Origin of the sequence: Burkholderia cepacia (genome assembly GCF_029962485.1) — a bacterium.
Taxonomy (GTDB): domain Bacteria; phylum Pseudomonadota; class Gammaproteobacteria; order Burkholderiales; family Burkholderiaceae; genus Burkholderia.
Map to the genome: position 1 here is coordinate 795497 of NZ_CP073638.1, position 114322 is coordinate 909818.

The following is a 114322-nucleotide window of genomic DNA, read 5'->3' on the forward strand; positions in this document are numbered from 1 at the left end:
TTCCATCGACGCTGCCGTTTCCTCGAGGCTCGCCGCGGCCGATTCGGTACGCGACGACAGGTCCTGGTTGCCCGCCGCAATCTCGTTCGCGGCCGTGCGCACCGATTCGCTCGCGTCGCGGATCTGGCGCATCACGTCGTTCAGCTTGTCGACGAAGCTGTTGAACGAGCGCGCGATGTCGGCGACTTCGTCGCGGCCGTCGGCCGGCAGGCGCTGCGTCAGGTCGCCGGCGCCCGAGCCGATCGCGGCCATCGCCTGGCGCACCTGCGACAGGCGGCGGAACGCGGTCGCGGTGATCGCGCCGATGATCAGCGACGCGACGCCGACGATCACGACCAGCGTGATCAGCGACGCGGTCAGCAGCGAGCGCATGCCGGCCGTCGCTTCGGTCTTGTCGAGCAGCACCAGCGCGTACCAGTCGGTGCCCGGCACCGGCCGAGCACGCACCAGCTTCGCGTCGCCGCCGACGCTCACCTCGACGGGGGCCGTCGCGGCCGCGATCGTCGCGGCGCTCGTCGCGCCGAGTTCGGGCGACACGTCGGCGACCGGCTTCAGCGTGAGCTTCGGGTCCGGATGCGCGACGACGTGGCCGCTGCTGTCGATCAGCATCCCGAAGCTCGCGGGCGTCGGGCGGATCGACTTCACGTTGGCGATCACGCTGTCCATCGCGACATCCGCGGCGACGACGCCCTTCAGCCCGCCGTCACGCAGGATCGGCACCGCGAACGTGACGACGAGGTTGCCGGTGCCGGCATCGACGTAAGGCGGCGTGACGACCGGCTTGCCGGCCTGCGCGGCCTGCTTGTACCACGGGCGGCCGGTCGGATCGTAGTCGGGCGGGATGCCGGTCGGGTCGGAGAAGCGGAACGCCTTGTCGGCGTAGCCCGCATACACGTTCGTGAAGCCGCCGGCCGTGGCCATCTGCTTGAATACCGGCAGCGGATCGGGCGCGAGCGCCGCATCCTGCAGCGACGCGATCATCCGGCTGCGGGTGGCGACCCAGTCGGCGATCCCGACCACGTGGCCGCTCGCGACGGAGGTCAGGTTGCGGTCGATCGCATCGTCGTTGTACGAGTGCGCGATGAAATAGTTGATCAGCGTGGTGGCGACGAGCGCGAATACGACGATGGCGACGCACGCGGCGAGGATGCGGGCGCGGATGGACGAGAGCATGGCAACGACTCGGTAAGGGAGCGCGAACGCCCGGTGGACGAATTCACCGGGTAAACGGCAATCGCGCGGCTTACTTGAGGTCGTCGTGACAATTCAATGAAACATATGACGAAATACGTTGACGGCCGTCAGCGAATCGTCAGGTCGCGCGCAGGCGGACCGAAGCGGCAAGCGCCGCTGGCAAGAGGGTCAATCGTGATTCGGCCGCGACCGGCGACTTACCGTGTCAGCCGCGGCAAGCACCTGTCACAGGCGGACGCTCGGGCGCGGATCGGATTCCGCCGGCGCCGCACCGGCCTGCGTGTCCGCGTCGAAATCGTCCCGCTGGCGCATCCGTTCTCGCAGGTTCCGGATTGCGAACACGTGGATGTAGTCATGCACGCGTGCGCCGGACGACAGCACACGCACTTCATCGTCGAGCATCGCACGCAACTGATCCGCGCCAATCGCGCGCTGTTCGGCGGCTTCCTTGAGTGAATCGAGCAAATTGTCCTTGGACATCGACGGACTCCTGACGGTCGAGGAATGAAAAAACGACGGTACTGGAAGCTTAAAGACTGGTCGGCCGCGCGGCGTGCGATGCGCCGGCACGTATTTGCGCGCGATCAACGGCACGTTGCGTGCCGCCGTGCCGATCCGTCCCCGAACCGGCCGCGCTTGATTCGCGGCGCAAACTGCCCGCGAACGAGACTGGAAGCCCTGCCACGCCACCCCGGGGCGCGGCACCGGCCGACTGGCGGGCGGTGGAACCGCCGCGCAACGCCGATGCACTCGGGAACTTAGACCGGCCGAAATCATGCGTCAAGCGACGCTCCGCACACCGGGTTCATTCGTCGGAACGAACCCGCCGGTACGCCTGCGGCCCGGACGATCGGCCAATTGGCCGCGGCGCGTGTCAGCGGATTCCGATAGGCGCCGCGCAATACCTGACAGCGAGTTCAGCGCGCGCCGCTTGGCAGCCTGCCGCCGTCACACGATACTGATGCCATGAACAACGCGTTCATACCGGATCATCGCCCAGCCTGCCATCGAGCAAGGCGCGCGGGGTCTGGCGCAGGAGACCAACCATGGCACATCGCAACTTCCCGGGCCGGGACGGCCAGCGGCGCGCGTCGGGCAACGCGCGCGCCCTGCCCGCCCGGACCGCATCGGCCGGCAATCGTCCGTCCGACGATCTCGACACCTTGCTCGCGCTCGCCCGCGAAGCCGGGCTGCTCGTCACGCTCGACGGGCAGATCGGCCGCGAGAAGTACCAGAGCGTCGCGGGGTCGATCCTCGCGCTGCAGCGGTTCGCCGCGGCCCTCGGCGCGCGACAGGCGCGCACCGAGCCGGCCGAGTCGGAGCCGCGCCGCAAGGCACGCCCCGGCTGGCCGCATGCGAACCGGCTGCGCAGCCGCACGTGCAGCGCATGCGGACCAATGCACGTCGTGCGCCCGCGCTCGCGGGTGCGGCGCGGCGTCGTCCGCCGGCACGACCTCTGCTCGATTCTTCGGACCACCTGAACACGCATGCAGTCGACGCACGGCACGGGGCCGTGCGATGGCTGCGCGCCGTGACGCGTTCGCAGTGCCTGCCGCTGCCGCGCGAATGCGGCGGCACCGTGCGCGTGTCGACCTTCGCCGCGGTTCGCCTCGATGCGACTGCGCGCTCATACGCGCCGTTCTGAACGGCCGCATGCAAAACAATACCTGCGGGGAAAGTGATCCGACGGGGCCAGTCAGGCGGAAAGCGGACGGGGTGCGTGCACCCCGCCCGTCCTCCAAGGCAGCCGCTGGCTGCCTACCCTCGTGCCAGAGAGTTCTCGGTGGATGACACGCCATGCAATCGATGGCGCGGCTCCTGAAATCGATGTGCCGGCTTGAGCGCGCGTTCGATCGCGACCTGCCGGATCGGCGGTTTCGATGCTTGCGTGCACGCGCGGTTGTCGTCGCACATGCACGACAGACCATCGCCATCGCCGGATGTTCCGTTACTGTCTCACGCGATGCGCATACCGTTTCTGATGCAGGTCAATCGACATCGGCTTCGTGCGTGATACCGCGCCATTCACGCCGCGCCGCGCACGAGCAGCACGGGCACTTGAGCGAGGTGCGCCACGCGGCGCGCGACGCTGCCGATCAGCCAGGCGGCGATACCGCGCCGGCCATGCGTGCCGACCACCAGCAGTTCCGCACGCCAGTGCACGGCATCGCGCATCAGCGCATGGGCCACGTCGTCGCTGGTCGGACGCGTTTCGACGACACCGCGCTTGGTCGGATTCCCCGTCGCATGAAACAGCGGCGCGATTTTCGCGAGCGCATCGTCGCCCTCCGCACGGTACGCATCCTCGAGCGCACGCACCGGCACGATATCGGTCAGACGAACCGCGCGATCGATCACGTATGCGGCGTACAGCAACGTCGTCGGCGCCGCGAAGCCGAGCCCGACACGCGCCGCGTGCAGCGACGGCTCGCTGCCGTCGACCGCGAACATCAGCCGCTGCAGCGCGCCGTCCGACGGCCGTGCATAGGCGGCCGGCACGATCAGCAGCGCGCAGCGCGCGCGCTTCGACAGCGTGTCCGACATCGCGCCTTCGACGAGCCGCAACAGCCCGTGATGCGGATTCGCGCCGACCACCAGCGCGTCCGCCTGCCATGCCGACGTGTCGTTCACCAGCGCATCGGCGACCGTGCCGCCCGTGACCGACGTATCGACGATGACCTGCTCGACCTCGATGCCGCTGTCGGCAAACAGCGCGGCGATCCGCGCGTTGATGGCGTGCGCTTCGCCCATCATGTCCTCGCGCGCCGACGTCAGCAGCGCGTCGATGCGCGGGATATCGGGCAGCACGAGGCGCGGGTTGTCGATTGCGCAGACGATACGCAATCGCATGCCGGGACGCAGCAGCGTGCGGGCGTAACGTGCGGCGGACAGCGATTCGGGTGTTGGATCGACCGCCAGCGCGATCCGCGCGAGCGTCGGGATGGAATGGGCAGGCTGCATGGCGAAAGCCTCCGTGCGTGCGCGTCGTCGCGGAACGACGACGGGAGCCTCGCGTGGAAGCGGCGCGCGGCGGCCGGGCAGCCGCCGCGGTCGCAGGGATCGGCGGGTAGCAACGCGAAGCGCGGACAAGCGATTTGTTCAGCATAGGTCGTCCTGCCCGCCCGCGCATGATCGCGATCAACGATCGCGTGGCTCCCTGTCCTGGCCCGCTTACGACTTCGTCGGTGCCGAGGCGGCCGGACGGTTCGCGTAGAACAGCGCATACGCGATGCCGAGCAGCACGATCCACACGGGCCCGATCACGAGCGCGACGCGCGTATCGGGCGTGAACGCCATCAGCACGACGACCAGCGCGAGAAAACCGAGCGCGACGATCGACCCGAGCGGATAGAACGGCACGCGGATCGGCAGGCGCGCGATCTTGTCGGCCGACAGCGTGCGGCGAAAGCGCATCTGCGCGATCAGGATCACGCACCACGTCCAGATCGCGCCGAACGTCGATACCGACGTGAGCCACGTGAACACGTGTTGCGGCGCGAGATAGTTGAGCAGCACGCCGATCAGCAGCAGCGCGACCGACACGATCACGCCGTACACCGGCACGCCGTTGCGGTTCACGCGGCCGAGCTTGGCCGGCGCCTGGCCCTGCTGCGCGAGGTTGTAGAGCATCCGCGCGGTGCTGAACAGGCCGCTGTTGCATGACGACAGCGCCGCGGTCAGCACGACGAAGTTGATGATGCCGGCGGCGGCCGGAATACCGAGCCGCGAGAACGTCATCACGAACGGGCTGCCCTGCGTGCCGATCTGGTCCCACGGATAGAGCGACATGATCACGAACAGCGCGCCGATGTAGAAAATCAGCACGCGCCAGAACACCGAGTTCACGGCCTTCGTCAGCGACTTCTCCGGGTTGCGCGCTTCTCCTGCCGTGAGGCCGAGCATCTCGACGCCGAGATACGCGAACATCACGATCGGCAGCGCGGCGATCACGCCGTTGATCCCGTTCGGCATGAAGCCGCCGTGCGACCACAGGTTCGAGATGCCGGTCGCGACACCGCCGTTGCCGATGCCGAACGCGATCATCAGCCCGCCGCCGATGATCATCAGCACGATCGTGACGATCTTGATCAGCGCGAACCAGAACTCGAATTCGCCGTACAGCTTGACCGCGATGAAGTTCACCGAGCCCATTGCCATGAGCGCGGCGAGCGCCCAGATCCAGTTCGGCACGCCGGGGAACCACATGTGCATGTAGACGCCGACCGCCGTGATTTCCGCCATGCAGGTGACGATCCACACGAACCAGTAGGTCCAGCCGGTCAGGTAGCCGGCGAGCGGCCCGAGGTAGTCGCGTGCGTAGCGGCTGAAGGCGCCGGCGACCGGATTGGTGATCGCCATTTCGCCAAGTGCGCGCATGATCAGGAAGATCGCGATGCCGCCCAGCAGGTAGGTCAGCAGGATGGCCGGGCCGGCCGTGCGGATCGCGGTGGCGGAGCCGAGGAACAGGCCGACGCCGATCGTCGCGCCGAGCGCCATCAGGTTGATGTGCCGTTCTTCCAGCCCGCGGTGCAGCTGGTCTTCTGGTTGTTTCAAGTCCGTCTCCTGGCAGCCGCGAGCGGGCCGCCGTCATTGTGTCGATGTCAATGCGCGACCGTTCATGCCAATTTCGGCAACCGAAAACGAAATAATCCCCGTCGCCGTTTTCTGAATGTGAAACGACGCGGATACTGCGTCAATCCGATGGGAATCGCCGCGGATTATCCGTACTTCCCGGAACAATCCGGAAAACGGATCGGGCCTTTTACGGAATACACCCGTGCGGCCCGTGTGACGCGGCTGTGCGCGTGACGGACGACAACGGGATCAATCGCTTTCGGCGTGAACGAACACGCGTCGAAGGTGCGCGATCAGGCGCACGCAATATGCAGGCGGGATTATATGGAGGATCAGAGGTTTCACGCCAGCCGATTTTCACGAAATCGTCATGCGTGAAACCGGAAGCGGAATTCAAATGCGCGCGATATCGCGCGCGCATTTATTTGGACAACGTCGCGTGCACCGTATATTCGCCTTCGAGCGCCCCGTGTTCGGGACGCACGAAATAACGCGACGCGTCGAGATCGGCCGGCATCGGCTCGACCGGGAAACCGTGCTTTTCCCACGCATCGAGGCCGCCCTTCAGCGCGCGGATGTTGTGGATCATCTTCTTGCGCTGCATCTTCGCGATCAGGCGCTTCGCGGTGGCTTCGTTCGGGCACACGCAAGAGGACCGGAGCGCAAAGGCGCACGCGGCGTCAAGATTCGTAAGAAGGGATACCCTCGCTCCAGGATGCATGGCCGGCCAATTGCTGCCTTGGTTCGGGTAACCGCGCGCCAACCAGCCCGCAGACTGGCGCCGGCATGGATCCGGCGCCCGCGACCAAAGAGGGTCGTTTCGTCAGCCTGTTGCTTTGACAAACTCCACCGCGCGGCCACCAATCATATAAGCGGGCGCGTTGGTCGCTCCGGAGACGATGGTTGGCATGACCGACGCATCGGCAACACGCAGGCCCCGGATGCCATGGACGCGAAGTTCGTTGTCCACGACCGCCTCCTTGCCGGTACCCATCTTCGCGGTGCCTACGGGATGGCCGTAGCTGCTCGAGCCAGTCCGGGCGAGATCGATGTTTTGCTGGCGAGTGCTGGCCTTCGGACCGGGAACGATCTCCGCCTCCCGTATGCCATCGAACGCTGCCTGACTGCCCAGTTCACGTGCTGCCTCAATTGCACGCACGATTGCGGCAAGGTCACGATCAGTACCCAGATGATTGGCCTCGATGACAGGGGCATCTCGCCAGTCCGCGCTGGCCAGCCGCACGGTGCCGCGACTCGTCGGTTGAACCAGGGCCGGCGCGATCGTGAAACCCTCCTTCGGCGGCGTACCGAAGCGAGCGGCCGCCTCCGGCGTTGCGATTGGAAGTTGCTCAAGCACAAGTTGAATGTCGTTGGTGTGTCCATCTACGCCGCTGGACAAATACGCCTCGGCTTCGACGGCGTTACTGTCGGCGGGACGGTCCGGCATCTTTCCTTTGTACTTGTAGACGACGCCGGATAGAAGAACATGGTCCTGGAGGTTTCGCCCCACCCCCTTCAGGTTGGCGACCGTCTTGATGCCAAGCCGCTTCAATTGCGATTCATCGCCAACACCTGACAACATAAGCAGCCTGGGACTGTGAATCGCGCCCGCGGCCAGGATCACTTCACGATTTGCCCTGATCGACCTCGGTATGCCACCAGTGACCAGGCTCACTCCAATGGCGCGATCACCTTCGAAGTCGATCTTGGTGACGTCGGTGCTTAGCAGCAGGGTCAGGTTCGAGCGGCCAAGATTAGGACGCAGAAAAGCGCGGGCCGCGCTCACCCGCGAACCGTCAGCCGAGATGTTCATATTTATGTAGCCCGCGCCGGCTTTCATCGGACCGTTGACATCATCGAGAATGGGGACACCCATCTCACGCGCTGCCTCGATGAACGCGGGGGCTGTCGGATGGGGATCCCCCGGCTTGCGGATATGGACGGGGCCGCCCACACCGCGCCATTCATTCGCACCCCCCTCCCAGTCTTCCTGAGCCTTGTAGATGGGCAACACGTCCTTGAATCCCCAGCCCTTCGCACCACCTTTGGCCCAGGCATCGAAATCACGCTCCATCCCCCGTGACCAGACCATGGCATTGATCGAGGCTCCGCCGCCCAGAACATGTCCGAGAGCCATGTTGAACTTGCGGTTGTTCAGTTGCGCAACCGGAGTGATTGGCAGGTGCCAATCCAGTGGACCGCCAATGTTGTAAAACCAGACACTTGGATTATTGATCGTCGGTGCCGTGTCCGCGCCGCCTGACTCCACCACCAGTACCTCCGCACCGGTCCTTGACAGTTCGCCAGCGATCACCGATCCGGAAGCGCCGGCGCCGACCACAATGTAGTCGTACCCGTCCTTGAGTTGCGCCTGGTTAGCACTTTGATTTTCTCCTGCTGCAAAGACCTGCTCTACCATCGACCCCGAAACGGCGGCGGCAATGCCAGCGGCACCCGCGGCGGCCAGAAAGCGCCTGCGGCTCATTTTGCCGTACACAACCTGATCAAGGAGGGCTTGCACTATTTCACCCTGGTTACTCATTCTTGAAATCTCCTTTGCGGGGTGGGACTTTGCATCCGCATGTCCCCGTGTCTATATGAAGACTTGCAGTGAGAGCGAAGCGCGACACCGCGCGCACCGCGCACACATCCAAGGTCTATGGTGATGCCCTTACCGCCGCGAATCAGTAAGAAGCATGGGTCTTTCAAAGCAATAAGCGATCCAAATCTAAGCCATTGATTATTCGCTTGTTTTGTCCTGACTGGACTGACGTGATTCCGTCAATGGCGAATTTTCGCGCAACAATTGATCGAGACCGGACTGCATCGAAAAGGGATGTACACCCCGGGTGTCGACGCACACTTTTTCCGCAATGATCCCGTCGTCGTTGCCGACGGCCTGTTGTACGGCGGCTCACCATTGATGAAATATCACCAGTTAGCAGTGCATAAATAGTCATAAATATCAACGCACTGCAACTGGACCAGTAATTGCAAAGGTATAGCGTATTCCCTGCTGCCGGCGCCGCAGGGACATAGCCGACTTGAGAGCGGCCAATGGGCGCGTTACATGTACCTCATCCTCCGCCTCCGATGGGTCCATGCGCGGATTGAGATGGCGCATCACAAAGGATAAGGATATGAACTTAGAGAAGATCGATACGCATCACCACATCTTTCCGAAGGTCTACGTGGACGCTGTCGGAATGGATATGCTGGCGTCCGTGATGCCAGGCGGCAAAGCCCCTTCCTGGTCAGCCGAGGCAGCCATCTCAATGATGGATGCCAACGGCATCCGCGAAGGGATCGCGTCCGTGTCCTCCGGCCCCCTTCTCCCGAATGCTGCGAACCTGCTGCGACAGTGCAATGAAGCCGCAGCGGAATTGAGAGTCCGCCACCCTGGCCGGTTCGGTTCGTTCTGCAGCCTGCCCCTGCCCGACGTGGACGCATCGCTGCGAGAGATCGAGTACAGCCTCGATACGCTGAACGCCGACGGATTCATTGTGTTCACCAGCTATGAGGGTCGCTATCTCGGTGATCCTCTGTTCGAACCGGTGTTGCAGGAACTTGATCGCCGGGGCGCGGTGGCGTTCATCCACCCAAATCAGCCGCCCTACGAAACACCACGCGTTGCACCGGCGTCCGTACTGGAGTTTCCATTCGATACGACCCGAACCGCTGCAAGCCTGATTATCTCGGGAGCGGTCCATCGCTACCGGAAGCTTCGATTCATCCTTTCACATGCAGGAGGCACGCTGCCCTTTCTCGCACCGAGATTGTCGCTGTCGATCTCCATGATGCCTGGCCTCGTGGAGCAATACGGTGATCCCATGACCGCTATTCGATCTTTCTACTTCGATACCGCGCTTTCGGCCGGTGCCTCCGCTCTCACGGCATTGGCACAGGTAACCGACCCGGATCACATCCTGTTCGGCACGGACTTCCCTTTCGCACCGCTACCTGCGATCGAGCATTTCGGGACCGTACTGGATCAAATAAACGTACCCGGAGTCGAGATGAGCGCCGTGTACCGAAACAATGCCGCGCGTCTGCTCGGTCGACAGTGAGCCCCCACCAGTACCGCCGGAGACAGGCGGCAACGTGGCAGAAGTTGCAATTATCGCGCCGGCAACCCAGGTAGGAGCGGACTGCCCGGGCGGAACTCGCCCACAACAGACCGTACTGCAAGGAGGACTACATGTAGCGTGAATCCCGACTGGGTGGCCCACGCACTGTAGACGATTAACGTGTTCAACCAAGGGTGAACACCGAAAGGTTGTGCCGTATTCGAGTGTGATGACAACAGCGACAGGACCAACTGCAATAACGCGGATATCAAGCTGCAGCCAATCCTGCCTGTCTGACCATTCGAAAACTGCTGCAACCGGGACGCGTTCATAGAGAAGCAATGTCGGAGAACAGTAACGTGAAGGACGTGGATGGCATCAAGGAGTATCGATATTTCGCTGGTGGAGAGTGGCGCTCCGCGAAAGACAACAAGCTTTTTGATGTCTACCAGCCCTATGATCGTGCGTTATACGCGCGCGTCGCTGCGGGCGGACGCGCAGAGGCTGTAATCGCGGTTGACGCTGCCGCCGCGGCTTTTCCCGCTTGGGCGGAAACCACGCCTGCCGAGCGCGCGAAGCTATTCTTCAAGGCTGCGGAGATAGTCAAGCGCCGACGCGCCGAGATCGCTCAGATCCTCGCCCTGGAAACCGGCAGCACAATCTCGTTTGCCACGTTCCAGCAGGATCTTGTTGCAGCAACCATCGAACAGGCTGCTGGCTGGATGTACCTTCCGAAGGGGGAAGTCCTCGCAAGCAATGCACCTGGGACCCACTCCATTGGTGTGCGCCGCCCGCTAGGTGTCGTCGCAAGCTTCACGCCCTGGAACGGGGCCAACGTACTGTCATGGCGAGCCGTCCTGTCTCCAATCGCTGCCGGCAACACGGTCGTAGTGAAACCGTCTGAACTAGCCCCCATCTCAGCAGGCCTGATCCTCGCGCAAATTGTCGAGGAGGCGGGTTTTCCCAAAGGCGTCGTCAACGTGGTGACACACGCGCCAGGTGGGGCCGGAGAGATCGCCGACGTCTTCTTCGAAAGCCAGGATGTCCGCGTCATCAATCTGATCGGCGGCGTCAAAACCGCGAAGATGCTCGCCAGACGGGCTGGCGAAACGCTCAAGCGCACGACGATGGAACTGGGCGGCTTCAATCCGCTGATTGTCCTTGACGATGTCGACCTGGACTACGCGGTTCGCACCGCAACGTTCGGCGCGTTCTTCCACCAGGGCCAGATCTGCTTGAACACTCGCCGGATCATTGTTCAGCGGAAGATCGCCGATGAATTCCTGGTCAAGTTCGCAGCACGGACAAAGACGCTTCCCTCCGGGGATCCCCAGGATCACAAGACGATCATCGGGCCACTGATCACGCCAGCAGCGGTCAAGCTGGTCGACGACCGTGTGAAGGAGGCGTTGGCGAAAGGTGCCAGGATACATACGGGCGGCGTATTCGAGAATCAGATTTACCAGCCGACAATTCTCAGCAATGTTCCATCTGATGCAGCCATCGCAAACGAGGAAACCTTCGGACCGGTCGTGATCGTTGAGGTGGTCGACACGCCAGAGCAGGCCGTCGAAGCTGCCAACCGCACGCTCTATGGGCTCACGTCCTCGATACTGGCTGGCGACACTTATCGGGCGTTTAATCTCGCCCCAAAGATTCAGGCCGGGATCGTCAACGTCAACTCGGCAACGGTGAACGATGAAATCCACGCACCAATGGGAGGTGTACGCGATAGCGGGTGGGGGCGTACTGGTCCTGAAAGCCTGAAGGAGTTCCAGGACGTCATATGGATCAACTCACACAATGTTCAGCGTCAATACCCGTTTTGATGTGCCTTTAAATTCGATGACCATCGGACCGGTTCCTGAGAACTCGTCACGCGGATAACCGGTCGGCGGTCAATTAACTGTGCTGCGTACACGGGACCTAACCTGTTGGTGATCCATGCTCCTGCAACACCAGCAATTCCGAGTCTGAATCGTACTCTCTCGCACGCCGCTGCCTGCCGACATGGAGGCGGCGTGCGCCCACCAATCCATGAGTGGGAGATGAGTGGCGCCCGTGTCATCTCGCAACAATCGGTTCGGCTTACTAACATGTATGAAAGAGAAATTTTTCCTTGCCGCTCTTTTGGCGATGAATGCGACCGCGCGTGCGCAAAGCAGTGTGAGCCTATTCGGCTCGATTGATGTCGGCATGACATATGTCAGCAACCAAAATGGCCATGCCGTTGTAAAGTTCGATGATGGAATCTTTTCGCCTAATCTTATCGTGCTACGTGGCAACGAAGGCTTGGGCAGCGGCGCTTCGGTACTTTTTGAACTTTCGAGCCAGTTTTCGCCGGGAACGGGAGAGTTCATCGGCAGCGGGATATTCGGGCGAACGGCCTTCCTCGGCTTGCATAACGACCGATTTGGCACGCTGACCCTGGGTTATCAATACGACTTCATGTACGACGTGCTGCTTCTTGGCGGCGATGATTCAGCACGCGATGTCGCAGGGTTATACAACTTTCGTAATGGGCCATTCCAGAAGCTGGCGCTGCCTGACAACCCCACTGGCGCGTTCGACTGGGATCGGGTTGGCGCGACGCAGCGCGTACCGGACGCAGTGAAGTATGTCAGTCCTTCGGTTGATGGCATGACATTCGGAGCACTGTATGGTTTACGGGACCCTGATAGCGCAACAGGACTCGAGAGCACCCAGAGTTTCGGAGTCAGCTATGGGTCTGGAAACTTCGGCGTGGGCGCGGCCTATACGAACCAGAGATATACCTCGGTCGCTGGCTCGCCGGCATCCACGATCACCAATTTCGGAACCGGTGCTCACTATGCTACAGACGAATTGACGACCAGCGTATTGTTCACCTCGGTACGAAATTCCGCGTCGGGTGCTACGGCCTGGATGATTGAGGTTGGCACGACACGGCATTTAACGCAGGCGTTAATACTAGGTGTCGACTACCTTTATATGAAGGGCAACGCGAGAGTAGACGACAATCACGCCCACCAGATCGATGCCTCACTGCAGTACGCGCTGTCAAAGCAGACCACAGTCTACGTCAGCGGCGTGTACCAACGCGCCAGTAGTGGCGCGCACGCGCAGATCGACGGGGTGCTGGATCCTGACGGTGCATCGAGTAGTCCTACGCAGGTGATTGCGCATCTTGGTGTCCATACAGCCTTCTAGATACTACCAGCCACAAGCAATTGTTGGCCCAATAATAAAACGCTGATTTTCTTATACTTATATGCACCGCTCGTTGACGATACGTCATCATGCCGAAATCCTGTACAACAACTAAGCCAACAGTGGTGCATCGATCATTGCCGGAAGCGACGCTTGTCGATCCCCAGAGCGCGGATTTTCGATTCTAGCGTCGAGCGCGGCATGCTCAAACGGTTCGCAGCACCCGCGGATCCAAAGACCCGCCCGCCGCAGGCGCGCAAGGCCTCCTCGATAATGGTCTTTTCGTGAGCCACGATCGAACTGGAAAGAGCCGTTCGGCTATCGGCAGACGGTCGCGACGATAACCACCGCTCGTCAATCGCAAATTCTTCGGTGTCGCAGACAATGACCGATCGCTCGATGACGTTTTGTAGCTCGCGAACATTTCCAGGCCACGGATAACTCTTCAGTCGATCCAGCGTCCGCTTGTTGACGTGTCGAAATACTTTTCCCATCTTCCTTGCGTAGCGGTGGATAAAATACTCAACTAACATTGGAATGTCGTCTCCACGTTCGCGCAGGGGAGGCATCTCCACCGGAAATACGTTGAGACGATAAAAAAGATCTTGTCGAAAGGTTCCGGCGGAAACTGCTTCTTCCAAATCACGATTCGTGGCGGCAATCACACGAACGTTGACGCGAATGAGTTCCCTTCCCCCGACACGCTCAAATTCGCGCTCCTGGAGTACTCTCAGCAACGCAGCCTGCGTGTCCGCTTGTAGCTCACCCACCTCATCCAGAAAGATCGTCCCTCCCTCGGCAAGTTCGAACCGACCAGGTCGCCGCTGGGTGGCACCAGTGAAGGCGCCCTTTTCATGCCCGAACAGCTCTGAAAACATCAATTCACGAGGAATAGCGGCGCAGTTTATCGCTACAAATGCCCGAGTTGAACGGTCTGACCGCCGGTGAATCGCGCGAGCAACCAGCTCTTTACCTGTCCCGGTTTCGCCGGTTATCAGTACTGTCGATTCGCTGGCTGCAACCTTTGTCACATGCGAAAGGACCTCGATCAATGGCGGTGACGTACCGATGATTTCTTCGAACATCGACTTTCTGTCGATTTCCTCCCGAAGGGCAACGTTCTCCTGTAGCAACCTATTCTCAGACCTTTTCCGATCTTCAATATCTGTACATGTGACATACAAACGAACCAGCTGACCATGGTTGTTACATATCGGGTTGAACCGCGCAAGAAACCAACGATAGCTTCCATCACTCTTGCGCAGCCTCAATTCCATGTCGCCGGATGCGCCATTTTCCAAGTGACTGCGAAACCTTTCGCGGTCGTCGGGATGAACACCCTGCCCCACGGCTCCGCTCTTCCACTCTTCCAAACTGGCGCCTATGTAGGCGAGCGCAGTACGGTTTGCATACAAGTGCTCGCCGTTTGGTCCCACTACGCCAATATGCTGGGGCGAGAGGTCGGTGATCTGCCTGAGTTCTTCTTCACTCGAACGCAGGGCCTCCATCAACTGCACCTGCTCGGTAACGTCTATGCCAGCCCCGATGAACCCTTGGGAAGTCCCGTCATGGCGCATCGGCGTGCCGACGCAACGGATATGACGGGTTGCCCCGTCAGGCCGCACAATCCTCTTGGTAAAGTCAAAGGAGCTGTCCTCGGTGAGCATATTTTTAATTTCACCTGCAACAGAGTCCCTATCTTCTGGGTGCACAATCGCCATGTACTCCGCAATGCTCGGTGCCTTGGCCGCCTGCTCAAGGCCATGGATATAAAACAAGCCGGAAGACCAGTACTCAAAACCGGACGGACAGAAGACCCAGGTGCCGAAGTGTGTAAGCCGTTCGCCCTTCGCCAAGGAGAACTCGGATTGCTTTTGCTCTTCGATCTCGAGATTGAGGCCAACCCAGCCTACCAACTCCCCGGCAGTTGCGCGACGAGGTTCAGCGCGGCTGAGGAACCAGCGATACGCGCCGTCTCCGCTGCGCACTCGAAACGCAACTTCCCCCGCACATTTGGACTTAATGCACCGCGACCAGATCCTGCGAGTCTCGGCGTGATCGTCTGGATGCAGAAAAGCGATATGAGCATCCCATGCCGAATCCTGCTCGATCCCGGATCTTAGCGGATGGTCGTTCGCGAGCCCCAGGTAATCCGCGCATCGCCCGTTCAGAAACGTGAGATTGCCCGACGGCTCCGCGTACCACGCATGAGCAGGAATCAGATTCAGACTGGCTTGCAGTGACTCGTTCATAACGTATCCGTCCGCTCGACACCCGATGAGAAGATTACCGCCGTTCAAGCACCCACAATTCTGCGTTGACAAGTTGGCGCAGGTGACGCCTGCTCACCTTCCAACTCTGGTGTGCTGTTGTCCAGCATATCGCCATTAGTGAGATGTCGACAATGTTCAGCCACGCACAATCCTCTGAATCCGGCTACTTGCGGCAGGAGCGATACTTGCAGCGTCCACGGCAAGCGACCATCAATACCTTACCCCACGTGACGAGCAATGCTCAAGATACAACGCATCGCCAATGGCGACATCTTGCTAGGCGTAATCGGTGACCTTCGTGCCGACAATCTGGACGTTTTGTCGTCGCTGCTTACTGATGAACCTGCGGACCGGGTAATAGCGCTAGATCTCAAGAGTCTGATCCAGGTGGACGACGAAGCCGTCCGCTTCTTGCTCAAGTGTGAAGTACAAGGTATTGCGCTGCGCAATTGCCCGGCGTACGTTCGTATCTGGATCTCGTCCTTGCAACCGCCCCCCTGACCACCACCTTTCAATGCCGCGAGCGATCACACTCCGCGATGAGTCTTGTGCGGTTCCCGACAGCGCCAAGAATGGCTATCTGGTACCGGGTGCCAACAATCTAGGTGGAGCAGCCCCTTTCAGCAACGTCACACCAACCTTCGCCCAATCGATATGCGTGAGCACATTGTCATATCGGTCACTTGTACTATTGCTTCCCATCCGGCTTTTAGGTGCGCCGCCGTATAGCGAAATAGCTCGTGCCCTTTCTCATCCACCAATACCCAAGCGCCATGTGCCTTCGCGCATGCCTCCGATCCTTGCTGCGTCACGGTGATCGCGTGCTCGATGGTCATGTTCGGCTTGGGATGCGCGAGCAGGCTGCGATACTCTACGCCCGCCTCTTGCGCTTCAACCTCAATGACAAAGAATCCGGCCGTCCCGTCCTGCGAGTGTTCCCGTGTCTCGAAGCGCGCCCTGTGTACCGCCTGCTGTTCGGCCAGCGTCACGCGCAGACTGCGCGGATATTCCGTCGCCTGTTGACCAAGCGACACGTTGTTTTCGATGAACCAACGTGCTTCGATGACGAGAAATTCCCGTTTCTTGGGATCGCTGTCGGGATGACGTGGATGGTTGTTCAGCGTGATCCGCAATCCGGCATCGAGCCATCGCAGACCACCGACACCGAAATCGCGACGCGCACGAGAATCCCACTCGTCAACATGACGACGGGCGCGGCCTTCGCCGCTGTCCGAGTCGGGGTCGCCGTAGCTGTCGGCTGATAGACCATCATTGATACTGCGGGGATGCTGCGCGCTTCCGACTGCCGCCCGCCGTCAGTTGCGTAGGCCGTGGATTGCAAGCGCTTTCCGTCTGGGAATGGGATGTCGGTCGCTTGTAGTCAAACGCACGTGACATGTAACTCAGGCTCTGCATGGTCTGCATGACCGCCCACTGCGTGAACCCGTCCGCTTCGTGATCAGTGTTGCCCCGATAATAGTCGGCCGGTTTCCCTTCCGGCAGCGACGATACACGGTCCACGACAACGAGCGTCGTTTTCGGCGGCTCGCCTTCCTTTGTCGGTTCGCGGATCCGACGGAGATAAATGCCTTCATCTTCGAGAAGGCAATGCACGAAGCTTTGGCGCCACCGTGAGCGCACGACAGGCTCGCGCGTCAGGTCGAACCGGAACCGCCCCTGTAGCTGCGGATAGCGATTGAACACGTCGGAAACGATTTCGCGCGCGTCCTTTTCGAGCCATCCCTCATGGTTGTTGGTCTTGCCCAAGAAATCAGGCAGGTCAGTGTCCCGTTTGACGAAATGCGCGCCCTTGTAAGAGATCCGCTGCGTCGGCACACGCAGCGTGCGGTGAGTTCCGAGCATCCACATGAACGTCGGTGCCCGGCTTCCGCCCCCGCATCGCGGAGTCTGATGCTGTCGCGATCTTATGGACTGCCGCCTACTCCCAATTTGGCACACTCTTTGGACACTTACCGTCAGGAAGGCCTCTCCGGCATCACTTCGACAACGTCGCGCGCACCGTATATTCGCCTTCGAGCGCCCCGTGTTCGGGACGCACGAAATAACGCGACGCGTCGAGATCGGCCGGCATCGGCTCGACCGGGAAACCGTGCTTTTCCCACGCATCGAGGCCGCCCTTCAGCGCACGGATGTTGTGGATCATCTTCTTGCGCTGCATTTTCGCGATCAGACGCTTGGCCGTGGCCTCGTTCGGGCACACGCAATAGACGACGATCGGCCGTTTCAGCAGTTCCGGGTCGAGCAGGTCCGGCGAATCGAGATCGACCGGCACCGCGCCGGCGATCCGGTACGGTTCGCGCTCGCGGATCGCCTTCGGCCGTGCGTCGAAGATCAGCGGCGGCTCGTCCGACGTCATCATCTCGACGAGCTGCGGCGGGGAGATGCGCACCTGCGCGAGATACCGGCGGAACTGCACGCGGCGCACCCAGCGGTACAGCAGGAACGTGATGAAGATCGCGAGGAACGCGTCGAGAATCGTGCCGCCACTCGCGCGCACCCACAGCACGAACTGGACGATCTGATCATGAATGGCCGCGCCGCCGACCAGCCAGAACGCGGCCCACAGCGACGCGCCGGCCAGATCCCAGAACAGGAACACGCCGACGCCGATCGCGGTCGTGCCGAGCAGCGGCGCCGACACGAGGCCGAGGCCCGGCAGGAACTTGGACAACACGAGCAGCGGCGCGCCGTATCTTTCGAATACGTTACGGGCAAAGCGCAACGTCGTGTCGAGCGATAGCGAGAAGCGGACGAGGCCGTTCAGCAGGCGCCGGCCGCGCGTACGGCCCATGAAGAACCACAGCGAATCGGCGAGCATCGTCGCGCCGATCGCCGCCGCAAACATGCTGACCCACGACGCCTGCCCCATTGCCGCCATCGTGCCACCGAGAATCAACATCGGCACGGCCGGCACCGGCACGCCGAGCTGCGTGATCAACACGCTCGCGAACACGGCCCACGGGCCGAGCGACGATGGAATTGCGATGGGAAAGTGCCACACGGCGGCGCTCCTGGAAGACATGCGGGCCGTGCGACGGGAGCCGTCGGACCGGCAGTGCAACGGCCGCCGCGGCACGTCCGCGGCCGACCATGTGCATCACGGGCATTCTAAACGGGTTTGGCCGCGATCGCGCGGAACACACGCCGTCTGCGCGGGCTTCGCGCCAACGATGGCAATGCCGTGACCGTCACACGTCGGAGCGCTGCGCGAGCCGGGCGACGTGTTCCGCGTAGTCGGGGAACGCGGCGGCCAGCGTGGCTGCATCGGCCAGCTCGAATTCCGAAAACTCGAACCCCGGCGCCACCGTGCAGCCCACGAGCGCGACATGCTCGTGCGACGCGCAGCGCGCGCCGAACCAGCTCCCGGCCGGCACGACCGCCTGGAACACCGTGCCCGGGTGCGTGAGCGGGTTGCCGAGCCGGTGGATCGTCAGCCCGTCGTGCGCGTCGAGCGCCCACACTTCGATCGGGTCGCCCGCGTAGAAATGCCAGACCTCGTCGGAACGGATCCGGTGCCACGACGAATACGCGCCGTCGCACAGCAGGTAGTAGATCGCGGTCGACGCGGCGCGTGGCGCACCGTCGGCCGGACGCACGACCGAATCGGTCGCGCGATAGGTTTCGCGGAAATAGCCGCCTTCAGGATGCGGTTGCAGGTCGAACTGGCGAATCAGGTCGGGAGCGGAGATCGGCATGGCGGATGACGTCGGTAAGGTAGGTAACCGGCATCCGGCGGCCAGCCAGGTTCATCACCCGTGCGACCGGTTCCTGCCGGATGCCCCTGCGTCGATCGCCGCGGCCATGCGCGCGGCGAACAAGCGGACACCGGTCGATGCTGCCAGAACTGCGTGTCGGGATGCAACCGCGTGTGCAATCGCGGGCACGCGGGTGCGTCACGGGCGCCCGCTTCCGGCTCGCCGAACCTGCGACGACAGGACGACAGGCGCGCCTGCGCACGATGCGCCGGTCAGCGCGTCGCGCGTTTCATCGGGCGGACTGCCGGCGTATGTGCGCTGCTGCATCCCGCTCGCAGCAGCGCCTGCTTCTGCGCCACACCGCGTGCTACGCAGCCGCCGGCGTACCGGGTTCGTTGTGCCGCACCAGCAGCACGGGCCGGTCGGCCGCACGCAGCAGCGATTCCGCGACGCTGCCGAGCAGCAGCCGGCGCAGGCCGTGCCGGCCGCTCGTGCCCATCACGATCAGGTCCGCGTCGGCTTCGGCCGCCGTGCGCATCAGTACGGCGGCGACATCCTCGCCGTATGCGTCGAGCGCGCGCACGGTGCCCGTCACATGCTGCTGCGCGAGCACCGCTTTCGCGTCGTCGAGCACCGGCGTCACGGCATCGGTCGCGGCCGCGTCGCCGTCGCGCTCGGCCGCGAAGCCCGCGTCGACGTCGACGAGCTGCGGCCGGTGCTCGACGACATACGCGCAGGTGACTTCACCGCCGGACGCCGCCGCGATCCGGATCGCCTCGTTCAGCGCGAGACGCGCGCTCGGGCTGCCGTCGAGCCCGACGAAAATCCGCTTGTACATGGTCCGTCCCTCCGACCGGGCACGCGTCGCGCATCACGCCACGGCGGCCCGTCATCGCAAGCCGGCCCGGTGCCGGCTTGCCTGCCGAACAGTCTGCCCCACGTGCCGACGCGCGGCTTGACGCGCGTCAAACGCGGCCGGCGTGCCCGCTGCTTCACGCCGTTTGCCGCAATTTCTGGTGACCCTATTACAAAAAACGTGTAAAACGCGCACAATTTCATCTTGAAAACAGACGTTGCACGCAGCCGGTGCGAGTTTTCCCCGGTTTTGCCGCGCTGCCCGAGTGCCCCGGGCTGCCCGACCAACAAGAATGGCCATTGAATGACCGCCAGTGGAACCCCGACGCGTGACGCCCGAGGGCCCACGCGCCTCCAGACCATGTTACGCCAGCCGCTCGCGGCTGGCGTCGTTGCGCTATGCGCCGGCGCCGTGCTGTCGCTCGGCGTCGCGCTGCTCGTGCGCGAGCAGTGGCAAGGCGCCGTCCATACGCGCTTCGAACGCCGCACGACGCACGTGACCGCGATGCTGCGGCACGAGTTGCAGACCGGCGTTGCCGTGCTCGAAGGCGCGCGCGGCGCGTTCGGTCTCGTCCCGGACATGACGCCCGAACAATGGCGCCGGTATGCGGAGACGCTCGATCTCGACAGCGCCCGCTCGCCGGTCCGGCAGATCGGCTATGCGCCGCTGTCGCCGGCCGCACGCGGCGGGCTCGCCGGCGCGAAGCCGCTGCCGGCCGGTCCGCTTGCGACCGCGGCGCTCAGCGCGCCCGCCTCGAACTCGCCGGTCGTCCGCTTCGGCGTATCCGACGCGGCGCCGCTGACGCGCGCGCTGCAGACCGGTGACATCGCACTCGGCGTCCACCCGGCCGACGACGATACCTCCCGCGACGCCCGCACGCTGACGCTGTTCCTGCCCGTGACCCTGTCGCCGAATGCGGCCGTCACGCCGTCCGGCACGCGTGAAGCCGGCGTCGACGGGGTGCTGTTCGCGGCGCTGAGCCCGCGGCGCCTGGTCGAGCGCGCGCTCGACGCGGAACGCGGAATCGACCTGTGGATGACGGCCGGCGGCGATCCGCGCGCGATCGTCAGCGTCGAGTCGACGACCGACGAAGCGTCGGCATCGCCCGACCTGATGCGACGCACCGACGTGCTGAATTTCGGCGGCACCGCGCTGACGCTCGCCTATTCCGCGGACGGCCGCCCGAGCGCGACCGGTGCGCAGCGCGCGGCCGGCACCGTGCTTGCCGCGGGGCTGATCGCGTCGTTCGCCTTCGCGGCGCTCGTCCATGCGCTGCAGCGCCGCCGGTCCGGCGCGACTGCCGATGCCGGCGCGAGCAGCCGCGGCATCCTCAACGAGGCGCGGATGATGGGCATCATCCGTTCGTCAATGGAAGCGATCATCACGATCGACGAGAAGCAGACGGTCGTGATCTTCAATCCGATGGCCGAGCAGGTGTTCGGCGTGTCCGCGATGGAGGCGATCGGCGCGCCGCTGTCGCGCTTCATCCCCGAGCGGTTCCGCGCCGCGCACGCGAAGCACGTCGACCAGTTCGGCGTGACGGGCGTGTCCGAGCGGCAGATGGGCCGTCAGCGCGTACTGTTCGGGCTGCGCGCCAACGGCGAGGAATTCCCGATCGAGGCGTCGATCTCGCAGATCCGCGACGCGTCGGGCAAGCTCTACACCGTGATGCTGCGCGACATCACCGAACGGTTGCGCGCCGAGAACGCGTTGAAGCAGTCGCGCGAGGAGTTGCGCGAACTGTCGGCGAACCTGCAGAACGTGCGCGAAGAAGAAAAAACGCGGATCGCGCGCGAACTGCACGACGACCTCGGCCAGCAGCTCACCGCGCTGAAGATGGACCTGTCGGTCGTCGAGCAGCAGCTGCGCGTGCCCGGCCGCGCGCAGCCCGACGAGGACGTGCAGACGCACCTGCAGGGCATGCGGCGGCTGATCGATGCGACGGTCGCATCGGTGCGGCGCATCGCGGCCGACCTGCGCCCGGTGATGCTCGACGATCTCGGCCTCGTTCCCGCGATCGAATGGCTCGCGAACGATTTCACGAACCGCTACGGGATCGATGTCGAGCGTCACATCGAAACGGGCGGCCTCTCGTTCACCAGCGCGGGCGCGACCACGCTGTTCCGCATCGTCCAGGAAGCGCTGACGAACGTCGCACGCCATGCGGATGCGACGCGCGTCGCGCTGCGGCTCGACATCGAGGAAGGCTTCTGCGTGCTGCGCGTCGCGGACAACGGCCGCGGCGCGGCGCCCGGCGGTCCGGCCCACGAGGACAAATCGTTCGGCCTGATCGGCATTCGCGAACGCGCACACATGCTCGGCGGCACCGTGACGATCGACACCGCGCTCGCGCGCGGCTTCTCGATTACCGTCGCATTCCCGCTCAGTACCGTTCAACAGGAAACGCTCATCACATGATCAAGGTGCTCATCGCCGACGACCATACGCTCGTACGCGACGGTCTGCGGCACATCCTCCAGAACGCCACCGGATTCGAGGTGGCCGGCGAAGCCTGCGACGGCCCGTCGACGATCGCGCTCGTGCGCTCGACACCCGCGCAGGTGCTCGTGCTCGACCTGTCGATGCCGGGCCGCAACGGCGTCGAACTGATCAAGCAGATCAAGGACGAGAAGCCCGCGCTGCGCGTGCTCGTGCTGACGATGCACGCGGAACAGCAATACGCGGTGCGTGCGTTCCGCGCAGGCGCGTCCGGCTATCTGACGAAGGAAAGCGCGAGCGCCGAACTGGTCGGCGCGGTGACGAAGGTCGCGTCGGGCGGCGTCTACGTGAGCCTTGCGATGGCCGAGCAGTTCGCGCAGAGCCTGAACGAGCCGGCCGAGACGCTGCCGCACCAGCGGCTGTCCGATCGCGAATTCGACGTGTTCCGGCGGATCGCGGCCGGCCAGACGCTGACCGAAATCGCGAATGCGCTGTGCGTGAGCGCCAAGACCGTCAGCACCTACAAGACGCGGATCCTGGAAAAGATGCAGATGCCGCACGAAGCCGCGCTGGTGCGGTACGCGATGCGGCACAAGCTGCTCGACGAAACGGACGACGTATAACCGAATGGCGTGCCTGGCCGGCCGTGTGACGCGCGGCCGGTTGAATGGCGCGTGACGTTTACTTGCCTGGCACCGGGCACGCCAGGTCGCCTTCCTCGCAGGACAGATAGCCCTTCAGCGTTTCGGTGCGCACTTTCGTCAGATCGTCGAGGCAGGTCGAGACGACCATCGGGTACGCACTGCCGCCCTCGGCATTCGCGCTCGAGAAACCGCATTCGGCATCGCGGTACGCAATCCATGCACGCTGCGCATTCACGAGCTTGTCGGCCAGCGGCCGCGCATCGTGCAGGCGCGCGGTGACGGCCTGGTAGGTACGGTTCAGTTCCCCGTCGGATTTCTTGTACGCGCGATCGGCACATGCCGTCATCGCCGCCTGATCCGTCGCGTCCGCACAATTCGTCTGCGCATGGGCGACGTTTGCCAGCAGCGCCAGCGAGCACAGCAGACCGGTCAAGACACGCATGGATGCTCCTTGTTGTTCGTTGAAATGCGGAACCCGGTGCCGGGCCGGTTGCCCTGCCGCGCCTCGGCGCGCGGCGACACCGTCCGCGATGCTAGCGCACGCGCGGACGCTTGTCAGCCGGCGCCTTGCATATCGCCCCCGCACGCCTACACTGGAAAATCGATACGCCGTTTCAGGCCGCGCTATCGCATCCATCCCGTCTTCGCTTCCGCCGCATTCCTCAGCGCATTTCGCGTTCGCGACGCCGAGCGGGCATGACGTTTCGTCAGCCGGTTTCCTCCGCCCAGCACAACGCGCAAGCGCCGTCGCTCACCTGGAGGAAATCATGAGCTATCACCTTGAAGGCCGTCTGCTCGAGGTCTGCAACTGTCGCGTACTGTGCCCGTGCTGGATCGGCGAGGATCCGGATTTCGGCGTCTGCGACACCATCGTCGCGTGGCATGTCGACAAGGGCACGGTCGACGGTATCGACGTCGGCGGCAACACGATCGCCGCCGTATGCCGCGTGCCGGGCAACATCCTGCAAGGCAACTGGACGGCCGCGATCTACGTCAGCGACACGGCGTCGGAGGCGCAGGAGCAGGCGCTGCTCAAGGTCTATACGGGCCAGGCCGGCGGCCCGATCGCCGAGCTTGCGAAACTGATCGGCAAGGTCGTGTCGGTCGAACGCGCGCCGATCAGGTTCGATGTCGTCGGCGCCCGCGGCACGCTGTCGATCGGCACCGACTACCACGCGGAACTCGAACCCTACCTCGGCCCGAGCGGCGCGCAGACGACGCTGGCCGACACCGTGTTCTCGACGGTGCCCGGCGCACCCGTATTCGTCGGCAAGGCGCCGGTCTACCGGTCGAAGAACGCGGCGATCGGCATCGACGTCGATCTGAAGGATCACAACGCGTTGCAGAGCACGTTCCTGTTCGACGCATGAATCGCGACCGCACGTAAACGACCATGGCCGCGCGGTTGCACCGGCGCCTGTTTCCGTTCGTGCTCGCGAGTCTCGTCGGGTTCGCGTGGGTCACGCTGTGGGCGTGGACGCGCAGCCCGTACGGGCGCTATCTCGAGCACGGCGACGACGCGGCGTCCTTGCCGTTCAGCACGCTGTGCCGCGCGCTGCCGGGTGGCGCGCTGTGGCTGCCGGCCGCGTTCGACGCGGCAGCCTGGACGCTGATGATCCTCGCGATGATGCTGCCGACCACGCTGACGCTGTTCGACACGTTCGCGCGCGTCGTGTCGGATCGCCCCGACCGCGCGTGGCTGCTCGCCCTCGTCGGTCTCGGCTACATCTCCGCATGGAGCGGCTTCGGTCTCGTCGCGCACGGACTGCACGCGCTGCTGCTGACGGGCGTTGCGCACGTGCCGGCGCTTGCGTGGCGCGGTTGGTTGATCGGCGCGGCCGTCTTCGCGCTCGCCGGCGCGTTTCAGTTCAGCGGATTGAAGGCACGCTGCCTCGAGCGTTGCCGCACGCCGCTCGGTTTCGTGATCGGCCATTGGCGCGGGCGTGCGCCGCTGCGACACGCGTTCTCGCTGGGCGCCAGCCACGGGCTGTTCTGCATCGGGTGCTGCTGGGCGCTGATGCTGCTGATGTTCGTCGTCGGCGCCGGCAGCCTCGGCTGGATGCTGGCGCTCGCCGCGCTGATGGCCATCGAAAAGAATGCCGTGTGGGGGCGGCTGCTCACCGCGCCGCTCGGTGCCGCGCTGTTCGGCGCGGCCGTGCTGATCGTCGCCGGTCACGCGTGAGGCTCGCCATGCGCCCGCCCGCTTCCGCCCTCGCGTCGCATGTGCGGCCGGGCGCGCGCGTCGCCGCGCTGACGTCGGTCGCGATGCTTGCGTTCGCATCGAACTCGCTGCTGTGCCGGCTCGCGCTGCAGGCCGGCCGGATCGACGCGGCCAGCTTCGGCAGCGTGCGCCTCGTGTCGGGCGCGCTGATGCTCGCGCTCGTTGCGCGCGCGGGTGCGCGGCGGTCCGCCCAGCCGGCGGACTGGCCCGCGGCAGTCATGCTGTTCGCGTATGTCGCTTGCTTCTCGTTCGCGTACCTGACCGTCAGCGCCGCCACCGGCGCGCTGATCCTGTTCGGCGCGGTGCAGTTGACGATGTTCGCGGCCGGATGGCACGCCGGCGAACGGTTTGCTCCCGCCGGCTGGGCCGGGTTCGGCGCGGCGCTGGCCGGGTTGCTGTATCTCGTCTCACCGGGGCTGGCCGCTCCGACGCCGAGCGGCGCCGCGCTGATGACGGTCGCCGGCATTGCATGGGGCATCTATTCGATACGCGGCCGTCGGACGACCGACCCGGTCGCGGCGACCGCCGGCAATTTCATGCGGGCCGCGCCGCTGGCGCTCGTGTTGAGCGCCGTGCTTGCCGCCCGCACTCACCTGACGCCGGCCGGCATCGTGCTCGCCGTGCTGTCCGGCGCGCTGACGTCCGGGATCGGCTACGTGATCTGGTACGCCGCGCTGCGATACCTGACCGCGATGCGCGCCGCGGCGGTCCAGTTGTCGGTGCCGCCGATCGCCGCATGCGGCGCGGTGCTGTTCCTGTCGGAACAGCCGACCTGGCGGCTCGCGCTCGCGTCGGCTGCCATTCTCGGCGGTGTCGCCGCCGTGCTCGCGAGCCGGGCCCGCCACGCCGATGCCGGATCGTGATGCCGACCGGCCGCGCAAATGCAAAACCCGCGCACGGCGGCTACCGTGCGCGGGTTCAGGGGAAGCGACGAGCCGGGCACCCTTGCGGGTGCCTGCCGGCTTAGTGGCCGAAGTACACCGACGAACGATCGGCGGCGGCCGGCACGACCACGCGCTGGCCCGACTGCGACGTGGCGGCGGCATTCGCGCCGTAGCCCGTTGCGTCAGCTTGTGCGCCGGTGTTCTGTGCGGCGGCGATCTTGGCCTGGGCGGCCTGGATGTTTTCCGGGTAGTTCATCCAGTCGTTCGGGTTGTAGCCGGCCTTTTCGAGCTGGACCAGCTCGGCGCGCACTTGCGCGCGCGTCAGCGGCTGCTGGTTCGATTGGGCGAACGAGACGATCGGTGCGGCCACCAGGGCGGCCAGTGCAACTGCCTTGATCAGCGATTTCATGATGCGTTACCTCCAGGATTGTTTTGTCAGGCGCTTCGGACTCGAGGTCGTTGCGCATGAGTAGAAGTCTAGGAGGCGCGACTATCAGGGTAAATACTTAAATCGCAAATTCACTGTTGACGGAAACCGTACAATCTCGCGGGAATAAGCCGAATCATCAGATGATTATCGGCGTTCGCGCGCCAAATATGCGGTCCCTGCGGCGTGTCAGCGCAGGTGATCGGTATCCGCCGATGCCATCAGCCGGTCGAACAGCAGCGCCTTCAGGCGGACCAGATCGCCATCGGCGGTTTCGCCGAACGCCGCGTGATGCAGCGTCAGCGCCGGCGCTGACGGATCGGCATGCACGGCGCGCACCGTGCCGTCCAGCGCCAGCAACTCGACGCGTCCGCCCGTTTCGAACGGAAGCAGCACGCGCAGTGGCTCGCCGGTTGCCGCGATCGGCCGGTCGACGGCAATCGACAGTCCGCTCAGGCTGATGTCGTGCACCATCCCGATGCCTTCCGCCCCTTCGGCTCCGCCGGCACAACACGCCGCGATCCGCACCCGTATGCGCGGTTCCGCGCGCGTGCGCAGCCGGTCGACGAAGCCGGGCGGCGACAGGATCATGAACGGTGCGGCACCCGATGCCTGTACCGCCTCGACCGTCGCGCCGAAACGGGACACCGCGGCACGGCCGATCGCGACCGCCTCGATGTCGTCGCCGCGCGCGAATTCGAGCACGGCCGCCTGCTGCGGTTCGACGAACAGCGCGCCCGACGCAGCGACGCCGATCAGCCGGCAGCGCTGCAACGCGCGAGTCGTGCCGACCCGGCGGCGGATGCCGATCGCGGCGCCCGCCGACAGCCCCATGCGCGTGGCCGGCGGCACCGTGCCCTGCGCGCGCGGGTCGGCTTGCGCGTCATCGCGTCGGCGTACGGGCCGGAAATGGTCGAACAGGAACGCATGCTGCGCGGCGTCGCGCAGCGTCGTGCCGGCCGGCAGCAACGCCGCGCCGTCGGCATCATAGAGATCGAAGCCGAGAGGAACGCCGGCGGTGAGATCGTCGCGCGCGAGCGCGACGTAGTCGGTGGGAAGCCGCATCGGAGAGGCGCGGAGCGACCGCGCGAGCTGTCTTGACAACTTGATTACGGCAGCATCGCGCGAAATCTGAACGGTTACGTTACTGCGACGCGCCGGTCGCGTCGGGAGTGGACGGCGCGGGAGGCTGGACCGGCGCGGCGGGCGGCGCTGCGCCGATGCCCGCGCTACTGCCGCTCGTCACGCTGGCGCTCGCTGGCGGCTGCGCGGGTTGCGGTTGCGAGGCGCCCGCCGACAAGGCGGCGGCCGATGCGGCCACTTCGGATGCCGGTACCCACTCCTCGACGATACCGCCGGACGCGGCTTCGGGCGCCGACGTGGCCGACGCGTCCGATGCCGCGCCTTCGTCGACCTCGGGCGGGCGCTCGATTCGCTGCGTCCTGACGGACGCGGGCGCCTTCTTCGGTTCGGGCGGGAACCACGTGTCGAACAGGTCCGTCACGCGCTCGCGCAGCGATGCGAACCAGCCGGGCGACGGCTCGGTGTCGAATTTCGCCTTCGAGTCGACGATCCGGGCACGTTGCGCGCGCTGGAAGAAATCGCCGACGATCGGCAGCGCGCTGTGCGCGCCCTGCCCCCAGTAATCGCTACGCAGCGTCACGCGGCCGTCGTCGAAGCCGACCCACGCGCCGGCAACGAGGCCCGGCTGCATCAGGATGAACCAGCCGTCCGCGTTGTCTTGCGTCGTGCCGGTCTTGCCGGCCACGTCGCCGCGGATCCCGAAACGCGTGCGGATGCTGCCGCCGGTGCCGCGCGTGACGACGTCGCGCATCACCCCGAGCAGCGTCTTGTCGGTTTCGGCGTCGAGCGCGCGCTCGGGCGGCGCCGGCGCGTATTCGGCGAGCACCTCGCCCTGGCGGTTCTCGATGCGCGTGACCATCTGCGGCTCGACGTACAGCCCGCCGTTCGCGATCGTCGCGTACGACGCGACCATCTCCTTCAGCGTGACGGGGCTCGTGCCGAGCGCAAGCGACGGTACGCGTTCGAGCGGGCTTTCGCGCACGCCCATGTCGCGCGCGAGCCGTGCGACGGCGGCCGGCCCGACCTTCTCCATCACCTGCGCGGTGATCCGGTTGCGCGACAGCGCGATCGCGTCGCGCAGCGTCATCGGCTTGCCGGTCGGCGGCACGTCGTCGTTCGGCCGCCAGATCTCGCCGCCCTTCAGCGGGATCTCGACCGGCTGGTCGATGAACGTGTCGTCCGGCTTCATCCCGTTCGCGAACGCGACGCCATAGACGAACGGCTTGAACGTCGAGCCCGGCTGACGTCGCGCCTGCGCGACGTGGTCGAACGGCTCGTTGGTGAAATCGCGGCTACCGACCCACGCACGGATCTGCCCATTGCGCGGATCGATCGCGAGGAAGCCGGCCTGCACGTCGGTCTTCGCCTTGCACAGCGCACGCATGAAGCCGCGGTCCGCCGCAAGCAGCTTCATCGCGGCCGCGTCGTCCTTGCCGGCATCCTGCGCGGCCTTGTACTCGGGCGACTCGCGCATGAAGGTGCGGAACACTTCGTTGTCGGTGCCGCAGCCGTCGCGGCCGCTCCACGCGTTGTTCGCGATGCCCTGCAGCTGGTTGCCCTGCAGCGTGAGCGCCTGTGTCGCCATCTGCTGCAGCCGCGAGTCGATCGTCGTGCGCACGATCAGCCCGTCCGAATAGATGTTGTAGTCGTTGCGGTCGGCCCATGCGATCAGCCACTTGCGCAACTGCTGCGCGAAGTGCGGCGCCGGCCCCGGCGGCTCCTTCTGGCGCTCGAAGTCGATGCGCAGCGGGCGGCGCTGCAATTGCGCGAACTGCGCGGGCGACAGCTTGCCGTACTTCACCATCTGGCCGAGCACCGTATTGCGCCGCTGCAGCGCGCGCTCGGGGTTCAGCACCGGGTTGTAATAGCTGTTGCCCTTCAGCATTCCGACGAGCGTCGCGCTGTCGAGCACGTCGAGTTCGTCGGCGGACTTGTCGAAATAGGTGCGCGCGGCCATCTCGACGCCGTACGCGTTGTACAGGAACGGCACCGTGTTCAGGTAGGTCTCGAGGATCTGGTCCTTGCTGTAAACCGCCTCGATCTTCAGCGCGGTAATTGCCTCCTTCACCTTGCGCGTGAGCGTCGGCGCGCGGCCGATCTCGTCCGGATACAGGTTGCGGGCGAGCTGCTGCGTGATCGTCGAGCCGCCCTGGCGGCTGCCCGAGAAGGTATGGAGCGCGGCCGACGCCGTGCGCTTCCAGTCGAGGCCGTGATGCTCGTAGAAGCGGTGATCCTCGGTCGCGATCAGCGCGTCGACCATGTGAGGCGAGATCTGCTTGAGCGGCACCCACTCGCGGTTCGACGGCTTGAATTCGGCCAGCAGCTTGCCGTCGGCGGACAGCACTTGTGCGGGCTGGTCGACGCGCGCCTTGCGGATGTCGCCGATGCCCGGCGTGAACGGAATCAGCACGACCACGTACACCGCGAACAGCGCCGGCACGGCGGCAGCCGTGAGCAGCACGCCGCGGCGCGTCGGATGACGGACATGGTGCCACGCGGTGGCGGCGAGAGGCTTGACCCGCGCGACGGCGGCAGCCGCGACGGGTTGGGCGCGCGCGACCCATCTGGCACAGAAGGCACGCACTGACGACACGTTTCGGCGATTCACGCGGGTGGAGCTCGACTGAAAAGGGTGCATCGTACCAAACTCGCGCGGCCTGCCGGCCCGCGGCGGCGTTGCGCCGGCATGCACCGCATGGCCTTGCCCGCGTTTCGCACGCAAAAAAGGCGCGTGCCCCGTAACGGGAACGACGCGCCAAACCTGGTACTACAACCGGGAAACCGCGCGAGGGCGGCCGATCGGCGCCGCTGCTCAGCGCACGAGGAATCCATAAGTGAGCGGATCGCGTTCGTCGACGATCCAGTTCGCGAACCCGCAGATATGCGCGCTGCCTTCCACTTCCGGAATCACGGCCGGAATGTCGCCGACCGTCGTTTCGCGCAGCACGCGCCCCTTGAAGACCGTGCCGACGATCGATTCGTTGACGAGCGTGTCGCCGGCCGCGAGCAGCCCGCGCTGGTACAGCTGCGCGACGCGCCCGCCGGTGCCGGAGCCCGTGGGCGAACGGTCGACCTCGCGATCCGCGAACACGCAGCAGTTTGCCTGCGTCGAGCCCGGATGGCGCGGCGCGTTCGCGATGATCGTGCCGTAGATGTGGTTGATTTCCGGAATCTCCGGATGCACGACCGGGTACTTCGCGTTCGCGGCGGCCTTCACTTCCGCGCCGAACCGGATCAGTTTCTCGACGGCCGACTCGCGTACCGGCAGGTCGAACGGCGCGCCGTCGACGTAGAAATAAAACGCGCCGCCGTACGCGATGTCGCCGGTCACGGTGCCGAACGACGGCGTCTCGACCGACACGTCGCGCTGCCAGATGAACGACGGCACGTTGACGAAGCGCACCGGGCCCGCATGCTCGCCGTCCCACTTGACGAACGCCTCGATGAAGCCGCACGGCGCGTCGATGCCGACCCGCGTTTCCGGCACCGTGCGCTGCACCCAGCCGAGCTCGACGGCGGCGGTCGACAGCGCGATCACGCCGTGCCCGCAATGGTCGCTGTAGCCTTCGTTGTGCAGGAAGATCACGCCGAAATCGGCATTCGGCGAGACCGGCTCGGTCAGGTAGCCGCCGTACATGTCGGCGTGGCCACGCGGTTCGAACATCAGCGCGCGGCGGATCTCGTCGGCGTTCTCCTTGAGCCACGCGCGGCGCTGGACGATCGTGTCGCCCGGCAGTCTCGGCAGCCCGCTCGTGACGATGCGGAACGCTTCGCCGCCCGTATGGACTTCGACGGTGGAAAGGGATCGGGAAATTTTCATGTCGAATCGGATGCGTTGAAACGAAGGACGGCGGTCGCGCCGCCGTCCGGTGACAGGCTGGTGTGGCGATTACTTCGAATACGGCTCCGGCAGGCCGTTGCGGATCACGTAGACGGTCGTCGGCGCGCCCTTCAGGTCGCCGTTTGCGTCGAACGAATAGGTGCCCGCGACGCCCGCGTAGTTCGACTTCGCGAGTTGCGCGATCAGCTTCGCCTTGTCGGTGGTCGTGCCGGCCTTGACCATCGCGTCGGCGAGCAGCTTCATCCCGTCGTAGTAGTTGACGCCGTAGACCTGCGTATCGGTGTGATACGTGTCGTGGTACTTCTTCAGGAACTCGCGGCCGGCCGCCGTCTTCTCGAGCGCGACACCGCCCTGCGCGCAGTAGACGATCGATGCCGCGTCGCCCGCGACCTTGCCCATGTCGGCCGAGCAGATGCCGTCGCCGCCGAGCAGCTTCGCACGCAGCCCGCGCTGCTTCATCTGCTTGGCCATCGGCGCGCCTTGCGCCGCATAGCCGCCGAGGAAGATCACGTCGGGGTTGCTGGCCTTGATCTTGGTGAGAATGCCGAGGAAATCGGTGGCCGACGAGCTTGTGTATTCCTGGTCGACGATCTTGATTCCGTTCGCCTTCGCGACGCTCATGAACTGCTCGGCGACGCCCTGCCCGTACGCGGTGCGATCGTCGATCACGGCGGCGGTCTTCGCATTCAGCGTCTTCGCGGCAAACGTGGCCATCGTGCCGCCGAGCTGTTCGTCGCTCGCGCCGATCCGGAAGATGTTCTTGAAGCCCTGCTTCGTCAGCGCCGGGTTCGACGCGACCGGCAGGATCGGCACGCCGGCAGTCGAATACACGCGCGACGCGGGAATCGCGACGCCCGAGTTGTACGGTCCGAGCACCGCGACGACGCCCTTGTCGACGAGGTTCTGCGCGACCTGCACGCCGGCTTTCGGGTCGGCCTGGTCGTCGTCGGAAACCAGTTTGAACGTGACGGTCTTGCCGGCGACCTTGATGCCGGCCTTGTTGAGTTCGTCGACGGCGAGGCGCGCGCCGTTTTCATTGTCCTTGCCGTTCGCGGCCTGCGGGCCCGTCAGCGGCGCCGAATGGCCGATCATCACGACTTCCTGCGCGTGGGCGGAAGTCAGCGCACCGGCGGCGATGGCCACCGAGAGCGCGGTAACGAGGTGTCGCATGATGTCTCCTGATTGGTTTTGTGTGAAACCAATGTAGGACACGCGTGGTCACCATGCAAGCAATTTCAAAATAAAATCTTCGATTCTGGTCAATTTTCAGACCAGAACGACGCTGACGCGGTCACTTCGGCGTGATGTCGCGCCGCACACGGCGGATGTGCTGCTCGACATAGAACGCCGCCGCATCGGCGTCGCCCGACACGATCGCCTCGTAAATCAACCGGTGCTCGGACACGTAAAGCCGGATCCGGCCCGCGTCGTAGATGCCGTCGTCCTTCAGGCGTTTCCACAACGGCTGGTCCATCGTCTTCGCGACTTCGTCCGCGATCTTCACGATCAGCGCGTCGCCGGTCATCAACGCGAGCTGCCGATGGAACAGCCGGTCGCTCTCGTTCCACAGCGCGCGCTGATGCGGATCGTCGACGTCGGTGATGGTTTCCATTTGCGCCAGATAACGTTCGGCGCCGGGATCGGCCCGGCCGTGCCCGGCCGCGAGACGCGCGATCGCGGGCTCGAGGATCAACCGCACGTCGAGGGTCGACGTCGGGCTGAAATCGGCTTCGGACGCGTTGTGCGTGTCGCCGCGCTCGGCGAGCACGTCGAGCGGCGAGGCGACGACGTAGGTGCCCGAATTGCGCTTGGTGAACACGAGCCCCTCGTTCTGCAGCGCGCCGAGCGCCTCGCGCACGGCCGGCCGGCCGACCTGGAACAGCCCCGCGAGCTCGCGCTCGGACGGCAGCCGCGACTCGGCGGCATAGCGCCCCGCGCGGATCTCGTCGCGAATCTTCTCGGCTACCTGTTCGTAGATCTGCAGCGGCTTGAAACCGCCTTCGAGCAAGTCGGGACGCGCGGACATCATCGTGTGGCTCCTGCCCGGTCGCGGGCGTGAATCTGGAATGGGTTCGCACTATACCGGAGCGCGCCGGCATCGAGGCCATGGCGGCCCTTCTGGACAGATATTAGAACCAAAACCGGCGGCGTGCTTTATTTTCTGGGTTGCAGGTGCGCCAGAAAGTGGTATAGATTCGATCCACGCTGCCCTGTGTCACGGTATCCGGCAACCCTGTGGCGGGCGCGGCATGCGCCCGTCGTCCACGCTCACGACGCATACGACGCACACGATGACTGCCCTTTCCCCGATTCCCGTTTTCGATGCGGCCGACACGGCCGCGCTGCTCGACTACCCGGCGCTGCTCGCCACACTCAGACAAACCGTCGCCGAGTATGCGGCGGGCGAGATTGTCAGCCCCGAGCGCCTGGTCGTGCCGCTGCAGGGCGGCGGCGTGATGCTGTCGATGCCGTCGAGCGCGCGCGACCTCGCGAGCCACAAGCTCGTGAACGTCTGCCCCGGCAACGGTGCGCGCGGGCTGCCGACGATTCTCGGCCAGGTCACCGCGTACGACGCGCACACGGGCGAGATGCGCTTCGTGCTCGACGGCCCGACGGTCACCGGACGTCGCACGGCGGCCATCACCGCGCTCGGCATCCAGGCGCTGCATGGCGCCGCGCCGCACGACATCCTGCTGATCGGCACCGGCAAGCAGGCGGCCAATCACGCGGAAGCGCTCGCGGCGATCTTCCCCGAAGCGCGCCTTCACGTGCGCGGCACGAACGCCGACAGCGCGGCCGCCTTCTGCGCGGCGAACCGCGCGCACGCGCCGCGGCTCGTGCCGCTCGACGGCGACGCGATTCCCGACGCGATCGATGTCGTCGTCACGCTGACGACGAGCCGCACGCCCGTCTACCGGGAAGCCGCACGCGAAGGCCGGCTCGTGGTCGGCGTCGGCGCGTTCACCGCCGATGCCGCCGAAATCGACGCGAACACGGTGCACGGCAGCCGGCTCGTCGTCGACGATCCGGCCGGCGCGCGCCACGAGGCCGGCGACCTGATCGTCGCGCAGGTCGACTGGCAGCACGTCGCGTCGCTCGCCGACGTGCTGAACGGCACCTTCACGCGCGGCGGGCCGCTGCTGTTCAAGAGCGTCGGCTGTGCCGCGTGGGATCTCGCCGCCTGCCGCACGGCGCGCGATACGCTCGCGGCGCGCAAGGCCGGCTGACCGGGCGCCGAAGCCCTTCAGCCACTTACGCGGCATCGCAACATCGGAGCCGCTCCGGCGGTTTCCCGGACGCGTTGTAGGAAACGCCCTACAACGCGTCGAAGCGGCCTACACAAACTTCCAATTCGGCCGATTTCAATTTCGGCGGCGCAACACGATACTGCCGGCATGAATGCCAGCCTGTCACCCGCCGCGCTCAGGGTGTTTCTCGTCGATCACGCCGTCGCCGTCCGGCAGCGCATCGCGCTGCTCGTCGGCGCGATCCGCGGCGTCGCCGTCGTGGGCGAAGCGGAAGACGGCCAGGACGCGTGGACGCATATCCGCAGCAGCCAGGCGGATGTCGTGATCGTCGACGTGCGGCTCGCGGACGGCAGCGGCCTCGACCTGATCGGGATGTTGTCCAAGGTCGCGCCGCGCATCGTCACGATCGTGCTGACGAATCATTCGGCGCCGGCATTCAGAGAGGCATGCGCGACGGCGGGAGCCGACTACTTCTTCGACAAGACCGTCGAATTCGACGCTGCATGCCGTGTCATCGAATCCCTGGTGCACGCTCGCGTGCACCGCCCCTGACGAGCCGGAGTGACTTATGTCCACAGCCACCGCCTGCGCCGCCGACGTCTCCGTCGTACCCCGGCCAACGATTCCGCTGCGTGCGGTCGCGCGCGCCGACGCCGCCAAACATCCGGCCGCACGCTGCTCGGCCTGCGCGATGCGCTCGATGTGCCTGCCGCCGCACCTGACGGCCGCCGAATACGGCCGTCTCGACTCGATCATCTGCACGACCCGGCACGTTCGCCAGGGTGATGCGCTGTTTCGCATCGACGATCCGTTCCAGAGCATCTATGCGGTGCGCGCGGGTTCGTTCAAGACGGTGATGATGCATCGCGACGGCCGCGAGCATGTGACGGGCTTCCAGATCGCCGGCGAAACGCTCGGCATGGACGGCATCGGCGGCGGACAGCATTGCTGCGACGCGATCGCGCTGGAAGACAGCGTCGTGTGCATCATCCCGTTCGGCGCGCTCGAAGCGGCGTGCCGCGAGATGAAGCCGATGCAGCATTTCCTCTACCAGATGCTGAGCAGCGAGATCGTGCGCGAATCGAGCCAGATGCTGCTGCTCGGCACGATGTCGGCCGAACAGCGCGTGGCGCATTTCCTGCTGAACCTGTCGTCCCGTTTCGAGGCGCGCGGCTATTCGGCAACCGAATTCAACCTGCGGATGACGCGCGAGGAAATCGGCTGCTATCTCGGGATGAAGCTCGAAACCGTCAGCCGGATGTTCTCGCGGTTCCATCGCGAAGCGCTGGTCGAAACGCGCGGCAAGCGCGTACGCATCATCGACGCGCAGGCGCTCGCGCAGGTCTGACGCGCGCCGCCGGATCAGCCGCGCAGCGCCACCCTTTCGCCGCTCGCCTGCCACGCGATCAGTGCCTGTTCGGCCTGTGCGAAGGCACGGCGCAGCGCGTCGTCGACGTCATCGCCGACGCACGGCGGCAGCGGCCTGAGCGCCGCGTCGTGCATCACCAGGTCGAGCCGCACGTCGTACAGCCGCGCGCCATCGATCGCCGCGCGCGATTCGATCGCGAGGTGGCAGCCGTCGATCAGCGCGCGGAACCGTTCGAGCCGCACCAGCTGCGCGCCGGCCTCGGCTTCGACCGCGGCGGTCCTCGTAAATCCACGGCAGGCGATCTGCATGCCCACGCCCATGTCCGACTCTCCTGACGGCGCCGCCCGCTCGTCGACCGCCTTGCTTGCGCCGCCCGCATCACGATGCGGCGGCATGCGTTTCCCGTGGCGGGGCGCGACTCTGCGATCGCTGCCCGGCCGACCATCCTCCCGCGCCGTGCCGGGCGCGGGGCTGCTCATACGTTGAACACCTGCGACGTCTTCATCTCGATCCATGTCATGCCGGCGCGCAGCCCTTCGATCATGGCCTCGCGCTCGGTCGGATACGCATGGCTGTGCTCGAACGTATGATGAAACCGCGCGGCGCCGACGCCATGCTCGACGGACACGCGGCAGCGGAACTCGCCCGATTCGCACGGGCGCGTCTCGACTTCGACCGACCAGTCGCGTTCGTGAATGTTGCCCTGCAGTGTCATGCACCCTCCTGCGATATCAGTCTTCGAGCCGGAAGTGACCGCTATGCAGCAGCACCGGCCGGCCGCCGATTTCCTCGAGCATCCGCCGAGCCATCGCCTCGATCGCCGACCGGTGCCCGTCGAACGCGGCCAGCAGGTCGCGTTCGAGCAGCGACCGTGCGCCGAAATGGTCTTCCAGCGCCTCGGCCGTGACCGCGCACTGTACGCAACGCCCGTCGACCAGCGCCGAAAACGCGACGACCAGATCGCGCGCGCAATATTCGGGCGGCTCGGACGGAAAAGTAATGTGCATCTGTCGGCCTGTCATCGTCGTGATGGCTCCATGACGAGAGCATAGTGGCGCGCGCGGCCGCGCGCTTGACCCACGTCAAGCGGTTCGCTGCGCCGCACGATCAGGATGCTGCCGCGCGACGCGGCTTCAGCCCGCGTCGGGCTCGATCGCCGCACCGCGCTCCACGAGCAGCTCGCGCAGCACGCTGCGGTGGCAATGGCGCTCGTCGTCGCAATAGCAGCCGATCGAGAACGCCGTGGTGGCCGACAGCGCCGCCAGCAGGTCCAGCACCTTCGCCGGATCGCCATGCGCCATCTCCGCGCGGAAGTGGCGCTTGAACGCATTCCATTCGGCGTCGGTTTTGGCGGCCTGTGCCTGGGCAACGAGTTCGGCGCTCGGCGACAGCGTCGGCAACCATACATCATAGTAGTTGCGCGACGCGAATTCCGCCTTCGGTACGCCACGCGGCGGCCGCCGCACCGTGCCGATCCGCAGGCCCTCGCCGGCCGCGCGCGGCGTGCCGAGCTGGATGATCCGGATGCCCATGTCTCTCCCTTCTTGTTGTGTCGGATGCCGTGATCGTACCGCTGCAAGCGCGCACGCGTCTGTCGTCCAGCGCACGTTGCCGCCGCGCAAGAAAAAACCGGCTGCTCCCGCGACGGGAAACAGCCGGTTCATCCAGCATCGTTCGGTGCGCGCCGGGGCGCGCGTCGATCAGACGCCGCTCTTCAGCACCTTGCCGATCGCATCCGCGACGATGCCGACATTCGAATCATTCAGGCCCGCCACGCACATCCGGCCCGAGCGCAGGATGTACACGCCGTGCACTTCGCGCAGCGCGTCGACCTGCGATTCGGTCAGGCCCGTGTACGTGAACATCCCGCGCTGCTTCACGTAGCGCGTGAGCGCCTCGCCGCTGACATGGTCGCGCAGGCCGTCATGGATCGACTGGCGCATCCGCGCGATGCGGCGGCACATCGCCGACAGTTCCTCTTCCCACTGCTTGCGCAGCGCCGGCGTGCCGAGCACGGCCGCGACGACCTTCGCGCCGTAGGTCTGCGGGTTGCTGTAGTTCGAGCGCACCGCGCCGGCCAGCTGGCCGAGCACGCGATCGGCCGCGGCCGCATCCTCGCAGACGACGCTCAGGCCGCCCACGCGCTCACCATACAGCGAGAAGTTCTTCGAGAACGAGTTCGCGACGAGTGCCGGCACGCCGCGGCGGGCCAGTTCGCGCACCGCGAACGCGTCCGCGTCGAGGCCCGCGCCGAAGCCCTGATACGCCATGTCGACGAACGGCAGCAGCCCGCGCGCCTCGATCACGTCGATCAGCTTCTCCCACTGGCCTTCGTCGAGGTCGACGCCGGTCGGGTTATGGCAGCACGCATGCAGCAGCACGATGCTGCGCGCCGGCAGCGCGTCGATCGCCGCAAGCATCGCGTCGAACTTCAGGCCGCCCGTCGCCTCGTCGTAGTACGGGTACGTGTTCACCGTGAAGCCGGCGCGCTCGAAGATGAAGCGGTGGTTTTCCCAGCTCGGATCGCTGAGCCACACCTGCGCATCGGGGAAATAGCGCTTCAGGAAATCGGCGCCGACCTTCAGCGCGCCCGAGCCGCCGAGCGTCTGCAGCGTCGCGATGCGGCCGGCCGCGCGGGCCGGGTGATCGGCACCGAACACGAGCGATTGCACGGCGTCGCGATACGCGGCCAGGCCGACCATCGGCAGGTACGGCTTCGGGCCGCTGTCGCGCTGCAGCGTGGTTTCGGCTTCGCGCACGGCGCCCATCACCGGAATCCGGCCTTCGGCGTCGAAATAGATCCCGATGCTCAGGTTGACCTTCTGGTCGCGCGGATCTTTCTGGAAATTCTCGTTCAGCGTCAGGATCGGGTCGCCCGGGTACGCGTCGATGTGTTCGAACATGGCTATGTCGGTCTCGTTTGGAAGAATGATCGGTCGTGGCCTGCGTCAGCGTGCGGATGCGCCGTCGCGCACCGCATAGCCTGCATTCTTCTGACGGAAGCGATACCCGACCGCGAGCACCGCGAGCCATACCGGGATCAGGTACACCGACAGGCGGAGATCCGGCGTCAGGTACATCACGACGAGAATGCCGGCCATGAATGCCAGGCACAGGTAATTCGTGAAAGGATAGCCCAGACTGCGGAAGGAAGTCTCCTCTCCGGCCGCGCGCTTGGCCTGACGGAACTTCAGGTGGATCAGCGTGATCATCGCCCAGTTGATGATCAGCGCCGACACGACGAGGCCCATCAGCACCTCGAACGCCTTGCCCGGCATGAAGTAATTGACCAGCACGCACGCGCCGGTCGCGAGCGCCGACGCGCCGAGCGCGGCGAGCGGAATGCCGCGCTTGTTCACCGAGCACAGCACCTTCGGCGCATTGCCCTGACGCGCGAGGCCGAACAGCATCCGGCTGTTGCTGTATACGCCGCTGTTGTAGACCGACAGCGCGGCCGTCAGCACGACAACGTTCAGCACGTTGGCCACCACGTTGCTGCTCAGCGCGTGGAAGATCAGCACGAACGGGCTGCCGCCGGTGACGACCTTTTCCCACGGATACAGCGACAGCAGGACCGCGAGCGCGCCGATGTAGAAAATCAGGATGCGGTAGATCACCTGGTTGGTCGCGCGCGGAATGCTGCGCTTCGGATCGTCGGCCTCGGCCGCGGTGATGCCGATCAGCTCCAGCCCGCCGAACGAGAACATGATGGCGGCCATCGACATCACGAGCCCCGACACGCCGTTCGGGAAGAAGCCGCCGTGTTGCCACAGGTTCCGGACGCTCGCCTCCGGCCCCGCATGGCCGCTCGCGAGCAGCCAGCCGCCGAAGCCGATCATGCCGACGATCGCGGCGACCTTGATGATCGAGAACCAGAATTCCGTCTCGCCGTACGACTTCACGCTCGCCAGGTTGAGCAGGTTGATCGCGACGAAGAACACCAGCGCCGACACCCAGGTCGGCACGCCCGGCCACCAGTACTGCACGTAGATCCCGACGGCCGACAGCTCGGCCATGCTGACGAGGATGTACAACACCCAGTAGTTCCAGCCCGACAGGAAGCCGGTGAAGTGGCCGACGTACTTGTTGGCGAAGTAGCTGAACGAGCCGGCGACGGGCTCGTCGACGACCATCTCGCCGAGCTGGCGCATGATGAAGAACGCGACGATGCCGGCCACCGCGTAGCCGAGCAGCACGGACGGGCCGGCCATCTTGATCGTCTGCGCGATGCCGAGGAACAGCCCCGTGCCGAGCGCACCGCCGAGCGCAATCAGCTGGATGTGCCGGTTCTTCAGCCCGCGCTTCAGGCCGTCGCTCTCGTTTCCAGAAACCATGTCTTCTCCACTCTGTCCGCCTCCGCCTGCAGCGGGGTGCGGCGCGCCTCGGTGTGCCGGGCGCTGTTTTACTGTGCCGGCGGCCGTTCGTGGAGCCGCCGGGTTGGGGGACTGCAATCCTCGCGTGGCGGCGCCCGATTAGCGTCAGCGTGCCCGCCAGACCGGCCGCCGACCTCGCCGCATCCGCATTGCTGCGGCCGCACACGAAAACCCGGCGTCAGTGTAGCGTCGCGACGGCGAAATCGGGTTTCGTAACCCGTTCATGCAAACCCTACATTATGAGATAAGATTGCATCCAGGAGACAGATGAGGAAATAAAAATGCATGAACCGGTTCTGGATCGCCTCGATCGCCACTTGCTTTCGATCCTGCAGGAGAACGGCCGCGCGTCGAACCTCGATCTGGCGAAGGCCGTCGGCCTGTCGCCCGCGCAGACACTACGCCGCCACCGGCGGCTGGAGGAGATCGGCGCGATCCGCCGCTATGAAACCCGGCTGTGCCCCGACACGCTTGGCTTTGGCGTCACCGCTTTCGTGCACGTGACGATGGAGCGCGGCCATATCCGCGACCTGTCGAAGTTCCAGAAACTCGTGTCGGATCTCGCGCAGATCCAGGAATGTTTCTCGGTGACGGGCGATATCGACTACGTGTTGAAGGTCGTCGCGCGCGACCTGAAGGGGCTGTCCACTTTTCTGCTCGAAACGCTGATGCGGATTCCCGGCGTGAGCGGCGTGCATTCCAGCGTGTGCCTCGACGAGATCAAGTGCACGAGTGCGATGCCGGTGGAAAGCTGACCCGGCGAGCGACACGCCCGGCACATCGGGCCAACGCGTTCACCGCACCGCTTCGAACGCACTGATCAGCAACGCCCCCGCCGCGATCACCGCGCACCCCGTCGCCCGACGCGGCGTCAGCCGCTCGCCGAGATACACGCGCGCAATCAGCGCCGCGAACACCACGCTCGTTTCGCGCAGCGCCGACACCGGGCCCATCGGCGCGCGATCCATCGCCCAGATCACGATGCCGTACGCGAGCGCCGCGAACACGCCGCCGCACGCGGCCTTCGCCGTCTCGCCGACCTCCTGCGTGAGCCGCAGCGGCCCCGCGCGCAACCGGTAGTACGCGGCCATCATCGCGCCCGTCAGCACGAACATCCACGCGGTATAGCCGACCGTGTTGCCGCTCTCGCGCACGCCGATTCCGTCGACCACGCTGTACGCCGCGATCGACACACCGGTCGCGAACGCCGTCGGCAGCACCTGCCTCATCCGGTGCTTCGCGTCGCGCCCGCGCTCCAGCCCGATCGCCATGATGCCCGCGCAGATCAGCACGAGCCCGCATTGCGCGCCGACGTTCAGGTGCTCGCCCGCGAACGCCGCCGCGCCGAGCGTGACGAGCAGCGGCGCGGTGCCGCGCGCAACCGGGTACGCGACGGTCAGGTCGCCATGCTCGTACGCGCGCACGAGCAGCAGCGTATAGACGACGTGGATCACGGCCGACGCGACCACGCAGAGCCAGCTCGCCGGTGTGATCGGCGCGGCGGCCGGCAGGAACAGCAGCGCGAACACCCCGATCGCGATCTGCAGCACCGTCGCCGACCGCAACCGGTCGCCGCTGCTGCGGACGAGCGCATTCCATGACGCATGCAGGAACGCCGCGCACAGAACGGCAAACAGAACGGGGATCGGCACGCTGAAGCCTCGCTGACAGTGGGAAATCGCGCGATGCGCGCGACAGGCGTTCATCGTATGAATGCGTAACCGGATTGTCAAAAAAGCGCCGCACGGCGTTGCGTAGACGAATTCGCCGGCCACGCCCTTTCGCCTGCCCTGCTTGGCTCGCGCGGCAGCCACCCGCGCGCCGCCGAATGTGACGCCGAGGTGGCACGCGGTCTGCCCCTTTCCGTTCTCTTTCGTGGCGCGTTGCGCCGTAATGAAATCGATACCGCAGCGCAACCCTCGCGAAATCACTCCGTCCCCATATCTTCATACGCGACTGTTCCAATGCGCGTGCTCTCTCACGAGCTCCGCGCCGAACCGACACGGCGACGGGGCCGCTCTCCACCATCGAAGACCTTACCTGGAGTTTCCCGATGTTCCGTCAAGCCTTGCTCGTCACTGCCTGCGCAGCCGCAGCGCTGGCGCTGTTCGCCTGTGGCGGCAGCGACGATCCCACGTCGACGCCTGCCGTGTCGTCGCAGGATGCGCTGCAGACCGCCACGCCGATCAAGCACGTCGTCGTGATCTATGGCGAAAACATCTCGTTCGACCACTACTTCGGCACCTATCCGAACGCGACGAACCCGTCGGGCGAACCGGCGTTCAGCGCGAAGTCCGGCACGCCGACGCCGAACGGGCTGACGGGCACGCTGCTCACCGCGAACCCCAACTTCACGAACACCGCCAACGGCACCGACGCGGCGAACCCGTTCCGCCTCGACCGCACGCAAGCGGCGACCGCCGACCAGAACCACGCGTACACGGCCGAGCAGCAGGCCGAGGACAACGGCCTCGCCGACCTGTTCCCGAAGTACACGGGCAAGGGCTCGTCCGGCGGCGCCGGCGCGTTCGGCACGAAGGGCCAGGTGATGGGCTACTTCGACGGCAACACCGTGACGGCACTGTGGAACTACGCGCAGCGCTTCGCGATGAGCGACAACATGTACACGACGTCGTACGGCCCGTCGACGCCGGGCGCGCTGAACGTCGTGTCGGGCCAGACCAACGGGATGCAGATCGTCAAGACGTCCGCGCAACCGTCGACGCTCGCGAAGAGCTCGTACTACATCAATGACGGCGCGGGCGGCCTGACGATGATCAACGACGTCGACCCGGGCAACGACGTGTGCTCGAGCACGACCGACCAGGCGCTGATGAGCGGCAAGAACATCGGCGACCTGCTGAACGGCGCGAAGATCACGTGGGGCGGCTTCATGGGCGGCTTCAACCTGTCGACGACCAACGGCAACGGCACGACGGGCTGTGCGCGCAGCACGGTCGCCACCGCCGTGAACGCCGCGACGTCGGACTACATCCCGCACCACAACTGGTTCCAGTACTACGCGTCGACGTCGAACCCGCAGCACACGCGCCCGAGCTCGGTCGCGGCGATCGGTTCGAGCCTCCAGGCCGACGGCAAGACCGCCGAGCCCGCGAACCACCAGTACGACACGGACGACTTCTTCGCCGCCGTGAAGGCCGGCAACTTCCCGTCGGTCAGCTACCTGAAGGCCCCGGCCGCACAGGATGCGCACGCGGGTTATTCGGATCCGCTCGACGAGCAGGCGTTCGTGACGAAGGTCGTCAACTTCCTGCAACAGCAGCCGGACTGGCAGAACACGGCCGTGATCGTCACCTATGACGACTCGGACGGCTGGTACGACCACGTGTACACGGCGCCGACGCGCGCGTCGTCGGACCCGGTCGACCAGGTGAACGGCGCCGGCAAGTGCGGCACGGGCGGCACCACCGGCGTGAACGGCGCGACCGTGAACGGCCGCTGCGGCCCGGGCGTGCGCATTCCGCTGATCGTGATCTCGCCGTATGCGAAGCAGAACTACGTCGACCACACGATGCTCGACCAGTCGTCCGTCGTGCGCTTCATCGAGGACAACTGGCTCGGCGGCCAGCGTATCGGCGGCGGTTCGTTCGATGCGACGGCCGGCGACCTGCGCAACCTGTTCGACTTCGCGTCGAAGCCGAACACGACGCCGCTGTACCTCGACCCGACGCTCGGCACCGCATTGAGCGCTGCACCGGCAATCTGACCGGGATTGCATGACCGTATGGCCGGCGCCTCACGCGCCGGCCTTTTCCGTTTAACGCGTCGCTTCGTGCGGCGCCCGATTTCCGACCGACAGCATGACAGCTCGCCCCGCGTTCCCGTCTCCCGACGCCTCCGGCTCCTCCGCGCCGCGCGCCCCTTCCCGCCTGCTGCGCCGCGCGGCGTTCGTGATCGGTGCCGCCGTGCTCGGCTATGGCGCATTTGCGATCGCATTTCCCGCGCAGGTGCCGGCGGCGATCGGCACCGTCGTCGCCGACTGGACGGGCGCGAATCCGCATCCGGTCGTGCTGCAGCGTCCCGTCGCACAGCCGCTGTCGGCGGTCGCGCAACTCGGCCGTGCGCTGTTCGCCGATCCGTCGCTGTCCGCGTCGGGCAAGCAGTCGTGCGCGTCGTGCCACAGCCCCGATCATGCGTACGGCCCGCCGAATGCGCTCGACGTGCAGCCCGGCGGCCTCGCGATGACGCAGCAGGGCTATCGCCCGCCGCCGTCGCTGATGTACCTGTACCGCCAGCCGAACTTCAGCATCGGCCCCGATGCCGGCGAAAACGACGCCGCACCGACCGTCGCGCAGCAGGCCGCATCGGCGGCCGGTGTCGTCAAGGCACAGAAGGTGGCCGGCACATCGGCCGCGCCGCAACTCGTACCGCAGGGCGGGATGTTCTGGGATGGCCGCGCCGACACGCTGCAGCAGCAGGCGTTCGGCCCGCTGCTGAATCCGGTCGAGATGGCGAACTCGAGCATCGACGACGTGGCGCACAAGCTCGCGCAGTCGTCGCACCGCGTGCAGTTCGAGAAACTGTTCGGCGCGCGCGTGTTCGACAGCCCGCAGCTCGCGGTGTCGGAGGCGATGTTCGCGATCGCGCGCTATCAGGTCGAGGATCCGTCGTTCCACCCGTACAACAGCAAGTACGACCGCTGGCTCGAAGGCCGTGCGCGCCTCTCGCAGGCCGAACTGCGCGGGCTGCGCCTGTTCAACGATCCGGACAAGGCGAATTGCGCGGGCTGCCACTTGTCGAAGCCCGGCAAGGACGGGTTGCCGCCGATGTTTACCGATTACCAGTACGAGGCGCTCGGTGCGCCGCGCAACAAGGCGCTCGCGCAGAACCGTAACCCGGCGTTCTACGATCTCGGCGTGTGCGGACCGTTCCGCGACGACCTGAAGGACCAGACGCAGTACTGCGCGATGTTCCTGACGCCGACGCTGCGCAACTCGGCGACGCGCCACGTGTTCTTCCACAACGGCGTGTTCCATACGCTCGACCAGGTAATGGCGTTCTACAACGAGCGCAGCATCTCGCCGCAGAAGTTCTATTCGCGCGGCGCGGACGGCAAGGTCGACGAGTACGACGACATCCCGCCGAAATATCGCGCGAACGTCGACGTGACCGATGCGCCGTTCGACCGCAAGCCGGGCGACACGCCCGCGATGACGGCGCAGGACATCAAGGATATCGAAGCGTTCCTCGGCACGCTGAACGACGAACCGGCGCGGCACTGAGCGCCGGTCGGACGCCGTGCCGCGTCAGCGGCACGCGCGGATGCACAGGAAGGCCGGCGCCAGCGACAGCTCCGCGTGGAGTCGTTCCGACACGGCCTTCATCTCTGGCAACGGCTTCGGTTCGACGAACCGGTCGAGCCGCCAGCCGCCGTCGGCGACCGCATTCAGGATATCGGCGAGCGGACGCCGCCAGGCTTCGACATAGGGCTTCGGCTCGCCGAAGCCCGACCAGTGAAGCCCGAAGCGTGACGTGTCGAAGTACGTGCCGTCCCCGCGCGTGCGCTCGTCCACCCAGTCGCGCATCGGATGCGCCATCGAGAACACGAGCGTCGCACCGGGGCGCGCCACGCGCCTGAATTCGCGCAGCGTCGGCCCGAGATCGCGCACGTAGTCGAGCGCGAGCGAGCACAGCACCTTGTCGACCGCATGATCCGGCAGCCACGCGAGCGGCGCCTCCAGGTCACCTTCCACGACTTCGACCGCGAGGCCGTCGCAGCGCGTTCGCGCAAGCGCGGTCATCTCCGGCGTGACGTCGAATGCATGCACGGTCGCGCCGTGGCGCGCGAGGTGCTCGCTGCAGATACCGGGCCCGCAGCCGGCGTCGAGCACCGTCAGGCCGTCGACGTCGCCGAGCAGCGCCATCGTCGCCGGCCGTTCGTACAGTGCGTTGTGCGCCTTCGTCGGCGCGATCTCCGCATAGCGTTGCGCGAAGCTCGCGTAGGCGCGGTAGCCGGGCGGTTCGTTCGGAGCGGTCATGGGACATCCGTCGGCTGGAACTGGGAGTGTCGATTCTGCCCGATCGGATGATGGATGGCGATCCGGCTTCTCGTCGGCGTGACGACAGGCCGGATTCACGATGGCGAGAGGCGGACGCGCACACCGCTCGCATCTCGCCTCGCCCTGTCAGAACAGATACATCCCCGCCACAAACACCACGCCGGAAAACAACAGCGTCGTCACGCAATACCCCATGATGTCGCGCACGCCGAGTCCCGCGATCGCCAGCGCCGGCAGCGCCCAGAACGGCTGCGCCATGTTGGTCCATGCCTCGCCGTATGCGATCGCCATCGCGGCCTTGCCGAGATCGGCGCCGAGCGCCTGCGCGGCCGGCATCACGAACGGACCCTGCACGACCCAGTGGCCGCCGCCCGACGGCACCGCGAAATTGATCACCGCCGAGCTCAGGAAGGCGAGCAGCGGGAAGGTGTGCACGTTCGCGATATCGACGAACCACTTCGTGATCACGCCCGCCAGCCCCGAGTGATCCATCAGCGCCTGGATGCCCGCGTAGAACGGGAACTGGATCATGATCCCCGACGCGCCGCGCGCCGCGCCGGCCACTGCGCGCGCATACGCCATCGGCGTCCGGTGCAGCAGGATGCCGGCCGCGAGAAACGCGAGGTTCACCGTATCGATGTCGAGCGCGAAGCCCTTTTGCACGAAACGCAGCACGAGGAACGCCGCGCACAGCGCCGCGACGAAGACCGACAGCACGCGGCTCTCCTCCAGGCGTTCCGCGAACGTCGCATCGGGCCCGAGCTTGCGCTCGACGCTCGGCGGCTCGGCGAGCAGCGCCGGATCGACGCTGACGACGTCGCCCGGCTTCGGCATCATCATCCGCGCGAGAAACGGCAGCATCACGATCAGGCCGATCGTGATGAACGCGTTGTAGCCGGTGAAGATCGTATCCGACACGGGAATCAGCCCGATGGTCTTTTCCATCGGATTGCCCTTTGTGGCCGCGACGAGCGGGACCGAGCCCGACAGCCCGCCATGCCAGCTCAGGAAGCCCATGTAGGCCGACGCGACGAGCAGCCGGTAGTCGCTGCCGGGCACGCGGCGCGCCACTTCGCGTGCGAGCATCGCACCGAGCACGAGGCCGAAGCCCCAGTTGATCGCGCACGCCAACGCGCCGACGAATGCGACGAGCATCACGCCCTGACCGGGCGTACGTGCGGTACTCGCGAGCGCGACGAGCATGCGCCGCACGGGCGGCGAACTCGCGAGCGCATGGCCGGTGACGAGAATCATGACCATCTGCATCGAGAACGCGAGCAGGTTCCAGAAACCCGAACCCCACATGGTCGTGAGCTGCGCCGGCGTATTCGGCGTGAGACCGAACGCAAGCGCGAACGTGACGATCGTCAGCAGGATCGCGAAAATCAACGGGTCGGGCAGCACGCGGTGAACCACCTGCGTGAAGAAGCGGGAAATGCGCTGTATCAACTTGAGCTCCTCGTTTCCTGATAGGGACATCCGCGCGTGTCGTTGTTGGTTGCGGCGCGGAAACGCGCGGATTCTTGCACAGAACCGGCGGACGCGCTTTGGCGTGCGCGGTGACGATCGCGTCGTGTCAGAACAGGGAAACGGGGGAAACGGAGAAAGGCGGCACGAACCGCACCGCCTCGGAGGGAAATCGCCGACCGAGCGTCAGCGCGCCGTCGTCGCAGGCACGCTGACGGTCGCAACCGCACTCGCCCTTTGCTCCGCCAAGCGCTGAGCAAACCGGTACGCGACAAGCGAACCGGCCACGGCCAGCAGCATCGGCACGAGGCTGTCGTGATTCGCACGCGTGAATTCGAGCAGCAGCACGACGGCCGTGATCGGCATCTGCATTGACGCGGCCAGGAACGCGGTCGCGCCGATCAGCGCACATCCGCCGATCGACGCGCCCGGCCACACGAGGCTCCACAGCCCGCCGAGCACGACACCGAGCAGCGCGCCGTTCGCGAGGCCCGGCGTCAGCAGCCCGCCCTCCGCGCCGGCCCGCAGGCTGGCGGCCTCGATCAGCACCTTCAGCACGAGCAGCGCCGCCGCCAGGCCGATCGTCAGCGTGCCGTCGAAACCCAGCGATGCCGGCCCCTTGCCGTTGCCGAGCAGTTGAGGAAACCGCATCGCGAGCACACCGATCACCGCGAAATTGACCAGCGAAAACACGGGCAGCCGCCAGTCTTTCGGCGCGTTCGCCCGCGCGCGGGTCGTGAGCCGCACGAAACCGTACGCGGCGAAACCGAACAGCGGCCCGCAGACGATCGACCATGCAACGAGCGGCGTGCTCAGCACGAACGGCGGCACCGTGTACTGGTGCTCGTTGCCGAGGCCGATCCACGCGACGACGGCCGCAATCGCCGACGTCGCGACCGCCACGACCAGCGCCCGCAGTTCAAACGTGCCGAGCAGCACTTCGAGCACGAAGATCGCGCCGCCGAGCGGCACGTTGTAGACCGCCGCAAGGCCCGCGCCGGCGCCGCACGCGACCATCAGCCGGCAGTCGTCGGGTGAAAGCCCCGCGGCATGGGCCAGCCGCCCGGCGAGCAGCGAACCGATCTCGCGCGGCGCGACTTCTCGGCCGAGCGGCGAGCCCAGTGCAACGGTGACGATCTGCAGCAGCGCGTGAACCGTCGTGCTGACAAACGGCATCCGCGGATCGGCCGCGCGCACGGCGCGGCGGATGCTGACCAGCGGCCGGCCATAGCGGTAAAGCGCCCACCAGCCGCCACCGGCGACGATCCCGCAGACGGCCAGCACCACCAGGCGGCGCAACGGATCGGCACCGGTCACGCCGCTGAGAAAGCTCTCGGAACCGATCACGTGCGCGACGCTGTAGCCGTAAGCAATGTGCTGGATCGCATGCAGCAGCAGCGCGAGCAGCATGCCGCCGACACCCGCTCCGACGCCGGTCAGGACCGTGACGACGGCCATGCGCGCGAACGGGCTGGCGGGCGGCGAAGAGGATGCGGGAGCGGACGGGAGATCGAGGCGCATGAGGTCGGCGAACGAGGATCGAAAAGACGGCGCGCAACACGCGCACCGTCGTCAGGACCGCATCGTAGGCCTGCGCCGACCATGAGACAAACGCATTTTTAGAATCAACTCATGCATTTCATGAATAGGTGGGGTCGGAGAGGATCGCGAACCTCCGCCTTCCGCATCAATCCGGATACGTCACACGCTCCGGTTCGCGCCGCATGATCACCCTCCCGTGGCGGATCGACAGCGTGGCCTTCGCCTGCCGCCGCACGGCTTCGTAGTCGTTTTCCGCGTCGAGCACGACGAGATTCGCAGGACGCCCGACCGCGATGCCATAGCCGTCGCCGAGATGCATCGCCGTCGCGCTGTGGTCGGTCACGAAGTCGAGGCAGCGCTGCAGGTCCTCGTAACCCATCATGTGGCAGATATGGAGGCCGGCATCGAGCACGCGCAGGATGTTGCCGTTGCCGAGCGGATACCACGGATCCTTGATCGAATCCTGCCCGAAGCACACGTTGATCCCGGCGCGGTCAAGCTCTGCGACGCGCGTGACGCCACGCCGCTTCGGGAACGTGTCGAAGCGGCCTTGCAGATGGATGCTCTCGGTCGGGCACGAGATGAAGTTCAGGCCCGCGCGCTTCAGCAGCCGGAACAGCTTCGAGCAGTACGCGTTGTCGTACGAGCCCATCGCGGTCGTGTGGCTCGCGGTCACGCGCGCGCCCATCCCGCGCACGCGCGCCGCTTCGGCGAGCACTTCGAGAAAGCGCGAATGCGGGTCGTCGGTCTCGTCGCAATGCACGTCGACGAGGCAGCCGGTGCGCTCCGCGAGATCCATCAGGAAGCCGATCGAGCTGACGCCCTGCTCGCGCGTGTTCTCGAAATGCGGAATGCCGCCGACGACGTCCGCGCCGAGGTCAATCGCCTGCTCCATCAGCGCGCGCCCGCCGTCGAACGACTCGATGCCTTCCTGCGGAAACGCGACGATCTGCAGATCGATCAGCCCACGCGCCTCGTCCTTCACTTCCAGCATCGCCTTCAGCGCGGCGAGCGTCGGATCGGTCACGTCGACGTGCGTGCGCACGTGCTGGATCCCGTGGTCGCGCAGCATGCCGATCGCCGCATGCGCGCGCGTCTTGGTGTCCTCGTGCGTGATCGTCGCCTTGCGTTCGGCCCAGCGCTCGATCCCCTCGAACAGCGTGCCGCTCATGTTCCATGCCGGCTCGCCGGCCGTCAGCACCGCGTCGAGGTGAATATGCGGCTCGACGAGCGGCGGAATCGCGAGACGGCCGCCGCCGTCGATATCGCCGGGATTCGCCGGCGCGAGCGGCGCGGATTGCGCGTCGACCCGCGCGATCGTGCCGCCGTCGATGCCGATCGTGAACAGGCCGTCGCGGCCGCGCAGGCGTACGTTGAACAGATTCATGTGGAGGCCCCTTGTTGTATGCGTGTCGACCGTCGCGCGATCTGCGTCGGCGGCCTTGCGATCCGGGTGACCAGTATGGATGAAAAGCATCGATGCGCGCACGCGCCGCGCATGTTGCATCGACACGACAACCGGGCCGCGCCAAACGGAAGCCGCGCGTCGGCCATCACGCTAAAACCGCCTGCCTCGGGCACACGCGGCACGACATGTCAGTTTTGTGAAGGACTCTTGCCGGATCAGGAAAGGTGCGCTCGCCGCGCAGGCGGCCGCGCACGCGCAGGGCATTCCTATACTTGCGCCGAACTTTTGATTCCAGTCCCACACGCAGGAGCCTCACCATGAAAAAAACCCTGATCGCCGGCGCATGCACCGCCGCCCTGTTCGCGCCGCTCGCTCACGCGCAAAGCTCGGTCACGCTGTACGGCCTGATCGACGCCGGCATCGCGTACACCAACAACGTGAACGGCGCGGCGCAGTGGCGCATGGCCAGCGGCACGGTCAACGGCAGCCGCTTCGGCGTGCGCGGCACCGAGGATCTCGGCGGCGGCCTGAAGGCATTGTTCGTGCTCGAAAACGGCTTCAACGTCAACAACGGCGGTCTCGGCCAGGACGGCAAGCTGTTCGGTCGCCACGCGTACATCGGCCTCAGCCAGGCCGGCTACGGCACGCTGACGCTCGGCCGCCAGTACGACACGATGGTCGACTTCGTCGCGCCGCTGTCCGCGACGGCCGGCGATTTCGGCGACGCGGGCTTCGCGCATCCGTTCGACAACGACAACCTGAATCACTCGCTGCGTATCAACAACGCAGTCAAGTACACGAGCGAGTCGCTCGCAGGCTTCAAGGTCGGCGCGATGTACGCGTTCTCCAACTCGACGAACTTCAGCGCCAACCGCGCGTACAGCGTCGCGGCGAGCTATACCAACGGCCCGCTGAAGCTGGCCGGCGCCTACCTGCAGATGAACGGCACCAAGGGCTCGACGAGCGCGAGCCCCGGCGCAACCGATTCGGCCGAAGCGAAGAGCGTGAGCCAGGGCGGCTGGTCGATCGGCTCGGACCGCATGCGCACGTACGGCGGCGGCGTCAGCTACGTGTTCGGCCCGGCGACCGTCGGCTTCGTCTATACGCGCTCGCAGTATGACAACACGGGCTCGTTCGGCTCCACCGGCCAGGTTGCGTTCAACAACTACGACGTGAACCTGCGCTATGCGGTCACACCGGCTGTCAGTCTCGGCGCCGCCTACGTGTACACGGACGCCAGCGTGTCGAATCCCGACAGCAAGCACGGCACCGATCCGAAGTGGCACCAGGTCGACCTGCAGGCCGTGTACAAGCTGTCGCGCCGCACCGACCTGTACGCGGAAGCGATGTATCAGCATGCGTCCGGCCGCGGCTATCAGGCGTTCATCAACACGTCGGGCGGCGCATCGAGCACGGCGAACCAGGTCGTCGGCACGATCGGCATGCGCACGCGCTTCTGACCTGTGTGATGGTGCGTCGCCCACCGGCCACGAATGTGTATACCGGTTCGTTTGCCGCGGGCGACGCGCCAATGTTGTTCCATCTGGAAGGCAGCCTGCCGGGAATCGGGGTTTTTGTGCGTGCAGCCGCTACGTAGACTGGCGTCGAAGCTCGGGTCATGCGTCGCGCATCGATCCGGCCACCCACCCCGTATTCAGGAGAACCTCGTGAAATCGCTCGTCGTTACCGCCGCCGCTGCCGTCCTGCTTGCCGCACCGGCCCTGTCGTTCGCCCAGTCGGCCACGTCGCCCGTCACGCGCGCGCAGGTGCTGCAGGAACTGATCGATCTGGAATCGGTCGGCTACAACCCGGCGCGCGGTGAAGCCGACAACTATCCGGAGGACATCATGGCCGCGCAGCAACGGCTGCAGGCGAAGCGTCTCGCCGAGCACAAGGCGGCGCAGGCCGCGTACGGCCCGGCCGGCCAGCCGGCAACCGAATCGGGTGCTGCCGCGAAGCCCGCGCTGTGATGGCGTGACGAAGCGCCTCGCCCGCGTGAAGGATATTCCGCGGGCAAGGCATGTATCGCTCATGCATGAAGAAGCCGCACAAGAAACGACGCGCCAATCAGCTCCCGGCGTTCAGGCAGCCTGCGGTTCGCGGCCGATCGCGTTCAGCATCTCGACGTCGCGCGCGATCATTCCCGGCACCTGGGCACGCAGCATCTCGACCCAGGTCCGCACCTTCGCATCGACGAAGCGGCGCGACGGGTACAGCGCGTACACGTTCATCTTCTGCAGGATGTGCGCGGGCAGCACGCGCACGAGCGTGCCGTCGCGCAACGCGTCGATCGCGGAGTACAGCGGCAGCATGCCGATCCCGATGCCGTCGCGGATCGCAAGTGCGAGCGATTCGGCCGTATTGGTCTGCACCGGCCCCGCGACGTGGATCTGCTCGACACCCTCGGGCCCTTCGAGCACCCACTCGTGCGTCGGAAACGCGGGCGTACACAGCGTCAGGCACGCGTGCGCGGCAAGATCCTGCGGACGGGCCGGCACGCCGTGCCGTTTCACATAGTCGGGCGACGCGCACAGGATGCTGAACGTCGAGCCCAGCAGGTGCGACACGAGTTCCGAATCGGGCAGCGACGACGCGGTCACGACGGCCATGTCGCTCGTGCCGTCGAACAGGTCGGGCATGCGCTGCGACAGCGACAGCTCGATCGACACGTCCGGGAACTGCGCGTGATAGCGCGTCAGCGCGGGCAGCACATAGTGATGCCCGACGCTCGCGAAACTGTGCATGCGCAACACGCCAGCCGGCCGCTCGTGCGCGCAACTCGCCTCTTCTTCCGCGCGGTCGACGTCGGCGAGGATCTGGCGGCAGCGCCGCAGATAACTTTCGCCGGCGGACGTGAGCGCGAGACGGCGGGTCGAGCGATTCATCAGACGGGTGCGCAGTCGCGCCTCGAGTTCCGACACCGCGCGCGACATCGCGCCCGTCGTCGAATTCAGCGATTGCGCAGCGGCAGTGAAGCTGCCCGTCTCGACGACGCGCGAAAACACCCGCATGTTTTGTAGGGTATCCATTCCTGTGAGCAACCTGTAGCGGAACCGCTATTTTCCTCCACTGGATGCGACAGATTGTTACTCCGGCTGCAACTATCGTTTCCCCGCAGCTGCGTTAATGCGCGGGCGCCGCGCTCCTACAATCGGCGCCTCACCAGTCGAACGGACCCGTTCGGATGTGCCGCGCACCTCGCGCAGCCCCGTACCGGCCCCCTCTTTTCATGAAGCCACAACCTGCGATCGAGCGACCTTCCATCGAACCGGCACGATGGAGGACATGGCTCGATCCGCTCGGCGACGCAGCGCGCGACTGGGCCGCCAGCGACGGGCTGATCTGGCTGCATCTCGCGAAAACCGTGCTCGCGGCGCTGCTCGCGATGGGCATCGCGATGCGTCTCGAGATGTCGCAGCCGCGCACGGCGATGACGACCGTGTTCGTGCTGATGCAGCCGCTGTCGGGGATGGTGTTCGCGAAGAGTTTCTACCGCGTGCTCGGCACGGCAGCCGGCCTCGTCGCCGCGCTCGCGCTCGGCGGGTTGTTCGCGCAGCAGCCCGAGCTGTACATGGCCGGCATCACGCTGTGGATCGGCACCTGCATCGCGCTCGCGGTGCGCAACCGCCATTTTCGCTGGTACGGCTTCGTGCTCGCCGGCTATACGGCCGCGCTGATCGGCCTGCCGGCCGTGATGACGCCGCAGACGCTGTTCCAGTCCGCGCTCACGCGCGCCGCGGAAGTCGCGCTCGGCATCGCCTGCTCGGGCGCGGTCAGCGCGCTGATCCTGCCGCTCAGTTCCGCGAAGGCGTTGATGCGCTCGCTGGGCACCCGCCATGCGACGTTCGCGGCGTTCACGGCGGGCGCGCTCGCTGGTGACGTCGCACGCGGCGATTTCGAGCGGCGCTTCGCCGATTTCGTCGACGACATCGTCGGCTTCGAGGCCAACCGCGCGTTCGCGTCGTTCGAGGATCCCCACATTCGTGCGCGCAGCCGCCGGCTCGCACGGCTGAACAGCGAGTTCATGAATGCGTGCACGCGGCTCCATGCGCTGCACCAGCTCGTCAAACGCCTGCGCGCGAACCATTCAGACGCGGTGCTCGATGCGCTCGCGCCGCATGTCGACGCGCTCGCGCTGCGATTCGCGGCACTGCGCGACGAGCGGCAGCACGGCGTCACGCCGGCCACCGGCGCACTGCTCGAACTGCGCCGTTTCCACAGCGCGTTGCCGAAAGCCGCCCGTGCGTCGCGACGAACCGTCGAAGCGCATGCGGCCGGCGGCCTGCTCGACTTCGACACCGCGATCGAACTGCTGTACCGCTTCATCGGCGAGTACCTCGGCTACGCCGATACGTACGCGTCGCTCGACCAGGACGATCATGCGTTCGAGCGCTCCGTCACGCATTACGCGGTGAAGACCAATTCGTTCTTCGTCGGCTTCGCGTTCCTGCGTACGATCGTCGCCGTCGGCGCGATGAGCGCGTTCTGGATCGCGTCGGAATGGCCAAGCGGCCCGCTCGCCGTGATCGCCACCGCGATCGCGTGCGCCCTCAGCTCGACGTCGCCGCGCGCGCCGAAGTTCGTCGCGCAGATGAGCGTCGGTGCGGCGTTCGCGACCGCCGTCGGCTACGTGTTCCTGTGCTACGTGTATCCGAACATCGACGGCTTCCCGCTGCTGTGCGCGACGCTCGCGCCGGTACTCGGCCTCGGTGCCTTCCTTGCCATGCGGCCCGGCCTGTCCGGCTACGGGATCGGCTTCGCGGTGTTCTTCTGCCTGCTCGCCGGCCCCGACAACGCGATCGCGTATACGCCCGAAGTGCTGATCAACAACGGGCTGGCGATCGTCATCGCGATGCTCGCGTGCTCGCTCGTGTTCGCGGTCGTATTCCCCACTCACATGCCGTGGCTCACGGGCCGCATCGCGCACGACCTGCGCCGCCAGGTCACGCTCGCGTGCGAAGGCGCGCCGGACGGTCTCGCGCAGCGCTTCCAGTCGAGTACGCACGACTTGATGGCGCAACTGCGCACGCTGCTCGTGCGACGGACACGACAGCACCGCGACGCCATGCGCTGGATGCTGTCGACACTCGAGGTCGGCCATGCGGTGATCGACCTGCGCGACGAGCTGCATGCGTTCAGTGCATCGAAACCGCCGCAGACGCTGCGCTGGACCGCGTCGATCGATGCGGTGCTGCACGAGCTGCCGCGATTCTTCGACGATCCGACGCCCGGGCATCACGCACGCACACTGAAATCGGTGAATCTCGCGATCCGCGCGGCGCAGCACACGCTGCAGGCGTGGTACGCGGTGCCCGATGCGCGCCGGAGCATGCAGCGGATCGTCGGCTGCCTTCATTTCATGCGCAGCGCGCTGCTGGACAAGGATGCGCCGTTCAACCGGCACCGCCATTGAGAATCGGTGCGGGCGCAACGGGATCCTTGTTCCGGATGGAAATAAGCTCTACAGCCTCGGTGATTAATCTTTAAGCAGTGCGAGCCTATAGTTTCCTCACTGCCAGCGAGACTGGCACTCACCCAGGAGAAACCAAAATGAAGCCGCTTCACCTCGCCCTCGTTGCCCTGTCGCTCACCGCTGCTGTCGCCCACGCACAGCCGGCACCGGCAGACGCCGCACCGCAACAGGCGAACCGCGCCGAAGCCGTCAAGGCCGCGGGCCGCGTCGATCGTTCGCAATCGAAGCAGGAAGACCCGAACGCCTGTGTCGGCCCGGTCAGCTTCTGCAACATCTACTTCGGCAGCTGAGCATGACGCCGCGTCGTCACGGCCAGGCCCGCATCGCCCGCACTGCATGCATCGCATGCGCGGGCGGACGGCGGCCCGGCCGATCGCGGCCCGGCCGATCGCCGCATCGCCGCCCCGTTCCACGCCGCTTCATTTGAAGCCGCGCTTGCCGTTTCAGGCGCCGCGCCCCGGCCGCCACCCCACTTCGCGCAACGCATCCAGCAGGCGCGCCTGCCCGAGCCCTTCGACCCGCGCACCGCGCGATTCGACGTCGCCGCCCGCGACCAGCGCATTCACGATCGCCTCCTCGACCGCTTCCGCCGCCGCGACGAACAGCGCGGAAATATGGTCGTTGTTGACCATCTGCACGCCGGTGGTCGGCGCGCCCTTGCTGCCGTAGTTCGCCGCCGGCAGGCCGTCGTTGCCGGTTGCAAACGCCAGGAAGATGTCGCCGCTCGAATCCTCGGTGCCGCCGCCCACGCGTGCGAGCCCGACGCTCGCGCGCTGCGCGAGGCGCGTGCATTGATGCGGCAGAAGCGGCGCATCGGTCGCGATCGTCACGACGATCGAGCCCATGCCGGCCTCGCCCTTCGCTTCAGGCGCGCGGAACGGCGAATGCACATCACGCAGCACTTCACCGACCGGGTAGCCGGCGACGCGGAGCATCTCGCGCACACCGTAGTTCGCCTGGACAAGTGCGCCGACGGTCCAGCCGCCCGCGTCGGCCGCGAGCACGCGCGACGCGGTGCCGATGCCGCCCTTGAACTCGTGGCAGATCATGCCCGTGCCGCCGCCGACACCGCCTTCCGCAACCGGCCCCGACTGCGCGGCAACCAGCGCGCGCTGCACGTGCGCGGCACTCACGTGCTGCCCCCAGATGTCGTTCAGCAGCCCGTCGTAGGTTTCCATCACGACCGGCATGCACCAGTACACGCGGCCGGCCGCCGCTTCGCGCTCGTTCGCGACGAGCGCGTCGCGCACCGCGCCGACGCTGTGCGTGTTCGTATAGGCGATCGGCGTCGTCAACAGGCCGGCTTCGCGGATCCATTCAAGCCCGGTCGCGTCGCCGTTGCCGTTCAGCACGTGCACGCCCGCGAAGCACGGCGAATCGTGCGCGGCGCCCGCGCGCGGCTCGATGACGGTCACGCCGGTGCGGATCGATGCGTCGCCGTTCTCGACGTTCAGCGTGCAATGTCCGACCCGCACGCCCGGTACGTCCGTGATCGCGTTGAAGCGGCCCGGCGTGCCGAGTCCGATGCGGATGCCGAGATCCCTCGTGCGCATGATGCAGTTCCTCCAGTCTTTCAGTGGTTCGGTATGTCGATGTTGCAAGGTGTCGATCCGGTGCTCAGAGCGCGCGGAACGCTTCGCTGTGGCGCGCCCACACCCCGTACATCACGAGTGCCGCGACCAGCAGCCCCGCGATGATGATGAGGTCGGTCGATTTCGTTGCCGTCGCCAGCGTCGTGTACAGCGTGTAGGCTGCGCCCACCACCGCGACGAGCGGCGTCACGGGCCACAGCGGCATCCGGTAATGATGCTCGACATCGCGGCGCACGAAACGGCTCGCGAGCGCGGCCAGCCCGACGACCAGGTAGATCAGCAGCAGCAGGTCGACCGTGAACGCGGTCAGCTCGTCGAGGCTCGACACGAACACGAGCCCCGCCGACGGCACCGCCAGCGCGATCGTCGCCAGCCACGGCGATTCGAGGCGCGGATGGATCGTCGAGAATGCGCGGTTGCAGGTGCGCGACCAGAGCGCGTGCCGGCCGCTGCTGTACAGCAGGCGACCCATCGTGATCACGATCGCGATGATCGCGTTGAACACCGACAGGAAGATCCCGCCGCTGACCACGCGCGACACCGCCGGGTTGCTCAGCGAGCGCACCACGTAGCCGATCGGGTCGGCACTCTTCGTCAGTTCCGTCAGCGACGGTGCGCCGAGCACGATCGCGGTGAGCGGTACGAGTTCGACGACGAGGATCACGAGCAGCGAATAGATCACCGCCTTCGCGACGTTGCGGTTGCCGCCGCGCAGGTCTTCCGCGAGATACGCGGCCGAGCCGAAGCCGTTGTAGCAGAAGATCGCGGTGCCGATCGCCGGCACGATGGCCGCGAGCGTCGCCGGCACGAGCGCGTTGCCGCTCGCGACGACCGGCGCGATCAGCACGTCGGCGCCGCGGTGCGGCGAACCGAAGCCGAGCCCTGCGATCAGCATCAGCACGCCGATCTCGACGACGAGGAACGCGCCCGTGATCCACGCGTTCGTCTTGATGTTCAGCATGCCGAGCAGATAGCTGAGCAGCACGATCGTCAGCGCGACCGACTGGTTGCTGAAGTGCGTGCCGAGCGCGTTGTTCAGATATGGCGCGGCGCCGCTCGCGAGCACGGCCGGAATGAACACGCTGACGGACAGCACCGTGATGAAGGTCAGGTAGCCGGGCAGCGTGCCGAACACGCGCTTGGCCATCACGTACTCGCCGCCAGCGCTGCGGTGTGCGGCGCTGAGCTCCGCGTAGCAAAGTGCAAATGCAAGCGCCAGCACGCCGCCGAGTACGAACGACAGCACGGCGCCGCTGCCCGCCTGCTGAATCGCGAACGGCGCGATCACGAAGATCGAGCTTGCAGGTGTCACACCCGATACGGTGATCATCACCGCGTCGCGCACGCTGAGCGTCTGCGACAACGCGCGCGGCGCGCCCTCCGTGGCAGGCGCCGCTTGCACGGTACCCGTCGATTCCGACATCATCGCCATTTCGTTCTCCTGTGCTCCTATCCTGCGCTTTTTTGAACACCCATACTCGGGCCCGATTGATTGCGTGGCAGTCTAGGAAGCCAATTTCAGGACCGCTATTCCCCCTTCGTGTTACGCCTTTCCGGTGGTGGTATGGATCGTCTCTTTTCCGAAATCGCGATGCATCAGGCGCTTGGCCGCGCAATCGATCATCTCGGCCAGCCGCGCTTCTGGCGGTTCCTGGTGCTGCTGCTCAATGAAATGGTGCCGTTCGACAACGCGCTCGCGACCGCGGTCGGCCGCGACGGCGTGCCGCTCGTGCTCGACGAATACGACACGGGCGGCACCGACGCAGCGTCGCCCGTGCCGCTCTACCTGAACGGCGTGTATCTGCTCGACCCGTTCCTGCAGGCCGCGCACGACGGGCTCGCCGACGGCTGCTACCGGCTCGAGGAAGTCGCGCCCGACCTGTTCCGGCAGAGCGAATATTTTCTCAGCTACTTCCGCGACGCGGTCGGCGACGACGAGATCCAGATCCTCGTGCGGCCGAACGCCGACACGCTGCTGTCGCTGTCGCTCGGTGCGACCGCGCGCTTCGACGTCGAGCCGCTCGGCAAGCTGACGACCGCGATGCCTTGGGTGCTCGCGGCGATGCGGCAGCACTGGCGGCTGGTGGGCGACGCCGCTCGCATGACGCCCGATGCCGATCTCGGTGCGCGCGTCGAGCAGGCGCTCGCGCGCTTCGGCGCGGGTGTGCTGACCGATCGCGAAATGTCGATCGCGCGAATGGTGCTGCGCGGCAATTCGTCGAAGGCGATCGCCGAGCGGCTGGCCATATCACCCGAAACGGTGAAGGTGCATCGGCGTCATCTGTATGCGAAGCTCGGAATTTCGTCGCAGCCCGAGCTGTTTTCGCGATTCATCCAGGCGCTGGGGGAAGATGCGGCCGGGTGATCGCCTCGACCGCCTCGATCGGCACGGATGGCAACGGGCGCGGAATCGGGCACTATCCGTCAAGTGCCGCATGCCTGGGTCATTTGCTGACGCCGATGCGGACGCCCGATCGACAACACGATTGCCCGACAACAGGAATCCCGACACATGTCACTCATTCCGATCATTGGAATTGGCTGGCTGTTTCTGTGCGCGATCAGCGCCGCATCGCTCGCGCTCGTGCCGCCCGTGGTGCTGGTCGCCTGCCTGATGGGCAAGAACGTATGGTCGATCCTGACCCGCGGCCGGCTGCAATTCGCGTTCCTGGCCTACCTGGGCTCCGCGCCGGTGCCGGCGGTCTTCACGTTCCTGCTGGAAGTCGGTGCCACGGCCGGGAATCACGGCGGCACGGCGTCCGCCAGCATGTATCAATGGAACGAACGGTTCTTTTTCGTGTTCGTCGTCGCGGCGGCACTGAGCGGGCTGCTGTTGCTGCTGCGGCCGAAAGACACGCAGGCACCGAACGTCCATCCGTCGCAGCCTGCGCGATAGTCGGCGCGCGAGCGCCGCACCATGCGTCCCGCCCGGTTGTCGAGCGGGAGCACGGTCACGCGCTGCTTCCCGCTACTTCCACTTCGCGCCGATTTGCGCGAGTCCGGCGTTGCGGAGATCGTCCGGCAACATCACCACGCGGAACTCGCAGTCTGCATTCAACATCAGGAACCACGGCTCCGCGAGCGCCGGGATCTGCGACGGATCATCCAGATTGACGATCACGACCGCCCCGCGCCCGCCGTTCTGCTCCGTGAAATACACGGCCTCCGGCTTGACCGCTTCGAGTATTCGCGAGATCACGTCACCGACGCTGCCGTCGCGCACCAGCGTGTTGAACGGCTCGTGAGGGATTCGTATGTTGAGAAGCATGCGCATGACCATCCTCCTTGGGCTCCGCCCGGCGTGGGCCCTTCAAGCATAGGTGCTGCGCGAGTGGCACCGAAAGCGTTTGCAGGCGCCCATTCACATTCCGACGATTCGATGACACCGCATCGCGCGAACGGCAATCGCCCGCGCGATGCAGGCCCGATCGAATCGACCGTTCATGCTTCCATCATTCGGAGACCGCATCGGCCGCCAGCCCCGTCGGCGCGATCGCCAGATGCAACGCCTGCTGCGGCCGCAGCGTGACGTTCAGCACCTCGCGCGGCGGCGTCATGCCGGGTGGCACCGACAACACGTAGCGCTGCAGCACCATTGCGGCCACGACCGTCATCTCCGTCATCGCCAGATGCTGGCCGAGGCACACACGCGGGCCGGTGCCGAACGGCATGTACGCGCCGCGCGGCAGCGCCGGCGCATCGTCGGCGAAGCGCTCCGGGCGGAACGTATCGGGTTTCGGGAACCATCGCGGATCGCGCTGCATCAGTTGCAGCGGCAGCATGAACAGCGTGCGCGCGGGAAACTGCCACGCGCCCAGCGCGATCGGCCGCGATGCGCGACGGCTGATCAGGATCGGCGCGGACGGATACAGGCGCAGCGTTTCGTCGAGTGTCTGCGACAGGTAGCGCAACGACGAGCGCGTCTGGGCGGACGGCGCGCGACCGCCCAGCACGCGGGACACCTCGTCGCGCACGGCGGCTTGCACGGCCGGATTCGCGGCCATGCACCAGGCCCACCAGGTCAGCGCCCCGGCGGTCGTCTCGTGGCCGGCCAGGAACGCCGTCACGCATTCGTCGTGCACGGCCTGCAGCGGCCATTTCCGCGCATCCGCCCGATGCAGCCGCAACAGACGCGACAGCAGATCGTCGGGCCAGGCATGCTCGGGCCGGTCGAGACGCGCATGCAGTTGCCGGTCGATGATCCCTTTCAGCACCGCCATCGCGCGTGCCGTGCGGTGCTTCCACGGCACCCAGTTCGGTGTGGTCACCGGCTGGTAGAACGCCGCGTTGGCCGCGGCGCTCACCACGCGCACCGCCTCCTCGGCTGCGCGCGCATCGTTGCCGATCGTATCGGAGAACATCGTGCGCATGATCACGTCCATCGTCAGCGACGTCAGCGCGCTTTCGATCGGCCAGTCCGGATCGCGCGCCGGCCATTGCGCAAGCGCGTGACCGGCCGTCGCCGCGATCGCCGGAACAAACGACTGAACCGGCTTCGGCATGAAATTCGGCTGCAGCGCCTGACGCTGGTCGCGCCACGCGTCGCCTTCCGCGACCAGCACGCTGTGGCCGTGGACCTCCCCGAATACGCGGGTGGCGCGCTCCCAGCGCCCGAGCGCATCGTGATGCGTGACCAGCAGCTCGCGCACGAGCGCCGGATCGGTCACGGCCACGGCATGCTCGGGCCACACGCGCAGGTGCACGACGTCGCCGTAGGTGCGCTGCCAGCCGCCAAGCGTGCCGATCAGGTCGCGCGACATCGTGCGCAGCAACCCCCAACCCGTCAGGCCGGCGGGCGGCCCCGGCGGCCATACGCCGGGCGGGTGAAGCACGGGCGCCGGCGCAGCGGCGCCCGCGTGGAAGGGACATTGGGAAGAGGATCGTGTGTTCATGCGCCGGATTCTCCACATCGGCGCGCCGGCGGTCTTGAACGCAAACGACATCGACACCCGTCAGGCCGGTCCCTATACTGCGGCGTCATGTTCTCCGGCCCGCCATCGATTCCGCCGTCGTGTCCCGATCCGCTTGCGCGCGCCCCCCGCGTGGCAGGCAGCGGGCGGTCGCCGCATGCGCGGCTGCATCCCGCACCGGCCGCGCTGCAGGGCGCGGTGGTCGCGATCGTCCTGTGCGACACGCGCGGCGTCGTGTTGAGCGACGCGCAACGGCTTTCGCACTTTCCGGCCACGCCGCTCGTCTGCGTGTCGTGGTACCGCGAGCTCGACGTGGGTTTCATCGAATCCGCACCCGACGGCCCGCAATGGCGCCCCTTCGGCGCGGCGGCGACGCTATCGGGCAGCCACTCGGCCCCCACCGTCGCATGGGCGCCGACGGGTGGGCTGATCGGCATGATCTGTTTGACCGCCGATGCCGCGCGGACGTTGTTCGGCATCGCGCTGCCGGACATCCACGACCGCGTGCTCGACGCACACGCGTGCCTCGGCCACGACTGGCACCCGCTGCTCGATGCGTTGATCGGCGCGGATCGCGACGCCGACGTGCTGGCGGCGATCGATCGCCATCTCGCGCCGCGCTGGCAGGCGCTGCGGCCTGCGACGGCGCTGTCGTCGCTCCGCAACGCGGGGCGCAGCTGGGTCGAGCGCCTCGCACTGCAGGCGCGCGAATGGCGCGGCACGTACAGCCCGCGTCAGGTCGAACGGCGCATCAAGACCTACAGCGGCCGATCGCTGCGCGAATGGCAGGCGCTCGTGAGGACGGAAAGCGCGTTCTTCGCGGCGCGCGACCGGTTCGAAGCCGGCGCCGCGTTCAACTGGGCGACGCTGGCGCTGGACGAAGGATTCGCGGACCAGGCGCACCTGAGCCGCGAGGTCAAGCGCATCACGGGATTCTCGCCGAGCGAATTCACGCAGCGCTTCATCGACGACGAATCGTTCTGGATGTACCGGCTGTGGGTGTAGCCCGCGCTCAACCGCGTGGTTCGACGAACTCGCCGTCACGCGCATCGTGCGGCACATTCCAGCCGAAATACACTTCGGCCTCGACGATCTGGCCATCGCGGACACGCAACCGCTCCGCGTTCCGGAACCGCTTGCCGCCACGCGTTTCGGCCTCGTACACGACGAATACGTGCTCGCCGTGCACGACGACGTCGACGAAGTCGAAGCCCGTGAACATCGCGCTGTTCGGCCAGCAGCGCGCGAAATAAGTGTCGCGGTCGAGCCGGTTGTCGAGCGGGCTCGTGAAATGAAAGTCCGGCGCAATCAGCGCTTCAATTGCATCGCGGTCCTTGTCGGCGTAGGCGCGGTAGCACGCACGCGCCACGTCGCCGGGATTCGTCAGCATCGTCGGGCCCTCCTTCAACGATCTGCGCAAGCGTCGCTCGCGTCGCTTCGGATAGTGCGGCGGAACGCGCCCGGCGGCAACCACCCCGACAAGCGTCGCCGCGGGCAGCCCGCGCGTGCCGTGGCACGCCGGCGATCCCACGGTTGCCCGATTCGGCGGCCACGGGCATGATGTCCGCGAACTTGCCGGCTGGTTTGTCCGCTTGCGTATCCCGCCGAGTTCACCGCCTCCATACGGCCCGTCACGCGAGCAATCCGCATGCCGGCCCTGCCGCTCACGCCACTCCGCCCATGTCACTCCGCGCATTCAGAACGCTGGTCGCCATCGCCCGATACCGGACCTTCGCGCGCGCCGGCGAAGCCATCGGCCTCACGCAATCGGCGGTAAGCCTGCAGATCAAGACGCTCGAAAGCGAATACAACGTGCAGTTGTTCGATCGCTCGCGCCGGCAGCCGGTGCTGACCGAAGCCGGCAACATCCTGCTCGCGCAGGCCGAGCAGGTGCTCGCGATGGTCGACCGGATTCCCGATGCGCTCAGCGACGAGAAGAAGCTCGTCGGCCGCCTGCGGATCGGTGCGATCCAGACCGCGCTGTCCGGCCCGTTGCCCGACGCGCTGCTCGCGCTGCGTGCCGCCCATCCGTCGTTGCGTGTGCACGTATCGGCCGGCATGTCGGCCGAGCTGGCGAACCGCGTCGCGGCCGGCGAACTCGATGCGGCAATCACGACACGCCCCGTGCGTCCGCATCCTGCCGAATTGACGTGGACCACGCTGTACGAGGACCGCTTCTGGCTGCTCGCGCCGCCCGACCATGCGGAACGCGACGCGGGCGCGCTGCTCGACGCGTTGCCGTTCATCCGCTTCGATGCGCAGGCGTGGGCCGGCCGCATGATCGCCGCCGAGCTGCGCCGCATCGGCGTGCGCGTGCGTGAAGAGATGGTGCTGGACAGCGCGGAGACGATCGCGCGCATGGTGGCGCGCGGGCTCGGCGCGGCGATCGTCGCGCTCCCCGATTCGACGCTCGCGCGCCTGCCACCCGTCACGCGCATGCCGTTCGGCCAGCCGCAGATGGGGCGCGCGGTCGTCCTGCTCGAACACCAATCGCGCCCGGCCGAACGATTCGCGCGTGCACTGGCCGCCGAAGTCACAGCGTCATCAATGAGAATTTCTCATTGAACACCCGATAATTAACAATTATTCCTGTTGCTTGCGCGTGTTAACTTGGCGGCATCGTCACTCTTTCGATTGCGTGCCGCCATGTTGCCCGCCGGATGGATTCCCGCCTCGTTTCGCCACCGTTCCCGCGCAACCCGCGTGAAGGCGCGCCGATGATCGGCCCGATCCTGCTCGCGCTCGCGCCGGTCGCGTTGCTGGTCGCGTTCGGCCACGGCCTGCGGCGCACGGGCTTCATCGCCGACGCGTTCTGGCCGCAAGCCGAGCGGCTGTGCTACTACGTGCTGCTGCCCGCGCTGTTCGCGGACGGCCTCGCGAATGCGCGACTGCAATCGCTGCCCGTTTTACCGCTCGCGGCAGCGTTGGTCGGTTCGACCGCACTCGCCGCGGCGCTTCTTCTGCTGGTCCGCCCGTTCGTGCGGGTCGACGGCGCCGGCTTCACGTCGGTGTTCCAGGGCGCCGTGCGCTTCAACAACTATGTCGGCACCGCGCTGGCCGCCGGGCTGTTCGGCGCAAAAGGCATCGCGCTCGCGGCCGTGTGCGTCGCGGCGATCGTCCCGACCGTCAACCTGATGTGCGTGCTGGTCTTTGCGCGCTATGGCGACATGCGGCTCGGCGCGGGCGCGCTCGCCCGGCAGATCCTGTCGAACCCACTCGTCGTCGCGTGCGTACTCGGGATCGCGATGCAGGCCGGCGGCGTCGCGTTCCCGGCGGCCGTCGAGCCGGCCGTGCGCGCGCTCGGCGCTGCATCGATGCCGCTCGGCCTGCTGTGCGTCGGCGCGGCGCTGAAATTCGATGCGGCGCGGGCGTGGCTGCAGCCTGTGTGCGTCGCGTCGGCGTTCAAGTTCATGGCGATGCCGCTCCTCACGCTCGCGGCCGGTCGCGTATTCGGGCTCGGCGACGCGGCGCTGACGGTCGCGCTGCTGTTCCAGGCGCTGCCGACGTCGTCGGCGTCGTACATCATGGCGCGCCAGCTCGGCGGCGATGCGCCGCTGATGGCCGGCATCACCGCGTTCCAGACGATCGCCGCGGCACTCGCGATGCCGGTCGTGCTGACCGCGCTCGCGTCGGCGCCCGTGTTTCGCTGACGGCGCCGCGCCCGGTCCCATCCCCCTGAATCAGCCTGCTGCCCGGCCTTCCGTCGGCCCGGCCTTGCCAGCCGCGCGCGGTCGCGCACGCATGGCCGCACGCGCTTTCCTTTCGAGAACCCACGTCACATGAACGCTCCCGCTCCCCCCGCCAGCCTCGTCGCCACCCGGCCGCACGCGGCCATCTACGTGAAGCTCACGCTCGTCGCGCTGTTCTGGGGCGGGACCTTCATCGCGGGCCGGATCCTCGCCGCGACGATGTCCGCGACCTCGGCGGCCACCGGCCGCTTCGCGATCGCCGCGCTGATGCTGGTCGTACTGACGTGGAGAATCGAAGGCGGGCTGCCGAAACTGAGCGGCCGCCAGATCGTGACGACGTTCGGCCTCGGCGCGACCGGCATCTTCCTGTACAACGTGTGCTTTTTCGCGGCGCTCGCGCGAATGCCGGCCGGGCGCACCGCGCTGTTCGTCGCGCTGAATCCGGTCGCCACCGCCGTGCTGCTGTCGATCGTCGTGCGCGGAGAACGCCTGTCGCTGTCGCGCTGGGCCGGCATCGCCGTCGCGCTGTTCGGTGCGCTCGTCGTGATCAGCCGCGGCGACCTGCTGCGCGTGCTGACCGATCTCGGCAACACGTTCGGCGCCGGCGAACGCTTCATGCTGTGCGCCGTGCTGAGCTGGGCCGCCTATACGGTGATCGGCCGGCGCGCGCTCAATGGGCTGTCGCCGCTCGCAGCCACGACGTATGCGGCGCTGTGGGGCCTCGCACTGCTGATCGTCGCGCACCTGTTCGGCGCGCCTGCGAGCGACGGCACGCCACTGACGTGGCAGGCCATCGTGTCGATGCTCTACCTCGGCGCGATCGGCACGGTGGTCGCATTCGTCTGGTATTCACAGGGGATCCGCGAACTCGGGCCGGCCCGCGCGGCCGTGTTCACCAATCTGGTGCCCGTGTTCGGCGTGCTGCTGTCGGTCGCGCTGCTCGGCGAGCCGTTGTCGCCGTCGATGCTGGCCGGCGGCGCACTCGTGATCGCGGGCGTCGCGCTGACCAATCGCGCGAAGCGCTGACGCACGGGTACGCGCGGCGCGCAAGCGGGGACGGATGTCGATTACCGGAGCGGAGCATGGCGGCGATCGTCCCCCATTGCGTGACGCATACGCGCGGCCGATGCGCCCCCGATGTTCTCGCAGCCCCGCCAAAAACCGCCTATCGTGAATGGAGCGCTCCGTTCGCCGCCATTCGACCCTGCGTCGCTCGCACCGGCGGCGACGGCACCGCGTTCCGGCACCATTCATCGCGATCCTGGCGCACGCTCGCCCGTGCGCGATCGCGGCCGCCCACCGGATTACAGGAGGCCCTCATGAAAGCCGCGCTGCTCGTCAGCTCCGCCCTGCTCGCCATTGCATCCGCTTCGGCGTCGGCTCAAGGCTCGATCACGAAAATCGAAAACGGTTCGCTCGTCGCCGCGAACGGAATGACCGTCTATACGTTCGACAAGGACAAGGCCAACGCCGGCACCAGCGCGTGCACGGGCCAGTGCGAATCCTTCTGGCCACCCTACAAGGCCAGTGCGACCGACGTTCCGGTCGGGCCCTACACGATCGTCAAGCGCGACGACGGAAGCCCGCAATGGGCGTACAAGGGCAAGCCGCTGTACTTCTTCTCGAAGGACATGAAACAGGGCGATCGCAACGGCGACAACTTCAAGGACATGTGGCACGTGGCCGCGCCGTAAGCGTCAATCCGCCGTCTTCCGCGCACGCCGCGCGGACGTAAAAAAGCCCGCCCGGATCGTCGATCCGGGCGGGCCTGCTCGCGATCGCACCGGCCGCGTTGCATCGTCCGCCGCCGGGCGGGCGATGCATGCAGCCGGGCAGCGCGTCAGCGGCTCGACGGGAAGCTGAACACCGTCCCTTCACGCACGCCGGCCGACGGCCAGCGCTGCGTGATCGTCTTGCGCTTCGTGTAGAAACGCACGGCGTCCGGGCCGTACGCGTGCAGGTCGCCGAACAGCGAACGCTTCCAGCCGCCGAACGAGTGATACGCAACCGGCACCGGCAGCGGCACGTTGATGCCGACCATGCCGATCTGGATGTTGTCGCCGAAGTAGCGTGCGGCCTCGCCGTCGCGCGTGAACAGGCACGTACCGTTGCCGTACTCGTGCGCGTCGATCAGCGCCATCGCCTCGTCGAGCGACTTCAGTCGGATCACGCCGAGCACGGGCCCGAAAATCTCGTGCTGGTAGATCGGCATGCCGGGCTTCACGTTGTCGAACAGGCACGGGCCGAGGTAGTAGCCGCCGTCGTGGCCGTCGACCTTCACGCTGCGGCCGTCGACGACGAGCGTCGCACCGGCTTCCACGCCGGCTTCGACGAAACCCGTCACCTTCTCGAAATGCTGCTGCGTGACGAGCGGGCCCATGTCGACGCCCGCGCCGTTGCCCGGGCCGACCTTCATCTTCTCGATCTCGGCCTTCAGCCCCGCGACGACCTTGTCGCCCGTCTCGTCACCGATCGCGACGACCAGCGGAATCGCCATGCAGCGCTCGCCGCACGAACCGTACGCGGCGCCCATCAGCGCGTTCACCGCGTTGCCGATATCGGCGTCCGGCATCACGACCGCGAAGTTCTTCGCGCCACCGAGCGCCTGCACGCGCTTGCCGTGCGCGCAGCCGGTCGAATAGATGTATTCGGCGATCGGCGTCGAGCCGACGAAGCTCACGGCCTTCACGCGCGGATCGGTCAGCAGCGTGTCGACCGCTTCCTTGTCGCCGTTCACGACGTTCAGCACGCCCGGCGGCAGGCCGGCTTCGAGCGCGAGCTCGGCCATGCGCAGCGTCGACGACGGCGTGCGCTCGGACGGCTTCAGCACGAACGTGTTGCCGCAGGCGACGGCCATCGGCCACATCCACAGCGGCACCATCACCGGGAAGTTGAACGGCGTGATGCCGGCCGCGACGCCGAGCGCCTGGAACTCGCTCCACGAGTCGATCGCGGGGCCGACGTTCTTGCTGTGCTCGCCCTTCAGCAGCTCGGGCACGTAGGTCGCGTATTCGACGTTCTCGATCCCGCGCTGCAGTTCGCCCATCGCATCGGCGAGCACCTTGCCGTGCTCGGCCGTGATCAGCGCGCACAGCTCGTCGGCGTGCTCCTCGAGCAGCGTCTTGAAGCGGCTCATCACGCGGGCGCGCTTCAGCGGCGGCGTGTTGCGCCACGCCGGGAACGCGGCCTGCGCGGACGCGATCGCGGCTTCGACGGTCAGCTTGTCGGCGAGCGCGACGCTCTTGTTCGATTCGCCGGTGGCCGGGTCGAACACCGGCTGAACGCGGCTGCCGCCGTCGACGCGCTTGCCGTCGATCAAGTGGCCGATGGTGGAGGTCACATTGCTGTCGTGTTTCATCGTTGAGGCTCTTTCGTGAATTCGGTTATCGCGGGGGACGAGCGGCGGCTCAGTCCACTTCGTTCAGTGCGTCGGACAGCGCGTTGACCAGGTTGTCGATCTCGCGCTTCTCCGAGATGAACGGGGGCGCCAGCTGGATCGTGTCGCCGCCGTAGCGCACGTAGAAACCCTTCGCCCAGCAGCGCATCGCGATCTCGTACGGGCGCCGTGCCGGCTCGCCCGGCAGCGCAGCGATCGTCAGGCCGGCAGCCAGCCCGTAGTTGCGGATGTCGGTAATGTGGCGCTGGCCCTTCAGCCCGTGCACGGCCGCCTCGAAATGCGGCGCGAGATCGCGCACACGCGCCACCGCGTCTTCCTTCACCAGCAGGTCGAGCGCCGCGACGCCGGCCGCGCACGCGACCGGGTGCGCCGAATACGTGTAGCCGTGCGGGAACTCGAGCATGTACTCGGGGCCGCCCGCGGCCATGAACGTGTCGTAGATCTCCTTCGTCGCGACCACGCCGCCGAGCGGCTGCACGCCGTTCGTCACCTGCTTCGCGAAGTTCAGGATGTCCGGCACCACGCCGAAAGCATCGGCACCCGTCATCGCGCCGGCGCGGCCGAAGCCCGTGATGACCTCGTCGAAAATCAGCAGGATGTCGTGCGCGGTACAGATGTCGCGCAGGCGCTTCAGATAGCCCTTCGGCGGCACGACCACGCCCGCCGAGCCGGAGAACGGCTCGACGATCACGGCCGCGATGTTCGACGCGTCGTGCAGCGCGATCAGCTCGAGCAGGCGGTCGGCCAGCTCGGCGCCGTGCTCGGGCATCCCGCGCGAGAACTTGTTTTCGGCGAGTTGGGTGTGCGGCAGGAAATCGGCGTCGAGACCCTGGCCGAACAGCTTGCGGTTCGGTCCGATCCCGCCGACCGAGATGCCGCCGAAGTTCACGCCGTGGTAACCCTTCTCGCGGCCGATCAGGCGCGTCTTCGTGCCCTTGCCCTTCGCACGCCAGTACGCGCGGGCCAGCTTCAGCGAGGTATCGGCCGCTTCCGAACCCGAGCCCGTGAAGAACACGTAGTCGAGACCGGCCGGCGTCAGGTCCTTGATCTTGTTCGCGAGTTCGAACGATTTCGGGTGGCCGAACTGGAATGCCGGCGCGTAGTCGAGCTGCGCGACCTGACGGCTCACGGCTTCGACGATTTCCGTGCGGCCGTGACCGAGGCCTGTGCACCAGAGGCCCGACAGGCCGTCGAAAATCTTGCGGCCTTCGCCATCCGTGTAATACGCCCCCTTGCCCGACACGATCATGCGCGGATCGGCCTTGAACTGGCGGTTGGCCGTGAACGGCATCCAGTGCGCGTCGAGCCACGCGGCGTCGGTGCGGAGGTTCGTGTCGTCCTGCTGGGCGGTGGTGATGTCGGTCATGTCGGTCGGCGCGATGCGCCCCTCCTCCTTGTGTTGATGTTGCACATTGTCGGGACGCCAATTAGTCTTTTGAATATCGCAATATCAATGTTCACTTGCTCAACTATGCAAGCAAAGAAACCGAAGAGCCGTGCGTTGCTCGGGCAGCTCAGCGACATGGATCTCCGCCTGCTGCGGGTCTTCAAGGGTGTCGTGCAGTGCGGCGGGATGGCGGCGGCCGAACTGGAACTGAATATCGGCATCTCGACGATCAGCCGGCACGTGAAGGATCTCGAGACGCGCCTCGGCCTCGTGCTGTGCCGGCGCGGCCGCGCGGGCTTCACGCTGACGCCGGAAGGCCAGACGGTCTATGAGGAAACGCTGCGCCTGCTCGCGTCGATGGAAGCATTTCGCAGCAGGATCGACGGCATTCACGACAAAATGGGCGGAGAATTGCACATCGCGGTGTTCGACAAGACGGCCACCAACGCGAATGCGCGGCTCGGCGACGCGATCCGCCAGTTCGCCGACGAAGCGCCCGACGTCGCGCTGAACCTGCACGTCGCGTCGATCAACGAGGTCGAGCGCGGAATCATCGACGGCAGCTATCAGGTCGGGATCATTCCCGCGCACCGCAACTCGGGCAGCCTCGAGTATTCGGAGCTGTTCGACGAACGGATGCTGCTCTACTGCGGCCGCCAGCATCCGCTCTTCGATGCGCCGCACGGCAAGCTCACGTGGACGACGATCCGCAACCACGCGTTCGCGGGGCTCGGCTTCCATTCGCCGAACATGGAGTTGAGCCACCGCGCGAAGCTCACGCGCAGCGCGACCGCGTCGGACCAGGAATCGATCGCGACGCTGATCCTGTCAGGCCGCTATCTCGGCTTCCTGCCCGATCACTACGCGGAAAGTTTCGAAAACAAGGGGCTGATGCAGCCGATCGCGCCGCACCGGTTCAATTACCGGTGCCGGTTCGTGAGCCTGCTGCGGCGCTCGCCGCGGCCGTCGCGGGCCGCGCTGCTGTTCCAGTCGTGTCTGGAAGCCGCGCATGCGAAGGCGGTGCGGCCGGCTGGGTAGGCTCCGCACGCGAAGCATCCGGCTCCCGGCGGTGTGCGGTGTGCGGTGTGCGGTGTGCGGTGTGCGGTGTGCGGTGTGCGGTGTGCGGTGTGCGGTGTGCGGTGTGCGGTGTGCCGTGTGCCGTGTGCGGTGTGCCGTGTGCGGTGTGCGGTGTGCGGTGTGCGGTGTGCGGTGTGCGGTGTGCGGTGTGCGGTGTGCGGTGTGCGGTGTGCGGTGTGCGGTGTGCGGTGTGCGGTGTGCGGTGTGCGGTGTGCCGTGTGCCGTGTGCCGTGTGCCGTGTGCCGTGTGCCGTGTGCCGTGTGCCGTGTGCCGTGTGCCGTGTGCCGTGTGGCAGCATGCGAGCGGTTGCGGGACGGGCAAACGCAGCGGCTGTATCAGCGCCCCGCCCGCTCACCCGATCACACGCCGTCGAACCGGTCGCGCGCGCCGTCGGCTTGCGCTAGCGCGCGGCTGCGCTTCACGAAATGCGTGGCGACCAGCGCCGCGGCAAAACCGGACGCCGCGCCGACGCCGAGCGCCCAGCGCGGGCCAAGATGGTTCGCGACCCAGCCGGCCACCGGCGCGCCGATCGGCGTGCCGCCGAGCGCGACCGCGAGGCGCAGCGCCATCACGCGGCCGCGCATCGCCGGCTCGGTGGACAGCTGCATCAGGCTGTTGGTCGAATTCATGAAGGTGATCGCGGCGATCCCGGTCAGCACGAGCGCGGCGGCGAACAGCCAGTAGCCCGGCGCCAGCGCGGCGAACGTGCAGCCGAGCCCGAACAGCGCCGCGCCGAACCACAGATGCCGGAAGCGCGGCTGCTCGCGGCGTGCCGCGAGCAGCGCGCCCGACACTGTGCCGACCGCCATCATCGACGACAGCACACCGAACCCGCGCGCATCGACATGAAACACGCTGGCCGCCATCGTCGAGATGAACAACTGGAAATTGAGCCCGAACGTGCCGATCAGGAACAGCATCACGAGGATCGCCTTCAGGTCGTCGCGCCGCCACACGTAGCGGAAGCCGTCGAGCAGGCCACCTCGCGAACGCCCCGCCCGCAGGTTCGCGCGCAGTTCGTCCTCCCGCAGCATCAACAGCGACACCAGCACCGCGAAGAAACTGAGCCCGTTGGCGACGAACGCCCAGCCGGTGCCGACCGACGCGATCATGAAACCCGCCGCGGCCGGGCCGATCATCCGCGCGGCGTTGAACGACGTCGAATTGAGCGCGACGGCATTCGCGAGCTCGCGATCGCCGACCAGTTCCGCGACGAAGGTCTGCCGCACGGGCGCGTCGAACGCCGACGCGCAGCCGAACAGGAACGCGAACACGTAGACATGCTCGAGCCGCGCGACACCCGTGACCGTCAGCGCGCCGAGCGCCAGCGCCAGCACGCCCATCAGCGCCTGCGTCGTCATCAGCAGCTTGCGCTGGTCGAAGCGGTCGGCTGCGTAACCGGTCCACGGCAACAGCAGCAGTTGCGGCCCGAACTGCAGCGCCATCACCGTGCCGACGGCGGACGCATCGTGATGCGTCAGCTGCGTGAGCACGAGCCAGTCCTGCGCGGTGCGCTGGACCCAGGTGCCGATGTTCGACACCAGCGAACCGATCGCCCACACACGATAGTTGAAACTGCGAAGCGAACGAAACACGCCTGCCGCCGGTACGCTCATGGCCGCTCCCGGTCGGGCTCGTTGCCGCCGTGCAGTTCGCCGAATCGCCGCGCGAGGAACAGGCCGAGCGCGAGGATGCCGAGCCCGAGCGCCGCCGCATCGGCCGTGACCCGGAGGTCGAAATCCCCGACCCGGCACACCAGCACGTAAGCCATCACGAGGTTCGCAACACCCCACACGACATTCACGGTGGACGACGACAACCCGTGCCCGGGCGGATTCGCGAACGGCGTCTGGAACGGCTCGCCGCGCAACCCGCTGACGAGATGCGGCACGACGTTCGCGAGAAACGCGCCGCCGAAGAAGTACGACACGAGATGCGGGAGGTTCATGGTCAGGCAGTCCTTTCGGCGTGCGGGTCGATGCGGTTCACGGGCGGGCGGGATCCTGGAATTCGGCAAGCCGCTGCAGCAGCTTCACGGCCGCCGCGAGCTCGGCCTGTTCCGCCTCCGACAGTTGCGCGTGCAGCGCACGGAACAGCCAGTCGTCCTTGGCCGCACGGTTGGCCTGCAGCACCTTGCGGAAACCGGGCGTGAGCGCGATCAGCGTCTGGCGGCCGTCGGTCGGATCGGGCTCGCCGCCGACAGCGCCGAGCGCCTCGAGCGTCGCGACCGTCACGCGCATCGACTGCGGGCGCACGCTTTCGGCACGGGCCAGCGCGGACACCGTCGCCGGGCCGTCGCGGTCGAGCCGCAGCAGTACCGATTTCTGCGACGAAGTGAGGTCGTTCGGATGGGTCTGCTCCCGCATGCGCCGCATCAGCTTGCTGACCGAAATGCGGAGTTCGCCGGCGAGACCGGCAAGCGGGAGCGCGTCGGAGGGGGACGATGGCGTGTTCATGGCGCCACGATAGCATGTCGACAGTTTAACTGTACAGTTTGACTGCATATTTCAGACTGTAAGAATCGTGCCTTCTACGCCGCCTGTGTCGACGAGAGCGACCGCGTTCGGCCGTACGATCCGGCTCTGCGATAATGCGGGCTCTCCATTTCCGCTCCGCCTCCCGCCATGACGCAGCCGTCCGCCCCGCTCTCCACCGACTTGCCGCCGATCTCGTGCCTGCCCGGCGACGCGCTGCCGTGGCTGCCGATGAGCGCCGACCTGCCGGGGCTCGCGATCAAGTACCTGCACATCAATGCGGCCGAGGACACGCTCACCGCGCTGCTGAAGATGCCGGCCGGCGGCACGCTGCCGCGCCACCGTCACGACGGCGAGGTGTTCGTTCATACGCTGCAGGGTGCGTGGCGCTACCTGGAATACGACTGGGTCGCGCACGCCGGCTCGACGGTGCTCGAACCGGCCGGCTCGGTGCACACGCCGGAAACGCTCGGCGCGCCCGGCGAGGACGTGATCACGCTGAACGTGATGCGCGGCGATCTCGTGCTGCTCGACGACGATGGTAACGAGACCGCGCGCGAGAACTGCCGCGTCGCGCTGCTGCGCCAGCGCAAACATGCGCGCACCGCGCCGGACGACGCCGCGCCGTTCGTCACGCGATAGGACAGGAGGCCGTTCGGCGCGATCCGCATGGTGCCGGCATCCCGTCGATGCCCGGTTGGCCGCCGGCGGACTTCGCCGGCCTCCCGGATCGACCCGCGCGTTACCGAAAACGCCGGAAAAATCGCCGAATATCGTTGGCCAGCAGATCCGGCTCCTCCAGCGCAGCAAAATGGCCGCCGCGCGGCATGTCGGTCCACTGCGCGACGTCGAACACCCGTTCGAGCCAGCTGCGCGGCGGGCAGCTGATTTCCTTCGGAAAACGCGCAAACGCGACGGGCACCGCCACGCGCTGCCCGGCCTCGAAGCGCATGGGCTGCAGCCGGTTTTCCCAATACATCTGCATGGACGAACCGATGCAGCCGGTGAACCAGTAGAGCGAGATTCCGGTCAGCAGCGTGTCGTGCGAAAACCGCCGCGCGACGTCACCGTCGCAATCGCTCCACGCGCGGAATTTCTCCGCGATCCACGCGGCCAGCCCGGCCGGCGAATCGTTGAGCGCGACGGCCAGCGTCTGCGGCTTCGTCATGTGTACATGCGCGTATCCGCCTTCCAGCGCGGCCCATTCGCCGCGCTGCGTCACGAAGGCCCGTTCGTCCTCGGTCAGCGGCGCAGCCGCGTCGGTCGGAGGTTCGTAGCTGCCGGGCAAATAGTTGAGGTGAATCGCGTCCACCACGTCGGCATGTCGCGCGCCGAGCGCAATCGACACGCCTGCGCCGAGGTCCCCGCCTTGCGCACCGAAGCGGCGATAGCCGAGGCCGGACATCAGCGCCGCCCAACGGTCGGCGACCTGAAACGCCGCCATGCCGGGCGCCTCGGGCGCCGGCGAGAACAGGAAGCCCGGCAGTGACGGCACGACGACGTCGAACGCGTCGTCCGGATCGCCGCCGAACGCCGCCGGGTCGCAGAGGCGATCGATCAGCGCCTCGAATTCGAATACGGAACCCGGCCAGCCGTGCGTGATGACGAGCGGATACGGCCTCGGTCCGACGCCGCGTCGATGGATGAAATGCACGCGCTTCCCACCGGCGTCGGCGACGAATTGCGGCAACCGGTTCAGCGCGCGCTCCGCCGCACGCCAGTCGAAGCGTTCGGCCCAGTATGCGGTCAGCTCGCGCAGCCATGCGCCGTCGACGCCCTGCTGCCACGCCCCGGCCGGTGTCAGCATCGGTGCGCGCGTGTCTCGCAGGCGTCGGCGCAGGTCATCGAGCGCGTGATCGGGAATCGCAATGTCGAACGGGGCGGCGTACATCGTGTCTCCTCACGAAGCATATCGACGAGATTCTGCGCGTTTTTTTCAAACCGCACCGAACGCCTCGCGCCCGCGCTCAGGCCGGCTCCCGCTCGTCCGCCCGCGCGTCGCGCCGCATCGCCTGCGGCGGCACGCCGAACCCGCGTACGAACACCTCGCGCATGTGCCGGCGGTCGCGAAAACCGTTCTCCTTCGCGATCACGTCGAGCGGATGGCGGCTCTGCTCGATCATCAGCCGCGCGGATTCGAGCCGCAGCCGCTCGATCGCCTTCGCCGGCGACTGCCCCGTTTCGAGCGTGAACACGCGGCTGAACTGGCGCGGGCTCAAGTGGACGGCTTCGGCCAGATCCTCGACGGTCAGCGCACGGCCGAGGTTCTGCCGCGCATAGTTCAGCGCGTTCTGGATCCGGTCGGATTTCGGCGCGAGATCGAGCATTTCCGAATGCTGCGACTGGCCGCCGGCGCGGCGCTGATGCATCACGAGCTTGTGCGCGACCGAGCGCGCGGCATCGGCGCCCAGATCCTTTTCCACCATCGCGAGCGCAAGGTCCAGCCCGGCCGTCATCCCGGCCGAAGTCCAGATCGGACCGTCGACGATGTAGATCCGGTCTTCCTCGACGCGAATCTCCGGGTACTGCCGCTGCATGTCGCGGCCGAACGCCCAGTGGGTGGTTGCGCGGCGCTGCGCGAGCAGCCCGGCCTCGGCCAGCACGAACGCCCCCGTGCAGATGCCGGCGATCCGCCGCGCACGCGCGTTCGTACGCCGCAGGTAGGTGACGACGCCGGCCGGCGCCGGCGCGGCGAGCGGATCGTTGACGCCCGCGACGATCCACGTATCGACGTCGATCCGCCCGCGCAGCGCACGCGTCGCGACCGACAGCCCAAGCGACGAGCACACGTCGCCGCCGTCGACCGAATAGTTGTCCATCACGTAGAACGGCTCGCGCATGCCCATGTTCGCGTACTCGAACACCGACTGCGCGGCGAGCGCCATGATCTGGAAGCCGTCGCTGATCAGAAAGCCGATTCGGTGCATGGGGTTCTCCGGTCCCGGGCGCGGTGGTCGGCCCGATGTCCTGAATCATACCCATCTACGTCATTTGTGTCGCGACACTTCGGCGCCAGAATGGCTTCACGCCATCCGGCCAACCCCACCGAAACGGAGCACATCATGACGCAAGCACATCGCGGTACCGCCCTCATTACCGGCGCATCGTCGGGCATCGGCGCCGTCTACGCAGACCGCCTCTCGCGCCGCGGCTACGACCTGATCCTGGTCGCACGCAATCGCGACCGGCTGAGCGCCCTTGCCGAGCGCATCACGAACGACACGCAGCGCAGCGTCGAGATCGTCGACGCGGACCTCAACGACCGCTCGGCGCTCGCCGCCGTCGAGGCGAAGCTGAAACAGGACGCGAGCATCACGCTGCTCGTGAACAACGCCGGTATCGGCACGCATGCGCCGCTGCTCGACAGCGACGTCGACGCAATGACGCGCATGATCGACCTGAACGTGACCGCGCTCACGCGCCTGACCTACGCGGCCGTGCCCGGCTTCGTCGCACGCGGCGGCGGCGCGGTGATCAACATTTCGTCGATCGTCGCGATCTCGCCGGAAACGCTGAACGGCGTGTACGGCGGCAGCAAGGCCTTCGTGCTCGCGTTCAGCCAGTCGCTGCACCACGAACTCGCCGGCAAGGGCGTACGGGTGCAGGCCGTACTGCCGGGCGCAACCGCCACCGATTTCTGGCAAACGGGCGGCCTGCCGCTCGAACACCTGCCGAAGGAAATCGTGATGGCCGCGCCCGACATGGTCGATGCGGCACTCGTCGGCTTCGAGCGCGGCGAACTCGTGACGATCCCGTCGCTGCACGCGGGCGACGAATGGGAGGCTTACGAGACCGCACGTCGCACGATGGCGCCGCACCTGTCGGCCGATACGCCCGCGCCGCGCTACGCCAGCTGATCGATCGCGCCGGCCCCGTGTCGATCGGGGCCGGTCATCACATCGAACCCCGGGCGCGTCGTGGGAAACGGGGCCGCACGGCGAATCGGCCGCCGGTCATCCGGCGTTCGACGGCACGTTTCCGGGCGCGCGCCGAACGCTCGATTCGTCTGCGGGAACGCGCGCCGGATTCGTTCGCCGCCGGCACAAATGACCGGCGCCAGCGACCGATTTCGACTCGCTTGCCACGCATTCCGCGCGACAGTAAGCTCTGCGATTGCAGTCCCCCAAGCAGCCTCGTTCGATCGGCATTCGTCCGATCACGAGGGCAATCGTCCGTTGCGGAATTCGACCATGCGGTTCCGTATGTTCATCACCGAGACCGGCGACGCGCCGGCCTCTGCGCACGATTCCGCCGACGGCCAGCCGGCGCTGCCGTCGCTGCCCGAACTCGTCGCCGTTTGCCGCATTGCGCGTGCGCAGGCACGCACGGCCGGCGCGTTCGTCGCGCGCGCCGAGGCCGGCACGCAACGCGTGCTCGCCGCCGACGGCACCTTGCCCGATCCGCTTCCTGCCGTCTGCCTTCCGCCGCACGTCGAACGCGATCCGTCTGCCGGCAGACGATACGTCGTACACGCCCCGCAATGCGACGACGCCCTGCTTCCCGCACCGCAAATCGTCGCGGCCTGTGAGCTGGCCGCGCCCGACGGCACGACACTCGGCACGCTGTGCATCGTCAACGACACCCGCCTGACGCTCGACGCCACGCAATGCGCGCTGCTGCTCGACCTCGCGGTCGTGGCCGAGCGCGCGCTGGCCCGCGCCATCGCGGAAGCTGCGTTGCGCAACCGGCTCGCGCGCGTCGAGGAGCACAGCACGCTGACATCGCTTGCACTGACCGAAAGCGGCACCGGCGTGTGGGACCGCAACGTGGAGAACGGCGAGATCCGTTACTCGCCGGCGTGGAAGGCGATGCTCGGCTATGCGCCGCACGAACTGAGCAGCCGGATCGAGGACGCTTACGAACGCCTGCATCCGGACGACGTCGACGGCGTGAAAGCCGCGATGCTCGCGCATTTCGAAAGCCGCACCGACAGCTACGAAGTCGAACACCGCATCCGCTGCAAGGACGGCACGTACCGGTGGATCCGCAGCCGCGGCAAGGTGATCACGCGCGACTGCCACGGCCGTGCGCTGCGGATGGTCGGCACGACCACCGACATCACCGCGCTGCGCGAACTCGCCGCGCGATTGCGCGACTCGGCCGCGCTCGTCACGGATCTCACCGACCAGGTGCCGGGGCTCGTCTTTCAACTTCGTCAGACGGCCGGCGGACGCCGCTTCTTCTCGTATGCGAGCGCCGGTGTCCGCGACATCTACGAACTGACGCCCGAGCAGCTCGCTCGCCATGCGGAGACGGTCGAGATGCGGATCCATCCGGCCGACCTGGTCGCCTATCGGCAGTCGCTGCAGGATTCGTCGGTGCACCTGACACCGTGGCGTCTCGAGTATCGCGTGCTGCTGCCCGGCCAGGGCCTGCGCTGGCGCGAAGGCGATGCACGCCCGCAACGCACGGCCGACGGCGGCACCGTATGGCACGGCTTCATCACCGATGCGACCGACCGCAAGCACATCGAGGCCGAACTGCACCGGATGGCGACGACCGATCACCTGACGCAACTGTCGAACCGTCATGCGTTCATGCGGCAAAGCGAAGCGGCGCTGCGCGGCGTGCGCGCGACCGGCCGGGCCGCCGCCGTGCTGATGCTCGACCTCGATCACTTCAAGGCGCTGAACGACCGCTGGGGCCACCCGCTCGGCGATCGCGCGCTCCGTCATTTCGCGCGGCTGCTGCTTGCGGAAACCGGGCCGGACAGCATCGTCGGCCGGGTCGGCGGCGAGGAGTTCGCGATCGTGCTGCCGGGATCGGATCTCGATACGGCGCTGGCCTTCGCGCGGCGCGTGCAGCAGCGCGCGCTGCAGACGCAGCTCACGCACGAGGACGAGCAGGTCGTGGTGACCGTCAGCATCGGCATCGACGCGATGCGCGAATCGGACTTCGGCGCCTACCAGTCGCTGTCGCGCGCCGACAAGGCGCTCTATCTCGCGAAGGAACGCGGCCGCAACCGGATCGAGGTGTATCGGGCCTAGCCGCGGTGCCCGCTTCCTTCGCGAACGGGACGACGGCATCGCACCGCCGCCCGCCCGTGCGGCATCGCCGTCAACGCGCAGCTTCTGCCCGCGCGCCGGCCTCGCCGCGCCGCACACCCAGCAGCATCGCGACCGCGCACGCGGCCAGCAGCGCCGCGATCATCAGCATCGCAGGGTCCATGCTGCCGGTGCGCGTGCGGATCAATCCGACGAGCCAGGGCGTGATCATCCCGCTCGACACGCCGATGCTGCTGATCAGCGCGATCCCGCCCGCCGCGCCGGCGCCCGAGAAATACCCGGACGGCACGGCCCAGAACACCGGATGCGCGGCGAAGATCAGCATCGCCGCGATCGACAGCAGCGCCATCATCGCGACGATGCTCGGCAGGTGCAGCGTCAGCAGCGCGAGCGCCACCGCACCGCCGAACGCGCACGCGGCGAAGTGCCGGCGCCGTTCGCGCTTGCGGTCCGAGCGTCGCGCGATCACGATCAGGCCGGCCGCGCCGATCGCATTCGGCACGACCGACAGCAGGCTGATCTGCACGACGTCGCGGATGCCGAATTCGCGGATCATGAGCGGCATCCAGAACAGCAGCATCAGCAGCGCGGTGGTCAGCGAGAAATAGATGAACGCGAACAGGTACGTGCGCGGTTCGGCCAGCACCTGCCGCAGCGAATGCGGCGCCTGCGTGCCCGCGCCGGCGCGGTCCGCGGCCAGGTCGGCCGCGAGCCGCTGACGGTCGGCGTCGGACAGCCAGCGCGCGTGCTCGGGGCGATCGCACAGCCAGAACCACGCGATCACGCCGAGCAGGATCGCGGGCGCGCCTTCGATCGCGAACATCCATTGCCAGCCGTGCAGCCCCATCACGCCGGACATCCCGCGCATGAGCCAGCCCGACAGCAGCCCGCCGACCATCCCGGCCACCGCGACGCCCGCGTAGAAGATCGACAGCACCGACGCGCGCCGCCGCGCCGGATACCAGTAAGTCAGGTAGAACACCACGCCCGGAAAGAATCCGGCCTCGAACAGCCCGAGCAGGAAGCGCAGCACGTAAAAGTGCTTCGCGCTGTCGACGGTGATCATCGCGACCGACACCGCGCCCCACAGGAACATGATCCGCGCGAACGTGCGGCGCGCGCCGAAGCGGCGCAGCAACGCGTTGCTCGGCACCTCGAACAGCACGTAGCCGACGAAGAACAGTACCGCGCCGAGGCTGTACATCGCATCGGTCAGGCCGAGATCCTGCCGCATCTGCAACTGCGCGAAGCCGATGTTGCTGCGATCGAGGATCGACACGATGTAGCAGATGAACAGGAACGGGATGATCCGCATGCCGATGCGGCGATACAGCGCGTCGTCGCCGGCCGCGTCCGTTGACCCGGCGCCGGACGCGACGGCCGGTGCGGCGTGCGCTTGAAGAGGGGCTGACATCGAACGTCTCCTCGATGAATTCGGGTGCGGACGGAGATGAGGCGCCGGTCGCCGCTGCCCGCGGGCATCGACCGGCCCTGGTTCACTCAGCCGCGTTGCACGCTTTCACTCTTCACGCCGAGCATCAGCGCGGCGCCGCTCGCCACCAGCAGCGCGGCCAGCAGGTACACGGCGAGATCCATGCTGCCCGTGCGCGTGCGGATCATCCCGATCACCCACGGGCTGACGATGCCGCTCGTGATCCCGATGCTGCTGATCAGCGCGATCCCGGCGGCTGCCGCGTTGCCCGACAGGTAGCGGGTCGGCACGGCCCAGAAGATCGGCAGCGCGGCAAAGATCAGCGTCGCCGCGATCGACAGGCACGCGAGCATCGCCGCGAAACTATGCAAATGCAGCGTCAGCGCCGCGAGCGCGAGCCCGCCGCCGATCGTGCAGCACGCGAAGTGCTTGCGGCGCTCGCCGGTGCGGTCCGAGCGGCGCGCGATCAGGACCAGCCCGATCGCGCCGACCGCGTTCGGCACGACCGTGTAGAGACTCACCGCAACGACGTCGGTCACGCCGAAGTCGCGGATCATCAGCGGCATCCAGAAGTTGAGCGTCAGCGACGCGCAGGTCAGCGAGAAATAGATGAACGCGAACAGGTACACGCGCGGATTCGCGAGCGCGGCCATCACGCTGCGTCCGTCGTGCGCGCTGCCGTGCCCGCGCCCTTCGCCACACAGCGCGGCAACGCGTGCCTTTTCGTCGGACGTGAGCCACGCGGCGTCCTGCGGCCGGTCGACGAGGAACGTGAACGCGGCGAACGCGAGCAGGATCGCCGGCGCGCCTTCGATCGCGAACATCCATTGCCAGCCGTGCAGCCCGAGCACGCCGCTCATGTCGCGCATGATCCAGCCCGACATCAGGCCGCCGAGCACGCCGGCCACCGCGACGCCCGCGAAAAACACCGAGATCGCCGCCGCGCGCCGGTTCGCCGGGAACCAGTAGGTCAGGTACAGCACGATGCCGGGAAAGAAACCGGCCTCGAACACGCCGAGCAGGAAGCGCAGCACGTAGAAATGCGACGGCTGCGACACGAACATCATCCCGGTCGACGCAATGCCCCACAGCAGCATGATCCGTGTAAAAGTCCGGCGCGCGCCGAACCGCGCGAGCAGCATGTTGCTCGGCACCTCGCAGAACACGTAGCCGACGTAGAACACCGCGGCGCCGAGGCCGTACATCGCATCGCTGAAACCGAGATCGTGCTTCATCTGCAACTGCGCGAAACCGATGTTGATGCGGTCGAGAAACGACACGACGTAGCAGAGGAACAGGAACGGGACGATCCGCCACGCGATCTTGCGGAACAGCTGCGCGTCGCTGAATTCGGATGCGGAAGTCGGCGCCGAGGCACTCGCGTGCGCGAGCGTCGCTTCGGCGGGAAGCGATTGGGGCATGTCTCTCTCCAAACGGGCCGCGCGATTCGAGCGCGCAGCAGTCTCCGAGGGCGTGCATGCGCCCTGCTTTCTTGTGAGACCGGATACGGCTGCGGCGCCGCGGCGCAGTGCCGCCGCGGATGCCGCAGCCCTCAGGGAAACGGCGAAGCGTTTATCTCAACGCCCCGCCGCCGCGTGCCGCTCAGTCCTGCAGCGCGGCCCACATGTCCTTGTCGCGCTGCGCGGTCCAGATGCGCGGATGCGTGATGCCGCTCGCCTCGTCGAATGCGCGCGACACGTCGAACGGCAGGCAGTGTTCGTAGATGAACACGTGGCCGAACTTCGGGTCCATCGCTTCGCGCGTGAGCGCCATCGACGCCTTCAGGTCGAGATTGCGCTCGACCGCCTTGCGGCCTTGCGCGAGCAGCGTCGTCACGAAGTCCTTCGTGTAGTCGAGACCCTTGTCGACTTCAGCCGGATTCAGCAGCGCGGGGCCGCGACCCGGCACGAGCTTCTCGGCGCCGAGCGCGCGCAGCGCCTCGAGCGTGGCCGGCCATTGTTCGAGCTGCGCGTCGCCGCAGTAGCACGCGGCGTCGTATTCGACCAGGTCGCCCGAGAACAGCACCTTCTGCGACGGGATCCACACGATCGTGTCGCCCTTCGTGTGGCCCGAGCCGACGTGCATGATCTTCACTTCGAGCTTGCCGAGGAACAGCGTGATCTCGCGCTCGAACACGAGCGTCGGCCAGGTCAGGCCCGGCACCGTCTCGACACCGGCGAACAGGCGCGGGAAGCGTTCGATCTCCGACTTCATGTCGGCCTCGCCGCGCTCGACGATCATCTCGTACGTGCCGCGGCTCGCGATCACGTGCTGCGCGCCTTCGTCGAAATACGCTGAAGCGCCGAGCACGCGCACCGCGTGGTAGTGCGACAGCACCACGTGCTTGATCGGCTTGTCGGTGACGCTGCGGATCTTCGCGATCAGGTCCTGCGCCATCGCGGGCGTCGCGGTCGTGTCGACGATCAGCACGCTGTCGTCGCCGATGATCACGCCCGAGTTCGGGTCGCCTTCGGCGGTGTACGCGTACGCGTTCTCGGACAGCTTCGTCCAGGTGACTTTCTTCTCTTCCAGATCGGCTTGGGAGGCGAATGCTTTGGCCATGTTGCGTTCCGTGGCTGCGAGCCATGTGTTGAGGGGAGTGAGCGGATCATCTTCCCGCACCGAATATTTGTCAATGACAAAGTCGCTTGCTATTGTTTAATACGGGTAAACCTGCGGGCTGGCGCGATAAATGGCGTCGGATACCATGCGGGGTTTCGTCAACGGAAGAACCATCGCGTGCAGAACCACGAAGTCAGCGCAGACGACGCGCCGCCCAAGGCGCAGCGCGGGATCCAGAGTGTCGAGGTCGGTGGCCGGCTGCTCGACGCGCTCGCGCGCCGACGCAAGCCGCTCGGGCTGTCGGAGCTGGCGGCGGCGGCCGACCTGTCGACCGCGCAGGCGCATACCTATCTGGTCAGCCTGACGCGGCTCGCGCTCGTGAAGCGCGATGCGATCACCGGCAACTACGAGCCGGGCCCGTTGTCGCTGCGGCTCGGGCTGATGTCGATCGAGCGCCAGCCGGCCTACCGCGCGGCGCTGCCGCACGCGGTGCAGCTCGCCGAAGCCGTCGGCCTGAGCGTCGCGCTGTCGGTGCCGGGCGCGCTCGGCCCGACGATCGTGCGCATCGAGCACGGCGGTTATCCTTTGCACGTGAACCTGCACGTCGGCTCGGTGATGTCGCTCGATACGACGGCCACCGGCCGCGTGTTCCGCACGTTCGGCGACACCGCGCAGCTCGACGCGATGGCGGCCAGCCAGGCCGGCGCGGGCGATTCGCTCGCGGGCGCCGAGGACGAGGAAAACGCACCCGACGCCGACGCGCGGCAAGCCGAGCGCGAAGCGATTCGCACGCGCGGTATCGAGCGCAGCATCGACCGGCCGAGCCCCGGCGTCAGCGCGATGTGCGTGCCCGTATTCGACGCGAATGGGCATCTGCAGCTTGCGTTGACGGTAATTGGTTCAAGCGGGTCGATCGATGTCGACTGGGACGGACCGATTGCGACGGCCTTGCGCGAAGCCGCACGGCAGGCCACCGCGTCGCTCGGCGCGGAAAGCTCGAACCAGGCTGAACCGCCACCCGCGCCGGCAGTTGGCGCGACTCACGTGCCGCCGGCATTGGGCGACGACGCGAAGGCGCAGCGCGGGATCAATGCGCTCGACAGCACCGGTGAACTGCTGCTCGCGCTGGTGTCGGCCGGCCGCGCGCTGCCGCTGCGCGATCTCGCGGCAGCGGCCGGCATGCCGGCCGCGAAGGCATTTCCGCATCTGGTCAGCCTGCAGAAGATCGGCCTGCTGGGCCGCGACGACGCCAGCTGTTTCGACGGCGGCCCGCTCGCGCAGGCGCTCGGCCTGATCGCCATGCAGCGCGTGTCGCCGACGCGCGACGCGGAAGCCGAGATCATCGCCCTGGCCGCCGCGACCGACATGAGCGTTGCCGCCGCGACGCTCGGCCCGCTGGGCCCGACCGTGATCCGTCTCGAAGAATCGGCGCGGCCGCAGCACGTGAGCCTGCAGGTCGGCACCGTGATGTCGCTCGTCAATACGGCGATCGGCCGGATCTTCGCGTCCGGCATGTCCGACGACGTGCTGGCGGACCTGCTCGCCAACGAACCCGTGCGTCTCGCGGGCAGCCGCACCGCGCCGGACGATGCCGCATTCCGCGCGCGGCTCGCGGCGATCCGCGCGGACGAACTCGATTTCGCGTTCGACGCGCCGGTACCGGGCATCGGCACGGTCGCCGCGCCCGTGTTCGATCACACCGGCAGCATCCGGCTGGTGATCGCGATCATCGGCTCATCGCGCGGCTTCCCGCGCGGGCCGGACAGCGACCTCGCGCAGACGCTGCTCGCCGCGACGCGGCGACTGTCCTGGCGGTTCGGGTGGATCGGGCAGTAATCGCGCCCCTTTTCCCCGACGCTCGAATCCGCTTTGCTCTCTTCCCCTGAGGCCGTGCTGGCACGGCCTCGGCACGCCCGTGCGTCACGCAAAGGCAGCCGTTATTCATGTTGCGCGGCAGCAACATAAGTGTCAGGAATTCTCATATAACGAAATCGCATTTCACAAGGCGGTGACGTTTCGCTATGATTAGGGTTATCCCTAACTCGCCACCTATATGGGGCTTCGTCATGCAAACGTCTAATGTCTCCAACCGTTCCACCGAATCCACTGGCTGGCTCGCACGTGTGAGCGAGCTGCTTGCAGAAGCGTGGGCGCTCCACCTCGAGAACTGCGAAGTCATCGCTGAAGCACACGCGCGCCTGCCGCGCTGAGCGGAACGACCGGCCGCCAACCAGCGGCAAACCCTCCGCCTGATCCGCTTGCCCGGACGCGCGCCGCCAGTGGCCGCTGCGTCGGGCATCGGAATGCGGTGGTGTTGACTGACGTGGAAATATGCCGGGCGAGCCCCGGCTGATGAATGCGCTCACCGCGTCGGGAGCGTTTCAAGCTTGTTTTACGGCCGCGTCAAGCGCCGATACCAGGCGAGAGGCAACGTCGCCCTACCGCCAACGGAAGATTCATCCGTTTTCCGCACCACCTCGCCATCACATCCGGCGAGCCTTCCCTGTCGGCCCTTTGGCGGCTTTTACCGCACCCACGCGCAGCCGCACGCGCCGTCGTTTCAACGACGGCCGCACGTCATCCCCGCCTCCCGTCACACCTGGATCGAAGGCACATCCTTCATGCAGCGCAGCGCGAACATCGAACGGCTGTGACGGATGCTCGAAATCCGGTACAGCTTTTCGCGCAGGAAGCGTTCGTAGCCGGCCGTGCCATCCACCGCGACCTTGATCCAGTAGTCGTACTCGCCCGACACCAGATATGCCTCGAGCACTTCGGGCAGCGCCGCCAGTTCCGAGCCGAAACGCGCGAGCGCGTCGTCCTCGTGGCGATCGAGCGTGACTTCGAGAATCACGATGTCCGCGTAGCCGAGCATGCGCTGGTTGACCAGCGCGACGTAACCGTCGATGTAACCGTCGAGCTCGAGTTGCCGCGTGCGGTTCCAGCATGCGGTGGTCGACATGCCGATCTGTTCGGCGAGTTCGGCGTTCGACAGGCGCGCATTTTTCTGCAATGCACCAAGGATCTTGCGGTCCTGATTGTCGAGCGTTTTCGGCATGCGTTCGCGGGTAGCCATGATGAGAAGAATCTTCTACTGAAAATCGGCATTCTATCTGAACAGGATTCCGGTTTCAGGCCCGTTTTACCGGAAAACAGGAAGCCTTTTAACCGGGCCGCTTGATACATTTTCTCCATGCCTGCTGCCCGGCACGCTCCCCGCGACAACCCCTTCGCACCGGGACGCACGGCCGCAATCACAAGTTGCGGTGCCGGGCGGCAGACATGCGATTCCCCGCCGCCCGCACGCCTATCCGACCGCGTGCGGGGCCGGTGCCTGCGGCCCTGTTCCTGCACTCCCGTCATGTCGTTCAAGCTTTATCTGTCGTTCCTCGCTGCCTCCGTCGTCCTGATCTACGCCCCCGGTCCCGTCAACCTGCTCACGATGAACCAGGCGCTGCGCGCCGGCTGGCGCCGTGCGCTGCCCTGCGTCTGGGGCGGCACGCTCGCCGTGCTGCTGCAACTCGCGCTGACCGCGCTGTGCCTGAATTCACTGGTGCATCTCAACGAGCACGCGCTGACCGTACTGCGCTGGGCCGGCGCCGCGTATCTCGTGTGGCTCGGCGCCAAGCAATGGCTCAGCCGCGCGCCGGCAAACGCACCGGCTGCCGCAACCGATGCCGCAACCGAAACGGCCATCCCCCGGCAGGACAGCGACCGCGCGCTGTTCTGGCGCGGCGTCGCGACCTCCGGCCTGAATCCGAAGACGCTGCTGTTCTTTCCGTCGTTCTTTCCGCAGTTCATCAGCCCGAATGCCGACTGGAGCCTGAACCTTCAATTCCTGCTGCTCGCGACGACGTTCGCGTTGCTGTTCGCGGGCGGCGTCGCGTCGATGGCCCTGTTTTCGCACCGGCTGAGCCGCGCGCTGCAGCGGCCGGCACGGATGCGCGCGATGAATCGCCTGACGGGTGGGCTGCTCGTCGGGATGGGCGCGATCATGGTCGGCTGGAACTGAAAGACCAGGGCTGCCGGCTTCGTCACGGCCGCCATCAGGCCCCGCGAAAAAGCAGCCGATCGCGGAATGCTTTAGGGTAGCGGCTGGTTCGTTGGACATGCCCGGCCCGCCGGGCGACTGAATGAAGCACGTCACTACCCGCCTGCGGCGCCTGTTCGCGCCAATCGGCCTGCACTGGTATCTCGCCCTCCTACTCGCGCTCGATGCGCTCATGGTGCTGCGCCCCGTCGTCGAGCATGCCAGGCTCGGCCTGCATCACGCGTGGCTCGCCGATGCGCTGAACCTCGTCGACAACGCAGGGCTCGTCGTGCTGCCGCAAGTCGTCGTCGCGGCCGGCCTCGCCACGATGGCCATCGGCATCGTGCTGCGCGCCCGCGTCGCGTGGGTGCTGTCGATCGTGCTGCTGGTCGCGGCCGCCGCGATCAGCTTGCTCGGCGGCTATCAAAGCCACGCGGTGTTCGTCTACACGGCCGTGCTGGTGGTTGCGCTGCTGTATTACTGGCGGCACTTCGACCGCGCGAGCGTGGCCGCAAGCAGCCTGTTTGCGTTGCTGAGCATCGTGTCGCTGCTGATCTACGCGACCTTCGGCGTGCTGTACCTCGGCGACGAATTCACGCCGCCCGTCCACGACCTCGCCACCGCCGTCTATTTCTCGATCGTGTCGATGTCGACGGTCGGTTACGGCGACATCGTTCCGCACGCACCGACCGCACGCCTGTTCACCGCCTCGGTGATCGTCCTCGGCATCACGGTATTCGCGACGTCGATCAGCGCGGTCGTCGGCCCCGTGATCGGCGGCAATCTGAAACGGATCGTCAAGGGAGGCCTTTCGAACGTGATCCGCAAGCATCATTTCCTGATCGTCGGCGCGACGCCGGTGGCGCACGCGGTACACGACGGGCTGCGCAAGCGCGGCTACGCGGTGACCGTCATCGTGCCGGCCGGCGTCGAGCACAACTACGCGGCCGCGACCGACCTGATCGTCGGCGACGCGACCGACCACGCGGTGCTGGAAAGCGCCGGCACGGCGACCGCGCGTGCCGTGCTGGCGCTGCGCTCCGACGACGCCGAAAACGCCTTCATCATCCTCGCGATCCGCGAGATCGCGCCGGCGGTGCGCACGGTCGCGCTCGTGAACCAGCAGCGCAACCTCGAACGGCTGCGCCTGCTGAAACCCGACATGGTGTTCTCGCCGCAGCAGCTCGCGGGCGAACTGCTTGCCAGCACGCTCAACGACGAACCAGTCGACAAGTCGGTGATCTCGCACCTGCTGTTCGGCACGGCCGACGCCACCTAGCGCCACCTAGCGCCGCGAGCCTGTGACCGTATGACCCGGGCCGGCCGGCGTGCGGCCGGTACAATCGCGCGATGTCCGAATTGCTCACTTACGGCGGCCTGTTCGCCGTGTCGATGGTCGCCGCGACCCTGTTTCCGCTCCAGTCCGAAGCCGTGCTCGCGGGCCTGCTGCTCGCCGGGCGCGAACCCGTGTGGGCGCTGGTGCTCGTCGCGAGCATCGGCAACGTCGCCGGATCGGCGATCAACTGGGCGCTCGGGCGCGGCATCGAGCACTTCCGCGACCGCCGCTGGTTTCCGGTCAAGCCGTCCGCGCTCGCGCGCGCCGAGCGCTGGTACGGGCGCTATGGCCGCTGGTCGCTGCTGCTCAGCTGGGCGCCGGTGATCGGCGATCCACTGACGATGATCGCCGGCGTGCTGCGCGAACCGCTGCCGACCTTTCTCGTCATCGTGACCATCGCGAAGGTCGGCCGCTATCTGGCCGTCGCGTGGCTCGTGACGCACTGACGCCCGCGGTCTTCTCCCGCGCCCGCCGGCCGTCGATCGACGGCATTCCGCTAAAGATTTCGCCAAAGTTGCCGCATTCAGCGGACGACTGGCGGTGACGCGCGCGGCACGATGCGCGACATCGTCGCGCGGGTCGACCAGGTCAGCACGCTGATCGGCGAGATCAGCGCCGCGTCGCGCGAACAATCGACCGGCATCGAGCAGGTGAACCTGGCCGTCGCGCAGATCGGCGACGCGACGCAGCAGAATGCGATGCTGATCGCGGATGCCGAACGCGCGGCCGTCGCGCTGCGCGACCAGGCCGCGCAACTGTCGGACGCGGTCAGCGTGTTCCGGCTCGCACGCGACGCATGACGGACGCAGGATGATCGGCCACGGCCGGGCGCGCCGCCTACTTCTTGTCGCCCGCCAGGTCGATCGCCTTGTCCGAGCCGACCGCATTGCGCAGCTGGAACTTCTGGATCTTGCCGGTCGACGTCTTCGGCAGTTCGCCGAAGCGCACGGCCTTCGGCACCTTGAAGCCCGCGAGCAGTTGCCGGCAGTGCGCGACGATCTCCTCCTCGGTCGCGCTCGCGCCTTCGCGCAACTCGACGAACGCGCACGGCACTTCGCCCCATTTCGGGTCGGGCATCGCGACGACGGCCGCGACGGCGACGGCCGGATGGCGGTACAGCGCGTCCTCGACCTCGATGCTCGAGATGTTCTCGCCGCCCGAGATGATGATGTCCTTCTTGCGATCCTTGATCCGGATATAGCCGTCCGGCATCAGCACCGCGAGGTCTCCGGTATGGAACCAGCCGCCGTGGAACGCCTCGTCGGTCGCCTTCGGGTTCTTCAGGTAGCCCTTCATGCAGATGTTGCCGCGGAACATGATCTCGCCGAGCGTCTCGCCGTCGGCCGGCACCGGCGCCATCGTGTCGGGATCGAGCACCGTCGCGCCCGCTTCGAGGTGGTAACGCACGCCCTGGCGCGCATTGAGCCGCGCACGCTCCTCGTCGGACAGCTCTTCCCAGTGCGACTGCTTCGCGCACACGGTCGCCGGGCCATACACCTCGGTCAGCCCGTACACGTGCAGCAGGTCGAAGCCGATCTCCTTCATCTTCGCGATCACGGCCGGCGCGGGCGCCGCGCCCGCGACCATCGCGTGCACCGTGTGGTCGATCCCTTCACGGAATTCCGCCGGTGCATTCGCGATCGCGCTCTGCACGATCGGCGCGCCGCAGTAATGCGTGATGCGCTCGCGGCGGATCAGGTCGAACACGGTCTTCGCGTCGAACTTGCGCAGGCACACGTTCACGCCCGCGCGCGCCGCGACGGCCCACGGGAAGCACCAGCCGTTGCAATGGAACATCGGCAGCGTCCACAGATACACCGCGTGCTTCGGCATGTCCCATTCGAGGAGGTTGCTGATCGCCGCGAGATACGCGCCGCGATGATGGTAGACGACGCCCTTCGGGTCGCCGGTCGTGCCGGACGTGTAGTTCAGCGCGATCGCATCCCATTCGTCGGCGGGCGGCGTCCATGCGTAGTCGGCGTCGCCGCCGGCCACGAACGCCTCGTAATCGGTCGCGCCGGCGAAACGGTCGGGATCGGCGGGCATCGCGTCGGCCACGCTGACGATCTTCAGGCCCGGCACCTCGAGCGCCGCGCGATGCGCGAACTCCGCGTATTCGGTGTCGACGATCAGCACCTTCGCCTCGCCGTGACGGAGCATGAACAGCACCGACGACACGTCGAGCCGCGTGTTGATCGTGTTCAGCACCGCGCCGGCCATCGGCACGCCGAAGTGCGCCTCGACCATCGCCGGAATGTTCGGCAGCATCGCCGCGACCGTGTCGCCGCGCTCGACGCCGGCCTGCACGAGCGCGCTCGCCAGCTGCTTCGCACGCGTGTAGGTCTCGCCCCAGGTGCGCCGCACGTCGCCGTGCACGATCGCGAGGCGCTCGCCGTAGACTTCGGCCGTCCGGACCAGGAAATCGATCGGGGTGAGCGGCACGTAATTGGCGTCGCGGCGGCCGAGTCCGGCCTCGAACATCTGCGTCATGATCCTGTCTCCCGTGTTCTGTCGACCGGCGTGCATGCACCCCGGATCGTTTTGATGTGGTTCAATTGCCGACAGCCTAACGGGCGCTATTGTGAGCCGTCTGTCATCGAAACGACAGAGTGCCTTTCGAGCGCTGCGCGTTATCCCTATCCTCGCAAACCCGCACCCATGCACGACCACTCCGTTGCGCCGCCCGACGCGGCCGCCCGCCCGGCCGACCAGCCTCCCGAACCGGGCCCGCTGCCCGCCCTGTCGACGCTGTTCGGCCAGTGCGCGTGGTTCCGCACGCTGGCGCCCGAACACCAGGCGCTCGTGCTCGCGCAGTCGCGCGTCGAGCAGTGCGAGGCCGGCGACGTGATCGCGCACCGGCTCGCGCCGTCCGAGTACTGGATCGGCGTGCACCAGGGGTTGCTGAAGCTCGCGATCTTCAACGTGTCGGGGCGCGGCTGCACGTTTTCCGGCGTGCCGTCGGGCGGCTGGTTCGGCGAAGGCAGCGTGATCAAGCGCGAGCTGCGCAAGTACGAAGTCGTCGCGATCCAGCGCTCGAGCGTGCTGTTCGTGCCGGTCGACACTTTCCATGCGCTGCTCGATACCAGCCTGCCGTTCACGCGCTTCGTGATCCATCAGTTGAACAACCGGATGGGCGAATTCATCGCGTCGATCCAGAACAGCCGGCTGCTCGACGTCGACGCGCGCGTCGCGCAGGCGCTCGCGCAGCTCTTCAACCCCGACCTGTACCCGGATACCGGCCCGTCGCTATCGATCTCGCAGGAGGAACTCGGGATGCTCGTCGGCGTGTCGCGGCAGCGGATCAACCAGGCGCTGCAGCAACTCGAGAAGCTCGGCGCGTTGCGGCTCGCGTACAACCAGATCGAGGTCGTCGATCTGCATGCGCTCGCGCGCTTCGGGATGGAGCAGCTGTGAGCGCAGCGCGATCGGTGCAATCGCAGCCATCGCGACGCAGGCATTCCGTCTGCGGAATCGGCGGACGACCCGCGCGCCCCAAACTGACAGTTCCGCCAGTTTCGCGACAGTAACCCGTTCCACGCCGACGCCTATCATTCGGGTTCCCTTCACCGACGCCTGATCACCGCCTGTCCCGCTGCCTCCATGTGGATCGTCAATCTCGCGCTCAAGCGCCCCTACACGTTCATCGTCATGGCCATCATGATCGTGCTGGCCACGCCGCTTGCGCTGATGCGCACACCGGTCGACGTGCTGCCCGCGATCAACATCCCCGTCATCAGCGTGATCTGGAATTACAGCGGCTTCTCCGCGACGGAGATGACCAACCGGATCACCTCCGTCCATGAACGGATCCTGACGACGACCGTCAACAACATCCAGCACGTCGAATCGACGTCGCTGCCCGGCATCGCCGTCGTGAAGGTGTTCCTGCAACCGGGCGCGAACGTGCAGACGGCGATCGCGCAGACGGTCTCCTCCGCGCAGGCGATCGTGCGGCAGATGCCGCAGGGCGCGACACCGCCGCTCGTGATCACCTATTCGGCCTCGAGCATCCCGGTGATCCAGCTCGGGCTGTCGAGCAAGACGCTCAGCGAACAGTCGCTCGCCGACATCGCGCTCAACTTCCTGCGCCCGCAGCTGATCACGGTGCCGGGCGTGCAGATCCCGTTCCCGTACGGCGGTCGCACGCGCGTGGTCGCGATCGACCTCGATCCGCAGGCGCTGCTCGCGAAGGGCCTCACGCCGGCCGACATCGTCAACGCGGTCAACGCGCAGAACCTCGTGCTGCCGACCGGCACGGCGAAGATGGGCCAGACCGAATACCGGATCGACACCAACGCGTCGGCCGATACCGTCGCCGACATCAACAACCTGCCGGTCCAGACCGTCAACGGCGCCACGACCTACCTGCGCGAAGTGGCGGCGGTGCGCGACGGCTTCGCGCCGCAGACCAACGTCGTGCGGCAGAACGGCCAGCGCGGCGTGCTGATCTCGATCCTGAAAAGCGGCGACGCGTCGACGCTCAAGGTCGTGTCGGACCTGAAGTCGCTGCTGCCGAAGGTGATCCCGACGCTGCCCGAGGGGCTCACGATCACGCCGTTGTTCGACCAGTCGGTGTTCGTCAACGCGGCCGTCCAGGGCGTGATCCACGAGGCGCTGATCGCCGCCGTGCTGACCGCGATGATGATCCTGCTGTTCCTCGGCAACTGGCGCAGCACGCTGATCATCGCGATCTCGATTCCGCTGTCGATCTTCACGTCGCTGATCGCGCTGTCCGCGCTCGGCGAGACCATCAACATCATGACGCTCGGCGGGCTCGCGCTCGCGGTCGGGATCCTGGTCGACGACGCGACCGTCACGATCGAGAACATCGAGCGGCACCTGCATCTCGGCACCAACCTGCACGACGCGATCCTCGAAGGCGCGGGTGAAATCGCGGTGCCTGCGTTCGTGTCGACGCTGTGCATCTGTATCGTGTTCGTACCGATGTTCTTCCTGACGGGCGTCGCGCGCTTCCTGTTCGTGCCGCTCGCGGAAGCCGTCGTGTTCGCGATGCTCGCGTCGTACGTGCTGTCGCGCACGCTGGTGCCGACGCTGGCGATGCTGCTGTTCCGCCCGCAGCAGGCCAGCACCGGCCCCGACCATTCGACGTCGCGCTTCGCGCGCATCCATCACGCGTTCAACCACGCGTTCGAACGGCTGCGTGCGTGGTACATCGTGTTGCTGAGCATCCTGCTCGTGCGCCGCCGCTTCTACGCGATGTGCTTCCTCGGCTTCTGCGTGCTGTCGACGGGCCTGGTATTCGTGCTCGGCCGCGACTTCTTCCCGAACGCCGATTCCGGCAACATCCGGCTGCACATGCGTGCGCCCACCGGCTACCGGATCGAGGAAACCGCGCGCCTCGCCGACCAGGTCGAGCGCGTGATCCGCGAAACCGTACCGCCCGACGAGCTCGGCGCGATCGTCGACAACCTCGGCCTGCCGGTGAGCGGCATCAACCTGTCGTACAGCAACGCCGGCACGATCGGCACGCTCGACGGCGAGTTGCTGATCGCGCTGAAACCTGGCCACCGCGCGACCCAGCATTACGTGCAGACACTGCGCACGCTGCTGCCCGAGCGCTTCCCGGGCGTCGAGTTCTTCTTCCAGCCATCGGACATCATCACGCAGATCCTCAACTTCGGTCAGCCGGCCGCGATCGACGTGCAGGTGCTCGGCAACGATCTCGCGAGTAACATGACTATCGCGAGCAACCTGATGAAAAAGTTCAGGCAAATCCCCGGCGCCGTCGACGTGCACGTGCTGCAACGCAACGACGAGCCGACCCTGCTGGCCGACATGGATCGTACGCGCATGCAGCAGCTCAATCTCTCCGCGCAGAACGTCGCGCAGAACATGCTGATCTCGCTGTCCGGCAGTTCGCAGACGACGCCGTCGTTCTGGATCAACCCGCGCACCGGCGTGCAGTACCCGCTGCAGATCCAGACCCCGCAATACAGCATCTCGTCGGTCGACGACCTGCTCGGCACGCCAATCTCGGCGAGCGGCCGCACGGGCATGCCGCTGCAACTGCTCGGCAACCTCGTGCAGGTGCGCAGCACCGCGAACCCGGCCGTGATCACGCACTACAACATCCGCCCGGCGATCGACGTGTACGTGAGCGTCGAAGGCCGCGACCTCGGCTCGGTCGCGGGCGAGATCGACCGCATCGTGTCCGACGCACGCGCCACGCTGCCGCGCGGCACCGACTTGACATTGCGCGGCCAGGTCGAAACGATGCGCACGTCGTATATCGGCCTCGGCGCGGGTGTCGCGATGGCGATCGTGCTCGTCTACCTGCTGATCGTCGTCAATTTCCAGTCGTGGCTCGACCCGCTGATCATCATCAGCGCGATGCCGGCCGCGCTCGCCGGCATCGCGTGGATGCTGTTCATCACCGGCACGCACCTGAGCGTGCCCGCGCTGACGGGCGCGATCATGACGGTGGGTGTCGCGACCGCGAACAGCATTCTGGTCGTGTCGTTCGCGCGCCAGCGTCTCGCGGCCGGCGCGCCGCCGCTCACCGCCGCGCTGGAAGCCGGCGCGACGCGGATCCGGCCGGTGCTGATGACGGCGCTCGCGATGATCATCGGGATGGTGCCGATGGCGCTCGGTCTCGGCGAAGGCGCCGAGCAGAATGCGCCGCTCGGCCGCGCGGTGATCGGCGGGCTGCTGTTCGCGACCGTTTCGACGTTGCTGTTCGTGCCGCTCGTGTTCGGCGGCGTGCATGCGCGGCTGGCCCGCCGGCGCGCGCGCCAGGCTGGACACTGACTTTCGCCCCACTACCCGGTTGAATTGGTTGAATTCATGGAAGAGAAACATCACAGCTCCGTCGGCATCCAGGTGGACGAACACGGCATGCACCTGCCGACGCGCACGTCGGTATCGCGGCGCGGGCGCATCGTCCTGATCGTGATCGGCGTGCTGCTGGCCGCCGGCGCCGCGCGCACGATCGTCGTCAACGTGCTGAACCGCAACCGGCTCGACGCGGTCGCCGAGCAGAACACGCGCCAGTACGTGAACGTCGTGCATCCGGTCGACGCGGCCACCGGCGGCAAGCTGACGCTGCCCGGCACGCTGCGCGGCTTCGTCGAGGCGCCCATCTACGCGCGGGCGAGCGGCTACGTGCTGCGCTGGCAGGCCGACATCGGCGCGCACGTGAAGCAGGGGCAGACGCTCGCCGAACTCGATACACCCGAGCTGAACCAGGAACTCGCGCAGGCCACCGCGCAACGCCAGCAGGCGCAGGCCGCGCTCGCGCTCGCGAAGACGTCGTTCGACCGCGCGCAGCAGCTGCGCCAGCGCGATGCCGTGTCGCAGCAGGAACTCGACGACCGGCAAGGCGCGTTCAACCAGGGCAGCGCGAACCTCGCCGCGGCCGATGCGAACATGCGCCGGCTCACCGAGCTGAAGGGTTTCCAGCGGATCGTCGCGCCGATCGACGGGATCGTCACGCAGCGCAACGTCGACGTCGGCGATCTCGTCAATTCGGGCAACGCGGGCCGCTCGCTGTTCACGGTCGTGCAGGCCGACCGGCTGCGCCTCTACGTGCAGGTGCCGCAGGCGTACGCGCAGCAGGTGAAGGTCGGCCAGCACGTGAGCGTCGCGCAGGCCGAACTGCCGGGCAAGACGTTCGACGGCACGATCACGCGCACGTCCGAGGCGATCGACGTCGCGACGCGCTCGCTGCAGATCGAGATCACGCTGCCGAACCCGGACGGCCGGCTGCTGCCCGGCGCCTACGTGCAGGCCACGCTGCCGATGACGCCGGTCGGCCGCCTGCAGGTCCCGGCCAATACGCTGCTGTTCCGCGGCGAAGGCCCGACGGTCGCGACCGTCGATGCGAACGGGCAAGTCCATCTGAAGCAGGTGACGGTCGTGCGCACGATCGGCCAGACGCTCGAAGTCGACGGCCCGCTCACGCCGGCCGACCGCCTCGTCGCGAACCCGAGCGACGCGCTTGCGAACGGCGACAAGGTCGTCGTGCAGGCACCGGCCGCGCAACCGGCATCGGCCGCCTCGGGAGCGAAGTCGTGACCGCGATGCGTATCCGCGTGCGGCCCGTCGCGCTCGCCGCCGTCGCGGCAGCCGCCCTCGCCGGCTGTGCCGTCGGCCCGGACTACCAGCGCCCGGCCGTCGACACGCCGGCCGCATGGCGGCTCGACCCGGCCGACGCGTACTGGCATCCGGCCGCGCCGGCCCGCGCGCCGCTCGATCCCGCGTGGTGGACCGCGTTCGGCGATCCGCAACTCGACGCACTGGAAACCGACGCGCTGCGCAACAACCAGAACCTGAAGGCCGTGGCCGCGCGCTACGACCAGGCGAAGGCGACGCTCGCGTCCGTCGCATCCGCGCAATATCCGGCTGTCGGCCTGAACGCGAGCGGCCAGCGCTTCAAGATCTCCGCCGACCGGCCGCAGACCAACTACGCGACGCAAAGCATGTCGACCGTGCAGAACGACGTCCAGGTCGGTGCGGCCGTCAGCTACGAGCTCGACCTGTTCGGCCGCGTGCGGCGCAGCGTCGAATCGGCACAGGCGACCACCGAGCAGGCGCACGACGATTTCGCGAACGCTCGCCTCGTGCTGACGGCCGACCTTGCGTCGAGCTATTTCGCGCTGCGCGAACTCGATACCGAGATCGATGTCGTCAAACGTTCGATCGACCTGCAGCAGAAGGCGCTCGACTACGTGAGCGCGCGCCACGACCTCGGCGCGGTGTCGGGCCTCGACCTGCTGCAGCAGCGCTCGCAGCTCGACGCGACGCGCACGCAGGCGCAGTTGCTGCTCCAGCAGCGCGCGCAGGTCGAAACCGCGATCGCGACGCTGGTCGGCACGCCGGCCCCCGAATTCTCGCTGCCGTCGCGCGTGGTGCCGATCAACGCGCCCGCGCTGCCGACCGGCATGCCGAGCGACCTGCTGCAGCGGCGCCCCGACGTCGCGTCGGCCGAGCGCGCGATGGCGGCCGCGAACGCGCAGATCGGCGTCGCGCGCGCCGCGTATTTCCCGCGCATCACGCTGTCGCCGGACATCGGCTGGGATGCAACGCGCTTCGCGAGTCTGTTCAGCGTGCCGGCGCTGCTGTGGTCGGTCGGCGGGTCGCTCAGCCAGCCGCTCTTCGAAGGCGGCAGGCTGAAGGCTGGCGTCGATTTCGCGCAGGCCGGCTACGTCGCCGCGCAGGCCAGCTACCGGCAGACCGTGCTCACCGCGTTCCAGGAGGTGCAAAATGCGGTCACGGGCCTGTCGGTCCTCGCCGACGCCGCGCAGCAGGCATCCGCGGCCGTCGACGACGCGCGCAAGCTCGTGTCGCTCGCGCAGGACCGCTACGCGGGCGGCCTGACGCCGTTCATCGACGTGCTGACGGCCCAGCAGCAACTGTTGACGAGCGAGCGACAGGCCGTGCAGATCCAGGGCCAGCGCGCGGCGCTCGTCGTGTTTCTCGCGAAGGCGCTCGGCGGCGGCTGGGACGGCGCCGCGACGAGCGGCGCCACGCCGTCCGACGTCGCGGCGGCGGGCCCGCAGCGCACCGCGGGCGTCGGCCCTTAACCCGGTTACGCGGAATACGAACATGAAAGTGCTGATCGTCGAAGACGAACCGAAAGTCGTCGAATACCTGAAGAGCGGCCTGACCGAGGAAGGCTGGGTCGTCGACACCGCGCTCGACGGCGAGGACGGCGCATGGAAGGCCGTCGAATTCGACTACGACGTGGTCGTGCTCGATGTGATGCTGCCAAAGCTCGATGGCTTCGGCGTGCTGCGTGCGTTGCGCGCGCAGAAGCAGACGCCCGTCATCATGCTGACCGCGCGCGACCGCGTCGACGATCGCGTGCGCGGGCTGCGCGGTGGCGCCGACGACTACCTGACCAAGCCCTTCTCGTTCCTCGAGCTGATCGAGCGGCTGCGCGCGCTGACGCGCCGCGCGCGCGTGCAGGAATCGACGCTGATCTCGATCGGTGACCTGCGCGTCGACCTGATCGGCCGCCGTGCGACCCGCGACGGCACGCGGCTCGACCTGACCGCGCAGGAGTTCCAGCTGCTCGGCGTGCTCGCGCGGCGCAGCGGCGAAGTGCTGTCGAAGACGACGATCGCCGAACTCGTGTGGGACGTGAACTTCGACAGCAACGCGAACGTCGTCGAGACGGCGATCAAGCGGCTGCGCGCGAAACTCGACGGCCCGTTCGCGGACAAGCTGCTGCACACGATCCGCGGGATGGGCTACGTGCTCGAGGCGCGCGAGGACGGTGACACCGAGAGGACGGCATGAAACGCTCGATCGTCCTGCGGCTGTCGGCGATGTTCGGCATCGTGTCGCTGCTCGTGTTCACGCTGGTCGGCTGCGGGCTGTTCGTGATGATGGAGCGCCAGCTGTTCGCCGAGTTGCGCGCGACGATCGACACGCGCGCGAAGGTCGCCGAGATGATCGTGTCGCATGCCACCACGGCCGCACGCGGCCGCCTGATGCAGGAAAAGCTCGCCGATCTCGAACCGCCCGACGGCTCGACGCACTACCAGGTCGTCAGCGACAACCCGGCGTTCCGCTTCGGCAGCCCCGTCAACGGCGTGCCGCTCGACCCGCCGTTCGGCGCGTACCAGCGCTACGAGCTCAACGACAGCAGCTACGCGGTGATGACGAAGACCGTCTCGCTGGCCGGCGCCGGCGAACGGCCGCCACTGCAGCTGGTGGTCGCGACGTCGTGCGAGCGCACGCAGCGGATGCTGCGCCGCTTCGGCTGGACGCTCGCCGCGCTGATCGCGACGGCCACCGTCATCACGCTGCTGCTGAGCCGCGCGGTCGCGCGCTTCGGGCTCGCGCCGCTCGACCGGTTGTCGCAGGACGCGGCGAGCGTGAGCGCGACCAACCGCCGCCAGCGGTTGCAGACCGATGCGCTGCCGACCGAGCTGCGCGACCTCGCGACGTCGTTCAACGGCGCGCTCGAACGGATCCAGCAGACCTACGCGCGGCTCGAAGCGTTCAACGCGGACGTCGCGCACGAGCTGCGCACGCCGATCAGCATCCTGATCGGCCAGACCCAGGTCGCGCTGACGAGCCGCGACCAGTCGGTCGACCGGATGCGTCAGACGCTGCAGTCGAACCTCGAGGAATTCGAGCGGCTGCGCGTGATCATCAACGACATGCTGTTCCTGTCGCGCAGCGATCGCGGCGAGCGAGCGACCGACCTGAAGGACGTGTCGCTTGCCGACGAGGTGCGGCGCATGCTCGATTTCCTCGAAATTCCGCTCGACGAGGCGCAGTTGCATGCCGAACTGCACGGCGACGCACGCGCGGCCGTCGATCCATCGCTGTTCCGCCGCGCGATGACGAACCTGCTGATCAACGCGATCCAGCATTCGGCGCCCGGCGCGACGGTGAACGTGACGATCACGCGCCGCGACACACTCGTCGACATGGCTGTGTCGAACCCCGGCGAGCCGATCGATCCGGTGCAGCGCCCGCACGTGTTCGAGCGCTTTTACCGGCTCGAGGAAGCGCGTGCGAACAGCAAGGAGAACCACGGGCTCGGGCTGTCGATCGTCAAGGCCGTGGCCGAGATGCACGGCGGCGGCGTGTTCGTCGCGTGTTCGGGCGGCGTCAACACGTTCGGCTTCTCGGTGTCGACGGAACCCTGCGCGGGCGGACCGCTGCGCGTGGCCGACGTAACCGGCCCGGCCGAGTCGCAGCCGGCCCACGCACCGCGCGCGCTGCACTGACGGCGACCGCACTCTGCCGAGGGCAGTTTTCTTCAATACCGGCCGAAACGGCTCCCGTAGTCTCGATGCGACTTTCGACATTTCGCATGGAGACACCTGATGAGCATGCTGGTTTCGATGGCCGCGTTCGCGCTGGCCTCGTCGATCACCCCCGGTCCCGTTAATATCGTCGCGCTCAGCGCGGGCGCCCGTCATGGCCTCGGCGCGAGCCTGCGCTATGCGGCCGGCGCGACGCTCGGCTTCGTCGCGCTCTTTCTGCTGATCGGCCTCGGCCTGCACGCGGCGCTCGCGCGCTGGCCCGTGCTGACGACGGCCACGCAGTGGTCGGGGATCGCGTTCCTGCTGTATATGGCGCTGCGGCTCGCGCTCGACGACGGCCGGCTGTCGGCCGACCCGGACGTGGCCGGCCCGTCGGCGGCGGCCGGCGCGGCGATGCAGTGGCTCAATCCGAAGGCATGGCTCGCGTGCGTGGCCGCGATGGGCGCCTATGCGGCCGACGGCGACCGCACACAGGTCTGGCAATTCGCCGCGCTGTATCTGGTGATCTGCTTCGCGTCGATCGCATGCTGGGCGTATGCGGGGGCGTCGCTGCGGCATCGGCTCGCGAACGCGCGGCGCATGCGCATGTTCAACCGGCTGATGGCGCTGCTGCTGGCAGGCAGCGCGTTGTTCCTGCTCGACGTGTAGCCACGCTGCCGGTCAGCGCATCGCGCTGCGATACTGTCCGGGCGTCGCGGCCGCGATGCGCCGGAAAGCGCGCTGGAAATGGGCCTGGTCGGCAAAGCCGGCGTCGAGCGCGACTTCGGCGATCGGCCGGCCACGGCGCAGCTCGGTGCGGCCGTACTGCACGCGACGATCGATCAGGAATGCATGCGGCGTCATCCCGTAGCGGGCGTTGAAGGCGCGGATCAGATACGACGGCGACAGGTCGGCCGCCGCGCAGATCGCATCGAGCGTCACGCCGTCGCGACAATGTGCGGCGATGTAGTCGGCCGCGCGCGCGAGCTTCGCATTGTCGTCGCCCGGCCGCGGGGCGGACGGTTCGCGATCGAGCGCGCCATGCAGTTGCGTGAAGAATTCGACCGCCGCGCTTTCCTTGCCGAGCGGATCGACCGATGGCGACACGAGCGTGCGATAGAACCCGCCAAATTGCGCGAACAGGTCGCTCCGCTCCGTCAACTTCGGCGAAAAGCCGTGAAAATCGCCGTTCGGATCGCGACCCAGCGAATGCTGCAGCCGCGCGAGCCACGGCACGTCGACATAGACCATCCGGTACGCCCACGCATCGGGGCCGTACGGATTGCATGCATGCACCTGTTCCGGATCGATGATCACGAGCACGCCGCGCCCGACGTGTGCATTCGTCGCACCGTTCACGTAGGTGCTCGTGCCGCCGACGATCGCCCCCACCGAAAACGTATCGTGCGTGTGCTTCGCGTAGCAGATCTCGCGTCCGTCGTCGACCGTGCGCGCCTCGATGAACGGCAGCGCGGCGTCGCGCCAGAACGGCGACGGGTCGATGGATCGGTTGGCGGTACGGCTCACGCGGCGGGCTCCCGGTTCGGACGGCGAACGCTCACCGTACAAGACTGTGAGGCGGCGCGCAACCGGAGCCCGGCCTGCGGGACTCGCAACGGCAAAAATCGAAGTCGCTACCGTCAAACATGAATCGTGCCCACGAAAATTCTCGTGGGCACGATCCTGCCTCCGCCGACGCGTCAACACGCGTGGCGGAGAATTTCACGCGTACGGTGAAACGGCTCCTGCGTGCCCCCGCGCGTGAGTCGAGCCGATGGGGTCAGGCCGGAACGTAGATCTTCGGATCCCACCAGTAGTAGCCGAACAGCTCTTGCTTCTGCCCGCCGACCAGCTTGTAGAGCGCGAAGCAAACGCCGAAGAACTCGGTGCCGCTGTTCCTGACCGACGAGTCGAAGGTCGCGAACGTCAGCTGTTTCTGCTTCGCCGGGAGGCCATTTCGGCTGGACGACTCCGGATCGGGTTCCACCGCACCGTTGCGCACGACCGTGTTGCAGTTGAACTGGTTGAACACCATGTCACCCTTGTAGTGCTTGATGTCGTAGATGATCACGGCGTCATCGGAGTTGTCGTAGATCGACACGCCGGTGAACATGATGCGGTCGCGCGGGTAGGCGGTGATTTCCAGGTCGGCCGTACCCTGCCCCTTGATGCCGCGCGCGCCGGTGCAAATCATGAACTGGCCATTGTGAGCGATGCCCGTCGGATTGCCCTGAACCTGGCTCGGATTCGGGTAGGTTCTCTTGACCCATTCCGTGTCGATAACCACGAGAATGTTGATGTCCTGCGCGCTTGATGCAAGGGTGACTTCGGAAGCCATGGTTAACCTCCAATCATTCAGCGTTGGGAATTGAAATCCGACGACACGTCATTAGTGCGTCACGGTCAATATCGTCATTTTTAGCGGAACAATCAATTACACCCGATTACACGATGACGATCACCGGAATCCACACGCAATAATCGAATTTTCGTTAGTACAAAAACCACGAAAATCAATTACAACCAATTACACCAATCGAAGCGCGCCCGCGTCCCGCCCACGAACGATAGTGAACTCGTAATCAATGGGTGGCACCATTACCACCGGCACGTCAATCTCAAGGTCTTGCACCGGCTTGCGCCGGGCGAACCTGAAAATCCGGGCCTTTCCCGTTTGACCAGAAGCAGTTTCCGCCCCTAAAAAATCAAAATACGCCCTATTAAAATAGATCCCCCATCAAAGCTGACAGGTACAAAGACGAATATAAATTGACGATACTAAAAGAGCGCATCGCCGATGCGTCATTCGTATCGAACGGGAAATTGACCCACCACGGAGGCATTCCAATGAAAATCGACCCGGATAACATCAACCTGGAAAAAGCCGCTCAATTCATTCACATTCTTGCGGTTATCGACACGCATTACGTAAAGACAAATTATCCCAATCCCAGCAAGAACGCATCCAATCCGACGGCCATCTCCAGCAATGCCGCGTTCATGCTCAGCAGCCGCCTGCCCGGCGTGAGCAGTTCGGAAGGAACGGGCACGCTGGGCCTGAAGCTGCAGGTTCGCGACAGCGTGTCCCTGATGGGGACGTCGCTGTCCGACAACTCGGGCGACTCGGCAGTGATTTACAACGTGCGGCACTTCTCGGGTGATCGAGTCTTCAGCCAGTTTGCCGTGCATAACATCGTACAGGCCGACGCACCGAGTGCCGCAGAGACGCCCGATGTCGTTGCGATCTCGGCGCAATCCCAGGCGTTTCAAAGCCTCAACGCCGTCGCAAGCTCTTCCGGATCCGAGAACCTCGGCGCGTGTTTTGCACTTTATACGCGGGATCAAAACAAGAAGACGCTGTTCGGCTACTTCTTCTGGACCTGGCAAGCCACCGCCAGTTGAGGCAAGCGCCCCGACCACTCGCTCCGAAGCCGGACGGGAGCGATTCGAGCCAGCAGCCAGCAGGTCTTGCGCGGCGCCTCGCAGGGCGCCGCCCCCTTTCCGCGACAAAGCCCGAATGGAGGCACCACGTATGACAGCCGATCTTGGAAGCATCAGTCTCGACCCGAGCGCGCAGCAGATCGACATCCTGGCCGTAATCGACACGGAATACGTCAAGAGGAGGTACCCGAATCCGAGCAAGCAGCCCGAGAGACCGACCGCCGTCGATCATCGCGCCGTGAACCTGCTTTACACCGGGGCACGAGGTGAGGCGCTCGGAAATGGCGCCGCTGAATCACGTCTGACGCTGGTCCCGGGCGACACCGTTTCACTCAGGGCGGTATCCCTGTACGGGAACGCGGACGAGGCCGTGCTCGTTTATCAGGTTTCGCACCTTTTCGGCCAGCAGGTTTTCAACCCGTTTACGCAGGAGTTCCTTGAAGTGAAGGCCGTGCAACTGAACCCTGAAACGTCCGACGGCCTGCCGCCGGTGACGAAGTTGCAAACTTTCGTCAGCATTGGCGCCAAGGCGAGAACGAGCGGGATAGAAACGCTTGGCGCCTGCTTCGGACTCTATACGCTGGAAAGAAGCACGCAGGAGCTGCTGGGATACTACTGGTGGGACTGGTTCGTCATGTGCTCCTGATAATTGCCTGCCGTTGCCGTGCTTCGCAAAGGCTGCGAGCGCGGGTCGCGAGGCAGGCAGGCGGCAGGCGCGAAATCCGCCAGCGGCGCCTGTGGCGCCGATCCATTCGGACCGGATGCACGCACGCTCCCATCGCAGCCCGCGAACGCGTCATCGGGTTGGTTCCCTGCGGGCGAAGCACACGCGCGAGATTCCGACCTCGGCTCAGTCCACCTGAGCCGACCGGGATCTCGCGCGTGTGCGACTCACGAACAGGCTGCGCTTCACGTCCGCATCCGGAACGTATACATCAACGCCGCCGCCTCACGCGCGGAATGGCCTGTTGATCGAAATTCTCCTAAGCTTTGAATTCCGTCCGCCGCGGCGCGCGCGGCGGCTTCCATTCACTCCTCCCCCGTCACGCTCATGCACATCGATCTGAAAGGCAAGACCGCGGTCGTCACCGCCTCCACCGCCGGCATCGGGCTCGCGATCGCCGAAGGGCTCGCGCGCGCCGGTGCGCGCGTCGTCGTCAACGGCCGCAGCGACACGTCGGTGCAGTCGGCGCTCGCGCAATTGCGCGCGGCCGTGCCCGGCGCGAGCTTCGACGGCGTCGCCGCCGACCTGTCCGACGCGGCCGGCGTCGCGCGTATCACGCAGCACACGCCGGAGGCCGACATCCTCGTCAACAATGCGGGCATCTACGGGCTGAAGGCGTTCTTCGAGATCGACGACGCCGAGTGGGAACATTACTTCCAGATGAACGTGATGTCCGGCGTGCGGCTCGCGCGGCATTACCTGAAGGGGATGATCGAACGCAATGCCGGGCGCATCGTGTTCATTTCGTCGGAATCGGGCCTGAACATCCCGGTCGACATGATTCATTACGGGTTCACGAAAACCGCGCAGCTGTCGATCGCGCGCGGCCTCGCCAAGCTCGCGGCCGGCACCCAGGTGACCGTCAACTCGGTGCTGCCGGGGCCGACGATGTCGGAAGGCGTGCGGGCGATGCTGAAGGCGCAGGCCGACGAAACGGGCCGCAGCATCGACGACGTCGCGGTGGATTTCGTCCGCACGCAGCGTGCGACGTCGATTATCCAGCGGCCGGCGTTGCCCGAGGAAATCGCGAACCTGGTCGTGTACGTGTGCTCGCCGCTGGCGTCGGCGACCACGGGCGCCGCGCTACGCGCGGACGGCGGCGTGCTCGACACGATCGCGTAACGCCCCCGGGCAACGGCTGGCGCGGCCCATGCGGCTGCGCTAGCGCGAAGCGGCCTTGCCCGGCTGGAGCGTGCCCTTGCGGTCGGCGTTCATGCAGGAATCGAAGCCGTATTGCGTGACGACGCCGGCCCTGTCGAACACGACGAAATACTCGCGGTGATCGTTGCCGTGCTCGATGAAGTAGTTGTAGCAGACGCCGCTGCCGTTGCGGACCATCCATACGCTGCGCGGGTTGCCGCCGGCGCGGACGACGTCTGCGCGCGTCGCGCCATGCCGCGATGCGGCCCGCGCGAGCGGCGTGCGTGAATACGAGAACGGCAGCCACGAGTCGAACCACGCGCAGCCGTGCAACATCAGGCAACTCGCGGCCAGGGACAGCGTCGCGGCGGGTCGGGACATCGAAATCAATCGCATGCTTGGGGAAATCTGCTGCGCCGTGCCGGCGTGATCGAAAGCCCCATGCTACTAGACCTTTGGGTCCGGATCGAAAAGAAATGTAGAGATCTTTATACGAATCCCTGCATGGCATGCCCGCGCGCAAGCCGGATCGTTCCGGCCGGCGCATGCTTGTACGCGCATCGATGCCGCTGCGCCGCTCCCTCGAACCGGCGCAACGGCGCGCGTCGTCACGCGATCCACTCGGCCCACAGCATCGTCAGCACCGTCATCAGCGCGGGACCGACGAACAGCCCGATCAGGCCGAACGTCTCGGCGCCGCCCAGGATGCCGAACAGCACCAGCAGGAACGGCAGCCGCGCCGAGCTGCCGATCAGCACCGGCCGCACGAAATGCTCGGCGACGAACACGACGATGAACCCGAGCACAGCCACCACCACGGCCCACATCGTCGCGCCCTGCACGAACAGCCAGAGCGCCGCGCCGCAGAACACGATCGGCGCGCAGAACGGCAGCATCGCGGCAATCGCCGTGACGAGGCCGAGCAGCGCCGCATGCGGAACGCCGGCCAACGCATACGCGATGCCGAGCAGCGCGCCCTCGCCGAGCCCGACGACGACGAGCCCCGTCACCGTGCCGTACACGGCCTTGACCATCCGGTCGATCAGTTCCGCGCCGTTGGGCCCGAACGCGCGCCGCGCGCCCTGCAGCAACGCGCCTGACAGCTTGTGGCCCGCGCGCAGGATCACGAACAGCGTGACGAGCATGAAGCCGAATTCGAGCAGCACATGCGCGAGTTTCGTGCCGAACTGCCGGCCGAACGCGAGGAATTTCTCGCCGTTCACGCCGTGCATCGCGCTGGACGCATGCAGCGGGTGACCGAGATTGGCCTGCCACCATGTGGTGATCTGCGCCGACCCGTAAGGCAGCCGGCTGACGACGTCCGGCAACGGAATGCCGTTGTCCTGAACCGTCCTCAGCCACTCGCGCAGGTCGTGCGCCTGCCCGATCGCCTGGGTCGCCGCGACGGCGATCGGCAGCACGACGAGCAGCGAGATCCCGGCCGTGATGACGGTCGCGATGAGCGTCGGGCGGTCACGGAACAGCCGGTGCGATTCGAAGCATTTGAGCAGCGGCCACATCGCGATGGCGATCACGCAGGCCCATGCGATGGCGGGAATGAAGTCGCGGATCACCCACAGCGCGAGCACCAGCAGCGCCGCATACAGCACGATGCGGGCAATCTGCTGCGCGCGCGGCCGTGCGGCGGAATCGTGAGACGACGGGACATGTGCGCCCATGGCACCTCTGTCGAAATGAAAAAAATGGCGGTTCGCGCAGGCAACCGGCCTGCACGAACCGCCATTCTATCCATCGGCGCCGGATCGGCGGCGCGCATCATGCGCGGGCCGCGCCGGCGCGGCGTGTCGCCACGGCCGCTCAGGCCACCTTGTCGGCGATCCGGTAACGCTCGAGCCAGTGCGCGTACGGCGCGGGCAGCGTCCACGACGGACGCTCGACGCCGAGCTGCTTGGCCGCGTAGTACGGCCAGTGCGGATCGGCCAGATGCGCGCGGCCGACCATCACGAGATCGAGCTGCTCTTCGGCCACCACGCGGTTCGCCAGTTGCGGCGTGTCGATCCCCCATGCGGACGACACCGGCAGCCCGGCCTCGCGGCGCACGCGCTCGGCGATCGGCGCGAGGAACGCCGGGCCCCACGGAATCTGCGCGGTGGGCGTCGAGAAGCCGACCGACACGCTCAGCATGTCGAGCCCTTCCTGCTTCATCCGCTGCGTGAGCGCGATCGACTCGGCGAGCGTCTCTTCGTCGCGGCCGTCGTATTCGATCACGCCGAGGCGCGCGGTCAGCGGCAGGTGCTCGGGCCAGACCTTGCGGACGGCCGCGAGCGTATCGACGAGGAAGCGGCCGCGATTCTCGGCCGAGCCGCCGTATTCGTCGGTGCGGTGGTTCGAATGCACCGAGAAGAAGCTCTGGCCGAGGTAGCCGTGCGCGAAGTGCAGTTCGAGCCATTCGAAGCCGAGGTCGCGTGCGCGCTTCGCCGACGCGACGAAATCGGCCTGCACGCGGGCGATGTCGTCGTGCGTCATTTCATGCGGCACCTTCGGCAGGTGCGCGCCGAACGGCACGGCCGACGGTGCGATGGTCTGCCAGCCGTGCGGATCGCCGGCGGCGATATGGTCGTCGCCTTCCCACGGGCGGTTCGCGCTCGCCTTGCGGCCTGCATGCGCGATCTGGATGCCGGGCACCGAGCCGGCCGCCTTGATCGCCGCGACCGACGGCGCGAACGCTTCGGCCTGCGCATCGTTCCACAACCCGGCGCAGCCCGGCGTGATGCGCCCTTCCGGCGACACGGCCGTCGCCTCCGCGATCACGAGGCCCGCGCCGCCGCGCGCGATGCCGGCCAGATGCACGTGATGCCAGTCGTTGACGACGCCGTCTTCGGCGACGTACTGGCACATCGGCGGCACCGCGATGCGGTTGCGCAGCGTGACATCCTTGAGTTTGAACGGTTCGAACAGGGCAGACATCCACGACTCCTTTGCTTGGTTCTGCAAAACGACTGGGGACTCGCCGCGCGATGCGCACGGCGGAACGATCGGGACCGTCGCCGGTCATGCCCGGCGACGGAGCGGGAACGGCGCCGGCCCGGCCGGCGCCATGCCATTACTGGTGGCCGAGCTTCGCGAGCAATGCCTCGGCAGCCGGCTCCGACGACGCGGGGTTCTGCCCCGTGATCAGCAGCCCGTCGGTGACGACATGCGGCGCCCAGTCGGCGCTGCGCTCGAATTCCGCGCCGTTGGTCTTCAACATGTCCTCGACGAGGAACGGCACGACTTCCGTCAGTTCGACGGCCGCTTCCTCGCTGTTGGTGAAGCCCGTCGCCCGCTTGCCGCGCACGACCGATTCGCCGGTCTGCGGGTTCTTCACGTGGCGCAGCACACCCGGCGCGTGGCAGACGGCCGCGACCGGCTTGCCGGCGGCGAGCGCGCGCTCGATCAGGCCGATCGAATGCAGATCCTCGGCGAGATCCCACAGCGGGCCGTGGCCGCCCGGGTAGAACACGGCGTCGTAGTCGTCCACCGATACGTCGGCCAGCTTGCGCGTCGACGCGAGTTCGGCCTTGGCCGCTGCGTCCGCCTCGAAGCGGCGCGTCGCATCGGTCTGCGCGGCCGGATCGCTGCTTTTCGGGTCGAGCGGCGGCTGGCCGCCCTTCGGCGACGCGAGCGTCAGCTCGACGCCCGCATCCTTGAACGTGTAGTACGGCGCGGCCAGTTCCTCGAGCCAGAAGCCGGTTTTCTTGCCGGTGTCGCCGAGCGTGTCGTGCGAGGTCAGGACAACCAGAATCTTCATGATCGGACACTCCTTCGAAAATGGACGGGGGACCGGGGCCGCGCAACCGGGGTGAGCCGGCGCGGCACGCCTGTCGGTTAGTCAGCGCTGGCGCGTCAAGGTGCGATTCATTACGTCGAATGCCGTGCGCACCTATTAGACCAGTCGTCTAGAAACAGGCCAAATAAAACGACGGCGTCTCGCTGCCTGGACAGCATCGCAGCGAGAAATGGCATTTTCGCGTCTTGGTGGTCCGGGCCCGAATACGTCGTCGCATTCATGAGGACGGATGATAGCGCCGGATTAGACCGGTCGTCTAGGAAAATGGGCATTCGTCCCTGCCGGCGTCATGGCCTTTTTGTCGCCCCGACGCGGGACGCGGCCCGGCAACGCTCGTGGCCGATCGCGCCCCGCACCGCTCCCGCGCCGGCCAGCCTCGCAGCGGGCCGTCCCGCGGACGACGGGGACCGTCCGCCCGGCGTCGCGTCGCCCGGTAACGGTCCCCGCCAGTGCCGCGACTCAGAGCAAGCCCATCCCGCCCGACGCGATGATTTCCGCGCCGACGATGAACGCCGATTCCGCCGCGCTCAGGTGCAGCACCGTCGACGCGATTTCTTCCGGCGTACCGAAGCGGCCGACCGGAACGAGGCCCTTGATCTTGCCGGCCGTCTCGTCGAGCGTCGCGGCATCGAGCCCGAGCTTGCCGTAGAGCGGCGTCTGCACCGGTCCCGGGCTCACGACGTTCACGCGCACGCCGTGCGGCAGCAGCTCCGTCGACAGCGTCTTCGCGAACGAATTGACGGCCGCCTTGCTCGCCGCGTACACCGACGAGCCGGGCATCCCGATGTGCGCGTTGATCGAGCCGTTGATCACGATCGACGCGCCGCGGTTCAGCAGCGGCACCAGCGACTGGATCTGGAAATACGCGCCCTTCACGTTGGTGTTGAACACGAGGTCCCACATGGCCTCGTCGCTGTCGGCGAACGGCGCGAGCTTCGCGACGCCCGCGTTGATGAACACGGCGTCGAGCCTTGCGCCGGCCGTCGCGATCGCATCCGCCAGTGCGCGGGCCGACGCGACGCTGCCGGCCTCGTTGCGGATCGCCAGCGCGCCTTCGCCGAGCGATTGCCGGGCGGCTTCCAGCGTCTCGACGTCGCGCCCGGTGATGATGACCCGCGCGCCTTCGGCCGCGAATGCCCTGGCGGCCGCCAGGCCGATGCCGCTGTTGCCGCCCGTGACGAGGACCGTTTTTCCTTCGAAGCGTTGCATGATGTTCTCCTGTGAACCGGTGGGTTGACCGTGAACACAGGATGCGCGCGGCGCGCGGCCTTGCCGTACGACGGGCGTGACGAACATGTTCGAAAACATCGAACATGTTCGGGCGGCCGCTTTCAGCCGGTCACGTCGATCCCGTCGAGCAGTCGCTGCGCGAGGCGCGGCTCGCGCAGTTGCTCCAGCCACCATTGCAGCGCGCGGCCGTCGCGGTCGCCATGCCACGCGACGTAAAGCAGGTTCGGCTCGCGCGGATCGGCCGTCTGTTTTTCGACCAGTTCGCCGCGCGCCAGCAGCGAAGTCACGCGCCGGCGCGGCACCCAGCCGACGCCGAGCGCGTCGCGCTGCGCGAGGATCTTCGCGCGCATCGACGGCACCGCGAGCACGGCCTGCCCGCCGAGCAACCCATACGCACGGCCGGCCGCGCGCCGCGACGAATCGGCGACGACGACCGCGCGATGCGCGCCGATCGCGTCGCGCGTCAGCACGCCGTCCGCGGATGCCAGCGGATGACGTGGCGACACCGCGAACACCCACTCCATCGCGCCAAGCTCGAACCATTTGAAGCCGGGAATCGCCGGCGGCTCGTTGGTCGCGCCGACCACCAGGTCCGCGCGGCCGTCGCGCAACGCTTCCCAGGTGCCGCCGAGCACTTCGTGGGTGAAGCGCAGCGACACACCCGAATCGAGCGCGTCGAACGCGCGGACGACCGGCAGCAGCGTGTCGAACTCCAGCACCTCGTCGCTGACGATCGACAGCCGGTCTTCCCAGCCGCTCGCGACCTGCCGCACGCGCTGCGTGAGCCGCGCGACGTCCAGCGCCAGCCGTGCCGCCTCGTCGGTCAGCAACTGTCCGGCCGGCGTGAGCTGCAGCCGGTAGCCGCGCCGGTCGAACAGCAGCGCGTCGAACCGCGTTTCGAGCTGGCGCGCCGCGTGCGACACCGTCGACGGCGCCTTGCCGAGCCGCGCGGCCGCACGCGACAGGCTGCCGGTGGCACGGATCGCGTCGAGCAACGCCAGTTCGTCTTCGGACAGCATGAGGTCGCTCCGGTATGAGGTTGTCGTGGATCGTAAGGCAGCGGAGGGCTGCGGTCCAATCGGGCGACAAAGGCGACGCTCACGCCGGCAAGCCGCCGATCGGCCCGTCGACTTCCGGTATCCTGACCGGCATCAAATCATCATGATCAAGGTAACCACTGCGATGGACATCGCGATCCGCATCGAAGGCCGTCACGACCTGACGGGACAGATCTTCCGGCAGCTGCGCACCGCGATCGTCGACGGGCGTCTCGAAGGCGGCGCGCGGCTGCCGTCGACACGCGATCTCGCGAAACAGCTCGGCGTGTCACGCAAAACGACGCTCGACGCGTTCGAGCGCCTCGTCGCCGAGGGTTATCTGAGTACGCGCGCGGGCGACGGCACGTTCGTCGCCGACGGCCTCGCGCGTGTGCCGCACGCCGCGGCAATGTCGGCGCCGTCGATCGTCGACGGCACGCCGCGCCTCGACGCGGTCGACGCGCGCGCGCTCTGGAACGACCTGCCCGACGCGCTCGCGATGCCTACGCCGCAGGATTCGCCGGGCTTCGACTTCCGCGGCGGCGTGACCGACAAGACGCTGTTCCCGTTCGACGCGTGGCGGCGCTGCCTGCATCATGCGCTGCGCCAGCAGGCGCGCGGCCCCGGCCAGTACCACGACCCGGCCGGCGACGCGCAGTTGCGCGGCGCGATCGCGCGCTATGTCGCGTTCAGCCGCGCGGTCGCGTGCAGCTGGGATGACGTGCTCGTCACGCAAGGCGCGCAACAGGCGCTCGATCTGCTCGCACGCGTCGTCGTGCGGCCGGGCGATGTCGTCGCGGTCGAGGATCCCGGCTATCCGCCCGCGCGCGCCGCGTTCGCGTCGCTCGGCGCGACGGTGATCGGCGTGCCGGTCGATGCGCACGGCCTCGTCACCGAACGGCTGCCCGACGAAGCCCGGCTCGTCTACGTGACACCGTCGCACCAGTTCCCGCTCGGGATGCCGATGACGCTGGACCGGCGCGTCGCGCTGCTCGAATGGGCGCAGCGCCGCCGCGCGGTGATCATCGAGGACGACT

General features: G+C 66.7%; 100 protein-coding genes and 3 pseudogenes (2 of these 103 cut by a window edge). 48 read left to right on the top strand and 55 right to left on the bottom strand.

The window, feature by feature from the left end; translation table 11 throughout:
• Positions 1 to 1173, bottom strand: the 5' portion of a protein-coding gene (locus KEC55_RS20020) for a methyl-accepting chemotaxis protein (protein ID WP_282509989.1). The gene continues 627 nt to the left of window position 1, outside the view; 1173 of the gene's 1800 nt are visible here — the first part of the coding sequence; the start codon lies at positions 1171 to 1173; the stop codon falls past the left edge of the window.
• 246 nt (positions 1174 to 1419) lie between these two features.
• A complete protein-coding gene (locus KEC55_RS20025) occupies positions 1420 to 1674 on the bottom strand; it encodes a DUF3562 domain-containing protein (protein WP_176045362.1) in 255 nt (84 codons plus the stop codon).
• A 566-nt stretch (positions 1675 to 2240) separates the two neighbouring features.
• Here KEC55_RS20025 and KEC55_RS20030 point away from each other — a divergent pair.
• Positions 2241 to 2675, top strand: a complete 435-nt coding sequence (locus KEC55_RS20030) for a hypothetical protein (protein ID WP_282509992.1) — start codon at positions 2241 to 2243, stop codon at positions 2673 to 2675.
• Between the two features lie 544 nt (positions 2676 to 3219).
• Here KEC55_RS20030 and KEC55_RS20035 read toward each other — a convergent pair.
• The 4 genes and pseudogenes from KEC55_RS20035 to KEC55_RS20050 all read right to left on the bottom strand — a co-directional run bounded on the left by KEC55_RS20035 (position 3220) and on the right by KEC55_RS20050 (position 8311).
• Positions 3220 to 4155 (bottom strand): universal stress protein, encoded by a 936-nt coding sequence (locus KEC55_RS20035; RefSeq protein WP_282509994.1) that lies wholly within the window; start codon positions 4153 to 4155, stop codon positions 3220 to 3222.
• 210 nt (positions 4156 to 4365) lie between these two features.
• The gene (locus tag KEC55_RS20040; RefSeq protein WP_282509996.1) at positions 4366 to 5748 is read right to left on the bottom strand and encodes an amino acid permease; all 1383 of its coding nucleotides are present in this window, start codon (positions 5746 to 5748) and stop codon (positions 4366 to 4368) included.
• Positions 5749 to 6190: 442 nt separating this feature from the next.
• Positions 6191 to 6418, bottom strand: a pseudogene (locus tag KEC55_RS20045) (cytochrome P460); the annotation flags it as partial.
• Positions 6419 to 6592: 174 nt separating this feature from the next.
• The gene (locus KEC55_RS20050; RefSeq protein ID WP_282509998.1) at positions 6593 to 8311 is read right to left on the bottom strand and encodes a GMC family oxidoreductase; all 1719 of its coding nucleotides are present in this window, start codon (positions 8309 to 8311) and stop codon (positions 6593 to 6595) included.
• Positions 8312 to 8909: 598 nt separating this feature from the next.
• Between KEC55_RS20050 and KEC55_RS20055 the strand changes: the two genes are divergently transcribed.
• The 3 genes from KEC55_RS20055 to KEC55_RS20065 all read left to right on the top strand — a co-directional run bounded on the left by KEC55_RS20055 (position 8910) and on the right by KEC55_RS20065 (position 13025).
• Entirely contained in the window at positions 8910 to 9836 is a 927-nt protein-coding gene (locus tag KEC55_RS20055) for an amidohydrolase family protein (protein WP_282510000.1), read from the top strand.
• Positions 9837 to 10195: 359 nt separating this feature from the next.
• Complete coding sequence (locus KEC55_RS20060) at positions 10196 to 11665, top strand: aldehyde dehydrogenase family protein (RefSeq protein WP_282510002.1); 1470 nt, start codon at positions 10196 to 10198, stop codon at positions 11663 to 11665.
• A 271-nt stretch (positions 11666 to 11936) separates the two neighbouring features.
• Positions 11937 to 13025, top strand: a complete 1089-nt coding sequence (locus KEC55_RS20065) for a porin (protein WP_282510004.1) — start codon at positions 11937 to 11939, stop codon at positions 13023 to 13025.
• Positions 13026 to 13159: 134 nt separating this feature from the next.
• On the opposite strand, the gene KEC55_RS20070 is transcribed toward KEC55_RS20065, so the two are convergent.
• Positions 13160 to 15277 carry a sigma 54-interacting transcriptional regulator gene (locus tag KEC55_RS20070; RefSeq protein ID WP_282510005.1) on the bottom strand — a complete coding sequence of 706 codons (2118 nt, stop codon included), beginning with the start codon at positions 15275 to 15277 and terminating at the stop codon, positions 13160 to 13162.
• Between the two features lie 258 nt (positions 15278 to 15535).
• Between KEC55_RS20070 and KEC55_RS20075 the strand changes: the two genes are divergently transcribed.
• On the top strand, positions 15536 to 15799 hold the full coding sequence (locus KEC55_RS20075; RefSeq protein WP_282510006.1) for a hypothetical protein: 264 nt from the start codon (positions 15536 to 15538) through the stop codon (positions 15797 to 15799).
• A 263-nt stretch (positions 15800 to 16062) separates the two neighbouring features.
• Here the strand turns inward: KEC55_RS20075 and KEC55_RS20080 are convergent.
• The 4 genes and pseudogenes from KEC55_RS20080 to KEC55_RS20095 form a co-directional block, all read right to left on the bottom strand.
• Positions 16063 to 17068: pseudogene (locus tag KEC55_RS20080) on the bottom strand (contractile injection system protein, VgrG/Pvc8 family); the annotation flags it as partial.
• 226 nt (positions 17069 to 17294) lie between these two features.
• Positions 17295 to 18320, bottom strand: coding sequence for a DedA family protein/thiosulfate sulfurtransferase GlpE (locus KEC55_RS20085; RefSeq protein WP_226146011.1), 1026 nt, complete (start codon positions 18318 to 18320; stop codon positions 17295 to 17297).
• Positions 18321 to 18507: 187 nt separating this feature from the next.
• Positions 18508 to 19014 carry a cupin domain-containing protein gene (locus KEC55_RS20090; protein ID WP_282510010.1) on the bottom strand — a complete coding sequence of 169 codons (507 nt, stop codon included), beginning with the start codon at positions 19012 to 19014 and terminating at the stop codon, positions 18508 to 18510.
• 367 nt (positions 19015 to 19381) lie between these two features.
• Positions 19382 to 19852, bottom strand: coding sequence for a universal stress protein (locus KEC55_RS20095; RefSeq protein WP_176045356.1), 471 nt, complete (start codon positions 19850 to 19852; stop codon positions 19382 to 19384).
• Between the two features lie 321 nt (positions 19853 to 20173).
• On the opposite strand from KEC55_RS20095, the gene KEC55_RS20100 reads away from it, so the two are divergent.
• Entirely contained in the window at positions 20174 to 22288 is a 2115-nt protein-coding gene (locus KEC55_RS20100) for a PAS domain S-box protein (RefSeq protein WP_282510012.1), read from the top strand.
• Positions 22285 to 22932 (top strand): response regulator, encoded by a 648-nt coding sequence (locus KEC55_RS20105; RefSeq protein ID WP_176045354.1) that lies wholly within the window; start codon positions 22285 to 22287, stop codon positions 22930 to 22932. Before KEC55_RS20100 ends, KEC55_RS20105 begins: the two co-directional genes overlap by 4 nt.
• A 58-nt stretch (positions 22933 to 22990) precedes the next feature.
• Here KEC55_RS20105 and KEC55_RS20110 read toward each other — a convergent pair whose 3' ends face one another.
• Positions 22991 to 23395: a lysozyme inhibitor LprI family protein gene (locus KEC55_RS20110; RefSeq protein ID WP_282510015.1), complete on the bottom strand. Its 405-nt coding sequence runs from the start codon at positions 23393 to 23395 to the stop codon at positions 22991 to 22993.
• A 325-nt stretch (positions 23396 to 23720) separates the two neighbouring features.
• Between KEC55_RS20110 and KEC55_RS20115 the strand changes: the two genes are divergently transcribed.
• From KEC55_RS20115 to KEC55_RS20125, 3 genes are read left to right on the top strand one after another with little or no spacing between them, the layout of a single operon-like run.
• Complete coding sequence (locus KEC55_RS20115; protein WP_176045352.1) at positions 23721 to 24323, top strand: DUF1326 domain-containing protein; 603 nt, start codon at positions 23721 to 23723, stop codon at positions 24321 to 24323.
• 23 nt (positions 24324 to 24346) lie between these two features.
• Positions 24347 to 25135, top strand: a complete 789-nt coding sequence (locus tag KEC55_RS20120) for a DUF2182 domain-containing protein (RefSeq protein ID WP_282510019.1) — start codon at positions 24347 to 24349, stop codon at positions 25133 to 25135.
• Positions 25136 to 25143: 8 nt separating this feature from the next.
• Positions 25144 to 26037 carry a DMT family transporter gene (locus KEC55_RS20125; protein ID WP_282510021.1) on the top strand — a complete coding sequence of 298 codons (894 nt, stop codon included), beginning with the start codon at positions 25144 to 25146 and terminating at the stop codon, positions 26035 to 26037.
• 100 nt (positions 26038 to 26137) lie between these two features.
• Here KEC55_RS20125 and KEC55_RS20130 read toward each other — a convergent pair whose 3' ends face one another.
• The 6 genes from KEC55_RS20130 to KEC55_RS20155 form a co-directional block, all read right to left on the bottom strand.
• A complete protein-coding gene (locus KEC55_RS20130) occupies positions 26138 to 26467 on the bottom strand; it encodes a DUF4148 domain-containing protein (protein WP_282510023.1) in 330 nt (109 codons plus the stop codon).
• 207 nt (positions 26468 to 26674) lie between these two features.
• Positions 26675 to 27550, bottom strand: a complete 876-nt coding sequence (locus KEC55_RS20135) for a PilZ domain-containing protein (protein WP_282510025.1) — start codon at positions 27548 to 27550, stop codon at positions 26675 to 26677.
• A 79-nt stretch (positions 27551 to 27629) separates the two neighbouring features.
• Positions 27630 to 30206: a penicillin-binding protein 1A gene (locus KEC55_RS20140; RefSeq protein WP_282510027.1), complete on the bottom strand. Its 2577-nt coding sequence runs from the start codon at positions 30204 to 30206 to the stop codon at positions 27630 to 27632.
• A 174-nt stretch (positions 30207 to 30380) separates the two neighbouring features.
• Positions 30381 to 31388: a trans-3-hydroxy-L-proline dehydratase gene (gene lhpH, locus KEC55_RS20145; protein WP_282510029.1), complete on the bottom strand. Its 1008-nt coding sequence runs from the start codon at positions 31386 to 31388 to the stop codon at positions 30381 to 30383.
• 69 nt (positions 31389 to 31457) lie between these two features.
• On the bottom strand, positions 31458 to 32579 hold the full coding sequence (locus tag KEC55_RS20150) for a branched-chain amino acid ABC transporter substrate-binding protein (RefSeq protein WP_282510031.1): 1122 nt from the start codon (positions 32577 to 32579) through the stop codon (positions 31458 to 31460).
• Positions 32580 to 32700: 121 nt separating this feature from the next.
• On the bottom strand, positions 32701 to 33438 hold the full coding sequence (locus tag KEC55_RS20155; RefSeq protein ID WP_282510033.1) for a FadR/GntR family transcriptional regulator: 738 nt from the start codon (positions 33436 to 33438) through the stop codon (positions 32701 to 32703).
• 262 nt (positions 33439 to 33700) lie between these two features.
• Between KEC55_RS20155 and lhpI the strand changes: the two genes are divergently transcribed.
• From lhpI to KEC55_RS20170, 3 genes are all read left to right on the top strand, one after another.
• The gene (gene lhpI / locus KEC55_RS20160) at positions 33701 to 34636 is read left to right on the top strand and encodes a bifunctional Delta(1)-pyrroline-2-carboxylate/Delta(1)-piperideine-2-carboxylate reductase (RefSeq protein WP_282510035.1); all 936 of its coding nucleotides are present in this window, start codon (positions 33701 to 33703) and stop codon (positions 34634 to 34636) included.
• Positions 34637 to 34804: 168 nt separating this feature from the next.
• The gene (locus tag KEC55_RS20165) at positions 34805 to 35209 is read left to right on the top strand and encodes a response regulator transcription factor (RefSeq protein ID WP_282510037.1); all 405 of its coding nucleotides are present in this window, start codon (positions 34805 to 34807) and stop codon (positions 35207 to 35209) included.
• Positions 35210 to 35225: 16 nt separating this feature from the next.
• Entirely contained in the window at positions 35226 to 36005 is a 780-nt protein-coding gene (locus KEC55_RS20170; protein WP_282510038.1) for a helix-turn-helix domain-containing protein, read from the top strand.
• Between the two features lie 14 nt (positions 36006 to 36019).
• On the opposite strand, the gene KEC55_RS20175 is transcribed toward KEC55_RS20170, so the two are convergent.
• The 6 genes from KEC55_RS20175 to KEC55_RS20200 form a co-directional block, all read right to left on the bottom strand.
• Positions 36020 to 36346 (bottom strand): metal ABC transporter ATPase, encoded by a 327-nt coding sequence (locus KEC55_RS20175; protein ID WP_282511355.1) that lies wholly within the window; start codon positions 36344 to 36346, stop codon positions 36020 to 36022.
• Between the two features lie 155 nt (positions 36347 to 36501).
• Positions 36502 to 36741, bottom strand: coding sequence for a hypothetical protein (locus tag KEC55_RS20180; RefSeq protein WP_059240619.1), 240 nt, complete (start codon positions 36739 to 36741; stop codon positions 36502 to 36504).
• 16 nt (positions 36742 to 36757) lie between these two features.
• Positions 36758 to 37048, bottom strand: coding sequence for a DUF1488 domain-containing protein (locus tag KEC55_RS20185; RefSeq protein ID WP_282510041.1), 291 nt, complete (start codon positions 37046 to 37048; stop codon positions 36758 to 36760).
• Positions 37049 to 37159: 111 nt separating this feature from the next.
• The gene (locus KEC55_RS20190; protein WP_282510043.1) at positions 37160 to 37558 is read right to left on the bottom strand and encodes a DUF488 domain-containing protein; all 399 of its coding nucleotides are present in this window, start codon (positions 37556 to 37558) and stop codon (positions 37160 to 37162) included.
• A 168-nt stretch (positions 37559 to 37726) separates the two neighbouring features.
• Positions 37727 to 38929: an amino acid aminotransferase gene (locus KEC55_RS20195; RefSeq protein ID WP_176045338.1), complete on the bottom strand. Its 1203-nt coding sequence runs from the start codon at positions 38927 to 38929 to the stop codon at positions 37727 to 37729.
• A 45-nt stretch (positions 38930 to 38974) separates the two neighbouring features.
• On the bottom strand, positions 38975 to 40360 hold the full coding sequence (locus tag KEC55_RS20200; protein WP_282510045.1) for an amino acid permease: 1386 nt from the start codon (positions 40358 to 40360) through the stop codon (positions 38975 to 38977).
• 320 nt (positions 40361 to 40680) lie between these two features.
• On the opposite strand from KEC55_RS20200, the gene KEC55_RS20205 reads away from it, so the two are divergent.
• Positions 40681 to 41154, top strand: a complete 474-nt coding sequence (locus KEC55_RS20205) for an Lrp/AsnC family transcriptional regulator (protein ID WP_282510047.1) — start codon at positions 40681 to 40683, stop codon at positions 41152 to 41154.
• Between the two features lie 39 nt (positions 41155 to 41193).
• On the opposite strand, the gene KEC55_RS20210 is transcribed toward KEC55_RS20205, so the two are convergent.
• Positions 41194 to 42105, bottom strand: a complete 912-nt coding sequence (locus KEC55_RS20210; RefSeq protein ID WP_282510049.1) for an EamA family transporter — start codon at positions 42103 to 42105, stop codon at positions 41194 to 41196.
• A 347-nt stretch (positions 42106 to 42452) separates the two neighbouring features.
• Here KEC55_RS20210 and KEC55_RS20215 point away from each other — a divergent pair, with 347 nt between their 5' ends.
• Together KEC55_RS20215 and KEC55_RS20220 are read left to right on the top strand one after the other, a co-directional pair.
• Positions 42453 to 44126, top strand: coding sequence for a phospholipase C (locus tag KEC55_RS20215; protein ID WP_176045335.1), 1674 nt, complete (start codon positions 42453 to 42455; stop codon positions 44124 to 44126).
• A 94-nt stretch (positions 44127 to 44220) separates the two neighbouring features.
• Positions 44221 to 45642, top strand: coding sequence for a cytochrome-c peroxidase (locus KEC55_RS20220; protein WP_282510051.1), 1422 nt, complete (start codon positions 44221 to 44223; stop codon positions 45640 to 45642).
• 24 nt (positions 45643 to 45666) lie between these two features.
• Here KEC55_RS20220 and KEC55_RS20225 read toward each other — a convergent pair whose 3' ends face one another.
• The 4 genes from KEC55_RS20225 to codA all read right to left on the bottom strand — a co-directional run bounded on the left by KEC55_RS20225 (position 45667) and on the right by codA (position 50815).
• On the bottom strand, positions 45667 to 46398 hold the full coding sequence (locus tag KEC55_RS20225) for a class I SAM-dependent methyltransferase (protein ID WP_282510053.1): 732 nt from the start codon (positions 46396 to 46398) through the stop codon (positions 45667 to 45669).
• 147 nt (positions 46399 to 46545) lie between these two features.
• Positions 46546 to 47868, bottom strand: coding sequence for a TIGR00366 family protein (locus KEC55_RS20230; RefSeq protein ID WP_282511357.1), 1323 nt, complete (start codon positions 47866 to 47868; stop codon positions 46546 to 46548).
• 204 nt (positions 47869 to 48072) lie between these two features.
• Positions 48073 to 49407, bottom strand: coding sequence for a chloride channel protein (locus KEC55_RS20235; protein ID WP_282510058.1), 1335 nt, complete (start codon positions 49405 to 49407; stop codon positions 48073 to 48075).
• Positions 49408 to 49573: 166 nt separating this feature from the next.
• Positions 49574 to 50815, bottom strand: coding sequence for a cytosine deaminase (gene codA / locus KEC55_RS20240; protein ID WP_282510060.1), 1242 nt, complete (start codon positions 50813 to 50815; stop codon positions 49574 to 49576).
• 338 nt (positions 50816 to 51153) lie between these two features.
• Here codA and KEC55_RS20245 point away from each other — a divergent pair, with 338 nt between their 5' ends.
• Entirely contained in the window at positions 51154 to 52296 is a 1143-nt protein-coding gene (locus KEC55_RS20245; protein ID WP_282510062.1) for a porin, read from the top strand.
• Between the two features lie 207 nt (positions 52297 to 52503).
• A complete protein-coding gene (locus KEC55_RS20250; protein WP_282510064.1) occupies positions 52504 to 52806 on the top strand; it encodes a DUF4148 domain-containing protein in 303 nt (100 codons plus the stop codon).
• Positions 52807 to 52917: 111 nt separating this feature from the next.
• On the opposite strand, the gene KEC55_RS20255 is transcribed toward KEC55_RS20250, so the two are convergent.
• Entirely contained in the window at positions 52918 to 53865 is a 948-nt protein-coding gene (locus KEC55_RS20255) for a LysR family transcriptional regulator (protein WP_282510066.1), read from the bottom strand.
• A 200-nt stretch (positions 53866 to 54065) separates the two neighbouring features.
• Here KEC55_RS20255 and KEC55_RS20260 point away from each other — a divergent pair, with 200 nt between their 5' ends.
• A complete protein-coding gene (locus KEC55_RS20260) occupies positions 54066 to 56249 on the top strand; it encodes an FUSC family protein (protein WP_282510068.1) in 2184 nt (727 codons plus the stop codon).
• 137 nt (positions 56250 to 56386) lie between these two features.
• Complete coding sequence (locus KEC55_RS20265; protein WP_034191451.1) at positions 56387 to 56599, top strand: hypothetical protein; 213 nt, start codon at positions 56387 to 56389, stop codon at positions 56597 to 56599.
• Positions 56600 to 56752: 153 nt separating this feature from the next.
• Here the strand turns inward: KEC55_RS20265 and KEC55_RS20270 are convergent, their stop codons facing one another.
• On the bottom strand, positions 56753 to 57862 hold the full coding sequence (locus KEC55_RS20270) for a P1 family peptidase (protein WP_282510073.1): 1110 nt from the start codon (positions 57860 to 57862) through the stop codon (positions 56753 to 56755).
• A gap of 64 nt (positions 57863 to 57926) precedes the next feature.
• Positions 57927 to 59333, bottom strand: a complete 1407-nt coding sequence (locus tag KEC55_RS20275; protein WP_282510075.1) for an APC family permease — start codon at positions 59331 to 59333, stop codon at positions 57927 to 57929.
• Positions 59334 to 59465: 132 nt separating this feature from the next.
• On the opposite strand from KEC55_RS20275, the gene KEC55_RS20280 reads away from it, so the two are divergent.
• A complete protein-coding gene (locus KEC55_RS20280) occupies positions 59466 to 60266 on the top strand; it encodes a helix-turn-helix transcriptional regulator (protein ID WP_282510077.1) in 801 nt (266 codons plus the stop codon).
• A 147-nt stretch (positions 60267 to 60413) separates the two neighbouring features.
• Positions 60414 to 60797 (top strand): hypothetical protein, encoded by a 384-nt coding sequence (locus KEC55_RS20285; RefSeq protein ID WP_282510079.1) that lies wholly within the window; start codon positions 60414 to 60416, stop codon positions 60795 to 60797.
• 72 nt (positions 60798 to 60869) lie between these two features.
• Here KEC55_RS20285 and KEC55_RS20290 read toward each other — a convergent pair whose 3' ends face one another.
• On the bottom strand, positions 60870 to 61175 hold the full coding sequence (locus KEC55_RS20290; RefSeq protein ID WP_282511359.1) for a panthothenate synthetase: 306 nt from the start codon (positions 61173 to 61175) through the stop codon (positions 60870 to 60872).
• Between the two features lie 178 nt (positions 61176 to 61353).
• Positions 61354 to 62793 (bottom strand): cytochrome P450, encoded by a 1440-nt coding sequence (locus tag KEC55_RS20295; protein ID WP_282510081.1) that lies wholly within the window; start codon positions 62791 to 62793, stop codon positions 61354 to 61356.
• Positions 62794 to 62880: 87 nt separating this feature from the next.
• Here KEC55_RS20295 and KEC55_RS20300 point away from each other — a divergent pair, with 87 nt between their 5' ends.
• Positions 62881 to 63816, top strand: a complete 936-nt coding sequence (locus tag KEC55_RS20300) for a helix-turn-helix domain-containing protein (RefSeq protein WP_282510083.1) — start codon at positions 62881 to 62883, stop codon at positions 63814 to 63816.
• 7 nt (positions 63817 to 63823) lie between these two features.
• Here the strand turns inward: KEC55_RS20300 and KEC55_RS20305 are convergent, their stop codons facing one another.
• On the bottom strand, positions 63824 to 64201 hold the full coding sequence (locus KEC55_RS20305; RefSeq protein WP_282510086.1) for a nuclear transport factor 2 family protein: 378 nt from the start codon (positions 64199 to 64201) through the stop codon (positions 63824 to 63826).
• 290 nt (positions 64202 to 64491) lie between these two features.
• Here KEC55_RS20305 and KEC55_RS20310 point away from each other — a divergent pair, with 290 nt between their 5' ends.
• The 4 genes from KEC55_RS20310 to KEC55_RS20325 all read left to right on the top strand — a co-directional run bounded on the left by KEC55_RS20310 (position 64492) and on the right by KEC55_RS20325 (position 68194).
• Positions 64492 to 65376: a LysR family transcriptional regulator gene (locus tag KEC55_RS20310; RefSeq protein ID WP_282510088.1), complete on the top strand. Its 885-nt coding sequence runs from the start codon at positions 64492 to 64494 to the stop codon at positions 65374 to 65376.
• A 152-nt stretch (positions 65377 to 65528) separates the two neighbouring features.
• On the top strand, positions 65529 to 66461 hold the full coding sequence (locus KEC55_RS20315) for an AEC family transporter (RefSeq protein ID WP_282510090.1): 933 nt from the start codon (positions 65529 to 65531) through the stop codon (positions 66459 to 66461).
• A 129-nt stretch (positions 66462 to 66590) separates the two neighbouring features.
• The gene (locus tag KEC55_RS20320; protein WP_282510092.1) at positions 66591 to 67526 is read left to right on the top strand and encodes a DMT family transporter; all 936 of its coding nucleotides are present in this window, start codon (positions 66591 to 66593) and stop codon (positions 67524 to 67526) included.
• Between the two features lie 293 nt (positions 67527 to 67819).
• A complete protein-coding gene (locus KEC55_RS20325; RefSeq protein WP_282511361.1) occupies positions 67820 to 68194 on the top strand; it encodes a COG4315 family predicted lipoprotein in 375 nt (124 codons plus the stop codon).
• Between the two features lie 146 nt (positions 68195 to 68340).
• Here the strand turns inward: KEC55_RS20325 and KEC55_RS20330 are convergent, their stop codons facing one another.
• On the bottom strand, positions 68341 to 69858 hold the full coding sequence (locus KEC55_RS20330; protein ID WP_282510094.1) for a CoA-acylating methylmalonate-semialdehyde dehydrogenase: 1518 nt from the start codon (positions 69856 to 69858) through the stop codon (positions 68341 to 68343).
• 49 nt (positions 69859 to 69907) lie between these two features.
• Positions 69908 to 71263 carry an aspartate aminotransferase family protein gene (locus KEC55_RS20335; protein WP_282510096.1) on the bottom strand — a complete coding sequence of 452 codons (1356 nt, stop codon included), beginning with the start codon at positions 71261 to 71263 and terminating at the stop codon, positions 69908 to 69910.
• 105 nt (positions 71264 to 71368) lie between these two features.
• On the opposite strand from KEC55_RS20335, the gene KEC55_RS20340 reads away from it, so the two are divergent.
• Complete coding sequence (locus tag KEC55_RS20340) at positions 71369 to 72322, top strand: LysR family transcriptional regulator (protein WP_282510098.1); 954 nt, start codon at positions 71369 to 71371, stop codon at positions 72320 to 72322.
• 398 nt (positions 72323 to 72720) lie between these two features.
• On the opposite strand, the gene KEC55_RS20345 is transcribed toward KEC55_RS20340, so the two are convergent.
• The 3 genes from KEC55_RS20345 to KEC55_RS20355 are packed head-to-tail and all read right to left on the bottom strand — an operon-like array spanning position 72721 to position 74817.
• The gene (locus KEC55_RS20345; protein ID WP_282510100.1) at positions 72721 to 73977 is read right to left on the bottom strand and encodes an MFS transporter; all 1257 of its coding nucleotides are present in this window, start codon (positions 73975 to 73977) and stop codon (positions 72721 to 72723) included.
• The gene (locus KEC55_RS20350) at positions 73974 to 74309 is read right to left on the bottom strand and encodes a hypothetical protein (protein ID WP_282510102.1); all 336 of its coding nucleotides are present in this window, start codon (positions 74307 to 74309) and stop codon (positions 73974 to 73976) included. The genes KEC55_RS20345 and KEC55_RS20350 overlap by 4 nt, the downstream gene beginning before the upstream one ends.
• 37 nt (positions 74310 to 74346) lie before the next feature.
• A complete protein-coding gene (locus KEC55_RS20355) occupies positions 74347 to 74817 on the bottom strand; it encodes a MarR family winged helix-turn-helix transcriptional regulator (RefSeq protein WP_282510104.1) in 471 nt (156 codons plus the stop codon).
• 168 nt (positions 74818 to 74985) lie between these two features.
• On the opposite strand from KEC55_RS20355, the gene KEC55_RS20360 reads away from it, so the two are divergent.
• On the top strand, positions 74986 to 75477 hold the full coding sequence (locus tag KEC55_RS20360) for a 2,4'-dihydroxyacetophenone dioxygenase family protein (protein ID WP_282510106.1): 492 nt from the start codon (positions 74986 to 74988) through the stop codon (positions 75475 to 75477).
• A gap of 100 nt (positions 75478 to 75577) precedes the next feature.
• Here the strand turns inward: KEC55_RS20360 and KEC55_RS20365 are convergent, their stop codons facing one another.
• Together KEC55_RS20365 and KEC55_RS20370 are read right to left on the bottom strand one after the other, a co-directional pair.
• Entirely contained in the window at positions 75578 to 76726 is a 1149-nt protein-coding gene (locus KEC55_RS20365; RefSeq protein WP_282510108.1) for an epoxide hydrolase family protein, read from the bottom strand.
• Positions 76727 to 76802: 76 nt separating this feature from the next.
• Positions 76803 to 77762 (bottom strand): GlxA family transcriptional regulator, encoded by a 960-nt coding sequence (locus KEC55_RS20370; protein ID WP_282510110.1) that lies wholly within the window; start codon positions 77760 to 77762, stop codon positions 76803 to 76805.
• A 135-nt stretch (positions 77763 to 77897) separates the two neighbouring features.
• Here KEC55_RS20370 and KEC55_RS20375 point away from each other — a divergent pair, with 135 nt between their 5' ends.
• Positions 77898 to 78692 (top strand): SDR family NAD(P)-dependent oxidoreductase, encoded by a 795-nt coding sequence (locus KEC55_RS20375; protein ID WP_282510112.1) that lies wholly within the window; start codon positions 77898 to 77900, stop codon positions 78690 to 78692.
• Between the two features lie 333 nt (positions 78693 to 79025).
• The gene (locus KEC55_RS20380) at positions 79026 to 80822 is read left to right on the top strand and encodes a sensor domain-containing diguanylate cyclase (protein WP_282510114.1); all 1797 of its coding nucleotides are present in this window, start codon (positions 79026 to 79028) and stop codon (positions 80820 to 80822) included.
• A 70-nt stretch (positions 80823 to 80892) separates the two neighbouring features.
• Here KEC55_RS20380 and KEC55_RS20385 read toward each other — a convergent pair whose 3' ends face one another.
• The 3 genes from KEC55_RS20385 to KEC55_RS20395 all read right to left on the bottom strand — a co-directional run bounded on the left by KEC55_RS20385 (position 80893) and on the right by KEC55_RS20395 (position 84834).
• Positions 80893 to 82254: an MFS transporter gene (locus KEC55_RS20385; protein ID WP_282510116.1), complete on the bottom strand. Its 1362-nt coding sequence runs from the start codon at positions 82252 to 82254 to the stop codon at positions 80893 to 80895.
• Positions 82255 to 82340: 86 nt separating this feature from the next.
• Complete coding sequence (locus KEC55_RS20390) at positions 82341 to 83693, bottom strand: MFS transporter (RefSeq protein WP_282510118.1); 1353 nt, start codon at positions 83691 to 83693, stop codon at positions 82341 to 82343.
• A 181-nt stretch (positions 83694 to 83874) separates the two neighbouring features.
• The gene (locus tag KEC55_RS20395; protein WP_282510120.1) at positions 83875 to 84834 is read right to left on the bottom strand and encodes an MBL fold metallo-hydrolase; all 960 of its coding nucleotides are present in this window, start codon (positions 84832 to 84834) and stop codon (positions 83875 to 83877) included.
• Between the two features lie 177 nt (positions 84835 to 85011).
• On the opposite strand from KEC55_RS20395, the gene KEC55_RS20400 reads away from it, so the two are divergent.
• On the top strand, positions 85012 to 86670 hold the full coding sequence (locus KEC55_RS20400; RefSeq protein WP_282510122.1) for an IclR family transcriptional regulator: 1659 nt from the start codon (positions 85012 to 85014) through the stop codon (positions 86668 to 86670).
• A gap of 230 nt (positions 86671 to 86900) precedes the next feature.
• Positions 86901 to 87044 carry a hypothetical protein gene (locus KEC55_RS20405; protein WP_176045293.1) on the top strand — a complete coding sequence of 48 codons (144 nt, stop codon included), beginning with the start codon at positions 86901 to 86903 and terminating at the stop codon, positions 87042 to 87044.
• A gap of 383 nt (positions 87045 to 87427) precedes the next feature.
• Here the strand turns inward: KEC55_RS20405 and KEC55_RS20410 are convergent, their stop codons facing one another.
• Positions 87428 to 87910, bottom strand: coding sequence for an Lrp/AsnC family transcriptional regulator (locus KEC55_RS20410; RefSeq protein WP_282510125.1), 483 nt, complete (start codon positions 87908 to 87910; stop codon positions 87428 to 87430).
• Positions 87911 to 88195: 285 nt separating this feature from the next.
• Here KEC55_RS20410 and KEC55_RS20415 point away from each other — a divergent pair, with 285 nt between their 5' ends.
• From KEC55_RS20415 to KEC55_RS20430, 4 genes and pseudogenes are all read left to right on the top strand, one after another.
• Positions 88196 to 88846, top strand: a complete 651-nt coding sequence (locus tag KEC55_RS20415) for a LysE family translocator (protein ID WP_282510127.1) — start codon at positions 88196 to 88198, stop codon at positions 88844 to 88846.
• A gap of 121 nt (positions 88847 to 88967) precedes the next feature.
• Complete coding sequence (gene kch, locus KEC55_RS20420) at positions 88968 to 90143, top strand: voltage-gated potassium channel protein (protein WP_282510129.1); 1176 nt, start codon at positions 88968 to 88970, stop codon at positions 90141 to 90143.
• A gap of 71 nt (positions 90144 to 90214) precedes the next feature.
• Complete coding sequence (locus tag KEC55_RS20425) at positions 90215 to 90646, top strand: YqaA family protein (protein WP_049031149.1); 432 nt, start codon at positions 90215 to 90217, stop codon at positions 90644 to 90646.
• Between the two features lie 99 nt (positions 90647 to 90745).
• A pseudogene (locus KEC55_RS20430) lies at positions 90746 to 91000 on the top strand (methyl-accepting chemotaxis protein); the annotation flags it as partial.
• A gap of 37 nt (positions 91001 to 91037) precedes the next feature.
• On the opposite strand, the gene KEC55_RS20435 reads toward KEC55_RS20430, so the two are convergent.
• The gene (locus KEC55_RS20435; RefSeq protein ID WP_282510133.1) at positions 91038 to 92690 is read right to left on the bottom strand and encodes an acyl-CoA synthetase; all 1653 of its coding nucleotides are present in this window, start codon (positions 92688 to 92690) and stop codon (positions 91038 to 91040) included.
• A 168-nt stretch (positions 92691 to 92858) separates the two neighbouring features.
• Between KEC55_RS20435 and KEC55_RS20440 the strand changes: the two genes are divergently transcribed.
• The 7 genes from KEC55_RS20440 (at position 92859) to KEC55_RS20470 (ending at position 102592) form a co-directional block, all read left to right on the top strand.
• Positions 92859 to 93614 carry a Crp/Fnr family transcriptional regulator gene (locus KEC55_RS20440; protein WP_282510135.1) on the top strand — a complete coding sequence of 252 codons (756 nt, stop codon included), beginning with the start codon at positions 92859 to 92861 and terminating at the stop codon, positions 93612 to 93614.
• A gap of 186 nt (positions 93615 to 93800) precedes the next feature.
• Entirely contained in the window at positions 93801 to 96968 is a 3168-nt protein-coding gene (locus KEC55_RS20445) for an efflux RND transporter permease subunit (protein ID WP_282510137.1), read from the top strand.
• Positions 96969 to 97004: 36 nt separating this feature from the next.
• Positions 97005 to 98234 (top strand): efflux RND transporter periplasmic adaptor subunit, encoded by a 1230-nt coding sequence (locus KEC55_RS20450; RefSeq protein WP_282510139.1) that lies wholly within the window; start codon positions 97005 to 97007, stop codon positions 98232 to 98234.
• Between the two features lie 5 nt (positions 98235 to 98239).
• Positions 98240 to 99742 (top strand): efflux transporter outer membrane subunit, encoded by a 1503-nt coding sequence (locus KEC55_RS20455; RefSeq protein WP_282511363.1) that lies wholly within the window; start codon positions 98240 to 98242, stop codon positions 99740 to 99742.
• A 22-nt stretch (positions 99743 to 99764) separates the two neighbouring features.
• Complete coding sequence (locus tag KEC55_RS20460) at positions 99765 to 100460, top strand: heavy metal response regulator transcription factor (RefSeq protein WP_176045284.1); 696 nt, start codon at positions 99765 to 99767, stop codon at positions 100458 to 100460.
• The gene (locus tag KEC55_RS20465; protein ID WP_282510142.1) at positions 100457 to 101905 is read left to right on the top strand and encodes a heavy metal sensor histidine kinase; all 1449 of its coding nucleotides are present in this window, start codon (positions 100457 to 100459) and stop codon (positions 101903 to 101905) included. Before KEC55_RS20460 ends, KEC55_RS20465 begins: the two co-directional genes overlap by 4 nt.
• Before the next feature lie 99 nt (positions 101906 to 102004).
• Positions 102005 to 102592 (top strand): LysE family translocator, encoded by a 588-nt coding sequence (locus KEC55_RS20470; RefSeq protein ID WP_282510144.1) that lies wholly within the window; start codon positions 102005 to 102007, stop codon positions 102590 to 102592.
• A 12-nt stretch (positions 102593 to 102604) separates the two neighbouring features.
• On the opposite strand, the gene KEC55_RS20475 is transcribed toward KEC55_RS20470, so the two are convergent.
• Positions 102605 to 103450 carry an AraC family transcriptional regulator gene (locus KEC55_RS20475; protein WP_282510146.1) on the bottom strand — a complete coding sequence of 282 codons (846 nt, stop codon included), beginning with the start codon at positions 103448 to 103450 and terminating at the stop codon, positions 102605 to 102607.
• A gap of 253 nt (positions 103451 to 103703) precedes the next feature.
• Entirely contained in the window at positions 103704 to 104261 is a 558-nt protein-coding gene (locus KEC55_RS20480; protein ID WP_282510148.1) for an inclusion body family protein, read from the bottom strand.
• 509 nt (positions 104262 to 104770) lie between these two features.
• Here KEC55_RS20480 and KEC55_RS20485 point away from each other — a divergent pair.
• The 3 genes from KEC55_RS20485 to KEC55_RS20495 all read left to right on the top strand — a co-directional run bounded on the left by KEC55_RS20485 (position 104771) and on the right by KEC55_RS20495 (position 107210).
• Positions 104771 to 105325 carry an AidA/PixA family protein gene (locus tag KEC55_RS20485; protein WP_282510150.1) on the top strand — a complete coding sequence of 185 codons (555 nt, stop codon included), beginning with the start codon at positions 104771 to 104773 and terminating at the stop codon, positions 105323 to 105325.
• Between the two features lie 130 nt (positions 105326 to 105455).
• Positions 105456 to 106010 carry an inclusion body family protein gene (locus KEC55_RS20490; RefSeq protein ID WP_282510152.1) on the top strand — a complete coding sequence of 185 codons (555 nt, stop codon included), beginning with the start codon at positions 105456 to 105458 and terminating at the stop codon, positions 106008 to 106010.
• Between the two features lie 405 nt (positions 106011 to 106415).
• Positions 106416 to 107210, top strand: coding sequence for an SDR family NAD(P)-dependent oxidoreductase (locus KEC55_RS20495; RefSeq protein ID WP_282510154.1), 795 nt, complete (start codon positions 106416 to 106418; stop codon positions 107208 to 107210).
• 39 nt (positions 107211 to 107249) lie between these two features.
• Here the strand turns inward: KEC55_RS20495 and KEC55_RS20500 are convergent, their stop codons facing one another.
• From KEC55_RS20500 to KEC55_RS20525, 6 genes are all read right to left on the bottom strand, one after another.
• A complete protein-coding gene (locus KEC55_RS20500; protein ID WP_282510156.1) occupies positions 107250 to 107624 on the bottom strand; it encodes a hypothetical protein in 375 nt (124 codons plus the stop codon).
• Positions 107625 to 107836: 212 nt separating this feature from the next.
• The gene (locus KEC55_RS20505) at positions 107837 to 108907 is read right to left on the bottom strand and encodes an AI-2E family transporter (RefSeq protein ID WP_282510157.1); all 1071 of its coding nucleotides are present in this window, start codon (positions 108905 to 108907) and stop codon (positions 107837 to 107839) included.
• Positions 108908 to 109046: 139 nt separating this feature from the next.
• Entirely contained in the window at positions 109047 to 110156 is a 1110-nt protein-coding gene (locus KEC55_RS20510) for an NADH:flavin oxidoreductase/NADH oxidase (RefSeq protein WP_282510159.1), read from the bottom strand.
• A gap of 136 nt (positions 110157 to 110292) precedes the next feature.
• Positions 110293 to 110979, bottom strand: a complete 687-nt coding sequence (locus KEC55_RS20515) for a type 1 glutamine amidotransferase domain-containing protein (protein ID WP_282510161.1) — start codon at positions 110977 to 110979, stop codon at positions 110293 to 110295.
• A 498-nt stretch (positions 110980 to 111477) separates the two neighbouring features.
• Positions 111478 to 112227: an SDR family oxidoreductase gene (locus KEC55_RS20520; RefSeq protein ID WP_282510163.1), complete on the bottom strand. Its 750-nt coding sequence runs from the start codon at positions 112225 to 112227 to the stop codon at positions 111478 to 111480.
• Positions 112228 to 112349: 122 nt separating this feature from the next.
• Positions 112350 to 113267: a LysR family transcriptional regulator gene (locus tag KEC55_RS20525; RefSeq protein ID WP_282510165.1), complete on the bottom strand. Its 918-nt coding sequence runs from the start codon at positions 113265 to 113267 to the stop codon at positions 112350 to 112352.
• 163 nt (positions 113268 to 113430) lie between these two features.
• Here KEC55_RS20525 and KEC55_RS20530 point away from each other — a divergent pair, with 163 nt between their 5' ends.
• On the top strand, positions 113431 to 114322 hold the 5' portion of the coding sequence (locus KEC55_RS20530) for a PLP-dependent aminotransferase family protein (protein WP_282511365.1). It continues 593 nt past the right edge of the window; the window shows 892 of its 1485 coding nt (coding positions 1-892); its start codon is at positions 113431 to 113433; its stop codon lies off the right edge, out of view.

What these genes read in the sequence shown, in the direction of transcription:
- KEC55_RS20025 (WP_176045362.1), bottom strand. Translation starts at nt 1,674, where the DNA reads ATGTCCAAGGACAATTTGCTCGATTCACTCAAGGAAGCCGCCGAACAG.
- KEC55_RS20030 (WP_282509992.1), top strand. Translation starts at nt 2,241, where the DNA reads ATGGCACATCGCAACTTCCCGGGCCGGGACGGCCAGCGGCGCGCGTCG.
- KEC55_RS20035 (WP_282509994.1), bottom strand. Translation starts at nt 4,155, where the DNA reads ATGCAGCCTGCCCATTCCATCCCGACGCTCGCGCGGATCGCGCTGGCG.
- KEC55_RS20050 (WP_282509998.1), bottom strand. Translation starts at nt 8,311, where the DNA reads ATGAGTAACCAGGGTGAAATAGTGCAAGCCCTCCTTGATCAGGTTGTG.
- KEC55_RS20055 (WP_282510000.1), top strand. Translation starts at nt 8,910, where the DNA reads ATGAACTTAGAGAAGATCGATACGCATCACCACATCTTTCCGAAGGTC.
- KEC55_RS20065 (WP_282510004.1), top strand. Translation starts at nt 11,937, where the DNA reads ATGAAAGAGAAATTTTTCCTTGCCGCTCTTTTGGCGATGAATGCGACC.
- KEC55_RS20070 (WP_282510005.1), bottom strand. Translation starts at nt 15,277, where the DNA reads ATGAACGAGTCACTGCAAGCCAGTCTGAATCTGATTCCTGCTCATGCG.
- KEC55_RS20075 (WP_282510006.1), top strand. Translation starts at nt 15,536, where the DNA reads ATGCTCAAGATACAACGCATCGCCAATGGCGACATCTTGCTAGGCGTA.
- KEC55_RS20090 (WP_282510010.1), bottom strand. Translation starts at nt 19,014, where the DNA reads ATGCCGATCTCCGCTCCCGACCTGATTCGCCAGTTCGACCTGCAACCG.
- KEC55_RS20095 (WP_176045356.1), bottom strand. Translation starts at nt 19,852, where the DNA reads ATGTACAAGCGGATTTTCGTCGGGCTCGACGGCAGCCCGAGCGCGCGT.
- KEC55_RS20100 (WP_282510012.1), top strand. Translation starts at nt 20,174, where the DNA reads ATGACCGCCAGTGGAACCCCGACGCGTGACGCCCGAGGGCCCACGCGC.
- KEC55_RS20105 (WP_176045354.1), top strand. Translation starts at nt 22,285, where the DNA reads ATGATCAAGGTGCTCATCGCCGACGACCATACGCTCGTACGCGACGGT.
- KEC55_RS20110 (WP_282510015.1), bottom strand. Translation starts at nt 23,395, where the DNA reads ATGCGTGTCTTGACCGGTCTGCTGTGCTCGCTGGCGCTGCTGGCAAAC.
- KEC55_RS20115 (WP_176045352.1), top strand. Translation starts at nt 23,721, where the DNA reads ATGAGCTATCACCTTGAAGGCCGTCTGCTCGAGGTCTGCAACTGTCGC.
- KEC55_RS20120 (WP_282510019.1), top strand. Translation starts at nt 24,347, where the DNA reads ATGGCCGCGCGGTTGCACCGGCGCCTGTTTCCGTTCGTGCTCGCGAGT.
- KEC55_RS20125 (WP_282510021.1), top strand. Translation starts at nt 25,144, where the DNA reads ATGCGCCCGCCCGCTTCCGCCCTCGCGTCGCATGTGCGGCCGGGCGCG.
- KEC55_RS20130 (WP_282510023.1), bottom strand. Translation starts at nt 26,467, where the DNA reads ATGAAATCGCTGATCAAGGCAGTTGCACTGGCCGCCCTGGTGGCCGCA.
- KEC55_RS20135 (WP_282510025.1), bottom strand. Translation starts at nt 27,550, where the DNA reads ATGCGGCTTCCCACCGACTACGTCGCGCTCGCGCGCGACGATCTCACC.
- KEC55_RS20140 (WP_282510027.1), bottom strand. Translation starts at nt 30,206, where the DNA reads ATGCACCCTTTTCAGTCGAGCTCCACCCGCGTGAATCGCCGAAACGTG.
- lhpH (WP_282510029.1), bottom strand. Translation starts at nt 31,388, where the DNA reads ATGAAAATTTCCCGATCCCTTTCCACCGTCGAAGTCCATACGGGCGGC.
- KEC55_RS20150 (WP_282510031.1), bottom strand. Translation starts at nt 32,579, where the DNA reads ATGCGACACCTCGTTACCGCGCTCTCGGTGGCCATCGCCGCCGGTGCG.
- KEC55_RS20155 (WP_282510033.1), bottom strand. Translation starts at nt 33,438, where the DNA reads ATGATGTCCGCGCGTCCCGACTTGCTCGAAGGCGGTTTCAAGCCGCTG.
- lhpI (WP_282510035.1), top strand. Translation starts at nt 33,701, where the DNA reads ATGACTGCCCTTTCCCCGATTCCCGTTTTCGATGCGGCCGACACGGCC.
- KEC55_RS20165 (WP_282510037.1), top strand. Translation starts at nt 34,805, where the DNA reads ATGAATGCCAGCCTGTCACCCGCCGCGCTCAGGGTGTTTCTCGTCGAT.
- KEC55_RS20170 (WP_282510038.1), top strand. Translation starts at nt 35,226, where the DNA reads ATGTCCACAGCCACCGCCTGCGCCGCCGACGTCTCCGTCGTACCCCGG.
- KEC55_RS20175 (WP_282511355.1), bottom strand. Translation starts at nt 36,346, where the DNA reads ATGGGCGTGGGCATGCAGATCGCCTGCCGTGGATTTACGAGGACCGCC.
- KEC55_RS20180 (WP_059240619.1), bottom strand. Translation starts at nt 36,741, where the DNA reads ATGACACTGCAGGGCAACATTCACGAACGCGACTGGTCGGTCGAAGTC.
- KEC55_RS20185 (WP_282510041.1), bottom strand. Translation starts at nt 37,048, where the DNA reads ATGACAGGCCGACAGATGCACATTACTTTTCCGTCCGAGCCGCCCGAA.
- KEC55_RS20190 (WP_282510043.1), bottom strand. Translation starts at nt 37,558, where the DNA reads ATGGGCATCCGGATCATCCAGCTCGGCACGCCGCGCGCGGCCGGCGAG.
- KEC55_RS20195 (WP_176045338.1), bottom strand. Translation starts at nt 38,929, where the DNA reads ATGTTCGAACACATCGACGCGTACCCGGGCGACCCGATCCTGACGCTG.
- KEC55_RS20200 (WP_282510045.1), bottom strand. Translation starts at nt 40,360, where the DNA reads ATGGTTTCTGGAAACGAGAGCGACGGCCTGAAGCGCGGGCTGAAGAAC.
- KEC55_RS20205 (WP_282510047.1), top strand. Translation starts at nt 40,681, where the DNA reads ATGCATGAACCGGTTCTGGATCGCCTCGATCGCCACTTGCTTTCGATC.
- KEC55_RS20210 (WP_282510049.1), bottom strand. Translation starts at nt 42,105, where the DNA reads ATGAACGCCTGTCGCGCGCATCGCGCGATTTCCCACTGTCAGCGAGGC.
- KEC55_RS20215 (WP_176045335.1), top strand. Translation starts at nt 42,453, where the DNA reads ATGTTCCGTCAAGCCTTGCTCGTCACTGCCTGCGCAGCCGCAGCGCTG.
- KEC55_RS20220 (WP_282510051.1), top strand. Translation starts at nt 44,221, where the DNA reads ATGACAGCTCGCCCCGCGTTCCCGTCTCCCGACGCCTCCGGCTCCTCC.
- KEC55_RS20225 (WP_282510053.1), bottom strand. Translation starts at nt 46,398, where the DNA reads ATGACCGCTCCGAACGAACCGCCCGGCTACCGCGCCTACGCGAGCTTC.
- KEC55_RS20235 (WP_282510058.1), bottom strand. Translation starts at nt 49,407, where the DNA reads ATGCGCCTCGATCTCCCGTCCGCTCCCGCATCCTCTTCGCCGCCCGCC.
- codA (WP_282510060.1), bottom strand. Translation starts at nt 50,815, where the DNA reads ATGAATCTGTTCAACGTACGCCTGCGCGGCCGCGACGGCCTGTTCACG.
- KEC55_RS20245 (WP_282510062.1), top strand. Translation starts at nt 51,154, where the DNA reads ATGAAAAAAACCCTGATCGCCGGCGCATGCACCGCCGCCCTGTTCGCG.
- KEC55_RS20255 (WP_282510066.1), bottom strand. Translation starts at nt 53,865, where the DNA reads ATGGATACCCTACAAAACATGCGGGTGTTTTCGCGCGTCGTCGAGACG.
- KEC55_RS20260 (WP_282510068.1), top strand. Translation starts at nt 54,066, where the DNA reads ATGAAGCCACAACCTGCGATCGAGCGACCTTCCATCGAACCGGCACGA.
- KEC55_RS20265 (WP_034191451.1), top strand. Translation starts at nt 56,387, where the DNA reads ATGAAGCCGCTTCACCTCGCCCTCGTTGCCCTGTCGCTCACCGCTGCT.
- KEC55_RS20270 (WP_282510073.1), bottom strand. Translation starts at nt 57,862, where the DNA reads ATGCGCACGAGGGATCTCGGCATCCGCATCGGACTCGGCACGCCGGGC.
- KEC55_RS20275 (WP_282510075.1), bottom strand. Translation starts at nt 59,333, where the DNA reads ATGGCGATGATGTCGGAATCGACGGGTACCGTGCAAGCGGCGCCTGCC.
- KEC55_RS20280 (WP_282510077.1), top strand. Translation starts at nt 59,466, where the DNA reads ATGGATCGTCTCTTTTCCGAAATCGCGATGCATCAGGCGCTTGGCCGC.
- KEC55_RS20285 (WP_282510079.1), top strand. Translation starts at nt 60,414, where the DNA reads ATGTCACTCATTCCGATCATTGGAATTGGCTGGCTGTTTCTGTGCGCG.
- KEC55_RS20290 (WP_282511359.1), bottom strand. Translation starts at nt 61,175, where the DNA reads ATGCGCATGCTTCTCAACATACGAATCCCTCACGAGCCGTTCAACACG.
- KEC55_RS20295 (WP_282510081.1), bottom strand. Translation starts at nt 62,793, where the DNA reads ATGAACACACGATCCTCTTCCCAATGTCCCTTCCACGCGGGCGCCGCT.
- KEC55_RS20300 (WP_282510083.1), top strand. Translation starts at nt 62,881, where the DNA reads ATGTTCTCCGGCCCGCCATCGATTCCGCCGTCGTGTCCCGATCCGCTT.
- KEC55_RS20305 (WP_282510086.1), bottom strand. Translation starts at nt 64,201, where the DNA reads ATGCTGACGAATCCCGGCGACGTGGCGCGTGCGTGCTACCGCGCCTAC.
- KEC55_RS20310 (WP_282510088.1), top strand. Translation starts at nt 64,492, where the DNA reads ATGTCACTCCGCGCATTCAGAACGCTGGTCGCCATCGCCCGATACCGG.
- KEC55_RS20315 (WP_282510090.1), top strand. Translation starts at nt 65,529, where the DNA reads ATGATCGGCCCGATCCTGCTCGCGCTCGCGCCGGTCGCGTTGCTGGTC.
- KEC55_RS20320 (WP_282510092.1), top strand. Translation starts at nt 66,591, where the DNA reads ATGAACGCTCCCGCTCCCCCCGCCAGCCTCGTCGCCACCCGGCCGCAC.
- KEC55_RS20325 (WP_282511361.1), top strand. Translation starts at nt 67,820, where the DNA reads ATGAAAGCCGCGCTGCTCGTCAGCTCCGCCCTGCTCGCCATTGCATCC.
- KEC55_RS20330 (WP_282510094.1), bottom strand. Translation starts at nt 69,858, where the DNA reads ATGAAACACGACAGCAATGTGACCTCCACCATCGGCCACTTGATCGAC.
- KEC55_RS20335 (WP_282510096.1), bottom strand. Translation starts at nt 71,263, where the DNA reads ATGACCGACATCACCACCGCCCAGCAGGACGACACGAACCTCCGCACC.
- KEC55_RS20340 (WP_282510098.1), top strand. Translation starts at nt 71,369, where the DNA reads ATGCAAGCAAAGAAACCGAAGAGCCGTGCGTTGCTCGGGCAGCTCAGC.
- KEC55_RS20345 (WP_282510100.1), bottom strand. Translation starts at nt 73,977, where the DNA reads ATGAGCGTACCGGCGGCAGGCGTGTTTCGTTCGCTTCGCAGTTTCAAC.
- KEC55_RS20350 (WP_282510102.1), bottom strand. Translation starts at nt 74,309, where the DNA reads ATGAACCTCCCGCATCTCGTGTCGTACTTCTTCGGCGGCGCGTTTCTC.
- KEC55_RS20355 (WP_282510104.1), bottom strand. Translation starts at nt 74,817, where the DNA reads ATGAACACGCCATCGTCCCCCTCCGACGCGCTCCCGCTTGCCGGTCTC.
- KEC55_RS20360 (WP_282510106.1), top strand. Translation starts at nt 74,986, where the DNA reads ATGACGCAGCCGTCCGCCCCGCTCTCCACCGACTTGCCGCCGATCTCG.
- KEC55_RS20365 (WP_282510108.1), bottom strand. Translation starts at nt 76,726, where the DNA reads ATGTACGCCGCCCCGTTCGACATTGCGATTCCCGATCACGCGCTCGAT.
- KEC55_RS20370 (WP_282510110.1), bottom strand. Translation starts at nt 77,762, where the DNA reads ATGCACCGAATCGGCTTTCTGATCAGCGACGGCTTCCAGATCATGGCG.
- KEC55_RS20375 (WP_282510112.1), top strand. Translation starts at nt 77,898, where the DNA reads ATGACGCAAGCACATCGCGGTACCGCCCTCATTACCGGCGCATCGTCG.
- KEC55_RS20380 (WP_282510114.1), top strand. Translation starts at nt 79,026, where the DNA reads ATGCGGTTCCGTATGTTCATCACCGAGACCGGCGACGCGCCGGCCTCT.
- KEC55_RS20385 (WP_282510116.1), bottom strand. Translation starts at nt 82,254, where the DNA reads ATGTCAGCCCCTCTTCAAGCGCACGCCGCACCGGCCGTCGCGTCCGGC.
- KEC55_RS20390 (WP_282510118.1), bottom strand. Translation starts at nt 83,693, where the DNA reads ATGCCCCAATCGCTTCCCGCCGAAGCGACGCTCGCGCACGCGAGTGCC.
- KEC55_RS20395 (WP_282510120.1), bottom strand. Translation starts at nt 84,834, where the DNA reads ATGGCCAAAGCATTCGCCTCCCAAGCCGATCTGGAAGAGAAGAAAGTC.
- KEC55_RS20405 (WP_176045293.1), top strand. Translation starts at nt 86,901, where the DNA reads ATGCAAACGTCTAATGTCTCCAACCGTTCCACCGAATCCACTGGCTGG.
- KEC55_RS20410 (WP_282510125.1), bottom strand. Translation starts at nt 87,910, where the DNA reads ATGGCTACCCGCGAACGCATGCCGAAAACGCTCGACAATCAGGACCGC.
- KEC55_RS20415 (WP_282510127.1), top strand. Translation starts at nt 88,196, where the DNA reads ATGTCGTTCAAGCTTTATCTGTCGTTCCTCGCTGCCTCCGTCGTCCTG.
- kch (WP_282510129.1), top strand. Translation starts at nt 88,968, where the DNA reads ATGAAGCACGTCACTACCCGCCTGCGGCGCCTGTTCGCGCCAATCGGC.
- KEC55_RS20425 (WP_049031149.1), top strand. Translation starts at nt 90,215, where the DNA reads ATGTCCGAATTGCTCACTTACGGCGGCCTGTTCGCCGTGTCGATGGTC.
- KEC55_RS20435 (WP_282510133.1), bottom strand. Translation starts at nt 92,690, where the DNA reads ATGACGCAGATGTTCGAGGCCGGACTCGGCCGCCGCGACGCCAATTAC.
- KEC55_RS20440 (WP_282510135.1), top strand. Translation starts at nt 92,859, where the DNA reads ATGCACGACCACTCCGTTGCGCCGCCCGACGCGGCCGCCCGCCCGGCC.
- KEC55_RS20445 (WP_282510137.1), top strand. Translation starts at nt 93,801, where the DNA reads ATGTGGATCGTCAATCTCGCGCTCAAGCGCCCCTACACGTTCATCGTC.
- KEC55_RS20450 (WP_282510139.1), top strand. Translation starts at nt 97,005, where the DNA reads ATGGAAGAGAAACATCACAGCTCCGTCGGCATCCAGGTGGACGAACAC.
- KEC55_RS20455 (WP_282511363.1), top strand. Translation starts at nt 98,240, where the DNA reads ATGCGTATCCGCGTGCGGCCCGTCGCGCTCGCCGCCGTCGCGGCAGCC.
- KEC55_RS20460 (WP_176045284.1), top strand. Translation starts at nt 99,765, where the DNA reads ATGAAAGTGCTGATCGTCGAAGACGAACCGAAAGTCGTCGAATACCTG.
- KEC55_RS20465 (WP_282510142.1), top strand. Translation starts at nt 100,457, where the DNA reads ATGAAACGCTCGATCGTCCTGCGGCTGTCGGCGATGTTCGGCATCGTG.
- KEC55_RS20470 (WP_282510144.1), top strand. Translation starts at nt 102,005, where the DNA reads ATGAGCATGCTGGTTTCGATGGCCGCGTTCGCGCTGGCCTCGTCGATC.
- KEC55_RS20480 (WP_282510148.1), bottom strand. Translation starts at nt 104,261, where the DNA reads ATGGCTTCCGAAGTCACCCTTGCATCAAGCGCGCAGGACATCAACATT.
- KEC55_RS20485 (WP_282510150.1), top strand. Translation starts at nt 104,771, where the DNA reads ATGAAAATCGACCCGGATAACATCAACCTGGAAAAAGCCGCTCAATTC.
- KEC55_RS20490 (WP_282510152.1), top strand. Translation starts at nt 105,456, where the DNA reads ATGACAGCCGATCTTGGAAGCATCAGTCTCGACCCGAGCGCGCAGCAG.
- KEC55_RS20495 (WP_282510154.1), top strand. Translation starts at nt 106,416, where the DNA reads ATGCACATCGATCTGAAAGGCAAGACCGCGGTCGTCACCGCCTCCACC.
- KEC55_RS20500 (WP_282510156.1), bottom strand. Translation starts at nt 107,624, where the DNA reads ATGCGATTGATTTCGATGTCCCGACCCGCCGCGACGCTGTCCCTGGCC.
- KEC55_RS20505 (WP_282510157.1), bottom strand. Translation starts at nt 108,907, where the DNA reads ATGGGCGCACATGTCCCGTCGTCTCACGATTCCGCCGCACGGCCGCGC.
- KEC55_RS20510 (WP_282510159.1), bottom strand. Translation starts at nt 110,156, where the DNA reads ATGTCTGCCCTGTTCGAACCGTTCAAACTCAAGGATGTCACGCTGCGC.
- KEC55_RS20515 (WP_282510161.1), bottom strand. Translation starts at nt 110,979, where the DNA reads ATGAAGATTCTGGTTGTCCTGACCTCGCACGACACGCTCGGCGACACC.
- KEC55_RS20520 (WP_282510163.1), bottom strand. Translation starts at nt 112,227, where the DNA reads ATGCAACGCTTCGAAGGAAAAACGGTCCTCGTCACGGGCGGCAACAGC.
- KEC55_RS20525 (WP_282510165.1), bottom strand. Translation starts at nt 113,267, where the DNA reads ATGCTGTCCGAAGACGAACTGGCGTTGCTCGACGCGATCCGTGCCACC.